Here is a 115,343-nt window from a genome sequence, read left to right as displayed (position 1 = left end):
CACCAAGTCGAAGTTGGCGGTCTCCTGCTCCGGAGCCAATTGTCGCGCGAAGGCGGTTCCACCCTGCTCCTGTTCCATTTTCTGATGGACGAAGAGCACTTGGAATAATGGGTTATGGCCAAGATCACGCCGAACACCAAGTCGCTCCACCAAACGCTCGAATGGCACCTCCTGATGATCGTAGGCATCCAGGCAGGTGGTACGCGCTTGCGCGACTAACTCGCGAAAGCTCTGCGCCCCTTGGACTCTGGACCTGATGACAATGGTGTTGACGAAATAGCCAATCAGCCGCTGGATATCGGGTGAAGAGCGGTTCTCGGTTGGCGTGCCGACGCAAATGTCCTCTTGACCGCTGTGCCTGGCCAGCAGTGCCTGAAAGGCGGCCAGCAGCACCATGAACAGGGTCGCGCCTTGCTCAAGCGCGAGGTCTCGCAGGCCTTGAAGGATGTTCTCATCAAGGAAAACACTCGCTTGTGCTCCGCGATAGCGGTGGACGGCGGGTCGGGGATAGTCACTGGGAAGAGCAAGAACGCTTGCATCCTCGAGTGTTCGCTGCCAGTACTCGATATGGGGGATGATCTGCTCTCCCCGCATCCATTCGCGCTGCCAGATAGCATAATCGGCGTATTGAATCGGTAGCGGCGGCAATCGGGCCGGGCGCTTGTCGTTGACGGCAGAGTATAGCTCCTGAATCTCCTGGGACAGGATGGCCATGGAGCGTCCATCGGTGGCGATATGATGCAAGGTGACGAACAAGGTAAAGGCATTCTCGTCGCTTTTGATCAGCTGATAGCGAAACAAAGGCCCCAGCTTTAGGTCCCAGGGGATGCGGACCTGCTCTCGCAGCTGAGCGTCGAGTGCATCCTGTCTGAGCGCATGCGGTAAGTCGGTCAGATCCTTGAACGGAACCCTGACTGACTCAGGATCATGGATGACCTGAAAGGGCTCGCCATCAATGGCGGAAAAGGTCGTGCGAAGAGTCTCATGGCGCGCGATCAGCTGCGTCAATGCCATATCCAGCGTCGGGCGGTCAAGCTCGCAGCGGAAGCGAATCACGGCGGGAACCGTGTAGGAAAGACTGCCCGGATTGAGCTGATCGATCAGCCACATCTGTTGCTGTGCATAAGACAGGGGGGCCTTTTTTCCGTGCTCGATCTGCCTTAATTCTGGCTGCGACAAGGCAGCATCCGTGATACCAGAGGCGAGGCGCTCGTCGATCCAGTGCGCCATATCCGCCACGGTTCGCGCCCTCATCAGTACACTGAAGGGAATCGACAGCTCGTAGCGCTTTCCAAGCTCGGTGATAATGCGCACGGCCATGAGCGACTCGCCACCGAGTTGAAAGAAATCCGATTCCGCTCCGACATCGTCAAGACCAAGAAAGCGGGCCCAAATCGCCGCCACTGTTGTTTCCGTCGCTGTCGCTGGTGCGCGCGAGACGGTTTCTTTCTCGATGATTCGCGCCATCTCCGCGGCTTTGGGTTGCGGCAAGGCGCGACGGTCGGTCTTGCCGTTGGGAGTCAGCGGGATTCTGTCGAGCGGGAGGTAGAAGGCGGGCGTCATGTGTTCAGGCAGCTTCTGCCGAACATGCTTGCGTAATGCCGCGGCGGTTGGCGGGCTTTCACCTTTGGCAACGATGTAAGCGACAAGCCGTTGGTCTTCTGAAACCACCACGGCAGCCTGGGCAATATCCGGGTGTTGCCGGATCAGGCTCTCGATTTCTTCCAGCTCGATGCGTAAACCACGCAATTGAACTTGCTGATCAATGCGTCCAAGGTATTCAAAATTACCATCCGGCAACCAACGCCCAAGATCGCCAGTCTTGTACATGCGGCTCCCGGGGATCTGGCTGAAAGGGTCGGGCAGAAACGCCCGTGCCGTAAGATCAGGCCTTTTCCAATAGCCATGAGCGACATGCACCCCGGAAAAATACAGCTCCCCGACAATGCCGACCGGGACCGGACGCATGGCCTCATCGAGGACGTAGCCCTGCATATTGCCCATCATGCGGCCAATCGACATTGGCTCGTAGGGCAGATCCTCGGAGGTGTCGCAGCGGGTGACATCCCAGATCTCGGTCGCGCCATAGAGGTTGGTGAGTACCGCATCTGGCATTGAGGCGACGAAACGCGCGGAAAGATCGCCCGGCAAGGCCTCGCCACTGCAGATCCAATGGCGCATGCGCGGCAGCCGCGTCCCCAAATCGGGTGCGGTATCGAGCATGGAGCGCAACAAGGAAGGCACCAGGACCATTCGTGTCGAACCAGAGTCAGCTAGCGCCTCGATCAGCTTGGCCGGATCCTTGACTTGATCATCGGGGATCAGGGTAACCGGCAGTCCATTACTCCAGGCGCTCCACAATTCCCATGCGGAGTCGACAAAGCAGATGGAGGTTTTCGCGCACAAAGCCTCGTCCGCAGTGAAGGGGTAAGGCTCGATGAACATGCGATTCACCGGAACCCGATGCGGAATCATGATCCCCTTTGGGATGCCGGTGGAACCGGAGGTATAAAGCACATAGGCCAGGTCTTCGGCACTCAGCGCCTGATCTGGATTTGTCCGCGGTCGCTCGGACCAGGTATTCGCCTCCAGGTCAAAACAGATGATAGGTGCCACCATCCCTTGGAACTGCCGTGCCCATTTCTGTTGGCTGATCAGCAAGGATGGCTCTGAACTCTCGAGCATTAACCTCAGGCGCTCAAGGGGATAAGTCGGATCGAGGGGTACATAGGCGGCGCCAGATTTCAAGACGGCCATGAGGGTGACCACCATATCCAATGAGCGGTCAAGGCAAAATGCCACAAGCTGTCCGCGCCCAACGCCGATGGAACCCAGATAATGCGCGAGTTGGTTCGCCTTTTGGTTGAAAAGGGCGTAGCTGTAGGTCTCACCCAGGTAATGCACGGCCGGCGCATTGGGGCGGGCTAGCGCGTGCTGCTCGAATAACTGGTGCAGCGCCTTGTCAGCGGGGTAATGGGTTTTAGTCTGGTTCCAGGTGATCAGGGCTCGCTGTCGTTCCTCATTGGAAACCATCGAGATTTCGCCAACCGGCTTCTCGATGTCATCGGACATGGATTTCAGTAGTGTGACCAGCTGTTCGCCGAGCTGCCCGATACAAGTCTTGGTAAAGCGGCGTTGATTGTAGATGAGAATCAGGACCAGACGGTTGATGGCCGGCTTTGCGAACAGCAATAGCGGCATGCTCTGGTTAATGGGGGCCACGACCCCATCGTCGCTGTCATCTCCCACCTCGGCTTCGGGCTGATGAGTGTTATTGATATCGATGACTGACTCGAATAGAACACTTCCGCGAGGCAGCTCGCTCCAGCGCTGGATCTGAGCAAGCGGGCTGTGCTGGTGTTCGCTCAGGGCGGTTTGCTGGTCTTGCACAGCCTTCAGCCACAGACTCAGAGGTGCTGCGTGATCGACTCTGACCAGCATTGGCAAGGTATTAAGAAACATACCAACCATGCTCTCAATACCTGGCAGCACAGGCGAACGGCCAGAGACCAGGGAGCCAAATACAACAACCTCACGCGCGCTATAGCGGCTGAGCAGCAATACCCAGGCGGCCTGAATCAAGGTATTCAGTGTCACCTGACTGCGCTTGGCCGCAGTCTTAAGTTGGTCAAACAATGGGCCCTGTATCTGCAGAGGCCATTCATCCGATTTCAGCGCGTGACCCGCCTGCCGCCCGGAACCGAGATCGTAGGGCAGTGGCGTGGTTTCCCGAAAATCCTTGAGATAGTCTTGCCAGAACAGTCTCTCGCTATCAAGGGATTGACTTTTTAACCAACCAATAAACTGACGGAAAGGCCGAGGTGGAGGCAAACTCGCGGAGGTTCCGCGCAAAATAGCGTGATAGCAGGCGCGCACTTCGTCCAATATAATCGGATTTGACCAACCATCGAGTAGGAGGTGATGGTGGCTGAAGACAAGGAAATCCGAATCCGCTGATCTGTTGATCAGCATCAAACGGAACAGCGGTGGTTTGGTCAAATCGTAGCCTAGTTGACGATCTTGGCGCAGAATCCCTCGCAACTCGATCTTTTGCTCCCAAGCCGACAGATGTGCCAAGCTGCGCGTTTCAAATCGAACCGCGACCTTGGCATGAACAATTTGTATCGGTCGATCCAAACCCTCCCAGGTAAAGGAGGTACGGAGCACTTCATGCCGATCAACAACCTCTTGCCAAGCCTGCTCCAAGGCCAAGGCGTCGATCTGCTTAAGCAAATGCACGCCCTGGGAGACATACATCCCAACGCCCTGCTCGGCAAGAGAATGGATTAGCATCCCTTCCTGCAGCGGAGAGAGGGGGTAGGTTGTAATTAGATTGTCCGGCGTAACGTCATGGGTATCCTGGGAGGCGAGCATTTCATCACCCGCGGAGTCGCTGGTGGTATGAGTGGAAGTCATTTAAGGCATTCCTTAAAATTACAAAAAAGCGACCGCGCGGTAACGACCACGGCAAACTGCTTTATGGATCACTGCCAGCAAGACGATTAACTGGCATCCCTGCCGGTAGGCAACACTTGATTTGACCAAATGTGAAAGGATTTTTTTAGAGTCCCTTCCGTCGACCACGCAACATGGGGTGAGAGAATTGTACTTTCGTTTGATAGGAATGGATGTCCTTGCGCAAGGGGTTCTTGCGAAAAGACGTCGGCACAATAATAGCCAAGTCGACCTGTAAGCAAGGCATTGCTCACGGCCGACTCATCGACAATATCACCGCGTGAGACATTAATTAGGATCGCATTGTGTTTCATCCGCTCAATATTCTCGGAATTAAGCAGTCCGCGCGTTTCTTGTGTCAGAGGAACGGCAAGAGCGACAAAATCACTCTCCTCTAGCAACACTTGTAATTCGACACAGGTCGCATTATCAGTCATGGGATGGTTGGAGCAATCTCGTTTAGAGACCAAGAGTCGCATATCCCAAGTTGAACAGAGTTGAATAATGCGCCGACCGATGTGACCGAAACCTACAACTCCAAGCGTTTTTCCGCGCAAGCTTTGGTTCGTCGTGATGGCTTGATTCCAGGTTCCGCCGCGCATGGATGCGTCGAACTTGATCATTCCCTTGCACGCACACAGCAGTTGTGCAATCACGAACTCCGCGACTTCGTTGCAATAGACGTCATCGGGTAGTTTTGTCACCAAGATGCCACAGTGATGTGCCTCCTCAAGATCAACCAGGGAGGAAACCGACTGATAAAGAAAATTAATCTGCCGAATCTGGCCCCTCAACTGCCGCAGCAAAGCCCTGTCAAATGCGAGATGAATCACATCGACCATTAGCACATCGATGTTGTCATCCCTGACTCTGGCGATCAATTCCTCAGCGCTGAAGTGCGACGCCATGAATTGTCCGGGATGATAAAGGGGATAGTGGTTTTCCAGATGTTCTCGACAAACCCCAATGTAGAGCAGATTCATCGGTGCTCAAAGTATCTGTGCGTGAAATTTGTCAAAACACAAGCGCAAACGCTCCGCGATCACATCCATCTCCCTTTCAGTGATGACAATTGGCGGAATGATTTTAATGCTGTTGAAGTGAACCCCGCAGGCATAAAGGATCACGTGTTCCTCCAAGCAAATGGACATTAATTTTTTGGCGAGAAGATCCGATGGTTCCCCAGAGTTGGGATCTATTAGATCAAATGCGATGGCGAAGCCAACGCCGCGCAGATTGTTAACGTAAGGACTTTGACTCAGGAACTGAATCTTTTCTAAAAATACCGCACCCCGTTTTAATACATCATCGAATAACTGTTCTTTTTCGACATATTGCATGAGTCGGTTAGCTACACGCAGACCAAACGAACTATTGTTGAAGGTTGTCTGGAATGCCGTTCCTCGACTGGGAACCTTCTCGAACAATTCAGCTCGCGCAATAACCGCGCTTACGGGAAAATAACCACCACCGATCGATTTCGATAGCAGAACGACATCAGGATGCTCCACGCCGTATTGTTGATACACAAACAAGGATCCGGCGCGACCAAAGCCAACCTGAATCTCATCGACGACAAGATTCACTGAATGCTTCTGACATAGTTGACTAAGCCCAGGTAAAAACTGCTCTTTAGGAATAACAAAGCCGCCCGCACCTTGTATTGGCTCGATGATGACCCCAGCAACATCGTACTCGGCGAATAACTGCTCTATCTTTGATAGAGTATCCTCGACAGACACATCATTATGTTGACTCGGGAAGGATACGGATAAGGTGAAATCCGATATTGGTACACCATACTGCTCCCGCGCGATCAATCGTTTATCCGCAACTGACGCAGCCGCTTCACTCACACCGTGAAAGGCACCCTCGAAGGCGATGATGAAACGTTTTCCACTCGCGAAACGACACAATCGCAGTGCATCCGAGACCGCGGCTGAACCGCCGATATTGAAATAAACTTGATAGGCTTTTTTATTTCCGCCGACTTTCGAGGCAAGAATTTCGCTTAACTCGAGCTTGTCTTGCGAGTGAAATGAGTGTATTTGATCGACTTCTTTTACAGCTTCTTGAACAATCTTCAGGATCGGTGGATAGCAGTGACCAAAATTCACCGAGCAATAATTCAAAACCAAATCAAGGTATGGTTCGGAATCACCCTCAAACCATACCCACATTCCCTCTGCCTTCACGGGATTGAGAAAACGGTCATACATTCTTGATTCATCGCACGGGCACGCATAGGTGTCTTTCATGCGTTCATAATTGCGTTGTTCCGGCCCAGACATGTTGCCTCCCTTTAAAAAGTTAATTAAGTTAAAATCTCAGGTTGCATGACTAAAACTGTAAAAAAATTGAAAGGATCTGGTGCGCGTATATTCATCTCGTCGGCTTGCATTCAGTGTCATTTCCCACTTTAAGCGATACTCCCCTATCTGCCGCCAATCATATTCGGTGGAGAATCCGCGGAATCATCATTGATGGTTTCGGGTGAGAAATCACGAAAAGGAGAGAACTTTGAAAAAAGATCTGCGTAACATTCCGCTTCGGTTCGTGGATTGGTGGGGTCAGGTGGGATTTGCCCCAGTTCAGGTTGTTTTTCTACCAACCATGTACTATGAAGAACGGCCGCTCGAAATTCAGCCACGGCATCCGCCCAGGACTCTTCGCGCATCAGGAGCTCGCCAAGCATTCGATGGGCCATGCCGAGCTTTTTCACGCCCTTGGTCAAGGTGATGAGTCGCCGTCTGGCTTCCTCGAAATCGCGTGTTGCAATATTGACCTCCACGATGCCGAAGCTGGCTGCAACGCGCTCGGGGTCGAGTCGCTCAGAAGTCAGGAAAGCAGCCAGGGCGCTGTCGTGTTCACCTAAGGCAAGATGGCAGCGACCGAGAAGCTGATGCGCATCGGCCCGTTCGGGCGCGAGCGTGATCGCCTGATTGCAAGCATTGATGGCGCGTTGGTAATGCTTTAGTTCAAACAACAAGGCAGCTAGCCGCAGGAGGCTTTGAAAAGACTCTGGTTTGGCTCGTTCAACCTTCTCGATTTCGGTCAAAGCTGCTTGCGCATCCCCTTGCTTTTGATAAATACCCGCCAATGCTAGCCGAGCCGCCTCGAATTGCGGATTAAAGCTCAGTGCCTGTTGTAGATGGTCAATCGCTTGCTGAAATTCCCCTTGCTTGGCATGGATCCGAGCAATACTTAGCCATGCCATGATCACCGAGGGGTTGAAATTGAGTACGTCCTTGAATTTCGATAAGGCTTTTTCATCGGCGCCTTGACGCGCATGAGCGTAACCGGATTGCAAAAGAGCCGGGATAAAATCCTGGCGCAGATGCAATGCGCCTTCATAGTACTCCAAGGCTTCGTCGTCTTGCCCGCGCTTGGCGTGAATATTTCCGATTCCTACATATGCCATGGCGATATCAGGATGTTTTTCAAGAATTGCTTCATAGGCTGCAAGCGCATCATCAAGGCGATTGTCATCGATCAACTGTGCCGCTTCATCCAAGGAGGTCTTCACTGGATGGTGCTGCCCCCTTCGCTTAGCCGCGGGTGGACTTGACTCGCCTGAGGATTGAGAGGTAAGCGTTTGAGCAATTTCTGTCCCAGCGTCTTTGATTCGGACATTCCAATTAGCCATTCGTATTAATCCTGTATAAAGTCGCAGCCTTGGCGAGAAATATTGCCGATGTTGAGCCAATTGTGCCAAGTACTTTGGTGGTCGTCTCTTAGGTGATGACTTATTCGGTGATTAATATTGTTGTAATTGCAGGCGAAGGCTTAATGGACGTAAGTCGGTCCAGACTGTCTCAATGTGCTCGAGACATTCTGACTTGACCCCCTGCTTGCCAATGTCCGTCCAACCCAAGGGGAGTGTTTGATCGACAGGCCAAATCGAGTATTGTTCTTCGTGATTGACGACAACACGCCAAAGGGTTTGATCGGCTTTCTCTATCGGAGTCATGTCTTTTCCTCGATCTTGCCTCAATGAAGCATGAGGTCATTACTACCTGTTTGTTTAATGTCTTGATGTGAAGAATCGCTAGGTCCGCATTGCAATCCTCGCGCTTGTGCTAGGCCCGCCTCGCTAACTTTGCAAACGAAGCGGTCGTAGAGGGTAAAGCCTGGAACAGTGACATGTTGATAATCGTATCCCCGATCGCGTGCGTTTTGTTGCGCTTCTTGTTTACGCAGATGAGCAGCGAAGGGCTTTTCTAGTTTAAGCTCGAGAAAGTTGTAGAGCTGGGAAACAGCCTCGGGAATATTGGCTGTCAAGTGTCCAAAAGTGAGACGTGCCTGTCGTTGCGGGTCGATAAACTTTTCGCTTAATTCCACGAGATAGTCGCAATCCATGCGCATTCTTTCCAGAAAGGCGTCTCGCCAGCCGGGAACCTCAAAAGGGTCGATGTTGGTCTTGGCTAGGGTAGACATGCGTACCAGCGCCAAAAGCGAATCGATGAGTTCGCTGGCTGGCCGCACAAGAACAACGAAGCGAGCACGGGGGTAGAATGACAAGAGCATTGGAATTTTGTGATGGCTGGTGACTTCTTTTGAAAGGTAGAGCCTGGAATCAGACTGAGAGAGGAAAGCGACTTTCTGGATCACCTTGCGATGGGTCACAAGCATCTGGCGTCGTCGAGACTCAGGTAATTCTGGAAATGATTCAAGCACTGGAAGGAGTCCGGGAAAAGGAAATCTGAGAAAGACAAAAAGATGGTGCATGAACCTTTCTTCAAAAAAGACGCCGTCCTCTTCGTAGTCATAAAGCATATTTGGATGCATTCGCATCGCAATGCGACCAGTTTCGGAATTTGGCCAGTAGCTCGTTGTTTCAAGCATCGACTCCAATTTGAGTGCCCGGGCAAGCTTTTGTACAGAAATAAATGGATATCTCCATTCGAAATGGCGGATCGCAAAAAAGTTCCTTTGATCTGCCGCCAGTGTGCGGTGTAACAGCGTTGTGCCACAGCGTGGCTCGCCGATAATAAAGACGGGTTGAACTGGCTGTTTCCGGTAATTCGGAAACAGCAGTTCATCGAGATACCAAAGACATGTCCAGAGTGGTATCAATGCGCCATTGCGCAGCAGAAAGATGGCTTGACGCAGTCGAGCGCGGATCCCAATCCCTGGTTGTCTTACGATCAATACATACTTCCACAGTAATGCGTAGGTGCGAAGGTACGGAAATGGAGAGACAAAGGCCACCACAAGAAGCAATGCAACAAGAAGAAAGGCAAATATCATCGGACTCCCAGGCCATATTAAGGCGTTGGGTTAAATTTTCTCAAAGGGTTTGCAACCTCATGCACTAGCCAGCCGCGGCCATGTTCACCAAATGCGGACAGGCCCCGCCGCTGGCTTGCATCTCCGGCCAGCCGCAGGTATGGCGGGTGACCAACGCCGCCAGCATATCGAGATGGTCGGGGGTGTCGTTGAGGCAAGGGATATAGTAATAGCTCTCCCCGCCAGCTTCGATGAAATAACGGCGGTTTTCAACATCGATTTCTTCCAGGGTTTCCAGGCAATCAGCGGAGAACCCGGGGGCGATCACCTGCACGCTCTTGACGCCGTCACTGCCCCATAGTTTCAGAGTTTCATCGGTGTAGGGTTGGAGCCATTCATCACGTCCGACACGGGACTGGAAGGACACCAACCAGCGGTCTTCGTGCAGTTCGAGTTGTTCGGCGACCATGCGTGCGGTTTTGTGGCAATGGCAGTGATAGGGGTCGCCTGCGGTGAAGTAGCGCTTGGGGATGCCGTGGAAGGAAAACAGCAGACGCTCGGGCTCGCTTTGTTCCGCCCAGGCGCGTCGGATGCTGTCGGCCAGGGCGTCGATGTAAGCTGGCTCGTCGTGGTAGTGGTTGACAAAGCGGATTTCAGGGAGCCAACGCCAGGTGCTAAGTTCTTCGGTCACGGCATCAAAGCTGGACGCGGTGGTCGTGCCGGAGTATTGGGGATAAAGGGGCAACACCAGCAGACGGCGGACTGAGTCCGCTTTGAGCCGGTCCAGTGCCTGTGAGACTGACGGATTGCCATAACGCATGCCAAGTTCCACGCGCACTTTCGCGCCAATTCTTGCGCTCAGGCGTTCCTGCAAGCCAGCAGCCTGTCGCTGCGCGATATCGAGCAGTGGCGAGCCGCGATCTGTCCATACCGCTTGATAGGCACGCGCGGATCGAGCCGGACGCACGCGCAGAATGACGCCATGCAGAATAAACCACCATAGCGGGCGTGGAACCTCGACCACACGCGGGTCATTCAAGAACTCGGCCAGATAGCGGCGCACGGCATTTGGCGTGGGAGCGTCCGGGGTGCCAAGGTTCAGCATCAATACACCGAGCTTTTCCGGCATATCGTGCTGAAAATCGACTACGTTCTTGTATTTCATTCGGCGTCCTCGGTATCGAACTCGTCTTTCAGGTAATCATACAAGGTGCGGAAGCGCAGCGGGTCAAGCTGGCCGAACACTGGATCGGCGGCACTCGGTGCCTGTTGCTCGAGTTGCGCCCAGTCGGCCGCCGAGAGCAAGGCACAAGCAGCCGGAAACACTTGTCTTTCCTCTGCATCGATATGCCTGCGCATCAGGGCAATGGCCGCGAATCCTTGTTCCGCCACTGCATCGCGTGACAGCACTTCCTCATGCACTATGCCTTCAATGGCATCGCGAAAGGCGCGGTTCATGGCTTCAAGCTGACGATGCTGGTCGCTCAATTCCGCGATAGCCTGGACTAAAGCCGCGGGATCAATCCCGGGTAGTGCGTTATTTTGTTCGAGTGTGCCGCGCATGGCGGCGAAGATCTGCTCCTCACTCGGGTGATGGACTTGATCAGCATAGTCCACAACATATTCCAGCAACTCGCACAGCAATTCATAGTCGGGCTCATCACCGCCATGAAACCGCGCAACCGAGTTCTCAAGCAGAATCATAATGCGCCCAAAACGACGGTGATCGCCTGTTAGCCGATTGATTAGCGCAGTCATAGGGTGGTCTCCATCAGCTCAGGTTCCGGGGCACGGGGCTGCGGTCAGGTTCGCCAGCGCGCGGGCAAGTGTGGCTGCAATCGCTGCCAAACCCATCCGCGCTGCTGCGGTTGGCCAAGAGTTGTGCTCAGCACGTCGATATCTACCAGATTCCAACGCATACGCGAGCGCGCTCGACCATTACCGCAGCACAGCAGGCGGTCGCCTGCTTGCAACAGCATATCAGGCTCAGGCAACAGCTGATCTTTGCTACCACCTTGATGAAGCAGTATGATCGCCGACAGATTCGTGTCCGGCTCACCCGGATCCTTGAGCAGATCACTCAGCCGGATGTCGAAGCCAAGATCAGCTGCTTCAAGCAGCGCTGGCGCATCCTTGCGGTCGAAACCGAACTCCCAGACTTCAGGCGCGCTCTCCTGCATGGTGGCCGCCACGCGACTGACCAGCGTACAGGCCCAGGCCTCATCGCAATCCTGGACCAGGTCAAAAAAACGACTCAAGAGTGGCGATTTGAGCAGAGTCCGGATCCGATTGGCCACGATCAGGCTTGGATGCATGCGAGTATCCGCTTTGACCGCGCTAAACAAGTCTTCATTGACCAGGTTGTTTTCCCGCACCACCACAAAGAGTTCCGGATTGAGTGCCCGCGCGGTCATGACGATGGAAAGATTATTCGCATCGTTATCCGTGCCGGCAATCAGGCCAACCGCCTCGCGTATGCCGGCCTGTTCAAGGGTAGCGGCCTCGGTACCCCGACCGTGCATCCACGCCGTCGGTGGCGTGCCAGTGTGCTCAGGGCTCTGTTCTATGACCATGAGCTCGCACGCGAGCCCGCTGAGCTCCCGATAGACCGCTTTGCCAAAACGCCCGAAGCCGCACAGTATCCAGCGCCCGTGAATGGGTGGCTTGCGCGGTTCGCCCAGTTGGGCGTCGCGCAGGGCGCCAAGCCAGTCGTTAAGAATGGCATGGCAATGGGCGGACAACGCCATGCGCAGATAGCGCGCGAAGATCTCGAAGGGATTGAGGACATAGTTGGTATCAAACGACAACATATTGGCGGAAACGTCGTTCGAATCCGACCGGCAAATGACGGTTACCTCGGGATGCAGCAATTTTGCAGCCAGCGCGACTTTCAGATTGACCTCGTTGGAGGATGTCAATGCAAGTACCGCTTGACACATGGGATGGCGCAGGCCGCCACTCAAGAGTACATCTGGACACTGCGCATCCGCTTGCAGGGAAGGGACAAACTCGCGCAACTTTTCCAGCTGGAGCCCGTTTAAGCGCTCGAGATCGGAATCGATCACCACGGCTCGGCGACCTTCGCTGGTCAATGCCCGGACTAGGTCACGCCCGGTCTGACCGTAGCCCACGATCAGAAAAAAAGGCGTGGTGATCCGCTTGACACCGCCGGCGAAACGCCCTTCCGCCAGCGCGCGTTGCAAATTCTCGTCCTGCAAGAGCGCGATCAGTGACCCTACGGAGTAGAGCCACACGGTGACAGTGGCGTAGATGCAAAAGATCGTCCACAACCGTTGCGCGTCGCTAAACTCGTGCGGCAGTTCGCCAAAGCCAATGGTGGTGGCCATGTAGCTGACAAAATAAAAGGCATGGAAGAATCCCATGTGCCACACATTGCCATCTGAGTCCTGCCCGGGAACAAGCACCAGTCCGAAGACAGCAATGCTATAGACCACCACCAGGGCGAGCAGCGGTTTGCGCATGCGGCGCAATATCAGAAAATAGATGTTATCGATCATTCCCTGGTCACAAGGCGGGGCTTAGAACATCGAGCCGTCAAGCCGCAAGCCCAATCAGCCAATCGGCCGGGCGAAGGGGACAACAACTCGGTTCAACGCCGCAGCATCACGGTTTCCGCCACCAGCAACACCACGGAAATCACATTGGCCACCATGGCCCCACCAGCAAGAGAGACGATGCTGGCCATCACGCCGGGCGTCATGCCTGACTCCCACACATGGGCCGCCAGAATCCATATCAGGGCCGCGCCTACCAGCTGCAGCATGGCGACCAGTCCGGTCGCCAGTAGCATGGCGTCCACCTGGCTGCGATCACCAAGTTTCATGATCAAGGCCACGGCGTTAACGATAAACAAGATCACGAATTCGCGCAGGTGGTGATGCTCGAGATTATCGATTTCCCCGACAAAAAAACCAAAATTAAGCGTCAAGGCAAGGAAAATAAAAAACCCGAAGACTACTTTTTCCAGATTCATGGCCAGGCGGCTCCTTCGATTGTTGGAAACTGGCGCCGCGAACTTGCATCAGGCCGCGTGACCCGATGCTTCATTTTGTTGATGCGACCAATGCAAGACCAGATTCAGCATGCGCATGGTCGCGCCAATCGCGGCGAAGACCTGATTTGCATGGACCCCGCGGGTTTTGAACTCACGCCCGTTGTCCGACCAACTGATGGTGCATTCCGTCAGCGCATCGGTGCGTCCGCCTTTGGGAATGCGCACTTCGTAATCGATGAGTGTTGGCAGCTTCAGGCCCAGACGCTTGACGATACCTGACAGAGCATTGGTGAACGCATCGAAGCCACCATTGCCGCTGCCCGTGGCCGTGAGCTGGTCGCCATCCACGCAAATTTTGATGCTGGCGGTCGACTCAAGTCCCAAGCTACTAGACACGTTGCAGGCCAGTAGCTCGGCATGATCATAATCGCGACTTTCGAGCACCTCGGCGATGATGAAGGGCAGGTCCTCCGCCGTGATGGATTTTTTTGAATCCCCCAACTCGATAATGCGCTTGAGAACCTTGCGTTGATTCTCTTCCGATAGCGTAATATCAAGGCGTTCCAGGTTCTTGATCAGCGACGCTTTTCCGCTGAGCTTGCCGAGCGCGTAGGTGCGCCGGCGGCTGAAGCGCTCTGGCGACAGCTTGGTGTGGTACAGCCGACCCTTGTTATCGCCATCGGCATGAATGCCAGCGGTTTGGGTGAAAACATCGCTGCCGATGATAGGGGCGTTGTCGGCGATCCGCTTGCCGGAGAAATATTGCACCAACTCGCTGGCGCGCACGAGGTGAGTCTCGTCGATGCCGAGTTCCATCCCGAGTTGGTCGCGCAGGTTGACCACCACCTCGGCCAGCGAGGCATTGCCGGCTCGTTCTCCCAGGCAATTCATGGTGCAGTGGACCGCTGCCGCGCCGGCCCGGGCGGCGGCGAGCACATTTGCCGTCGCCAACCCGTAGTCATTATGCGGATGAAAGTCGAACCGGCAGTCGGGAAAACCTTGGATCATATCGCGCATGGCGGCGTATACGCGCGCCGGCGTCATCACTCCAAGGGTATCCGGCAACATCACATGACCGATGGGTGCGCCCTGTAATAGCCTCATCAATTCAAAGACATAGTCTGGATTGTCGGCATAGCCGTTGGACCAGTCCTCCAGATAGAGATTGACGCTAAGCCCCCGGCTCGTTGCGATCTCAAGGGTTGCGAGCACGTCGGCGGCATGCTCTTTTAGCGTTTTGCCGAGCTGGGTCTGGCAATGCTTTTCGCTGCCTTTGGCGAGCAGATTGATGACAGAGCCTCCTGCGGCGCGAATCCACTCGACACTCTGGCCGCGATCAACAAAGCCCAGCACCTCGATACGCTGATCGAGCCCTTTCTCGCGCGCCCAATCGATCATGGCCACCACGGCCTGCTGCTCGCCTTCGGAGACGCGCGCCGAGGCAACCTCGATGCGGTCGACCCGCACCTGCTCAAGCAGCACTTTGGCGATATTGGTCTTTTCATCGCGGGAAAAGGACACGCCCTGCGTTTGCTCCCCGTCGCGCAAAGTGGTGTCGAGAATCTGGATGGTGCGACCCTGCATGGCGGGCGACTCGTCTGGAACCACGCTCACTGGGTTGTCTCCAGAGTTGCTTTCAGCTGATCTCGGACCGCGTTCAGGTCGGCGGCGACCTCCTCGCAGCGCTCCTCTTTTTCCAGCAGGCCTTGCAGACAGGCAGGCGCTGGTGCATCCATGCCAATAGCTTCTTGCACCGCCTCGTTAAACTTCGCGGGGTGCGCGGTCGCGAGACAAACCGCGTCGGGCCAGGCCGCGGCTGCCCGCACGCCGACGGCGGTATGCGGACAAAGAAGATAGCCGGTCTCGCGATAGGTCTCGCGCATCTGCTCGAGAGTATCGGCATCGCTCACGGCGTTGGCGGCAAAGTCTTCGGCCGCGCGGCGATGTTCGGTTTTGCTGAATTCAATGCGACCGTCGCGTTGCATCGCGGCAACCCGGTTGCTGACCGCGTCGGCGTCCTGATCTAGTAAATAGTAGAGATAGCGCTCAAAGTTCGAGGCGACTTGAATATCCATCGCCGGGCTCAGCGTATGATGTACTTGCGTGAGAGAATAGAGTCCATGGTGCACAAAGCGCGTGAGGATATCATTACGATTGGTCGCAAGAATCAGTCGCTCAATGGGTAAACCCATGCGTTTCGCCAAATAACCCGCGAAGACGTCCCCAAAGTTTCCAGTTGGGACCGAAAAGCTGACGCGCCTGCTGATATCTCCTGCACTTAGCTGTCCCCAAGCATAAAAATAATAAACCGTCTGTGCCAGAATGCGCGCCCAGTTAATGGAATTCACGGCTCCCAGCCGATAACGCCTTTTGAAATCCAGATCGCTGAACAGAGCCTTGACGATGCGCTGGGCGTCGTCGAAAGTCCCCTTGACCGCCAGGTTATGGACGTTGTCATCCAGCACCGTGGTCATCTGACGCTCCTGCACCGGTGAGACCCGCCCCTTGGGATGCAGAATAAATATCTGGATGCGAGGCTTGCCGCGAACGCCGGCGATGGCCGCTGATCCAGTGTCACCCGAGGTGGCGCCGATGATATTGAGTCGCTCGCCGCCGCGAGCAAGAAAATGCTCGAACAAATTCCCCAAGAGTTGCAAGGCCACGTCCTTGAACGCCGCCGTGGGGCCGTGAAACAGCTCCAGGATCCGCCGCTCACCGGCCTGGGCCAAGGGGGTGATCTCGGGGTGGTCGAAATTCGCATAGGAGCGAGCCACCAGATCCTTCAGCTCGGCAGCCGATAGATCCTCGCCCACGAAAGGCTGCATGACCGCGCAGGCCAGATCCTGAAAACCCAGTCTGGACCAGGCCTGCAACTGCTCGGCACTGACCCGCGGCAGCGACTCGGGCACCAGTAGTCCGCCGTCAGTGGCCAGCCCCATCATGACGGCCTCGGCAAAGCCAACAGGCTCCACGCCGCCTCTGGTACTCAGATACTTCATAAGCTCTTGATAGTAACGGGTCGTGTTAGGTTGATATGGAGAGCGTTCAAAAGGACATTCCCTATTAAAGGATGAGGGAGAGGCATGATATTGGGTGGTGGCTAGTAGTGCGCTTTCACAGATGATACTCCCGCGCGCGCCCCAGTTTGCTCATTTCCGGCCCGATACTGCCAAATCCTTATCTCCAGCAGCGCAGCAAGTTAAGGCAAAGCGCGAGTCAGGGCAACCGCGCACGGCGGATTCAGATCTTGAGGCAACCCCTTGATCACACACGCAATCGAAGTTCTTGCAACGTAACAGGCATGTGTGGACCAATTGGGCTGGATACAAAGCTAAGACCACGGATTTCGCGCGGCATTGACAGGAACTGGGGTAAGACCAGAGAATGCCGCACCGCCAGCGCGTCTTGGGCAGAGACCGCCAGCGATAATAGAGCTCTATTCACTCCACAAAAACCTGAGGGGGTATCTGCCTGATCGACGCAGCTTGATTGTCTCCGCGGTCAAGAAATGTCCTCCAAATGCAATGCCTGAGTCATAGCCTGGGGGATTATTTGGTGAGACAGGCAATACGCTGCTCGGTCTTACCTGGATCGACCAAAGCCTCCGCCCGCGGTGTCTGTTCGATCACCTCACCCCCTTTTCGCAAGCCTCACACAAGAGGGAGGGACTTCAAGGTGACACCTGAAAATCGTGCTGACTATTGGACAGCGAACCTCAAATTACTCGCGATTCTGCTAGTAATCTGGTTCATCGTGTCCTTCGGATTCGGCATTCTTCTCGCGCCAGCGCTCAACGCCGTCAGTCTCGGCGGTTATCCACTTGGTTTCTGGTTTGCCCAGCAGGGTTCCATCTACGTCTTCATGGTGCTGATTTTCGTCTATGCCAATCGGATGAACAAACTCGACAAACAATTTGGCGTCGACGAGCAATAAGGGGAAGCATACATGGATAATCTTTCAATTTGGACCTACGCGGTCGTCGGCGCGACCTTCGCGCTCTACATCGGCATTGCCATCTGGGCCCGCGCGGCCAGTACCAGTGAGTTCTATGTCGCCGGCAAGGGCATTCATCCAGTGGCCAACGGCATGGCCACGGCAGCGGACTGGATGTCAGCGGCGTCTTTCATCTCCATGGCGGGCATGATCGCCTTCAACGGCTATGGTGCCTCGGTGTTCCTGATGGGCTGGACCGGCGGCTATGTGCTGCTGGCCCTGCTGCTCGCGCCCTACTTGCGCAAGTTTGGCAAATTCACCGTGCCTGAGTTCATCGGTGATCGCTACTACTCGCAAGCCGCGCGCATCGTGGCGGTGGTCTGTCTGATCCTGGCATCGGTCACCTATGTTATCGGTCAGATGAAAGGCATCGGCGTGGCCTTCTCGCGCTTCCTCGAGACCAGCTACGACATGGGTCTCTACATCGGCATGGGCATAGTGTTTGTCTACGCCGTACTCGGCGGTATGAAGGGCATCACCTACACCCAGATCGCCCAGTACTGCGTGCTGATCATCGCCTACACCATTCCGGCGATTTTTATCTCACTGAACCTCACCGGCAATCCGCTGCCGCAGCTTGGTCTGGGTAGCGAATACGTTCGCGACGGCGTCGCCTCCGGCATCTCCCTGCTTGCCAAGCTCGATCAAGTGGTGACGGAACTCGGTTTCAAAGAGTACACCACTCAGACCATGGGCAGCACCCTGAACATGTTTGCCTATACCCTGTCGCTGATGATCGGCACCGCTGGCCTGCCCCACGTCATCATCCGCTTCTTCACCGTCCCCAAGGTCGCCGACGCTCGCATCTCCGCCGGCTGGGCACTGGTCTTCATCGCCATCCTCTACACCACCGCGCCCGCGGTTGGCGCCATGGCTCGCCTGAACCTGATGGACACCATTCAGGTCGGTCCGGTTGGCTCGGAAACCGGCAATCTGCTGTATGAAGATCGCCCGGACTGGTTTAAGAAGTGGGAAACCACTGGTCTCCTTGAATTCGAGGACTTAAACGAGGATGGCCGCATTCAGTACTACAACGACAAGAACGCCGACTTTGCCGACACCGCGAAAGACTATGGCTGGGAAGGCAACGAAATGGTCACGGTCGACATCGATATCATGGTGCTGGCCAATCCAGAAATCGCCGGACTGCCGAACTGGGTCATCGCCCTCGTGGTGGCCGGCGGTCTCGCGGCGGCCCTCTCCACCGCCGCTGGTTTGCTGCTGGCCATTTCCTCGGCCATCTCCCATGACCTGCTGAAAGGCGTGTTCAAACCCGACATTTCAGAAAAGGCCGAATTGAATGCCAGCCGCGTCGCCATGGCCGGCGCTATCGTCGTGGCCGGCTTGCTGGGCTTGAATCCACCCGGTTTCGCGGCGGCAACCGTGGCCATCGCCTTTGGTCTGGCGGCTTCGTCCATCTTCCCGGCACTGATGCTCGGCATTTTCGACAAGCGCATGAACAACACCGGCGCCATCTGGGGCATGGTGGCAGGCATCACGGTCACCATGCTATATGTGTTCCAGCACGAGGGAATTCTGTTCATCCCCGGCACTGAGTTCATGATGGGCATGAAGGAAAATTGGTTCTTCGGTATCTCGCCGAACGCCTTCGGTGCCGTCGGAGCCATTGTGAACTTCGCCGTGGCGCTGATTGTCTCGCGTCTGACGGTGGCGCCGCCGGAGCACATCCAGACCCTGGTCGAGGATGTCCGCGTGCCACGTGGCGCGGGAGCGGCTCCGCACATTAGCGCGGCCCTGGATCATTGATCACTAATCACTGATCATTAATCTCTGGCATCCTTCTAAACCCTAACCTTGGCCCCGCACCCTGGTGCGGGGTTTTTTTTGCTGCAAATCAATCAACAATCGACCAGCCACACAAAGCCCCTGGACGCGGAGCGCGCGGCGACGCATGATGAGCGCTCTTGACCGCCGTCGTTCGCCGGAGCGCCCATGGACATTGAGCTGATTGAAATCCGCGATTTTCTGGCCAGTCATCCCCCTTTTGACGCCCTGCCGGAAGAGACGCTCACCGCATTGCCCAAAAGCCTGACAGTGCGCTATCTGCGGCGTGGCTCAAGCTTTCCGCCCGAAGACGAATCAACCCCCGCGCTCTATATTCTGCGCCGCGGCGCCATTGAACTGCGTGAGCGTGGTGGCGATCTCATCGGCAAACTGGCCGAGGGCGACACTGCACCAAGCGCCTGCAATGACCGGCGGGTTCAGCGCAACATCATCGGCACTGTTTCTGAAGATTCGTTGATCTATCTGCTGCCGTGCGAACTGCTTGGCCGACTGCGTGCTGAACATTCGGACTTCGCGGCCCATTTCGACCAGTCGGTTTCCGAGCGTTTGCGTAACGCCATCGACTTGGTCAAGGAACGCGGCAACCTCTCAAGCACCAGCCTGATGACTGTGCGTGTGCGAGACCTGATCGGCGAGCATCTGGTAAGCACGACGCCCGACACCAGCATCGAGCAGGCCGCGCGCATCATGAGTGAGGCGCGCTGTTCTTCCTTGGTCATCATGGAGGATCACCAACTGCGGGGCCTGCTGACGGTGCGGGATTTGCGAGATCGCTGCCTGGCCGCCGGGCTATCGCCGCAACGCCCGGTCAGCGAAATCATGACCCAACGATTGCACACCACAACGGCGGATACCCTGGGTTTTCAGACGCTCATCACCATGTCGCGGCTGAATGTGCATCATCTGCCGGTATTGCGCGACGGTCAGGTGGTCGGCGTGATTTCAACCTCTGATCTGGTGCGCTTTCAGAGTGCCAATGCCGTTTATCTGGTTGGCGACATCCATAAGGCTGAAGATCTCAAAACCCTGGTTGTCACCGCGCAAAAAATTTCGGAATTACAGATTCATCTGGTGGCCTCCGGCGCGACTGGCGATCAGGTCGGCCAAGCGATTACCGCGGTCACGGACGCGATCAACCAGCGGTTGCTTGAATTGGCCGAGCGCGAACTCGGTCCTCCGCCAATGCCCTACTGCTGGATGGTAGGTGGCTCACAGGCCAGGCGCGAGCAATCCGTACACTCCGATCAGGACAATGCGCTGCTGCTCGCCGAGGCGCCCACGCCGGAGCAGGATAGGTATTTTCAGTCTCTTGCCACCCTGGTCACCAACGGACTGAACGACTGCGGCTTTGTGCATTGCCCTGGCGATGTGATGGCCTCCAATTCGAAATGGCGACAGCCACTTGCCGCCTGGCGACATTATTTTTCTGACTGGATTGAACGACCGCAACCTCAGGCCTTGCTCAATGCGAGCGTCTTTTTTGATCTGCGCGCCCTGCATGACCCGGAACACTTGTTCTCGACCTTGCAGCGTGAGGTTCTGCGCAAAACCAGTGAAAACAGGATTTTTATCGCACACATGGCGGCCAATGCCATCAAACACCGGCCGCCACTGGGTTTTTTCCGCAATTTTGTGTTGATCCGCGGCGGTGATCACGACCAAACATTCGACCTCAAGCTGCGCGGCACCGTCCCCATTATCGACATGGCTCGGGTGCATGCGCTCTCAGCCGGTATTCCTGATGTTAACAGCCTTGAGCGTTTGCAGATGGTCGCCGGCAGTGCCGCGCTAAGTCGCGACGGCGCGGCTAACCTCATTGATGCACTCGAGTTTATTGGCACCCTGCGCGTGCGCCATCAGGCCAATCAGCTCCGTGCGGGTGTAGATGCGGATAATTTTCTCTCGCCGGATAGCCTCTCGGCGCTTGAGCGCGGTCACATGAAGGATGCCTTTACCCTGATTGCCTCGCTGCAAGAAACCCTCGGCCAGCGCTATCAGGCCGGACGCTTCGCCTAATGCGCAGGGGATTGACCAAGTCGGAGAATCGAGCAGCCGTCCAGGGCGCGCGCTGATTCCCGTTGCCTGGTCTATTGAAACCGCGCTGTCACCATTCAGGAACCGCCAACAAGACGGCTGCCCCAGATTCCCATGAACAACGACGTCCTGCTCGAAGCCCGCCGCCGCTGGACCATTTACAACCTGCCCTTCGGGGCGCTGCGCGATTGTTATGCGCAGCCACTCCCGCGTGCTAGGCAAGAATATCGCGATACTGATTATGTGGCGCTCGATTTCGAGACAACCGGCTTGTATCCCGTCAAAGACCAGATTCTCAGCTTTGGCTGGGTGCCGATCGATGGTAATCGCATTCGCCTGGATGGAGCCCAGCACCGAATGATTAAAGTCGATCAGGCTATTTCAGCCGAAAGCGCGGTGATTCATCAGATCACCGATGATCAGGCCGCGCGCGGCGAACCCCTTAAAGAGGTGCTTACCGACTTTTTGCGCGTTCTCGGCGGCCGGGTTTTGGTGGCCCATCATGCGCGCATTGAGCGTGGCTTTCTCGCCGCCGCCTGTCGCGATTTTTTTGGCGATGAGCCTCTTGTGCGCGTGGTGGACACCGAGGCTCTTGCCAGACGCAGCCTGGAACGCCGCCAGCAGGCCTACCGACCCTCTGATCTTCGTCTCCATGCGCTGGCCCAGAGCTATAACCTGCCGCAAATGACCGCGCACAATGCGCTCTCCGACGCACTGAACACCGCGCAGGTGTTCCTCGCCCAGATCGCCTATCTCGATACCGGGAAATCCCTGCGGCTACAAGATTTACTCACCTGACCACCGCGGCCGTCGGCCACTGCAATCTTCGGAGTCTCGACCATGCGCCTGTTTCTGCCCAGCGCGATCTTTTTCTTCGCCACGCAACTCCTAGCCACGGCGTCTGTTGCGCAATCCGATCGTGACACCCTGTTTCAAGTCTCCACCATCGATGCCCTACTTGCCGGCGTCTACCAGCCGCTGGCCACCCTGGATGAGGTACTCACGCATGGCGATTTTGGTCTTGGCACCTTTGCGGGTTTGGATGGGGAGTTGATTCTCGTCGCTGGGGATATCTACCAGGCCGCGGCTGACGGGACAGTGCGGAAAATGCCAGGCACCGCGGCCACGCCTTTTATCAGCCTGACCTGGTTCGACGCCGACGAACAGCTGCAACCACCGCCCGGGCTGGATTACGCGGCCTTTAAAACCTGGCTGGAAGCGGAACTGCCGAGCCCAAACCTGACCTACGCGGTGCGTGTGGATGGCCAATTCGCCAGCATTCACTACCGCAGCGTCCCCGCGCAGGAGCCGCCCTATCGGCCACTCAAGGAGGTCGCCAAGGAGCAGACGTACTTCAAGCGCGAAAAGATCGCCGGCACCTTGATCGGCTTCTGGTGCCCGAGCTATGTCAAAGGGCTGAATGTGCCCGGCTTCCACCTGCACTTTCTGTCCGATGATCGCGCCTCGGCTGGACATCTGCTCGACTTCAGCTTGACCAAGGGCAAGGTGACTCTCGATCCGACCACAGGCTGGACACTGGAGCTGCCAATGGACAAGGCCTTTCTCCGCGCCAATCTTGGCACGGATCGCGCCGAGGCCTTGCACGCGGTTGAACAGGGAAAACCCTGATCGACCGGGGCGACAGCTTGGTCCGTTGTGCGCGGGGGCATATTCCGGGGCAGGCGCGGCCTCTACTTTCCTAAATTAATGACTCATTAATGTGTCCTGTGCACAGGTTCGGGAACCGGGCTTGTCGCTTTGCGGGGGGCGCAATGCAAGGGTTAACAGCGCGGCTGCCAGGCACAGGAATCCGGCGCTCATGAAGGCGACATTGTATTCCCCGAGCTGAAAGACGCCGGTGGCGAGGCTTCCGGTCGCATCCAGCGCCTGGTATTGAATGCTCCCGTCCGTCCGCAGGAGCGCGGCGGCCAGGAAGGGGCCAAGCAGCCCACCGCTGCCGTAGGCGGTGAAGAGCAGGCCGTAATTCACGCCAATGTGGCGGGTGCCGAAGTAGTCGGCGCAGATGGCCGGATACAGGGCCAGATAGCCACCGAAGCACAGCGCGATCAGCGATACGCCGAGCAGATAAAGGGGATAGGGCCGCATCCAGTCAAGCGCGAATAAGACCAGTGCACACAGGATGAACATCAACACCAAAGTCGGCCTGCGACCAAGGCTGTCGGAGACCCGGCCCCAGAGGATGCGCCCGGCGGCGTTGAAGAGCGCGAGCACGGCGACCGCCATGGCTGCCGCCGAAGCAATATCGGCGAAGTACTCGTGGGAGACCGGAATCTCTGATGCCGCCGCTGCCGAAAGGCTGAAGGCCTTCCAGATTGGGGCTGCCTTCATGATCACCATCAGCCCGGCGGTACTGCCGGCAAGATAGGTGATCCACAGCAACCAGAAGGTCGGCGTGCGCAACATCTTGCCCGGTTTGAAATTGGGTGTGAAATCGGGTTTGGGATTGGATTCGGGTCTGGACTCTGGTGTGAAATCGCTCTGGCCCGATGGCTGGCTGCTGGTCGAGCACGGCGGCGTCCAGCCAGGCGGACAATAGCCAGGCAGCGGGTTGCGCAGCAACTGGGCGCCGAGGACCACCGCCAGCAGAAAGATTACACCCAGCACAATAAAGGTATTGAAGACACCCGCCTGGGGCAATGGAAAGAGTGCGACGCCGAACAGTTCGTAATCGCTGCCGCTGATGAGTGCCTGCGCCAGGGGCGCGAAGAAAAAAGCGCCGGCGCCGAAGCCAGCGACAGCCAGGCCGGTAATAAGCCCCCGCTTATCCGGGAACCATTTCACGCAGGTGGCGACCGGACAGACGTAGGCCATGCCGATGCCAATGCCGCCGAGCACCGCATAGGTGCCAATGAGCCAGGCCAGTGCCGGCCCCGACGGGAAGTGTCCCGTCAGCCCGGCAAGGATGAGCCCCAGTCCGAGAATCAGGCCGCCGAGGCTGCCCACCAGTCGTGGCCCCAACCGATCCTGGATGAAGCCGCCCAGGATCACGGAACAGGCAAGAACCGCGATGACCAATTGTGCTGGCAGGGTGACCTGGGTCTCCGACCAGCGCGGAAACTGGGCGAGCAAAGGCGTCTGAAACACACTCCAGATGTAGACCGCGCCCAGGCTGCCTTGAATGATCAGGGCCCCGGCGACGACACTCCAGCGCCTGTCGTGGTTTTTGGTTGCCACCGGTGATCCTTCAGCCCTCGTCTGGCTCAAGGCAAGGCAGATCGAGCAGCCCCTGGTAGTCCTGGAGGCTGCCGCCCGCGAGGCAGCACTCGATGATGCGCTGTCCGGCGGGGAGCAGGTCGGGGCCAAGGAAGGCCTTGAGTTCTCGGTGGAAGAACTCGGTCAGGATGGCGGCGCCCTCGTCATAGGCCGCTGGGCCGACCTCCGGCTGATGCTCGACCTCGAAAAACCAGTTACCTAGGGTGCTACCTTCCACCATGATGGTGCCCGGCGTGTAGCCCAGCAAGGTGCAGCGCGAGGGACGCATGCGGTTGGCGGCGAAGCGCGCGCCACCGCGGCGCGCCAGGTACTCGCGGGTGATCCACTGCGGCATGAAGCCAACCTCCCAGGCGCCGATATGCTGGTTGGGGATCAGCACATAGCGCACCTCGGGGGTGTCGATGATTTGGTTCAGCAGCAGGTTGGCATGATCGACCATGCGCCCGGTGGCGAAGGGCCAATAGGAGCCCACGCCCTCGGAGGTCATGCCCTCGGTCTCGACAATGCTCGGGTTGGCGTGGCCGCGTGGCGCAACCAGCCGCCACAGCCAGGCAAGGGCGGGCGGTAGCAGATGGAACAGGCCGATGATGCCGTAACTTGGTCGCTCGGTGGTGCAGGGCGGCGTGCGCACGCCCATGCTGCGCACATCCACGTCGACCGCGCCTTGCACGACTTGGGGAATGATTTTGCGCGGAATGATCACACGCGGATTCGGGCAGGGCTCGCCGGGAGCGTCTTCAATGTGCTCCCAAAGCAGGGTCGTGGCGCCGGGTCTTCCGTGTATGTTGAGAAACAAAAGCGGCTGCGGCGGATGCACTGTGAGCGCCTCGATGTGCGGATCAGTGCCATAGCGGTCAATATGGTTGCAACGCACGAACCAGGCATCCTCGGCATCCATCAAGCTCAGCTTGCCGTTGCCTTTCTCCAGCGAGGGGTGGCAGAGCGCCATGTCGTCGGTCACGGGGCGCAGATCGCAGCCCTTGGGAAGGGTGAACTTGCGTGTCTCGCCAGTCTCCAGGTTGCGCCCCAGCAGCAGGGTGCCGTCGGGCTGGCGGTGGGCATACTCGAGCATCTCACTCTTGCCACCGCCGCTTGCGCCTTCGTGCGAGATCACCACCTTATTCTCGTAAGGAGTGACCACTTGCACCGTGGCGCAGTGCATGGTCACCCAACGTTCTTCCTCACCGATATTGAGCAACACCCCGTAAACGCCCTTCTTGGCACTTGGACCGGGATAGAGGTTGTAGCTAAAGAGCTCGTGCAGGTTCTCGCGCCGATTATGAACGACGATCTGCCGACCTTCGAAGTGGGTGTGCCGAAACGGCGGCGCGACATAAATCAGTGCCTTGGGCTGGAAGTCCGCGGGCAGTTCCTCCAGAGGGACGATGCCTTGCAGAAGTGCCAGTCCCAGCGCGAAAAAGCCAGCATTGTCCGGAACAATCGCCAGTGCCTGGGTAGCTGGACTAGGCAGTCCGGCATGAAAGGCGAAGACCGCGAGTGGCTGTGTCTTGAGCCAGTCGAAGGTCGCCGCGCGCACCGGGTCGAAGGCCCCCCCAAAGCGGGCATCAAAGGTTGGTTTGTCCGTCGGGCGGTCGTCACCGATCACCAGGCAGTCCGGGTCGCGCCGACGCATGTAAGGTTCGATATAGTTCGCGCAGATGCCGTTGCGGGTGCGGCAGACCTCGGCCTCGACCACCCGGCCGCGGCCGGGAACCTCGTAGGCGACCTCCTGCGAGCCGTCGGTGGGTGCGTCGCGCACCGCGAGTTTGATCAGCTCATCATGCCTGCTGGCGATTGTCACGCTCGGTGCGGCGCTCAGCAGTGCGATGGTCTCGGGCGGCAGCGGCAGATCGAGCAGCCGGCGTGTTTGGGAATTTTGGGGTCCGCGCGAGTTCGGATGGGCAGGGGAGAAATCGGTTGGGGACATGCTTGGCCTCAATATCGAAAAAACTCCGGGCCATTCGAGTGTCTCGAAGAATGGCGGCCGGCTCGGTTGCCAGGCAAGCTCCAATCGCCCCGGCATAAAATCCAAACCGCGCCAACATACCCGCGACCTTGCCCAAGAGGCAAGTGCGAACGGCTACCTTGCATCCTTAAGCTGGGGTATTGGACTCGCCCAAATGGCCGGCCGTCGTCACGGAAACCGGCAACTTTCCTAACCAGTGTCGATAATCGTCCCCCCTTTGGTGGTTTGTTGCTTTTGCGACAAGCAGGTTTCTGGATTTTTTCATTCTAATCAATTCCTTGAATATATGGCGTGATCTTTGCTTAACGGGATTCATCAAGACGCTGGTTCCCGTAAGACGACACTAAAACGACGTCCATTGAACAAGGGAACAAGGCGCCAAAAGGAGTCGACATGAAGCAACAAGACATCGCGGCCCTGCTCGACGAGCCGGCCTGCGAACATAACCAGAAGTCCAAGTCCGGCTGCGCCAAGCTCAAACCTGGGGCGACGGCCGGCGGCTGCTCCTTCGACGGCGCGCAAATCGCGCTGCTACCGATCGCCGATGTCGCCCACATCGTGCATGGCTCCATCGCCTGCGCCGGCAGTGCCTGGGATAATCGCGGCACCCGCTCCTCGGGGCCGACACTGTTTAAGGTCGGCATGACCACGGACTTGACTGAACAGGACGTCATCATGGGCCGCGGCGAGAAGCGGCTGTTTCATGGCATCAAGCAAGCCATTGACAACTATGACCCGGCGGCGGTCTTTGTTTACAACACATGTGTGCCGGCGCTGACTGGCGATGATGTTGGCGCCCTGTGCCGCGCGGCCAGCCAGCGCTGGGGCAAGCCGGTGATCTCGGTCGACGCGGCGGGGTTTTATGGCACCAAGAACCTTGGCAATCGCATCGCCGGCGAGGTGATGGTGCGCGATGTCTGCGGCACGCGCGAGCCCGATCCCATTCCGCCCGGCATTGAACGGGCGGATTTCAAAGTCCACGACATTTGCCTGATCGGCGAGTACAACATTGCCGGCGAGCTGTGGCATATGCTGCCCTTGCTCGATGAGTTGGGGTTGCGGGTGCTGTGCACGCTCTCGGGTGATGCTCGCTTCCACGAGGTCCAAACCATGCACCGCTCGCGGGCCAATATGATGGTCTGCTCCAAGGCGATGATCAATGTGGCGCGCAAGCTGCGGGAAAGCTATGGCACGCCCTGGTTCGAGGGGAGTTTTTACGGCGTCGCCGATGTCTCGCGCGCCCTGCGCGACTTCGCCCGGCTGCTCAATGATCCAAATCTGAGCGCCCGCACCGAGGCGCTGATCGCGCGCGAGGAGGCGCGTATCCATCAGGCACTGGCGCCCTGGCGGGAGAAATTTGCCGGCAAGCGGGTGTTGCTCTACACCGGTGGGGTCAAGTCCTGGTCGGTGATCAGTGCGCTGCAGGATCTCGGCATGACGGTGGTGGCGACCGGTACGCGTAAGTCGACCGAGGACGACAAGGCGCGCATCCGCGCGCTGATGGGCGAGGAGGCGGTGATGATCGAGGACGGCAATCCACGCGGGCTGCTCGATCTCTGTGCCAAATACCAGGTCGACATGATGATCGCCGGCGGGCGCAACCAATACACCGCGCTAAAGGCGCGTTTGCCCTTTCTGGATGTGAATCAGGAGCGCGAGTTTGGCTATGCCGGCTATGAAGGCATGCTGGAGCTGGCGCGGCAGCTTGATGTGACACTATCGAGTCCGATCTGGTCGCGGGTACGCCGCGCGCCGCCCTGGCGTTCTGGTGTGAAGGCTGAAGCGAGGTCGGGGCAACTCGCGCCAGAGTCGGCCAACGCGACCGCGCAAGAGGTGGCTCATGGCTGAGATCGTCAAACGCAATAAGGCCCTGTCCGTCAGCCCGCTGAAGGCCAGTTCCACCCTTGGCGCCACCCTGGCCTTTCTCGGCTTCAATCGCGGCATCCCGCTGCTGCATGGCTCCCAGGGCTGCACCGCCTTTGGCAAGATTTTCTTTATCCAGCATTTCCGCGAACCCATTCCGATGCAGACCACGGCGCTTGATCAGGTGAGCGCCATCATGGGCAGTGACGAGAATCTGATCGAAGGGCTGCGGACGATCTGTGAGAAGCACCAGCCAGCGCTGATCGGCGTGCCGACCACGGGCTTGGTCGAAGCCCAGGGCACCGACCCCAAACGCGCGCTCAAAGAGTTTCGCGCCCGCTACCCGGGATACGACCAGGTTGCCATCGTACCGGTGCATTCGCCCGACTTCGCGGGCTGCTTGGAAAGTGGCTATGCCCAGACCGTCAGTCGCATCATCGAGGATCTGGTCCCAGATGCCGCCAGTGCCAGTACCCGTCCAGGTCGCCGCAAGCGGCAGCTGAATGTCCTGGTTGGGTCTGCATTGACGCCGGGAGACATCGAATACCTCAAAGACCTGCTGGAGCGCTTCCAACTGCGTCCGGTGGTGGTGCCGGATTTGTCCGACGCGCTCGACGGGCACCTGGCCGATACCGACTACAGCGCACTGACCATCGGCGGCACGCTCATCGAGGAACTGGCCACCCTGGGTGATGCGGCCGCCACCCTGGTCATTGGCCGGTCGATGGACGCGGCGGCCGACCTGCTCAAAGCCCGCACCGGGGTGCCGGATGTACGTTTTGCGCATCTGATGGGTTTGGATGCCATGGATGCCCTGGTCATGGCGTTGGCCGACATCAGTGCCGAGCCGGTGCCGGAACGAGTCGAGCGTCAGCGCGCGCAGCTACAGGATGCCATGCTGGACGCGCATTTCTCCCTCGGCCAGGGGCGCTTCGCCATCGCGGGTGATGGTGATTTGCTGCTGGGGTTCAGTGATCTGCTTGCCGAGATGGGCGCCGAGACAGTGGCTGCCGTGGCACCGGCCAATGCGCCCTGTCTGCGCGAGGTCAAAACCGCGCAGGTCAAAATTGGCGATCTTGAAGATCTGGAGCAGCTCGCTCGCGCGGCCGGGGCCGAGGTGCTGATCTGCAATTCTCACGGCGCGGCCTCGGCCGAGCGGCTGGGGATTCCGCTGGTGCGCGCCGGGTTTCCGCAATACGACCTGATCGGCGGCTACCAGCGTTGCTGGATTGGCTACACAGGCACGCGCCAGACCCTCTTTGATTTGGCCAATATCATGCTGAGCCTGGAGAAGGGCGACATTCATCCCTATCGCTCGCGGCTCAAGCAATGGCCGACCGCTGAGTGCCTGGCCGCTTGAGCCTGGCTATCCCAACAGACGCGGAGATCTCCAATGCCCGTTGAACGCCGACTGAAATTGCTGCATTGCGACGCACCCCTTGCGCGTTCCAGCGCCGAACCGGCAGTCAAGATCGCCTTTGCCAGCGCGGATCGGCGTCGGGTCGATCAGCATTTTGGCGCGGCGGCGGCTTTCGCCATTTACGCGGTCGACCGCAACGGCTGCGAGCTGCTCGAAGTCGTGCAGTTCGGCCAGCTCGCGATGGATGGACACGAAGACAAAGTCTCCGCCAAGCTCGACGCACTCAAGGGCTGTGTGGCCGTTTACTGCCAGGCCGTCGGTGCCTCGGCGGTGCGGCAGCTGCGGGCCCAGGGCATTCAGCCGCTGAAAGTCCCGGCTGGTAGCCTGATCAAGACCTTGCTGCGGGAGTTGCAGCGCGAACTGGCCGATGGCCCCAGCGCCTGGCTGGCGCGCGCCATGGCCATGCATCAGCCGTGCGCCAAGGGATGCGAGAAAGACCGTTTCGACGCCATGGAAGCCGAGGGCTGGTGTGAATGATTGAACAACCCGCCCGCGTGCTGGATGTGTTGCCGGAAACGCCGACCCAGCCGGCTCGCTTGTATCTTGAGGTCACTCGACGCCCGGTCTGCGGTGGCTGCGCGCACGCATCGGGTTGCGGTACGGCGGTGCTGGCCGAACTTTTTGGCCGCGGACGCTTTGGACAGAGTCCACTGCGTATGGAGCTCCCCATGCCAGCCGCATCCAAGCCACCGCGCCCAGGCGATGACATCCAGCTTGGCATTGCTCCTGGGGCACTGCTTGGCGCCGCTGTCCTGGCCTATGTGCTGCCCGTGCTGCTGATGCTGCTTGGCGCTGGGCTCGGCGCGCAGATGGCAGGTGATGTGCTGAGTGTGCTATTGGCCGCGCTCGGATTGGGCGCGGGACTCCTGCTTGGGGGTCTGCTCATCCGCATCCGCGCGGCTGCCGGCAAGTCCATCTCGGCGTCTGTGCTGCCGGCACGGGCGGACTCTTCCTAGAATTGCGCGCTCCCCATCGGAGCCGCCAAGACCACAACTGGAGACCTTCATGACCTCGCAAGCTATTGCCATCGATCCCGAAGACCCTGTGCTGCAAACCGCCTTTGGTACCGAACTGGTGCGTCAGATGCGCGCCTTCGATACCTACGGGCGGCTGGAGAACAAAACCAATGCCGAGTTGCTCGACCCTTTCATCCTGACACCCGAGCGCAAACGCGATATCCCCATCGTGGCCAATCCCGATGCCGCGGTGTTGGACCGCCTCGGTGCCTTCTATAACACCATTGCCGCCATGATCGAAAAAGAATGCAATCTCATGGCCTCACCCGTGATCAACTTAAGCGCCGAGGGCTTCGGCCGCGGGCTCATCATCGTCGGCAAACTAGTTGTGATGGATCGCGCGCTGCGTGACGTACATCGCTTCGGCTTCGCCTCCTTATCGAAGATGAAAGACGAAGCAGACAAGGTGCTGTCGGTTGCCTTGGAATTGGTCGGTCATCATTCCGAGGTCGCTGGCCTTTAAACTTCGAGGGGGTAAACGAATGAGCACCATTGTTGGATTGACCCGAGGCGGCACCGAGTGGACGCCGGCCTTTATCATGGCGCTGAACCAGAACAACTGCATCGGCTGCGGGCGCTGTTACAAGGTTTGCCCGCGTGATGTCTTTGAGCTGATTGATCGCGATGACCTCGATTTGAATGACGATGACGACTTCGACGATGACGATTTCGACGAAGCCCCCGGCATGGTCATGAACCTGAAAAACGTTCTCGACTGCATCGGCTGCGAATCCTGCTCGCGCGTCTGTCCCAAGGGATGCCTAAGCCATGAGCCGCGGGCTCTGGCGGCCTAATCAGGCTCCACGAGCCGCAGGCTCTGGCGTCATGCGATGTCAGAACCTGCGGCGCAGCTGCCCAAGCTTTGCCAGCAAGGGATCAGCAATTCCAAATTTGGGTGTTTCATGTCGTGTAGAAGCGGCTTCCAGTCGCTTCATGACGCGCCTACAGATAACCGGGCCGACAACCGGACGATGGAAAACGAAATATGGAATTGCTGACAATGCATCCTTCTACTTGCGCGCGCGTTTGCTCACTGTGCGCCTGCCCTTGAGGCATCTGAAAGCTACCTTTTTTCGAGCTGTCCGAGCAAAGCTTATCCTCTGCCTTGACATCCCAGCCAGCTCAATGCGCATCCATGCCCAGGCCTGCTGCCCCGAAAGCCCATAGCCGGCTAGCGGCTTTAATGAATCCGGTGGGTAATCCCCCGGCTCTGCCGGAAAATTGTTACTTCATCTTGCTTTTGACCCGCACCCGCTCGAACAAGGCCTCCATCACCTCGATGAAGGAATTCTCCCGCTCCCAAAAGCCCGGATAATCGCCTGCTTTTCTGACCAGAATGCCCGACACCACCGGCGGCGTGGCGGGTTCGATCTCGCTCGGCAGGCGTTTGCGGCCAGTCCAGAACGCCTGATAGTCGGGGGCCGTGGCGACCGGCTCGGGCCGGGTGAAAAAAGACGCTGCCGGTTCCAGCGCCGCGTCCGGCGTGTCCATCATCGCCACCAGCGCCTGACCCAGGGGCGTCTTGGCCAGCGCCCGATGCAAGTGTTCGCGCGACAGGCCACGCAGTTCAAACAGCAGAAACGGATCGCTGTCGAGCATCCTGGCGAGTCGGTAGTAGACGCCGGCGATGTGCTTGCAGGGGTTGGCGTAGTCGGGGCAGGAGCAGTCGGTTTGGGCGAAGTCCTTGCGGCTTTGCGGCAGCAAGTGCAGGCGCATGCCGGCGAAAACCTCGTCGATGCGCTCGGGCATTTCGCCCATTAGGAGTTGTGAGACCAGGGCGGCATTGCTGCCCAGAGTCGTGATGGCCTTCTTCCACTCTTTGTCTGGGATGGGTGTCAGGCGGATTTGAATGCTGTACTTGGGTTCTTTGTAGACGCCGAAATAGGGATTCACATTGCCGCGCACCTTGGCACTGACCAGGGCCTTGGCGATATCGAAACTGAGGATGCGGCTGTCGCCGCTATAGCCGCGACCGCGCTGGAGCCGTCCGGCATCCATGCAGCCTTCGAGCGCGGCGATGAAACGTTGCCCCCACCAGGTTTTGCTTTGTTGGGCCATGAGTTCAGTCCACCACCGCGTCACGATTGAGTTGAATCAGCGCCTTGAAGCCTTCGTTGTCGAGTTGCGCCAGCCAGGACTCATCACTGCCGACGATGGCGCCGGCGAGTGCCTTTTTGTCGCGGATCATCTCGTCGATGCGCTCCTCCAGGGTGCCGAGCGTGACCATCTTATGCACAAAGACGGTCTTTTCCTGACCGATACGAAAGGCGCGATCGCTGGCCTGATCCTCGACCGCTGGGTTCCACCAGCGGTCGAAATGAAACACATGGTTGGCCTTGGTCAGGGTGATGCCGACACCACCGGCCTTGAGGGAGAGCACGAAAACGGATGGCTCGGTCTCGGGGTCTTGGAAACGCGCGATCATCTCCTCGCGGCGACTACGCGAGGTGCCACCATGCAGGTAGAAGCTGTTGAAGCGCCAGTCCTGACGCAGCAGGCGTTCAAGCGCCGCGCCGACCTCGGTGAACTGACTGAAAATCAGCACGCTGTCGCCCTCGGCCATGACTTCTTCGAGCATCTCCTGCAGGCGTTGCAGTTTGTGTGAGCGCTCGGGGGTGAAGGGGCTGCCGTCTTGCAGGAACTGCGCCGGGTGATTGCAGATTTGCTTCAGGCGCATCAGGGTGGAGAGCATCAGGCCCTGGCGCTCAATGCCTTCTTTTTCTTCAAGATCGCGCTCGACCTGGCGCACCACGCTCTCGTAGAGCGCGGCCTGCTCGCGCCCGAGGTTGCAGTATTGGATGGCCTCGATCTTATCCGGCAGGTCGTGGATGATGGCCTTGTCGGTCTTGACCCGGCGCAGAATAAAGGGCTCGACCAGGCGCTTGAGGGTGGCGGTCTGGATGGGATCCTGGTCGCGCTGCACCGGCAGCTCGAATTGTTTGCGAAAGCGTGCCTGGGTATCGAGATAGCCCGGGTTCAGGAAATGCAGGATGGACCAGAGATCCATCAGCCGATTCTCCACCGGCGTGCCGGTCAGCGCCAGGCGATGGGTCGCGCGCAGCTTGCCAATGGCCTTGGTCTGGGCGGCCTTGGGATTTTTGATGTTCTGCGCCTCGTCGAGCACGACTCTGTGCCAGTCGAGCGCGGCAAGCACGGGCTGATCGCGTCGCGCCAGGGCATAGGAGGTAATCACCAGCGCTTGGCCGGCAGCGGCTTGCTTAAAGGCTTTGGCATCGCTGGCGCGTTCGGAGCCGTGATGGATCAGCACCGGCAGTTGCGGGGCGAAGCGCTCGACTTCCTTGCGCCAGTTGCCAAGCACCGAGGTTGGGGCGATCAGCAAGGTCGGGCCGGGCGTGTCACCATCGCCCGCTTCGCGTTCTTGCACCAGTCGGGCGATCACCTGCATGGTTTTGCCCAGACCCATGTCATCGGCCAGGCAGCCGTTAAGATTCAGGCGCTCGAGAAATTCGATCCAGGCCACACCGCGTTTCTGATACTCGCGCAGCTCCGCGTTCAGCCCGGGCAGCTCGGCAATGGGTGCGAGCTGACCGCGGTCGCGCAGCCGTTCGAGCATTTCGGCCAGGGCATCGTCGCGCTCGACCTCGAACAAATCATCGGTGGCGGTGCGCCGCAGCAGCGCCCGCGGATCCATCTCGGCGGTTTCTTGGCCGTGCTCGCGCCAAAAGCGCAGCATCTCCTGCATCTGGTCACGATCCAGCTCGACCCATTGGCCACGGAAGCGCACCAGGGGCGTCTTGGCGGCGACCAGTTGTTCCCATTCCTCCTCGCTGACAGCCTCATCGCCGATGGCGAGCTGATAGCGGTACTGAATGAGATTATCGAGACTGAGAATGCCGGTTCCCGCCGCGCTGCCAGAGGCTTTCTCGCGCGGTTTGCCGGAGCGCAGCCGGATGCGCACCCGCCGGCGCCCCTTGGGCGTCCACCAGGCGGGAACAATCACCTTAAAGCCGGCATCCTCCAGTATCCAGGCGTCTTCTTTCAGAAAGCGGAAGGCGGCGTCCAGATCCAGCCTGACCGACTGGGGCGTGGCGGTGTCGAGTCCCGACCATAATCTGGGCAGGATGCGCGCCGCCTGCCCCAGGTCGAGCAGCAGGCTGGTCTCGACAGCGGAGGGCGCGACACCGGCGCCGAGCTGCCGACAGGCCGCCTGGCGCTCGCTGGCGGACATGGCCCAATACTCGGCCAACTCCATGCGCCGAGAGGGGTCAGTCTTGGGCACGGCGACGAACTCAAGCGTCCAGTCATCATCGGTCTCGCGCTGGGGTTCAACCAGCCGGAAGCCGAGCGTGAAGGGCGCATCCTGTCCGCCGCCCGCGATGCGCTCACGCCACTGATGCCAGCGCCGATACTGCTCGAATCCAGTGCCGGGCGCCGTCCAAGGGCGAGCCGCCGGCGCCGGCGCCAGGCAAGCATCAAGCAGACTGCCCTGAAAGCGCTTGGCGAAGCTGGCGGGAATGGCCAGTCCACGCAAGATGTCATCGAGCAGCACCTCGCCGGCGTGACGCAGCAGGGATTCGGTCTCGGCCAGTCCGTCGCAGCCCGCCGCACAAGCCGCTGGCATGCACTCGACCGCGTTAGCAATAAGCTGCTCGTAGTCGTCCGAGGCCCAAGTCCAGCCGCCATGGATCTCATAAGGCGGCTGTTTGCGCTTGCCCTTGGGCGTCGGCGGCTGACGGTAAACCAGCGCGGGAAGATAGCGGTCGCGCATCAGCAGGCGTTTGAGGTTCTGCGTCAGCCAATACCAGAACAGAAAATCGCTGCCTGGTTCTAGTCCCTCGGCCTGATAGAAGGCGAGAAAATGGATGTCGGCCAGTTGCTTGATCGGGTATTCGAGCTGAAAGCCGTCAACCTCCCAGGGCTTGAGTTCGACCGCATCCTTGGACTCGCCGGCGTCGCTCTCCAATGGCTCAGGCCAGGATTTGGCAAGCTGGGGCGAGGGCAAGGGCGCCCCCGCCGCACTCGGCAACCAGATGCGCTGAGTGGTCAATGGCGCCTTGGCGGCACGCGCGGACTTGGGCGTCAGGCTCAGCTCCTCAAGCAACTCGGACCAGGAATGAACTGGCAATTGAAAGGGATGCGCCGCTGATTGACGAGCAGGCTTCCGGGGGCGCTCAGAACCGGCGCCGGCAGGCGGCAAGGTCTCCACCCACAGCCAAAAAGCGCCGCGCTGCACAAAGGCATCGGTTGGCTCAGGGAGCCAAAAGGCGTGAAGAATCCTCATTCATGCAACCTCGACAGCGGCGGTAACGTACTCGATTGGCGGCATGGGAATTGTGGGATGCAGGCAGGTTGATTGCGCTACTTGACGAATTATTCGTCATCCCAGAAATCGAGATCAACTTTCGGGATGGCGATGGATTCGTGACGAACGCCGACCTGATAGCAGATCATCAAACGCGTCAGCTCCACCCCATCAACCAGACGCAGACTTAACGCCCGCACCTCTGCTGCGGCTCTAGCGGCTCCAGCGGTGAACCGGCTGGTGGTGATGAAGACACCTTTGTTTGCACCTTTAAGGTGCAGCGCGCCAATAAAGCCATGGATCGCTTCTTTGGTAATGGGCCGATCCTCGGCATAGCGTTTTGCCTGAACATAGACTCTGTCGAGTCCAAGTCGATCCAGGGAAATGACGCCATCAATGCCGTCGTCGCCGGGTCCGCCACTTTGCTCCAAGGAGTCTTCATCGGCGCCGTAACCCATGGCGCGCAGCACCTTTAGCACCAAGCCCTCGAAGAACTCGGGATCCCTGTTGCGAATTCTGGCAAGCAAGTCAGTCCGGAGGCTGTCTTCAATCTCGGATAAAGCGCTGCCGATGCGGTCATCTGGTGTTCCCAGAAGGCTGTCGACACCGACTGAATCATTGGGCGGCGATCCTTCAGGCGATTCATCACTCGCCAAGGGTGCTGTGCGTTGCTTGGGATAGGCGAGACGCTTGAGTTCATCCGCGCAAAGTTTTGGATTCGCGCGGGCATAAGCGATTCCCTTGTCAGTGATTTGCCAAAAGCCTCGCTTGGGACTGCTCGAGAGTCCCTCGCGCTTTAGACGATCATGCGCCCAGCCAATCCGGCTTTTATAGACAGGATAGGTACCGCTGGGAAGCAATTCCCGCTTTTGGTCCGGTCCGATAGCAAACTGTTCCGCAAGGAGCCGCTGTGCTTCGGCTGTCGCCAAGCCACCTGGGTGCTCGGTCAGCAGGCGAAGCAGCGGGTCAATAAAACTGTCAAAACTCGGGATCGGCATCGATTTGATGCGCACTCAATGCCCGCCCCCCTTTAACGCGCTGACCATGCCATCGATGCTGTCCTTGGCATCGCCAAAAATCAGCGAGGTGTTGTCCTGATAGAACAGCAGGTTATCCACGCCTGAGTAGCCGGGGCGCATCGAGCGCTTGAGGAAATAGACCTGGCGCGCCTTGCCGGCTTCAAGGATGGGCATGCCGTAGATAGGGCTGGTGCTGTCCTCCTTCGCCGCCGGGTTGACCACATCATTGGCGCCCACCACCAGGGCGACATCGGCGCTTTGGAACTCAGGGTTAATCTCGTCCATTTCCAGCACCAGGTCGTAGGGGATGTCGGCCTCGGCTAAGAGCACGTTCATGTGTCCCGGCATGCGCCCGGCGACCGGGTGGATGGCGAATTTCACTTCCACGCCGCGCGCCTGCAGCAGTTCCATCATGTCCTTGATGGAATGTTGCGCCTGGGCTACCGCCATGCCGTAGCCCGGCACGATGATGACCTTGCCGGCGTCCTCCATCCAGTAGACTGCGTCCTCGACCGAGGCGGATTTCACACCCTTCTGCGCCGCCACCGCGCCGGCGCTGTCGCCGCCGCTGTCATCGGAGCCGAAGCCGCCGAAGATGACATTGATGATGCTGCGGTTCATCGCCCGGCACATGATGAAGGACAGAATGGCGCCGGAGAAGCCGACCAAAGCGCCGACGATGATCAGCAGCTTATTGTGCAGGGTAAAGCCGGTTGCCGCCGCCGCCCAGCCCGAGTAGCTGTTCAGCATGGAGATGACCACCGGCATGTCGGCGCCGCCAATGGGAATAATCAGCGTCCCGCCAAGTACAAAGGCCAGCAGTGTCATCAAGATCAGCGCCCAGATGGCGCCGGTCTGGGCGAACTGCACGGCGAGCGCGATGGTGGCGATGGCAATGAGCGCATTGAGCAGATGCTGACCAAAGAACTTGACCGGCTTGCCGCTGATCAGCCCTTGCAATTTGCCAAAGGCAATGACCGAGCCGGTAAAAGTAATGGCGCCAATAACGATGCCGGCGGACAGTTCACCCATCAGCAGCGCATTGAGATCGCCGCTGGCGCGCTTATTAAGGAAGGTCCCGATAGCGACTAACACCGCCGCCATGCCGACAAAGCTGTGCAAGGCAGCCACCAGTTGCGGCATGTCGGTCATCTGGATGCGTTTGGCAATCACCGTGCCGATGATGGCGCCCAGGATGACCGCGACGCCGATCAGCCAATAGGACATCACCTCGGCGCCGGCCAGGGTAGCGACAATGGCAATCAGCATGCCGAGCATGCCGTAGAGATTGCCACGCCGCGCCGTCGCCGGGTGAGTCAGGCCCTTGAGCGCGAGGATGAACAAAAACGCCGAGACCAGATAGGCCAGTGCTTGGGCATTGACTGACAGGCCGGAGGTCAGCACCTCGCCCAGGGCATGACCAGCGGCTTGCTTGAATTGGAGCCAGAGATCCATGAAGCGCAATCCTTATTTCTTTTTCTTAAACATCGACAGCATCCGGTGGGTGACCAGAAAACCGCCAAAGACATTGATACTGGCCAGCAACACGGCAAGGAAACCCACCGTTTTGGCGAACCAGCCCGCGTTTTCCGCCCCCGTGACCAGCAGTGCGCCGACCAGCACAATGCCGGAGATAGCGTTGGTCAGGGCCACCAGCGGCGTGTGCAGGGACGGGGTGACGCCCCAGATGACGTAGTAGCCAATGACGCAGGCGAGCACGAAGACATAGAGGGCGATGATGGATTCGGACATCCGGTTGGGCTCCAGACTGTTGGTTAAATTGAGTTATTGCGCTTGTTGCCTTGCACGGCGGCTGTCAGCTCCGCGAGTTGCTGCCCCATCGCGGCCATCTGTCGTTCGAGACTGGACACCCCTTGTTTGACTTCATCCATATCGGAACGAATGGCAGGCAGATGCTCCAGAACCAGATGAGTGATATCTTGAGTCATGTTCACACCCCACAAAGATAACAGCCCCTAGTTTACCCGCATCGCCCGGGTAATCTCATCGGCCTCGAAATCCTTGAGTGTCGGCCCGGACTCGCCCGGTTCGACCATAATCTCCAACAGATTGAGCAGATTGCGCGCGTAAAAGGCACTGGCGTCGGCGGCGACCATGGACGGATAGTTGGTGTGGCCGATCAGGCGCACGCCATGGTGCTCGACGATCTGGTCAGGCTCGGTCAGCTTGCAGTTGCCGCCATTGGCGGCGGCCAGGTCGACGATGACCGAGCCGGGACGCATGCGCTCGACCACCTCGGGCGTGATCAACTCGGGCGCCGGGCGACAGGGAATCAGCGCCGTGGTGATGATGACCTGCGCCTTGGCCAGTTCATCGGCGAGCAACTGCTGCTGGCGCGCCTTGGCCGCGTCCGAGAGTTCCTTGGCATAGCCGCCCTCGCCCGAGCCTTCCTCGCCGAGGTCGAGTTCAATCGGCTTGGCGCCGAGCGATTGGATTTGTTCTTTCGTCTCCGGGCGCACGTCATAGGCATGCACATCGGCGCCCAGGCGGCGCGCGGTGGCGATGGCCTGCAAACCGGCGACACCTGCGCCCAGCACCACCAGGCGCGCAGGCTTGGCCGAGCCGGCGGCGGTCATCATCGGCGGCAGGAAGCGCCCATAGTGCGCGGCGGCCTCGATCACGGCGCGATAGCCGGCGATATTGCTCTGCGAGGACAGCGCGTCCATCGACTGGGCGCGGGAGATGCGCGGGATGCGCTCCATGGCGAGCAGATTGACGCCGCGCGCGACCGTGGTCTGGATCAGTTCGTCTTCTGATCCCATGCCGGCACAGCTTTCGATCAGGCTGATCAGGGTGGCGCCGGATTGCAGCCGCTCCGCTTCTTGCTGGCTTGGACGACGGACCTTGAGCACCAAGTCAGCCGCGAAGCAGGCGGCGGTGTCGACGGTCTCGGCGCCGGCATCTTGATAGGCCTGGTCCAGGTAGCTGGCAGCGGTGCCGGCACCCTGCTCAAGCAGGACGGAGAAGCCCTTGCCGACGAGTTTTTTGACCACATCCGGAGTGCTGGCGACGCGTTTCTCGCCGGCAAGGGTTTCGGCTGGAATTCCGATCTTCATGGGTTGTTTTAAATTCCGTTGTCACCCGGTCTGCTGGCACGCGATGCGATAGCGCTCGCTGGAACGCGTCGGGACCGGATAGGCGCTCACAAAAATTTTCGTATTATCAGACCTGAGCAAATGAAGCTCAAGCGGGGCGGCGGCACGCGACAGAAGCGGCGCATGCATTCGCCGCGACTGGAGGCCGAGCCTTGTTCAGCCATTCAGCGGCTCAGCGGTTGCGGATGAAATCGTAGATGTTCAGATAATCCTGCCCGGGGCGGTTCCAGGAGTAGTCGCAGCGCATGGCGTTTTTGATTAACTCGCGGAAGTGCTCGGGGAAGTTGTAGTAGCAGGCCAGAGCCCGGCCCAAGGCGGATTCGAGTCCCAGGGTGTCGTAGTTGTCAAAGCGGTAGCCGTTGCGCTCGTGCAGCGGACGCTCGGAATAGTCCTTGTCGAAGACGGTATCCGCCAGGCCGCCGACGGTGCGCACCACCGGGATGGTGCCATAGCGCAGGCTGATCAGTTGCGTCAGGCCGCAGGGCTCGAACTGACTCGGCACCAGCATCATGTCCGCGCCGGCGTAGATCAGATGGGCGAGCTCCTCGTCGAAGCCAATTTCCAGATGGCAGTCGGGGCTGTCGTTCAGCATGCGTTTCAGCCCCCAGAAATCGTTGTTGATGCGATGATCTGGACTGGAGCCAAGCAGGACAAATTGAGCACCACGCTCGAGCGCATAGAAAATCGCATGGCGCACCAACTCCAGCCCTTTTTGTGGATCGAGCCGGCCAATAAAGGCAACAAGGGGCTTTTCATTGTCGGCCAGCATGAGCCGATGGCGCAGAGCGCGCTTGTTGTCGTATTTGCCATCCAGATTCTCGATGCCATAGCGCACCGGAATATAATGATCAATCTCCGGATTCCAGACGTCATAGTCAATGCCATTGACCACCCCACCATATTTCATGTGATGGGTATGCAGGCTGGACTCCAAGCCGAAGCCTTGGCCCTGGTCCTTGGTCTCGAAGGCATAGCGCGGCGAGACGGTGGTGACAAAGTTTGAATACACAATGCCACCCTTCAGCAGATTGATGGCATTGGGATGATGGTCGTCACCCAGGCGCAGGCGGTCAAAAAAGTGCTCGGGTCGATGGAGTCCGCTGGCGCGCAGCACCTCCGCGCCGGTAATGCCTTGATGCTTGAAATTATGAATCGTCAGGCAAGCACGGGGGTGCGTCATGCCGAGTTGCTGATAAAACTCATAGAGATACACCGGCACCAGGGCCGTCTGCCAGTCATGGCAGTGAATGATGTCGGGGTGCTTGCCGGCCTGCCACAAAAACTCAATGGCCGCGCGCGAAAAGAAAGCATAACGCAGAATATCGTCATTAAATCCGTAAATGCTGCCGCGATTGAAGAAATTGTCATGTGAATGCGGCTCGATGAAAAAGCATTTGCGTGAATGCACAAAGCCAAAATACACCGTGCAATGAATGGCCCCGTCGTACCAGGGCACCCAGAGATCATTGAACACCTGGTGCATCTCGAAGATATGGTCGTAACGCAGGTTGTCGTACTTGGGCAAAATAATTTCGACATGATTCCCGCGAATCGCCAGTTCGCGCGACAGGCCAAAGACCACATCGGCTAAGCCGCCAACCTTGGCCACGGGAGCCATCTCGGGCGTGATATGGACAATAAAGAGACTCGGACGCGGCGGGTAATGGGATGCCGGCGTTTCGGGCTCTGGGGTAGGTGCTTGCGCTGGCTCGGATGCCGATTCAAGTGCCGCTTCGGATTCTGGTTTCAGATCGGCAGACGGCGCGGATGCAGACTCCGATGCCCGGGCCGGCTTGGATGGGGACTTGGGTGCATGCTTGAATGAGGACTGGGCTTGATGCGTGGATGATAGCCCCGATGACGGCTGCGCCTGCGGCGGCGATTTGTTCGGCCCACCCACCTGGGACGCTTTGGTCTCGGTCTTTGCGGCCTTGGCATTGCCTGATTCAGCATCGGCCTTGGTCGCCACCGACTGATCGCGATCCGCTAATTTCGTGTTTTCTTCCACGCGTAACACTTTAGACGGAGTGCTCGCGGTCGCCATTTCGGCCTGATCAGCGGTCGATGACTTGACGGTTGCGGGGGCGGTTGTGGGGGCGGATGAGGTTCCTTCCACTTCTTCTGGCTTGGCGTCAGCCCCAGCTTTGGATCCGGCGACAGGCTCTGACGCAGGGCGGGCTTCAAGCCCAATTTCAGGGGCGGCTTGAGATTGGGTCGCGCCCATCCTAGGCGCGGATGTGCTCTTGGCCGCGGGACTTTCCGTGCCCGCGCCAACAGGAGTGGCCTCCGGACCCTGGCCCAAATCCTCAACCGCGTTCTTGCCCGTATTCGCCCCGCGGGCATTCGATGACTTAGGGCTTGCCTTTTTTACCATGACTGCTGTCCTGAATCGTTAAGTCTGTTTGGCAGTGAGTTGCGGGCGGGGTGTGATCGCCTCCTGATGGCCGTGATCATAGCCAATCGCCTCGCTGAGCCAGGATTCGTGGGAGCGGCCCGTTTTATGATCAAGGCCCCTCCTGATCATCGCCCGATCACCTTCGGCACCCGCTGTTGGGGTCAATTGGTCTCAGGCATCCTCGCCAACGGCTGTTTCAGCCGCGGCTTCGCCATCGGAGAACTCGGAGGCCGTCTCCGACGGAGGCTCGGGTTGCAGAATGATCCCCGCCAATGGCGGCAGCGAGACCACCAACGAGGCTGGGCGATTCATCCAGGGCACGGCCTCGGCCTGAATGGGCTCGGGCGCTTTCCAATAATCCGAGCCGCCATACTGGGATGCATCGGAGTTGAACAGCACCCGATACCGCCCGAGCACCGGCACGCCAATGCGGTAACCATCGCGCGGCACTGGGGTGAAATTCAAGGCAACCACCAGATGCTCGGCACCTGGGTCTTTCGGCTCCCCGCCGCTCTTGCGCTGATAGATAAGCACCGAATTCTCGGCATCATGACAGTCGATCCACTCAAAGCCCCGCCAGTCAAAATCCTGCTCGTGCAGCGGGGCATGCGCCAGATACAGCCGATTCAGTACGCGAATTTGCTCACTGATACCCTGATGCAGCGGATACTCGCGCACATACCAATCAAGCACCTTGGTGCAGTCCCATTCCTCGCCCTGGCCGAACTCGCAGCCCTGGAATAAAAGCTTCTTGCCCGGGTGGGTATACATATAGGTATAGAGCAGGCGCAAATTGCCAAAGCGCTGCCATTCATCCCCCGGCATGCGATAGAGCAGCGAGCGCTTGCCATGCGTGACCTCATCATGCGAGAAGGGCAGCAGGAAGTTCTCGGTGAAGGCATAGAGCATGCTGAAGGTCAGGCTGTCCTGATGGTATTTGCGATGGACGGGATCCTCGCCAAAATAGCGCAGGGTATCGTTCATCCAACCCATGTTCCATTTCAGATCAAAGCCCAGGCCGCCCAAATAGGTCGGGCGGGTCACCTGTGGCCAGGAGGTCGACTCCTCGGCCATGATCAGCGCCCCTGGCACCTGGTCGTGGGTGATGACATTGAGTTCGCGCAGAAAATCAATGGCCTCGAGATTCTCGCGCCCGCCATGGCGATTCGGCACCCAGTCGGTGCGGGAATAATCCAAATACAGCATGGAGGCGACAGCATCCACCCGCAGCCCGTCGATGTGGTACTCCTCGAGCCAGAAGAGCGCGCTTGAAATCAGGAAATTCTTCACCTCGTTGCGACCGAAGTTGAAGATCAGGGTCGACCAGTCCAGATGCTCCCCCAAGCGCGGGTCTTCATGTTCATAAAGGGCGGTCCCATCGAAGCGCGCCAGGGCATGGGCATCTTTTGGGAAATGCGCTGGCACCCAGTCGAGAATCACCCCAATGCCATTGGCATGGCAGTGATCGACAAACCAGCGAAAATCATCCGGGGTGCCGAAACGGCTGGTGGGCGCATAGTAGCCGGTGGCCTGATACCCCCAGGACAGATCGAAGGGATGCTCGGTAATGGGCAGGAGTTCGATGTAATTGAAGCCCATGTTCTGGACATGGTCCACCAGCTTGCGCGCCAACTCGCGGTAATTGAGCAACTCGCCATTGGCGCCGAGCTGCCAGGAGCCAAGATGCACCTCATAGATGGCCATGGGGGTGCGCATCCAATCGTGCTCGGCGCGTCGGGCAATCCAGTCCCCGTCCCGCCAGTCGAAGGTATCGGGGGCGGCAACCACGGCGGCTGTCTGCGGGCGCACCTCGAAAAAGCGCCCATAGGGGTCCGTCTTCAAGCCGATGGAACCGCCGCGCGCGCGCACCTCGTACTTGTAGAGTTCCCCGGCCGCCAGGCCCGGGATAAACAGCTCCCAGACGCCATTACCGTGTACCCGCATCGGATGGCGGCGCCCGTCCCAACCGTTGAAGTTGCCGACCACGCTGACGCGCTCGGCATTGGGCGCCCAGACTGAAAAGAGCACGCCAGTGACATCATCGGCTGTATGTTCGCGCGCGCCGAGCAGCCGATAGGCATGCCAGTGCTTGCCCTCGCCAAACAGATGTAGGTCGAAATCCGGAAGCTGGGAGGGAAAGCAGTAAGGATCGTATCGCTGATGCGCGCTGGCCTCGGTCGCGCTGCTGGAGGTGTCCGCCGCGTCGCTTTCATCCGTGTCGTCCAGGCTCGCCCTGGCCGGAACCTGCCAGGCAAGCTGATAACGTTCGGGCACGAAGCTGGCCGGACCCTCCCAGACAAAGAGATCCGTCCCCTCGATGCGGGTCATGGGTTGCTTGCACTCGACAATGCGCACCTCCTCGGCGCCGGGCAGGAAGGCACGCACCACCACCCCCTCGGGCGAGGGATGGCGGCCCAGTACGCTGAAGGGGTCGGCATGGCGGGCGTCGAGAATGAGACGGAGAGAATCGGTGAGTTCGAGGTGATGCATCCTGATGAAATCCTGCGAGTGAAAGCGGCGGCGAAAAAAGGGAACACAAGACCTAAGCATTGCCAAGTTTGCAGCGGGTTTGGCGCTGGCCACCTTGGTACTCTTGTCTTGTGCCGACAAGCCTGCCACGCGGCACGAGCCAAGTCCGTCATTATGCGGGATTCACACGCCAAAGCCGAAATCTAAATCGGCCGCGCGTCAAAAAGTCGCCAGCCAGCGGCCGGCGTGCGCCAAGAATCCAACAGCCTCGGCAAGTGACAGGCGGGATTGGAAATGACCAGCTTGACGATTTCGCACTGATTTTCCGCAAAGACCGCGCGCTGGACTAAACTCAATGAAGGTAAGCGCGCGTGAATCGGCCGTTCGTCCAGCCGCCCCCCGGCCCGTGTCGTCCCTGATCCTGACGTACGCTGCAACATCCTCCCACCCGATAGGTTCAATCCGGTCATGGCGGCATGGGATCGAGCAACCCGGGTGCGCTCTCAACAACTAAACCGTCGATTGAATACCCTCCGCGAGCCTTGGTGCCCATCTTGGCCTCACAAAGCGGCCGCGGTCAGAGGCACGGCCGAATCACGACGCCAAACCGTTAATCTTTTGACAGCCTTACCCTGACAACAACCCAGCACAACGCTCCATTGACTCATCCCCGTGACGCAACTGGCCGATATTGGTCCATTTTTGCCTCCCTGGCTTCGTTATTGCTTAAACCCGCATCGTCACTCATCAGCGCAGGATACAACCCATGGCACTTGTGAAGAACTCCTCCACCGCATCCGCCGCCGTTTCCGCCGGGTCAACGGACGCCCGCTCCAATGCCGCCGCCGCGCGCGACGCCGAGGCACAGCGCAAGCGTGCGCGTACCCTGGCCAAGCAGCAGCAAGCGGCTGAACGGGTGGCCTCGGCCACCACGCAGCTCGCCTCGGGCATCAATGAGGCGGCCTCGGCGGCGGAGGAACTCAAGCGCGCCTCCGACCAAATCGCCACCGGCGCAGAGGAAGCCTCGGGCGCCGCGCAGGAGTCGCTGGCCGCCTTCAAGCAAGTGAACACCGCGCTGAGCCGGCAAATGGAGAATGCCAACACCTCCCAGACCAAAGTAGAAGCCTCCCAGGTGCTGATCATGAAGGTGGGCGATGAGGTCAGCGGGCTAATCAGCAATGTCGGCATCGCCGCGCAACGCCAGGGCGACTCGGTGAAAATGGTCGCCGAACTGGAACAGCAAGCAGCCAATATCGGCGACATCGTCAAGGCGGTGGCCCGCATTGCCGATCAAACCAACTTGCTCGCGCTCAATGCCGCCATTGAGGCGGCACGCGCCGGCAAGCATGGCAAGGGTTTTGCCGTGGTGGCTGATGAGGTGCGCACCCTGGCCGAGACCTCGGAGAAGAGCGCCAAGCAGATTCAGGATCTGGTCGGGCAGATTCAGGGCGAGGTCAAGACAATTTCCGAGGGCATCAACACCTCGGCGGAATCCGTGCAGGCCGAGGTGGAAAACGGCAAGGCGATCAATGCCCAGCTCGGGCAGATTCGTGCCGATATTCTCGAAATCACCGAGGGCATTCAGGAAATCGCCGCCGGCGCCCAGCAGTCGGGTGCCGCCGCGCTGCAAGCCTTGAAGGGCACCGAGGAAATCGCCGCCGCCGCCGAGGAGCAATCCGCCGCTTCCGAGGAATCGGCCAAGACCATCGCCGAACAAACCCAGGCGCTGGCCGAGTGCGAACAGGCGGCGCAGAACCTCTCCGAGCTGGCCGAGGAGCTCAAGAACTCCACCGACATCGCCAAGAGCGCCGAGGAAGTGGCCTCAGCCGCCGAGCAACTGTCCTCCGCGGTGCAGGAGATCAACCGCTCCAGCGGCCAGATCATGGCCGCCATTGAGCAGATTCGCAAAAGCGCCCAGGTGCAAGCCTCGGCCACCGAGGAGTCCGCCTCCGCCGTGGCGCAGATCGAAAAAGGCCTGGAAGTCGCCCAGCAGCGCGCCCAGGGCGCGGCCGAGAAGGTCAAGTCCATCACCGATCTACTGACAACCAACAAGACCAGTGTCGACAGCCTGATCAACGGCGTCTCTGAGTCCGTCACCGCCTCGCGCGCCAGCCTCAAGCAGATCAAGGATCTGGAGCTAGTTTCGCGGCGTATCGACAAGATTGTCGATGCCATCACAACGGTGTCCATCCAGACCAATATGCTGGCGGTCAATGGCTCCATCGAGGCCGCGCGTGCCGGCGAGTTTGGCAAGGGTTTCGTGGTGGTCGCCACCGACATCCGCAACCTGGCCCATGACTCGGCCGAGAATGCCGATCGCATCAAGGACTTGGTGAAAGCTGTGCAAGATCAGATCAACGTGGTCGGGCGCGATCTCGAGGACATCATGGCCTCCGCCACCGCCGAGGCGGCCAAGGCCAAGTCCATCACCAGCGGCCTGGAAACCATCGAGGCCGATGTTGGCGTGGTGCAACGCGGCACCGCCGATATTCTCGCCGCCGCCGCCGAGATCGCCGCCGCCATCGCCCAGGTCAAAACCGGCGTGGATCAGATCTCCGCCGCCGCGCAGGAGGCCGAGAAGGCCGCCACCGAGGCCTCGAGTGCGTCGAAGCAGCAATCGCAGGGCGCCGAGGAACTGGCCGCCGCCATCGAGGAAATCGCCTCCCTGGCCGACGAGTTACAGAGTGCCTAAACCCGCGCTGGGGCCTCACGGTCCCACCGCCAGACCCTGAAGGCAACCTGAAGGTCAACCCTGATAGCGCGGGAGAATCCCATGAGCAACGAGACGCTCGACACCGTCGCCACCGCCGCCGAGGCCAGCGCCCCCCCGGTCGCGGTTCCCACCCCGGAATCCAGCCCGGAATCCAACCCGGCCACCGACCCGGACCTGAACGACAGCGACATCCGCCAATTCGTCATCTTTTTATGCGGCGAGGAAATCTTCGCCGTCGACATGACCCCGGTGCAGGAAATCATCCGCGTGCCGGACGTGGTGCGCGTACCCCTGGCTCCGCCCACCCTGGAAGGGCTAGCCAATCTGCGCGGCAAGGTGCTGCCCATCATCAGCCTGCGGCGGCTGTTCGGCTTCCCCGAGCGCGACGCCGACGACTCCACCCGCGCCCTGGTCATCGACCTTGGCCAGCCGCTCGGCTTCGTGGTGGATCGCGTCGCCAGCGTGGTTGGCGTCGAAACCGCTCGCATTCAGGATGTCGGCGCCCTGACCACCACGGTGCGCACCGATCTACTCGCCGGGCTGCTCAAGGATGCTGGCGGCTACCCCATGGTCATGGTGATGGACTTCGAGGCGCTGATCGCCAATGAATTCGCCGCCATCGCCGCCGCCGCGAAACAGCATGGCGGCCCCGGCGTCGCTGCCGGCCTGGACGCGAATGACGCCACCGGCGACGAGGATGAAAACAGCGACGAGCTGCAACTGGTCAGCTTCGAGGTGGCCGAGCAGGAGTACGCCGTCCCTATCGAGAACGTGCAGGAAATCGTGCAGTTCCCCGAGACCCTGGTGCGCGTTCCGCGCGCCGAGGCCCATGTGCTGGGGGTCATGACGCTGCGCAACCGCCTGCTGCCGCTGGTCTCCCTGCGCTGCCTGTTCGGCCTCCCGGCGCGCGACGCCGACGAGCACAGCCGCATCCTGGTGATTCGCCTGGGCGAGGTCTCGGTTGGTCTCGCCATGGATTGCGTCAACGAAGTGCTGCGCGTGGCCCGTTCGGCGGTCGATCCCATGCCGCGCTTGATGGCCGCCTCGGCCGACGTGGCCGAGATCGGCGAGATCTGCCGCCTCGATGACGGCAAGCGGCTGGTCTCCATCGTCTCGACCGACCATCTCTTCCGTCATGAAAGCGTTCAGGAGGCCCTGGAAACCGTGGAGCAAATGCGCGAGGACGACAGCACGCTGGACGAAGACCTCGACACCGGCGACAACGACAATGACGACGAGGAGCAAGTGGTGGTGTTCCGCCTCGACAAGGAGGAATACGGTGTGCCCATCGCCAGCGTGCAGGAAATCGTGCGCGTGCCCGAGCAACTCACCCATGTACCCAAGGCGCCGAGCTTTGTCGAGGGCGTGATCAATCTGCGTGGCGCCGTGCTGCCGGTCATCGACCAACGCCGCCGCTTCGGTCTGGCCAAGGCCGAGCGCAACGACCGCCAGCGCATCATGGTGTTCCTGCTCAATGGCTTGCGCACCGGCTTCATCGTCGACTCGGTCGCCGAGGTGCTCAAGATTCCCAAATCCGCCATCGAGCCCTCGCCGCAGCTCTCGCCCGAACAGGCCCGTCTGCTCGCTCGTGTGGCCAATCTAGAGAAGAGCAATCGCATGATTCAGTTGATCGAGCCGGCGTGGCTGATTGGCGATGATCAGCGTGATCAGCTCGCGGCGATTGGGGGGTGAAGCAGGGGCGAGGGGTTAGGGGCGAGTGCTAAGAGCCGAGGGGTCAGTTGGCAGTGCTCGGCTGATGCGGATAATGAATGCAGGCTTCTTCTTTCGCGCAACACCTTTGCCATCAAGTATTTTCCTGAATCGTTAAACACAACAACCGACTATCGAATCTATCCAGCCCCTAGCCAATCATTACTAACCACCAGCCCCTAACCACCAGCCCCTAACCCCTCGCCCCTAATCCCTAAAAATGATTAAGCTCCTGATCGTCGATGACTCGGCGCTGATGCGCCGCCAGCTCAATACCATCTTCCAGGCCGAGGGCGACTTCGAGATTCGTCTCGCGCGCAACGGGCGCGAGGCGGTGGAGGAGAATCTTGCCTTCGAGCCCGATGTCATTACCCTCGACATCAACATGCCGGAGATGGACGGGCTGACGGCGCTGTCCCTGCTGATGGCGCAGCGCCCGGTCGCCGTGGTCATGGTCTCCTCGCTCACCGAGAAGGGCGCCATGGCCACGCTTGAGGCCATGAACCTGGGCGCGGTGGATTACATCCCCAAGCCTGACGGCACCATCTCCTTGTCGATGGTGAAGATCGAACAGGAGGTCATCGCCAAGGTGCGTGCCGCCGCGCGGGCGAAACTGCGCACCAGTCGCGGCCTGGCCGCGCGGATTCGCGGCGGTTCCAACACCAAGGTCACCCGCGCACCCGAGCGCGAGTCCGCCGCGCGTGGCATCGTCAGGCGCGGCAGCGGCCAAGCCGATGCCCTGGTCCTGATTGGCGTCTCCACCGGTGGACCACGCACGCTCGAGGACATTCTGCCGCTGCTGCCAGCCGACTTTCCGCTGCCGGTGCTGGTCGCTCAGCACATGCCGCCGAGCTTCACCCGGCCATTCGCCGAGCGTATGGACGCTCTGTGCGCCCTGAGCGTGTCCGAAGTCAACCGCCCCACACCGGTCGAACCCGGCAATATTTACATAGGACGCGGTGGCGCCGACCTGCTGCTGGCGCGTCGCAACGGCCAATTGACCGTCTTGGTGCGCCCGGAGAATCCCGATTTCCTGTGGCATCCCTCGGTGGAGCTGCTCGGCCGCTCGGCCCTCGAGCACTGTGATCCGGCGCGGTTGATTGCCGTGATGCTCACCGGCATGGGCTATGACGGCGCCGATGCTTTCGCTGAACTGAAAAAGCGTGGTGCCCGCACCATCGCCGAATCCGCCGAAACCGCCGTGGTCTTTGGCATGCCAGCGGAGTTGATTGAACGCGGCGGCGCCACCCTGACCCTGCCCGCCGAGCGCATCGCCGGGCAGATTCAGATTTGGGCAGCGCGGTCATGAGTAGGGGCGAATTCCTGGCTCCCACGCTGGAACGTGGGAACGAGGGTAGCGGGATCGCTAGCTGATACCAAAGTTCTCATTCTTTTGATGGATTGACGCGAATAATATTCAACTGGGGACGCCCCTATGGCCCTGAAAAAAACCACCTCCAACGCCGCCGCCAGCGCTGATGAGCGGCAGCGCCCGCGCGATCTGCCAGGGTTGCTGACGGCATTGGCTGATCCGGACCCGCTCGCCCGGCGTTGGGCAGCGCGCGATCTGGCCGGGCTGCCGGAGGCATCCAGCGGCCTGGTGGACCGACTGGCGGTTGAAAGCGAACCCAGCGTGATCGAGGTGATACTCACCAGCCTCACCCGCATCGGCGATGAGCGCGCGGTGGCCGGCCTGACCGATTGCCTGCGCAGCGACAACACCATGTTGCGCAATGCCGCCATCGAGGCGATGAAGCAACTGCCCGACGAAGTCGCGCCCTGGATGGGCCGGCTGCTGGTGGACCCGGACCCGGACGTGCGCATCTTCGCCGTCAATGTCCTTGAGTCCCTGCGCCACCCCCAGGTCGAGGAGTGGTTGATCCGGGTCATCGCCGAGGACGCCCATGTCAACGTCTGCGCCACCGCCGTCGATCTGCTCGGCGAGGTCGGCTCGGAGAAGGCTGTTCCCGCCCTGCACGCGCTCAAGGACCGCTTCGGCGACGAGCCCTACATTCAATTCGCCGCCGATCTCGCGCTCAAGCGCGTGCGCGCGGACTGAGGTCACATGAGTGCCAACCCCGTGAGCCTGCCCCTCGCCATCAGCGACGAAGACTTCCGCAAGTTTCGCGAATTCTTCTATCGCAAGACCGGCATCCTGTTCGAGGACAGCAAGCGCTATTTCGTCGACAAACGCCTGCTCGAGCGCATGGAAGCCACGCAGAGCGATAGCTTTCGCGCCTACTTCACCATGGTGCGCTTTCAGGCCGCGGGCACCGAGCTGCAAACCCTGATCAACGCCATGACGGTGAACGAGACCTACTTCTTTCGCGAGGAGTATCAGTTCACCTGCCTGGTCAACTCCATGCTGGCCGAAATCGTCGCCCGCCGCGGCGACAGCAAGCGCCCGATCAGGATTTGGTCGGTGCCATCCTCCTCGGGCGAGGAGCCCTATGGCATCGCCATCTATCTGCTGGAACATTGGCCACAAATCGACCAGGTCGATATCGAAATCCTCTCCTCGGACATCGACACCAGCATTCTCACCGCCGCCCGCGAGGGCCATTTCTCCGCGCGCTCGGTGCAGCATCTGCCGGCCAACCTGCTGGCCAAATACTTCCGCCGCCGGGGTGACCACTATCAGATCGTCGACAGCCTGCGCGAGGTGGTGGAATTCACCCGCGCCAATGTCACGGATCCCGCCGACATGCGTCTGCATCGCGATTTTGATGTCATCTTCTGTCGCAACCTGCTGATTTACTTTGACGACCTGTCGCGCAAACAGACCGCCGAATCCTTTTATGACGCGCTCAATCCCGGCGGCTTCATCTGCCTGGGGCATTCGGAATCCATGAGCCGCATTTCCTCCCTGTTTCGGGTGCGCAAGTTCCCCGAAGCCATTGTGTATCAGAAACCCTGGGGGGCACGATGAAACGCATCCTAGTCATCGACGACGCCGCCACCGTGCGGCTCTACCACCGCGAGATTCTCGAGGCGGCCGGGTTCGAGGTCAGCGAGGCCATCAATGGGCTCGAGGCCCTGGAGCGCGTCGCCGAGGGGCCTTTCGACCTTTACCTGGTCGACATCAACATGCCCAAGCTCGACGGCTACGGTTTTCTGCGCGAACTGCGCGGGCGCGACATCCCCCAGGCTCCGGCCATCATGATCTCCACCGAAGCCGAGGAGAGCGACCAGCGTCGCGGTTTCGAGAGCGGCGCCAATCTTTACCTAGTCAAGCCGGCGCGGCCCGATCAACTGCTTGCCCATGTCCGTCTGCTGCTTGGTGAGGGGCCCGCGTCATGAATCCGCTACTCGACCAATTCCAAAGCGAAGGCCGCGAGCTGCTCGAAGGCATCAGCGAGAAACTGCTGCACCTTGAGCGCGCGCCCGATGATCCCGGCGTGATGGACGAGCTCTTCCGCTTTGTGCACACCCTCAAAGGCAACAGCGGCCTGTTCGAGCTGCCACAGATGACCCGGGTGCTGCACGCCGGCGAGGATCTGCTCGACGCCGTGCGCGATGGCAAACAGCCCTTCAGCGCCGCCCTGGCCGATCAACTACTGGAGGCGATGGACTTTGTCGCCGCCATGTTCGATGAAATCGGCGATGGCGACAGCGCCAGCCTCCCCGATCCCGGCTGGCAGGCCGAACCCGCCACCCAACTGGCCGCCGCCCTGCGCGCCCATCTCCAGTCCACGCCGCCTGCCGGTAGGCCGGATTCAGCCGGCCCAGATGCGCCGGCTGCAGCCGGCCAGGACGCGCCAATACCAGAGACACTCCCCGACCAATCCACCCTGGCCGCCCTACCCGAAGTCGCGCGCATGGCGCTCTACCGCCGCATCCTTGTCGGCGCCTCCTGCCATGTCCTGGTCTACGAGCCCGAGGCCGAATCCTTCTTCAAGGGTGAGGATCCCTTCTTCCAGATCAGCCAACTGCCCGAGCCCCTCTGGCGCCGGATCAGTGCGCGCGAGCCCTGGCCAGCCCTGGCCGAGCTCGACGCCTACCACTGCGTACTGCGCTTCGAACTGGTGCTGGAGAGCAGCGCCGATGAACTGGCCGAGCACTTCCGTTATGTGCCGGAGCAGGTGCGCATCCTGGCCATCCAGCCCGAGCAACTGCCACTTCCCCAGGGCCGCCTCGATGACGGCCCCATGACGGCCAATTTCATTCGCGCCGCCCTGACCCAGGTCGACGCCCGGCAGACCGATGCCCTGCAACGCGCCGCGCGCGCCTTGCTCGAACTCTCGGCGCCCGATTTGTGCATCGCTTCCGGTCTGCGCTGGCTGCTGCTGGTGCTAGAGCTGGAGCCCGACAACCGCGAACGCCTGCGCGACCTGCTCGGCGCCATCGAACACCACTGCCTGGGCACTCCGGTCCATGACGCCCGCCTGGCGCCCAGCGCCGCTCGCACTGCCGCCGGGCCCGAGACCATCGCCAGCCTGCCGCCGGAATGGCGCCATTCGCTGGAGCAAGCGCTGGCAGCTCAGCGCCAGATCCTTGCCCTGGAAGAGCGACCGGACTGGTTCCAAGGGCGCCTACGCGCCGTCGCTGCCAGCCTGAACGGCCTGTGCCGCGCGCTCGGTGCCGAGTCGGCCCTGGAGGCACTCGCGCAGGCCACCGCCCAAGCCGAAGCACAGGCCGACTCAGCCCCGCTGCGCGATTGGCTGACGCATCATGACTTCGCGCTGCCCACAATAGATAGCCCGCCCGAATTACCAGCGGAATCCCCAGCAGGATCGGCAGCGGATGCCGCGGCACCATCCGTCCGCCAACCTGCTGCTCCTGTCCCCGCCACCGGCGCTACCCCAAGCGACGAACCCGTCCGCTTCGGCCGCCGCGCCGAGGACCAAGCCGGCACGCCGCGCACCCTCAAGGTCGATCAAGTCAAGATCGATCGCCTGATGGGCCTGGTGGGCGAGATGGTGGTGGCCAAGAACGCGCTGCCCTATCTCGCCGGTCGCGCCGAGGAGCACTACCGGGTGCGCGAACTCTCGCGCGAGATCAAGACCCAGTACAGCGTCATCAATCGCATCGCCGAGGAAATGCAGGACGCCATGATGCAGGTGCGCCTGCTGCCGGTGTCCTTCATCTTCCAGCGCTTCCCGCGCCTGGTGCGCGACATCGCCCACAAGCTCGGCAAGGAGGTCGAATTGGTGATGCAGGGCGAGTCAACCGAGGCCGACAAGAACATCATCGAGGCGCTGGCCGAGCCGATGATTCATATTCTGCGCAACAGCCTGGACCATGGCCTGGAATTGCCCGAGGAACGCGAGGCCGCCGGCAAGCCGCGCGGCGGCAAACTCGAGATCAGCGCCCAACCGCTGTCGGACCGGGTCTTGATCACCATTCGCGACGATGGGCGCGGCATCGACGCCGAGGCCATCCGCCGCAAGGCCTATGAAAAAGGCCTGATCGACGAGGCCACCGCCGAGCGCCTGAACGAACAAGAAGCGCTCAATCTCATCTTTGCCCCCGGCCTGTCCACCGCCGCCAAGATCAGCGACCTGTCCGGGCGCGGCGTCGGCATGGACGTTGTGCGCAGCGCCATCCTGCGCGTGAAAGGCAGCATCGATCTGCGCAGCCAGGTCGGCAAGGGCACCGAATTGCGCCTGTCCCTGCCGCTGTCCATGGCGGTGACCAATGTCATGATCATCGAATCCGCCAGGCAGCGTTTCGGCGTGCCCATGGAAGCCGTCGCCGAGACGGTGCGGGTAGCGCGGCGGGACATTCATCTCATCAAACATCGCCAGACCACCGTCCTGCGCGGACGCGTCATCCCGCTGCTGGAGCTTAACAGCCTGCTCGGACTTGATGTTCCGCCCGTGGCCAACGAAGATGACGCCCTTGCCGTGCTCATCGCCCGCATCGAACAGGACGAACTCGGCATCATCGTCGACGACTGCCGGGAGACCGTGGATATTATCCTCAAGCCACTCGAGGGATTTCTTGGTACCCTACCCGGGTATGCCGGCACGGCGCTGCTCGGGGATGGCTCGGTGCTGCTGGTCTTGAACCCGACGGAGCTGCTTTAATGGCCTTCACCACCCAAGACAATCAGCTGAGCGCGGGCGAGCAACTCAGCGTCGAGGACGCCGAGCTGCTGCTCGAGTGGCTGCTCAAGCACCCGCGCGGGCGTATCGACCTCTCCGCCTGCGATCATGTGCATGCCGCCAGTCTGCAAGTTCTGATGGCGGCGCGGCCCAAGATCGCCGCCTGGCCAGAAAGTCAACCGCTGGCCGACTGGCTGACCGCGACCCTGACAGAGGAAGCATCAAATCATGGCAAAAACAATTCTCGTTGTTGACGACTCGGCCACCATGGTTATGAGCCTGAAAGCTAGCCTAGAAATGGGCGGCTTCAAGGTAGAGACAGCGAGCGATGGCCAACAGGCGCTCGATAAACTCAAAAGCGGCCCCAAACCCGATCTGATCATCACCGACATCAACATGCCAAAGATGGGCGGCATGGACTTTATCCGCAACGCCCGCGCCCTGCCCGGTTTTCGTTTCACCCCCATTCTGGCGCTTACCACCGAGAGCCAGCAGGGTAAGCGCGACGAGGCGAAAAAGCTCGGCGCCACCGGTTGGCTGGTCAAGCCGGTCGGCGGCACCGACCTGATTAAAGTCATTAAGCAAGTGCTGCCTGGCGCCTGAGGCACAGAGCGTCGATGCGGTTCGTCAAACCCCGCCAGTCGCTGCTCGAGGCCACCCGGTCCCAAACCCGCGCGCTGCGCCAGATTCTCGTCTCCATGACCCTGGTCGAGGTGATACTGCTCGGCCTGCTGGTCTATCTCACCCACGACTGGCTGGGCACGCTTGCCAGCGGCTGGGGTCTGGATCGCGGGCTGCTGCAAAGCCTGCTGGTGGTTAGCTTGCTGGTCGCTATCAACCTCACCGCGGGCTTTGCCTTTTTTCGCCTGAACTTCCGCACCGCCGGCGCAATGAAACAGGCGCTCGATGGCTTTGACGCCGCTCTGCGGGACACCGAGCAATTTCATCAGGCCAGTGCGGCGAGTCTATTACAGGCCGCCGCCATGGACCGTGCCGTCGATGAACAACTCACCGCGGCCGTCACCAACAGCGAAACCGCCGCGCTCGACGTGGTGGATCGTGCCGCCAATCTTAATGAAGCCGCCAGTACTCTGCTGAATTACCTCAGAACTTCCAACCTCGACGCCCACTCCATGGAGGACGACATCAGCCACGGAGTGGAGGACATCACCGAGATCGCGCGCTTCGTACAGGAACTGCCGGCCAAGATCCGCCACGACATGGCAGCCATTCACGAAATTGTCGGAGACATCCAGCAACTCGAGGGACTGGCCGGCTCCATCAAGGACATCAGCAAGCAAACCAACCTGATCGCGCTCAATGCCGCCATCGAGGCCGCCCGCGCCGGCGCCGCTGGGCGCGGCTTCGCCGTGGTCGCTGGGGAAATCCGCGCCCTGGCGGCGCGTGCCACCACGGCCGCCGACACCATCGAGGAAGGCCTGAACCGGGCACTGGCCGGCGTCGAGCGCAGCCTGCAACTGAACTTTCTCGATGATTCCAGCCAGCAACTCGATCAAGCCACCCAGGTGGTGGACTCAGTCAATCATCTGAAGAACAATTACGAGGACATGCGTCAGTTCTACAAGACCTTGTTCTCGGTCGTCACCCAGCACAACACACGGCTAGCGGAGCAAATCGCAGACATGCTCGGCGTGCTGCAATTCCAGGACGTGGTCGGCCAGCGCCTCGACCGGGTGCGCAAAATGCTTGACAAACGCAACGAACTGCTGGTGCATACCGGCAACACCCAGGCCGCCCTGCTCGAACTGCCCGAACGTCTGATGGAACTGCATGTTGAATACCTCGAAAGCGAAGCCCAGCACGCCCCCGCCAGCCCGGCCGCCGGCGCCAGCGGCGAACCAAGCGGCGGCGGACCGCGGATCGAGCTGTTTTAACCTAACTCCCAACTCCTATTTGCTTGCCCCATGACCAGCCTCTTCGACCAATTGCAAGACACCGCGCTGCTCGATGAGTGGCGGCAGGGTCTCCCGGCCACGACTCGTTCCACCGGCCTCGACACACGCGAACTGCTCGCGCCCCTGTACCTGGCCATCATGAAGGAACTCAAGGATCACGAGCCGCCCTTCGCGCTGGCCGAGGCACCCGCCGCGCTCACCGAAGCGCTGCGCGCCTGGGTGGCCGCGCCGGCGCGCACCGGTGGCAGCCCGACCGAGCCCATCGTGGCCCTGCTTGGCCTCAAGCAACTGCTGTTGCGCGAGATTGGCGCCCGGGCGCCGGCGGAATTGAGCACCGCGTTGGCGCGCTTCGAGCGTGTCTTCGATGCCCTGACGCTACTCACCTTCGAGACTTTTGCCGCCGTGCGCGAACGCCTGATCAACGCCCAAAGCGCCTCGCTGATGGAGTTGTCCACTCCAGTGCTGCGCCTGTGGCACCAGGTGCTGCTGCTGCCCTTGATTGGCGTGGTGGATACTCAGCGTGCCAGCCAGATCACTGAGAGCCTGCTCGAAGCCATCGTGCAGTACGAGGCGCGGGTGACCATCCTCGACCTCAGCGGCGTACCAGTGCTCGACACCAGCGTGGCCCAGCATCTGATGAAAACCATTGACGCCGCGCGCCTGCTCGGCACCCGCATCGTGATGACTGGCATCAGCCCGGAAGGGGCGCAGACCCTGACCAAGCTCGGCATTCGCTTCAATGACGTCATCAGTCGCGCCACCCTGCGCGCCGGCATCGCCGAGGCGCTGCTGATGGTCGGACGGCGCATCGCTCCGCTCAGCGGCGCTGGCACGACCGCGGTGCCCATGGGTCCGCCGGTCTTGCCGACAACCCTGCCGCCAGCGATGCCTCCAAGGGGCGGGCAGGCGTCATGAAAATCCCCATTCTGCGCCTCGACCGCGTCCTGCTGGTTTCCATCCAGGCGGACCTGAGCGACAACGACGCCATGGAGTTCCAGTCCGACCTGGTCACCCGGGTGGCCGAGGTCGAGGCACTCGGCGTAGCCATCGACATCACTGCGCTCGATGTGGTCGACTCCTACATGGCACGGGTAATCAACGACACCGCCAGCATGGTGCGCTTGCTCGGCGCCGAGGTGGTCATCTGCGGCGTGCAGCCCTTCGTCGCCCTGACGCTTGTCGAGATGGGCCGCGACCTGCTCGGCGCCGACTGCACTTTCAACCTCGGCGAGGGCCTGGCGCTGCTGCGCCAGCGCATCGCCAAACGCGGCGACGTGCGTTTTACCGAGGACGAAGATGTCTGAGCCGCTGCCCGCGCGCAGCGTCGCCATCGCCGATGCCAGCGACATCGTCACCGCCCGCCGTGTCGCGCGCGAGCTATGCGAGGCCCTGGGTCTGGGCAAGGCGGATCAGACCCGCCTGGCCACCGCCGTCTCCGAGCTGACGCGCAATGTCATCCAATACGCTGGCTCCGGCACCTGCGTCATCGAGGATGCCTCGGATGCGGCCCAGCGCCGCGCGCGCGTGCTGGTGGAGGACCAGGGCCCTGGCATCCCCGATCTGCAACTGGCGCTGAGCGACGGCTATAGCACCAGCGGCGGCCTGGGCGCCGGTCTGCCCGGCACCCGGCGACTGGTGGATGACTTCCACATCGAATCCGAACCCGGACGGACACGAGTCACCATTGCGCTGGCCAAACCCCGATAATCCGCCCACCGCGCACACGGCCCTTTTGGCCGACTCGCGCCCGCCCCAGGCGCGCCCTCCCCAGTCGCGCCCGCCAACAGGCTTGCTCGCGCTCCGGTCTTTCGTGACGGAGCCACCCAAGGCAGTAGCGCCTTTCACGCCGACCTGGTTGGTGGTGGATGCCGAGGCCGATGTCGCCGCCGCCTGTCGAGCCGCGCGCACCGCCGCCGAGCGGTTGGATTTCAGCCGCGCCGCCGCCTATGAAATCGCCACCGCCACCTCCGAGCTGGCCTCCAATCTGCTGCTGCATGCCGGCGGCGGGCGCCTGCGCTTGGCCACGGCACTCGCCCCAAGCACAACGGGCGCGCGCCTGGGACTGGAAGTCTGCGCCCTCGACCAGGGCCCCGGCATCACCGATCTCGCGGCCGCCCTGCGCGAAGGCCATAGCACCGCCGGCGGCCTTGGCTGCGGTCTGTCCGGCGCGCGCCGCCTGATGGACGGCTTTCGCATCGCCTCGCGGCCTGGACGCGGCACCTGTGTGCGGGTGATCAAATGGCGCTGATCACAAGGTCACAATCGGAAGCTGATCGCGCCCACCTGGACGCCGCTGTCGATGCTGGTGTCAGCGTCAATGCCGGTGCGGGTACCGAACTCGGTACGGGCGCCCAAACCCGCACCCTGGGCACCAATCTGAGCAGCGCCCTGCGTCCGCTCCCAGGCGAGTCGGCCTGCGGTGACCAACTCGACGCCTGGCTGATCGACACCGGGCTGCGCCTGGCAGTGGCCGATGGCCTGGGCCATGGTCCCGAGGCCCAGCGCGCCGCCGTTACCGCGCTGGATGAACTGCGCCAGGCTAGCCCTGGGCTGGAACTGGCCGAGCTGTTCGCGCGTTGCGATCAAGCATTGATCGGTACCCGCGGCGTGGCGCTGGCGGTGGTCGATGTGCGGCCGGATGCTGGGCAGGTACTGCACGCGAGCGTCGGCAATGTGCGCACCCTGCTGATTCATCAAGATAAAGTGCGGCGTCTTGGCGGTGCGCGCGGCATCGTCGGCGCCGGCTTTCGCGCCCTGCGCCCGGAGCGCTTCGTGCTCGCCCCCGGCGACTGGCTGGTGCTCTACTCCGACGGCATCGCCGAAAATGCCGATCTCGCCACCGCGCTTGCCGAGGCAGACCTAGAGCCTGACCCCAATCACGTTCCCGAGAACAGCCTCGCCAGCCGACTGCTCGCGCGCTGGGCCAGCGACCGCGACGACGCCAGTCTGCTGCTTTACCGTCATGTCTGATTCCGTTAACACAGCCGCCACCATGCTCATGGGTAACACGGCCGCCCCTACGGACCACCTCCAGGGAACTGAATCCGACCAGCAAAGCCTGGCGCGCCGCTACGCCGCCCTGCTGCATCGCGCCGTCTTCGCGCGCGATGCCCAGAGCACCGAAGACGCCCTGGCCGCCGCCGCCAACCTCGGCCGCGACCTGATGGCGCGCGACGTGCCGCTGGAGGAAATCGGCGAAATGCACCACGAGGCGCTCAGCCTGCTCGCGCGCGAGCACCCCGAGCTGACCCTGGCCGAGGTCGCCGGGCGTGTCACCATGCCGCTGATCGAGGTCTCCATGGCCTACAGCCTGGCCTTCCGCCAGCAACTGGAGCAACGCGCTCAGGCGGCGGTCAACGCGCGCCTGGAGCAATCCCGACGGCTCGAGGCCATCGGCACCCTGGCCGCCGGCATCGCGCATGATTTCAACAACCTGCTCGGCAGCATCATCGGCTTCAGCGACCTGATCGGCGATGATCTGCCCGCCGACAGCAGCGGCCAGCGCTATCTGGAGCTAGTGCAACAGGCCAGCTTCCGCGCCCGCGATCTCATCTCTCGCATGTTGACCTTCGCGCGCGAAATGTCCGACCATCCCGAGCCGGTCGAACTGGTGGCCCTGATCCAAGACACCCTGAAACTGCTGCAAGCCTCGCTGCCACCAGGCATCGCGCTCAGCTACGAGAGCCCTCTTGAGCACGCATGGGTGCTGGCCGAAGCCAGCCAGTTGCAGCAAATCGTGATGAATTTGTGCATTAACGCCGCTGACGCCATGAGCAACGAGCACGGCAGCATCCGCATCGGCCTCGAACTGGCCCCCGCGCACCACGCCAGCCATCAGGCCACGGCGCCGCCCCTGCATCTCAGCGTCAGCGACGACGGCGAGGGCATGAGCGCCGAACTGCGCGAGCGCGTTTTCGATCCCTTCTTCACCACCAAGGAACCCGGCAAGGGCAGCGGCCTGGGCCTCTCGGTGGTGCACGGACTGGTTGGAAAACTCGGTGGCCGCATCGATCTACAGAGCACGCCCGGTCAGGGCTCCCGCTTCATCATTGAACTGCCACAACTACCACCGGAGGCATCCGGATCTCACGCGGAGACAACACCATGAGCCACGTGCTGGTCGTCGAAGACGACGACATTTTTCGCGCCATGATGGAAGAGATGCTGCGTCGCGACGGGCATCAGGTGCGCACGGCCAGTAACGGCGCCAAGGCCCTGATCGAGATTGAGCGCCAGGCGCCGGAGCTGATCATCACAGATATTCTGATGCCGGAAAAAGACGGCATCGAGCTGATCACCGAGCTATCCCAGCGTGACAGCTCGGTGCCCATCATCGCCGTCTCGGGCGGACGCCGCGCCATCAGCCAGGACTTCAATCTCGAATCCGCGCGCCTGATGGGGGTGAAGGTCACCCTGCCCAAGCCCTTCACCCGCGAACAGCTGCGCGAGGCCATCACCGCCGCGCTTGCCTGAGCGGAACACCGTTCACGACCGCCACAGGCCGCACGCCATGCCCGAGATCATCGTCGTCACCAACCGCAAGGGCGGCTCCGGCAAGACCACCACCGCCATTAACCTGGCGGCGGAATTCGCCGCGCGCGACCACCGGGTGCTGCTGATCGACCTCGATACCCAGGGCCACTGCGCCATCGGCCTTGGCGTACAACGCGACGACAGCCAGCCCAGCGTGCATGGCTTTTTCCTCGAGCGCTCGGCGGAGGCCCTGCGCGCGGCCATCGTCACCACTCCCTACAAAAGGCTTGATCTGGCCCCGGCGGATACTGAATTCGAGCACGATCGCACCCCACACGAGGACGATATCCTGCGCAACGCCCTGGCCGCGCCCGATTTGCAAGCGCGCTACGACCGCATCCTAATCGATTGCCCGCCCTCGCTCGATCGCCTGTTGCTCAATGCGCTCACCGCCGCCAACTGGGCCATGATCCCTTTCCTGCCCCATCCACTCGCCGCCGAGGGCGCGCGGGCACTCGCCCGAGTCTTCTTTCGCGTCGCCATGAGCACCAACGCCGAACTGCGCCTGCTCGGCCTGCTGCCCATCATGCTCGACCGCCGCATCGGCCAACACAAACGCGTGCTAGAACAACTCGGCAGCCAATTCGGCCCCGAGCGCATCTTCAATGGCATCCGTAACGACATTAAACTCGCCGAGGCCTTCGCCGCCGGCCAACCGGTGCGCAACCACGCCCCGCGCAGCCGCGGCCGCGCCGACTACCGCGCCCTGACCGATCTGCTTGAGGAGCGGCTGGCGCCGGCATTTAGCGATGGCGAAAAGGGTGACAACCGCGCTTGATTCGATGTCCTTTCAGTGTCGCTCGCCAAACAGCGGACTCAAATCAATTGCAATCGTCTCGCATGGCGGAATGCGTGCCTTTGTCGAGGTCTCCTCACTGCCATCGCCGCTGCAGACGGCACCCTAGCCGCCATGCTCTAACAGAGACTCAAGCCTCTCCGCGTTGGGCATGGCGGATTCCATTGGCCAGACGCGGCCAGTCTGGTAGCCTTCTCTGGCAAGCAACAAGAACAAGGGGAGGCAGGCGCGGTGAATTATCAAGACAGCTATGATCTGGCCCGCACGCAGCCAGCGGTTTTCTGGGGCCAGGCGGCTGAGGCGATCGACTGGAACCAGCCCTGGGAGCGGGTGCTTGATGACAGCAACCCGCCATTCTATCGCTGGTTCAGCGGCGGCCAACTCAACACCTGCCATAACGCGGTCGACCGCCATGTCGCGGCCGGGCGTGGCGAGCAGGCCGCGATCATTCATGACAGCCCCGTCACTGGCACCAAGGCGCGCATCAGCTATGCCGAGTTGCAAGACCAGGTCGCGCGCTGCGCCGGCATGCTGCGCGATCTGGGCGTCACCCAGGGCGACCGGGTCATCCTCTACATGCCCATGATCCCCGAGACCCTCGTCGGCATGCTCGCCTGCGCGCGCATCGGCGCGGTGCACTCGGTGGTTTTCGGCGGTTTCTCGGCGCGCGAGCTGGCCACCCGCATCGATGACGCCAAGCCCAAGGTCATCCTCGCCGGCTCCTGCGGCATCGAGCCCAGCCGCGTCGTGGCCTACAAGCCGCTGCTCGACGCCGCCATCGACCAGAGCAGCCACAAGCCAGAGCGCTGCGTCATCCTGCAACGCGAGCAGGGACCGGCCGAGCTGCTGCCGGAGCGCGACCTCGACTGGGCCGAGACCGTCGCCACCGCCAGCCCGGCTGAGTGCGTGCCGGTCGCCGCGACCGACCCGCTCTATATTCTCTACACCTCGGGCACCACTGGCATCCCCAAGGGCGTGGTGCGCGACAATGGCGGCCATGCGGTGGCCATGGTCTGGAGCATGCGCCATGTCTATGGCATGGAGCCAGGCGAGGTGTTCTGGGCCGCATCCGATGTTGGCTGGGTGGTGGGACATTCCTACATCGTCTACGCACCCCTGCTCCATGGCTGCACCACGGTGCTCTACGAGGGCAAGCCGGTCGGCACCCCGGATGCCGGCGCCTTCTGGCGGGTGATCGAGGAACACGGCGTTTCGGTGCTCTTCACCGCGCCCACGGCGTTCCGCGCCATTAAGCGTGATGACCCCGAGGCCAAGCACCTTGGGCACTACAGCCTGGACAAGTTTCGCGCGCTCTTCCTCGCTGGCGAGCGCTGCGATCCCAATACATTGGAATGGGCACGGGATAAGCTCAAGGTGCCGGTCATCGACCACTGGTGGCAGACCGAGACCGGTTGGGCCATCGCCGCCAATTGCCTGGGACTCGAGCAGCTTCCAATCAAGCCCGGCTCACCCACCAAGCCGGTGCCTGGGTTCGATGTGCAAGTGCTCGACGACGAAGGCGAGCCGGTCGCGCCCGGCACCATCGGCCGCATCATGATCCGCCTGCCCATGCCACCCGGATGCCTGCCAAGCCTTTGGGGCCCATCGGGTCGCGGGGACGAACGTTTCGTGCAGTCCTATCTGTCCGCGCAACCGGGTTATTACCTCAGCGGCGATGCCGGCTACTTCGACGAAGACGGCTACCTGTTTGTCATGAGCCGCATTGACGACATCATCAATGTCGCCGGCCACCGGCTTTCGACTGGCGCCATGGAGGGGGTGCTCGCGAATCATCCGGCGGTGGCCGAATGCGCCGTGATCGGAGCCGCTGATGCGCTCAAGGGCGAGCTGCCCGTCGGTCTGGTGGTGCTCAAGGCCGGCATCGACGCGACCCCCGAGACCCTAAAGACCGAACTTATCGCCCTGGTGCGGGAGCAGATCGGCCCGGTGGCCGCCTTCAAGAGCGTCATCATCGTCGAGCGCCTGCCCAAGACCCGCTCTGGCAAAATCCTGCGCGGCACCATGAAGAGCCTGGCGGACGGCACCCCTTATCGAGCGCCGGCCACTATTGATGATCCGGCCATTCTCGGCGAGATCGAGCAGGCGCTGCGCGACAGTGGCTATGGCGGCATGGCCTCAAGCTGATCACCAACAAGGCCGCCTTCCCTGGCGGCCAGTCGAGCGGCCTTCCCTGCCTCAGACCTTGGGCGCCTCGATCCGCACCAGTCCCTGCAGCAGGGACTCGGTCCCGCCGAACAGGGTCAGGCTGCCGACACGCTCGGTCACCCGTTCCAGCGCCTCAAGCTCCTTCAGGCGCAGCAACAAGGGGTTGTGCTCCATTAGCTTGGCAGTGTTCAGCAGGGAGCGAGTCGCGGCTGTCTCCTCGCGCCGACGGATCAGGTTGGCTTGCGCCGCCTTCTCTGCCTCCACCACCTGGTTCATGATCTGCTTCATCTCGCCGGGCAAGATCACGTCCTTGATCCCGAGCGCGTCGACCAGGATTCCATGTGGCTCGGCGCGCTCGCGAATCGCCGCCAACACACCCTGCTCGGTCGCGCCCTTCTGCTCCAGCAGTTCGTCGAGCGTGCGCGCGCCAACCGCCTGACGCAGACCGAACTGCAACTCCCGGTACAGAAAGTCGCGATACTTCGGCAGTCCCGCGCGCACCCGCACCGGATCGGCGACCCGGTACTGGGCGCTCAGGTTGATGCGCAGGCTCACCTTATCCCGCGTCAGGATCTCCTGCCCCTGCACCTCAAGCTCCTGCAAACGCAGGTCTGTTACCTCCACCTGCAAATCGCGGGCGAAGTTCCAGAAAACGTGCAGCCCAGGCACCAGGGTGCGCAGTAGCCGCCCGTCCTGCAGCAGGAGCCCGCTCTGGTGATCCGCCACCTCGGCCTCGAGCAGATGCTCGCGAAAGTCCGGTTTTGGATCGACGCCCGTGGTGCCTGGTAAACTCCGTCGCAAACCGGCCGCCAGCGCTGCCTGACCACTCACTCGACGCCGCGGCAGCAACTGTGGCACCAGCGCGGCGTCCACGGCCGGATCAGCGCTCAAATCAACGCGCTCCACCCGCACCGCGATTGGCCCCTGCCAGAAGAAGCGGCGCTCGAGTGGCGGAATGACCTGGCTCAAACGCCCGTCGAGATAGACCAGGCCGGCCTCGCGGGCACCGGTTTCGACAGTATCCACCCAGGCGTTCCAGATCTCGGCGGACTCGTGGCGAAAGACATCGGCATGAGGATGTGCCAACTCGGGCGTGCTCAAATCGTAAAGCACGCACTCAAGCGCCCCGGCCGGGTCCAGCCAACGATGGACGCCCGCCCCGAGTACCCGACGCAGCTGCCCATGCTTCAGCAGCAAGGCGCGCTGATACTGAGCGACGACCTGTCGCTTGGTTCCTGGAATCTTCATGCTGTTCTCTCCTGTTGCCATCCAATGGCGACGGGCCGGGACCGCTGACACAGCGAAATCTTGGGCGCGTCGCCGTGATTTAAGGATCTGGCATGGTGTTGGCCTGCCGTTGTTTGGTTGAAGGTTGAAGAAAAGAGCTCGCCCCGGGTCGTGACCATGGGCCATCGGACTCGCCCGACCTGTGCGCCAGACTGTTGCGGCACCACATCTCTGTGGTCTGAGACCCGAACCTTGGCCCTGGTCCAAAATAACCAAAACCCAGGCTCGGGCTGATGTCCACACTCCGGCGTACACCATCGCAGCTCCGACGCATCCAGACGAGGTCCTGCCCGACAGCGCAAGATGGTCACGACCCTGCCTGAACCGGCGTCCATACCGGCCCGCCCGAAGGCGGTGATCGCCTGATCACCGGGCACGGGGCCGCCCTTGGTTGCGGATTGGATTTCAAGCCAACCCTGGTGGCGATTTGTGGTCGCCGAAGGAGACAATCGCGGGAATCGAACCCGCTACCCACTGGTTAGCAGCCAGTTGCTCTATCCACATGAGCTAGATTGTCACTTCCCGAGCACCGCGCCATGGGTACGGATCGCGAGAACACTGTCACCGGCACGGCCGTCAGTGCCCGCATCCGCCACCGGGGCATACAGAACCCCAGGCGCTACATCACGCGATGCCGTCAGGAAGAGGATGTCACCCGCGGGCGCCAAGCCCGCGGGAATAAAAAAAACCCCGATCGGTTTCCCGGTCGGGGTTCTTGTTAACCCGCCGGAAGGCCCGGGGAGCCGGGCCTTCCGCGAAAAAGCGCGAACAGGCTCAGCCCACAGTGATGATCTCGAAGTCGCGGCTTGAACAAATCCGAGCGCACGCGCGAATTGGCGCGCCGGTTGCCAAGCCATCGATTGCCATGAAGAATTGATTGAGTTGCATGTGCTCCAGCCTGCTGTCAGTCACAGAATGTCGAGAGAGTCTAGCCCGGTTTTCGCGAATGTCAATCTCTTTTTTGCAACGACTCTTTTTTGCAACGACACCAGCCAGCATTGCTCGGGAATGCAATCGGCTTACCTTCAGATGACCTGATTTCAACCTACCGCTTGTCTTGACAATGGTCAGCAAGGCATCACTGGGGGCATTGTCAGGCGGGCACAGGGTCGCTCATCCGAAAGAGCACGGCATACAAGAGCGGCACCACGATCAGAGTCAGCAGGGTCGCAAAGGCCAGGCCGAACATGATGGTGACCGCCATGCTCTTGAAGAAGGGGTCCAGCAGCAGCGGCGCAACGCCGAGGATGGTGGTCAGGGCGCCCAGCACCACCGGCCGCGCGCGGCCAGCAGCGGCATTGAGCACCGGCGCGAGCCCTGGGGCGCCGGCCTGGCGCTCCACATCGGCCTCGTCGACCAGTACGATGGCGTTCTTGACCAACATCCCGATCAGGCTCAGGAAGCCGAGGATGGCCATGAACTCGAACGGCACCTGGAACAGCAGCAGGCCAATGGCCACGCCGACGATGGCCAGCGGCACCGTGAGCCAGATCACCAGCGGCTGGCGCAGCGCGTTGAACATCACCACCACGGCCAGGATCATCGCCGCGAAGCCGTAAGGCGCCGAGAGCGCGAGGCCGGCATTGGCCTCGCGCGAGGCCTTGTCCTCGCCATGCCATTCCAGCGCGTAGCCCGGTGCTAGCGCGATGGCCTCGATCGACGGTTTGAGCCGCTCCAGCAGCGGCCCGGACAGCGCGCCCGGTAAGGGATCGGCCTGCGCCTTGAGGGTTGGGAAACGATCAACCCGGCGCACGATGGCGTCCACCCATTCCAGATCAGTCCCCTTGATCAGCTGGCCGACCGGCAGGTAGCGCCCGGCGGTCGGGCTTTGGACCTGGACATTGTTCAGCGCGGCGGCCTCATCGCGCTCCGTCAGCGGCGCGCGGGCGATGATTGGCACCAGGGTGTCCCCCTCGCGATAGACCCCGACCGGCGTGCCGCTGAAGGCGCGATTCAGCGCGGCGCTGATTTGGCTGGCATCGACTCCGGCGCGCTCAGCGGCCACTAGATCAATCTCCGGGCGCAGCACCGCCACCTTCTCGCGCCAGTCGTCCTGTACCGCGATCGCGCCCGGGTCCGCGGCCATGATCGCCTTGGCCTCCTCGGCGAGCTGGCGCAGCACCGCCGGGTCCGGCCCGCGGAAGGCGGCTTCGATCTTCTTGCCGCCACCGCGCCCGAGCATGAACTTCCAGACCTTGATCGCGGCGTCCGGGTGCGCCGCGCCCAGCTCCTCTTGCAGCTCGGCGACCAGCGGGTTGATGCGGCGAAAGTCGTCCACGTCGACTAGCAGCTGGCCATAGGCGCTGTTCGGCTCCTCGGGGGCATAGGTGAGCATGAAGCGCAGCCCGCCCTGGCCGACGAAGCGCGTGGCATGGGTCACGCCGGGCTTGGCGCGAACGCGCTCTTCCACCTCGGCCAGCTCGGCCGCCGTGGTCTCGATGTCGGTGCCCTGCGGCAGGTAGAGATCGACGACGAACTGCGGCCGTGCAGACTCCGGCATGAAGCCCGGCGAGACGAAGCCGAAGCCGACGACACCCGCCGCCAGCAGCGCCAGCAGCGCGAGTCCGGTGCCGAGCCGATGGCGCAGCAGCGTCCGCAGCAGGGCGCGGTAGCGATCGAGCACCGGCTGGCGTTGCGCCTGCGTCGGGTCGGCCGCCTTGACCTTGAGCAGCTCGACGCACAGCAGCGGCGTGATGGTCACCGCCAGCAGCCAGCTCAGCAGCATCGAGTAGAGGATCACCCAGAACAGCGAGCCGGCGTACTCGCCCATGTCGGTCGGCGAGAGCCCGATCGCGCTGAAGGCGAGGATGCCGACCGCGGTGCCACCGAGCAGCGGCCACTGGGTCGCCTGAACCACCGCGATGGCCGCCGTGCGCCGCTCCTCGCCGCGCCGCAGTCGCACCAGGATGCCGTCGGTGACGACGATGGCGTTGTCGACCAGCATGCCCAGGGCGATGATCAGCGCGCCGAGCGAGATCCGTTGCATGGCGATGTCGTCCAGGTACATCGCGATCAGGGAGCCGGCCACGGTCAGCAAGAGCACGATGCCAACGATGATGCCGCTGCGCAGCCCCATGAAGAGCACCAGCACGCCGATGACGATGACCAGCGCCGCGATCAAATTCCAGACGAAGCCGTTGACCGCCTCGCGCACTGAATCGGATTGGTAGGAGACGATGTTGAGCATCATCCCGACTGGCCGCTGCGACTCCAGCTCATCGAGCCGCGCGCGCACCGCATCGCCCATGGCGACCACATTGCCGCCGGCGACATTGGAAACGCCGAGGCTGATCGCCGGCTGGCCGTCGTAGCCAACCAACACCGATGGCGGCTCGACCAGGCCAAGGCGGATCTCGGCCACATCTTTGAGGAAAATCAGTTGATCGCCACCGCCCGCGCCGAGGACGATGTTGCCGATCGCGGCCACCGAGTCGGCAGCGCCCTTGGGGACGATGCGGATACGCTGCGGGCCGACCTCGAGATCACCTGCCGCTGACACGGCATTATGCTCACGCAGCGCGGCATCGATCCGAGCCTGGCTGATGCCGAGTTGCGCAGCGCGGGCAGCGGCGATCTCGACATAGATGGCGTCGCGCGGCGCGCCCAGGGTCGCGACTCGGGCCACGCCGGGCACCAGCACCAGCTCGCGCTCTAGGATCTCGACATAGTCGCGGATCTGCTCGAGCGAGTAGCCGTCGCCGGTGACGGCAAAGAAGAGCGCGTAGACGTCGCCGAAGTCGTCGTTGACCACCGGCGGCCCGGCGCCGGGCGGCAGCTCGCGCGCGGCGTCGGCGATCTTGCGCCGCGGCTTGTCCCAGACCTGCTCCAGTTGGTCGCGGCTGCGTGCGAAGGGTAGTTCGATCTCCACCTTGACCCGCGACAGCCCCATGCTGGAGACCGAGGTGATCTCCTTGACCTCCTGCAACTGCTGCGCGGCGCCCTCGATCACATCGGTGACCTCCTCGGCCACCTCGGTTGGCAGTGCGCCCGGATAGGGAGTGACGATGACCGCCTCGCGGATGACGAACTCCGGATCCTCGAAACGGCCGAGCCCCTGATAGCTGATCCAGCCGCCGATCAACAGCAGCAGGCAGGCGAGCCAGGCGATGGTACGCTTCTCGAGCGTCGCGGCAGCGATGTTCATATCGCTTCCCGCCAGGCCACGCAGGATTTGGCGCCCGCCACCGAGGCAAGCGAAGGCTAGCTGGCAAGCGTCGTCGGCGCCTGCATCAAGGCGATGTCAGACTGAGCACCCGTGCGCCCAACCCCGGCAGATCATTGGCTCCGGTAAACTTGAACTCCGGCAGTGCCTGGTGGATACGGTCTCCTCGTTGCTCGGGTTTGGTTTCAAAGCTTAGACCTGCATGGCCTCAATAGTTTTCCCCAAATTGCTCTCTTTGAGATAAGAGGCAAACACATGACAATCTTAACCATCGATATGCCGTATAGTATCTTCCCCGCGCTTCACTAGGCACACGAAGAACGACTCCCAGACATCCAAATCGAGGCAGCGGCTTAACCGAACCTGAAATGCCATGGTACTTACCCGCGCAACCCGACACGCCCGGCCCAAGACCGGCGCGCCCTACCTGCGACACATCGGCAGTTTGTCCGAACGCATGGGAGAGAACCGCTTTCCGTTCAACATTCCGGCATTTCGACAGGGGATCGATTAGCCATTGAATAACAAGGTTAACTTTTTCGTTGGAGAAAACGGCAGCGGAAAGTCTACTCTCCTTGAAGCAATCGCTGAGATCTGCGGTTTTAATCCCGAAGGTGGCAGCCGTGACCACCACCGAGCGGCATTCGCCGAGCGGTCCGAACTCGCGCAGGCGCTGCGGCTGTCCTGGATGCCGCGGACGACCGAGCACCGCGATGCCCTGGAACAGCTGTGGACGCTGTAGCTGATACTGGGGTATCTGCCATACAAAGAGGAAGTGGCCGAGCTGCTATCAATGACTAAAGCCTTTGGCACCCAGGGCCGTGCGCTGCGCTTTGTCGAGGAACACCAGCACCATGAACCAAGCCCGCTGGTATGATGAGAAAAAACGCGTGATTCGGGGATGGGACACTCTGTTCCAGACTAGGCGACCGGGAAACTGACTGAAAGTCTTGGTTGAATCAGGTCCAGTCATTCAAGGTTTCAGCGAGACCCGGCAGCGCTTGATATGGCATCGTGCAGGAGGTCGGCTTTGGATCAACCCGTCATCGTCATCACTGGCGGAACCCGTGGTATTGGCAAGGGACTCGCGCGCGCCTTTGTGCAAAGCCAGTGTCGGGTGGTGATCTGCGCTCGGGATGGCGACCGCCTCGCGCAGACATTGGCCGAACTCGACGCGTCCATCCCCGGAGCCGCAAACCGGCTACATGGACAGAACTGTGATGTCGCTGATGCCACTGCGGTCCAGGCGCTTTGGGACGCGGCTATCGATCAGTTTGGACGCGTCGATATCTGGATCAACAACGCCGCCATCGGCTCGCATGAAGTCGATTTCTGGCAGCACGACCCGGCCACCATCGAAACCCTGATACGGATCAATCTGCTCGGTACCATGCACGGTTGCCGTACGGCCGTGCGCGGCATGCTCGAGCAAGGCCACGGCCACCTCTATACGCTCGAAGGCTGGGGCAGCAGCGGAGAACGCCGGCGCGGGAGCTCCCTCTACGGCACCAGCAAGGCGGCGCTGCGTTATTTCACCAAGTCACTTGCCGCCGAACTGCGCGGCACACCAGTCAAGCTCAGCAGCCTCAATCCGGGGGTGGTGCCGACTGATCTGCTTGCGCTTAGCATCCGGCCCGAACAAGCAACGCAAATCCGGCGCTTTATCAATATCTTCGGCGACAGGGTCGAGACCGTCGCTCCCGCACTCGCCGACCGAGTACTCGGCAACCAACGCCATGGCGCCCGCATCCAGTGGCTAACGCCACGCCGCCTGCTCACGCGACTGCTGCAAGCCCCTTTCCGCCGGCGGCAGGTGATAGGTCCGCGCGGAGAGAACCTTGGTTAAACGGCCCCAACCAAGATCAAGCACCGAGGTCTTGGGTTCGGTACCGAAGCGACAGCCGCCGGCAATCAGATTCGGCGGCGGCACGCAGGGCTACTCTGCCTAAGCAGATCCTCAGAACCTACAAGGAGCAATATGCCATCGAGCGCAATGTCAGCTTTCTCAAGGATGATCAGATTGTCAATGCGCTGTTTCTCAAGTGCCCTGAGCGGCCAAGCACTTCATTGGGAGGCGCTGGGGTTGATCTTGCTGATCTCGCTGTTGATCTGGCACCTGATGGAGTATGTCATGCGCCCTGAGCTGGCCGCCACCGAGACGACCGTGCCAGGGTGGGACAACAAGCCGACCGCGCGCCCGAGCGCCTATATGCTGACCTGGAAGTTTCGCGGAGCGATGGTGATTTGCATGGGGCAGACGCGCCTGTTACACCAACCCTTCCCTCCCACCCAACAGGCCTTTTGATGGCTCTAAAGGTATTTGAGAAGCGCTTCATTTATTCACGTACTGAATAATCATTGAGGCCGATGGAAAATACTGGATTTTGCTGTTTTGGGGTGCGTAATGTCCGCTACACCACATGAAAACACCCAAGTTTGGAATTGCTGGCCCTTTAGGATTCGGTTGACCCGCAGGCATGGCCAGGGTGCTGGCGATCCCTCCTGCCGACCAAGCCAATGCGGGGGTGATTCAAAATAAAGTCAGCAATGACGCCCGGTTCTCCCAGCGGGAGCCGTGGCAGAGTGTCCGGCACTTGTTCCGGCGCATCCGTTGCCACGGCAATCAGATCGGGATCATCGAAATCCAAGAAGGCTCGCCCCAATGCGCGACGATGCAGGGCAATGCGCGGCAGGGGTGCGCCATGCCAGCCCTCAATCAGCACCAGATCGGTGGTATCGGCGTCGAAGCGCGCGAGCAGCGCATCCAGCGGTGGTCGCTCGTCCCGCGTTTCAGGCTGTCCTGCGTGCGGCTCGTCCGCCACCCGTTCCTGAATGAAGGCCCAGCGCCGAGCCGAGGCGATGAGCACGGCGCTCGCCCCGGCCTCGCGCAAGAGGTAGCTATCCTTGCCGGGGGTGTCGAGATCGAAGCCATGATGGGCGTGCTTGAGGTAGCCCAGGCGCAGACCGCGTGCGCGTAGCACCGGCACCAAGCGCGTCAGCAAGCTGGTCTTGCCGGTGCCGCTGGGCGCGGCGAAGCCGACGTGGGCAACGCTTTGGCTCATCGGAGCATGTCCCGATTCATTGCGGCCCGCGCGGCAAACTGATCAAGCCCGGCGCCATGGCGAAAACCTGGACCTTGCCTCCCGCCAGCACCACTAGCCGCCCGCCAGGTCCCCCTTGAGAATTTTTGGCGTGACAAAGATCAGCAGTTCTGTATTGACTTCCGAGCGTGCCGTTGTCTTGAACAAATTGCCCAGAATCGGCAGATCGCCAAGCCAGGGTACCTGTTCTCGGCTGTAGTTCTTTTGCCCATCGAAGACCCCACCAAGCACAATTGTCTCGCCATTGTTGACTAACACGGATGTCTCAACAGACCGGGTATCTATTCCCGGCGTCCCCTGCACCTGGAGCGACTCGTTGACATTGTCTTTATTTACGGCCAGATCCATGATGATGCGATCATCCGGGGTTATCTGTGGGGTCACATTTAGTTCCAATACCGCATCCTTAAATGCAACCGTGGTTCCTCCACCTAATCCACCTGCTTGTTCCTGATACGGTATTTGTTGACCGAGTTTGATCGTCGCCTCATGGCCATCTGATGTGACAACGCGAGGCGCAGAGACGATCTCGCCGCGTCCTTCCGTCTGCATGGCTGTCAGCTCAAGCTGCAATAGATGAGACCCAACCTTGCCAAGCAAGAAATTCACTGCGCCCGAGGGAGTGCCGGCGGGAAGACTGACCATCAATCCTGCCGAATCATTTTCCGTAAGGATCGTAGAATTAACCGCCGAGCCAGGCTCTCCGTAAATGCCCATGAACCCTCCCATGTCCAGTAAACCAGAATCGTCTATAGAGCCTTGCTGTGAACCAGTAACCAACAACTCATTGCTTCCACTAGTCCCCATGGACCCGGAAACACCAAACCGAACACCAAGATCCCGCGAAAAGTTGTTATCCGCGATCACCACACGGGACTCGACCAGTACCTGCCGCACCGGGATATCCAGCCGCGTTACCAGCGCCCGGATTTCCTCGAGCTTGTTGCCCGTATCCTGCACCAGCAGGGTGTTGGTGCGCTTATCCACGGTAACGTTGCCGCGCTCCGACATGAGGTTGTTGCCCTCGGATTTAATCAGGGACGCGAGGTCGGACGCCTTGGCGTAGTTAACCTGAATGAACTCGGAGCGCAGCGGGGCGAGTTCCTCGATTTGCTGCACGGACTCGAGTTCCAATTTCTCCTGCGCGGCGATCTCTTGCGTAGGCGCGACCATGACGACATTGCCGGTCTGGCGCATGGAAAGCCCCTTGGTCTTGAGCACGATATCGAGTGCCTGATCCCAAGGGACGTTTTGCAGCCGCAGGGTGATATTGCCGCGCACGGTGTCGCTGGCAACCAGATTCAGGCCGGTGAAGTCGGCCAGCAGCTGGAGCACCGCGCGCACCTCGATGTCCTGGAAGTTCAATGACAGCCGATCACCGTCGTAGACGACTTTCTCGCGTTCGAGCTGTTCCTTCTCGGCCGGCGTCAGGGCGCGAAACTCGACCGTGAAGAGATTGTCGCTCTGATAGGCCAGGTAGTCGAAGTCATTGGTGGTGTCGATTTTAACTTGGATATCATCACCTTCGGCGCGAGACTCGACCGCGACCACCGGGGTGGCGAAGTCAACCACGTCAAGCCGGCGAAACAACCGTTGTGGCAACTGGGTATTGCCAATATCCACGACTACAGAATCACCTTGCGCGCGCACATTCACCGGTGTGGTGGCCGAGGGCAGGCTAATCAGCACCCGTCCGGCACCATCGGCGCCGCGGCGGAAGTCGATATTCTTGAGCGCGGCACGCCGGCTGGACGCAGCCGCGCGCCCGAAGCGCGAGGTGCGCACGGCGCCAATCTGACGCGGCATTTCCGGTTGGGTCGCCGTCGGCGGAAGAGCCTCGTCGCCGGGCGTCGAGACCGGGATGGAGGCCAGGGCGGGAGTTCCCGCCGCTTGCTCCTCCGCACTTCTTGGCTCCGCACTGCTTGGGCGCGGATCCTCGTCGATAAGATCCGCGTCCGCGGTCACCTCCGCGACGGATGGATTGAGGCTGACGATAATGCGATTACCATCCGTCCTGAGGTTGTAAGGCACCGCGTTGGCGAGATTCAAGACCACCCGGGTGCGGCTGCCGGCCTGAATGGCATTCAGGCTCTGGGCGACACCGATCTCGATGGGAACCTCCTTGCTGGCCAGGTCGGTGTTCACATCGGGCAGGTCGATGGCAATGCGCGCCGGGTTATCAGTGGCAAAATCCGTCGGCGCTGGCGGCGTGCCGGAAAAAATCAGGTCGACCTCGACCGCATTGCCAGGCAAGGCGGAGAACTCAACATCCTCAAGCACCGTTGCCGCCCCCGCGATCAAGGGCCACCAGAGTCCGGCTAGGAGAAGAGCACCGCCTCGGCCAAGGTGCGTTCGGGCAGTGCGCCTAGCGGGCCTTCGGTCAAACCCTTGGTTTGAGTGTTGATCTAACTTGCGTCTGGTCATGGCGAGAATCTCCGATCGATCATTCGCTGAGCTTGATCGAGGCTTGGCGTTCAACCCATTCATTCACACCCTCGTTGACGAGTTCCGTCAACTGGATGCTCTGCTGACTAATACTGTTTACGCGACCATGGTTGCGGCCCAGGTAGTTACCCACCGCGACCCGATGCAGAATACCGTCGGGGGAGGTAATCAGGCCCCAGGTACTGTTGTTCTGATCCAGGGTTCCGACCATGCGCAGGGAGTCGAGCGAATACTGCTCCAGCACCTCTTTGCGCCGCAGTGGATCAGGCGCCAGGCCAGTCCCGCCGACAAACTCGGGCGTGATCGCCTCCGCACTTTGTTCGTCCATGACAAAGGGACTACGCCGACCATCCGGGTCGTAAATAAAATTCTCTACCTGCTTGATCTGCGGTACGGGTTCCAGCGGCGGCGGACGTCGTTGCTTCACCTCATCGACAAAGCCCTGCAACTCCCAGAGTTGGGAGTCGCCACAGCCAACAAGACCAAGCACGGCAGTCAAGGCCGTCAACCTCAAGGTGGTCCCTGGCAAGTTGGTCCCTGGCAAGGCTGTCATTGGGGAAAGGCGCGCTGGAATTTTCATTACAGGGCGTTCTCTTTCAGATAGCGATAAGTCTTGACGGTCGCGCTCAGGTTATCGCCGTTGGTGGAAATGTTGTGGATGGTGACGATGCGAGGCAATGCCGCAAGCCCGCTGACAAACTCGCCGAACTGGTGATACTTGCCAACCACATTGATCTGAATCGGATATTCCGCGTAGAAGTCGCGCTTTTCTTCTCCAGTGGGCCGAAACAACTTAAACTCAAGCCCGGCGGCGAGCCCGGTCTGGGAGACATCGATGAGCAGATCATCCACTTCGGTCTCGTTCGGTAGCCGCTTGAGCAGCGCCTCGAAGGATTCATCCATCTCCGCGAGCTGCTGCTTGTAGTTATCCAGATTGGCGGCTTTTTTCTGCTTGGTTTCAAAGGTTTGTTTAAGCTCGGTTTCCTTGCGTTCGGCGACTTTGAGCTGATCGATCTGGTTTTTGGTATTGAAGTGATACCAGCCATAGCCGATACCTGCGCACAGAAGCACAATCAAAACCGCCTTGACCGGCAGCGGCGCCTCGCCCAGGTTATTAAAATCGATTTCGTTTAGTTGATTGAGATCCATGCTGTCACTCGATGCGAAATCATCTAGCAGTAAAAGAGGCCAGCTTGAACTAAATGTCCCGAATACCCAAGCCTAGCCCGCCTCTGCCTGATCGGTTTTTTTACGCTGCTGCTTAAAGCTCAGGCGAAAATGCGACAGGCCGGTGCCTGTCTGGTCCTTGTTTTCGATCAGCAGCAGTTGCGGCGAGCCAATCCATTCGGAATCCTCGATATTGCGCATCAGCGCCGAGACCCGGGCGTTCGACTGGGCACGTCCCTCGACTGTCACTGTGCCGCCGCTTTGTTTGAGGTCGACCAGAAAAACGCCCTCGGGCATGGCAACCACCACCGCATCGAACAGGCGGACGATTTCCGGCCGGCTTTCCTGGAGCGTTTGAATGATGTTGATCCGCGCGAGCAAATCCTGCTTGCGCGCGTCCAGCCGCTCGATCTCCTTGATAATCTCATCGAGCTTGCGAATCTCGGCGGCGAGGAAATCGTTGCGTTGCTTCTGGTTGTCGATCATGTGCGAGAACTGCATCTGCACCGCGACACCAGCGAGGAGCGTCACCATCACCGCCGCGATAACCGCGGAGATAAAATCGCGCTGGCGACGCTGACGGCGCGCTTCGCGCCAGGGTAGGAGATTGATTCTGGCCATTAGTTACACCCCCGCAACGCCAGCCCTACAGCAATCATCATGCCGGGCGCGACCCGCTCCAGGCCATCGCGATCCACGCCACGGGCAAGCACCATATCCTCGAAGGGGTTTGCCACCTGTACCGGGAAACCGAGTCGTTGCTCGACCAGATCGGCGATATTGAGCAAGCGCGCGGCGCCGCCAGCCAGAATGAGCTGATCGGTGCGGCCGAAACTGCTTGCCGAGTAGAAAAACTGCAAGGCTCTGCTCACCTGTTGGGCCAGCGCCTCCTTGAACGGACCTATGACTTCGGTTTCGGCATTCTCGGGTAGCCCGCCCTTGTCCAGCGGATTTGGCTGCGCCGCCGCCGGTTGATTGAGCCCTTTCAGCGCATCTTCAACCGACAGGTCATAGCGCCGTTGCAGATCAGAGAGCAACTGATTGCCACCGAAGTTTTGCTCGCGGGTATAGACGATACTGCCGCCATGGAGCACATGCAGGGTTGTGGTTGTGGCCCCAACATCGGCCACGGCGATGATTTTGGCCTCCAGCGCCTCGTCGATATTGGCCAACTGCAGCGCACAGGCGTTTTCCATCGCATAGGTCTCGATGTCCACCACCTCGGCCGTGAGCCCAGCCAATTCGAGCGCGGCGACTCGATCATCGACATTTTCACGCCGGGAGGCGGCCAGCAGCACGTCTACCATCTCGGAGGAAACCGACGAGGGACCCAGGATGTCAAAATCGAGATTGACCTCCTCGAGCGGATAGGGGATGTATTGATCGGCCTCAAGCTGAATTTGCGCCTCCATCTCGCTGTCCGACAGCGCGGAGGACATGGCAATGGTCTTGGTGATGGCCGCCGAGGCTGGCACGGCCACCGCGGCCTGCCGCGCCTTGGAGCGCGAGCGCGCCAGGGCTTTTTGAATCACGCCGCCAACCACCTCGACATCGGTGATTTTTTTCTCCGTCATGGCTCCCGCTGGCAAGGGCTCCATCGCAAAGGCTTCCACCCGGTACATGCCCGAGGAATAACTACCGGTGCGCGCCAGTTCCACCAGCTTGATTGAGGTGGAACTGATGTCGATGCCGAGAAGGGCTTTTTTATTGCGGCCTAGATTGAACATGGCATGCAGCGGCGCTGAGAAGGGAAAACTTTTGATTGTTGCTTCGAGTTTAGATTACAAATCCGTCTTAAACAAGCACTGTGACAGGATTTTTTATTTTTCGCCCTCGAGTATAGACCAAGTCTCCAAGCCTTGCGCCAACCTTTTTGCGCCTCTTCGCGCCTTCCGCGGCGACCCGCGCCAACAGACAGGGCGCGAATGCAACCCGCCTGCCCGGCTTGCGCCTTGGTGCCCATCCGATGCAGGATGCAAAGCGAACAGACAGATTGGCGGGGCAAATCTCTTCCTTGCCACTTCCTTGCCACCCGCCCTCGCGATACCAATCACGCGATCTCAAGCATGGCTCAAAAATATTCCCGCTGCGGACAGTCCCGGAAACATCCATCAACGGCGGGTCAGCGCGGGCGCCGTTCGGCTCCAGAGTCGGCGGCACACCGCCAGCAACTCGCCTACGCAGCGGCGCGGATCATGATGGACGAACAAATCACAGAGTTCGAGCACGCCAGACGTAAGGCAGCCGAGCGCATGGGGGTCACGAACAGACGTCTGTGGCCTGACAACGGAGAGATTCAAGAACGCCTGCTCGAGCAGCAACGGCTCTTTGGCGGAAGCACTTACCAAGACGAACAACACAGTTTGCTGCAACAAAGCCTTGCTGCAATGCAGCTGTTTGTTTCCTTCACTCCGCGTCTGGTGGGGCCCGTGCTGGCCGGCACCGCAACCCGCGCGCAGGGAATTGAATTACAGGTCTTCACGGACAACACTGAGGAGATCATCTGGACGCTGATTGACCATCGCATTCCCTGGAGCGCCGATCAGGCATCTTTCCGTTACGCGGGTAACCAGCGTCAGGATCACCCCATCGTGCGATTCCTGGCGGGCGCCGTCCCGGTGCAAATCGACGTGCTGCCGCCAAAGGCCAGACACAATCCACCGCTCGATCCTGTTTCAAACCGGCCTCAGCGCGGCGCGAGCCCTGATCAGGTCGCACAACTGCTCACCGAGACCCAGTGCTGCATCCGCTCGTCGCCTGGCAACCAAGACAGGTAGGGCGGCCGTGACAAGAGCCATCAGGAAACACAGACCTGACCCAACCGCCAACACCGACTAACCCCCAAGGACACTACCATGCACAAGACCAAGCCTCTGCGGATAATCGCCAGCCTGCTGTTGTTGCTCTTCAGCGCCCAACCGGGTGCCGCCGACCCTGTGACCGATCAAATTGACGCCGCACTGCGTGCCTACCAAAGCGGCGAGCCCAAGGTTGCCATTCAGGCATTGCAGTTTGCCGCCGCACAGATTGAGGAGCAGCTCGCCGAGCAACGCGCCACTTTGTTACCGGAGCCCCTGGCGGGCTGGAGCGCCGAGGTAGCAGACAGCACCTCCGGCGGACTCATTGGGCTGCTGACCGGCACCAACATCTCGCGTCACTATCGTCAGGACAGGAGCGGCGCGCAAATCAGCATCACGGTCACGGCCGACTCACCCTTGCTGACGATGATGAACATGCTGATGGCCTCCCCCATGCTGATGCAGGCCGAGCCGGGCACCAAGCCCTATAGCTTTGGCGCCTACCGCGGCATGCTCCAGAGCGATGGCGCCGGTGACATCCAGCTCTCCCTGATGCTTGGCACCCGCATTTTGCTGCAGATTGAAGGCAGCGGCGGGGCCACCAAGGACATGCTGGAAGCCTACCTGAAAGCCATGGATTTACCGGCCCTGGAGAAAGCCTTGATCGGCTAACGCGAGCATCGGCTGGCCCCCTGCGATCTGCCAATCAGGCCATCAGGCGGCGCAAATACTTGGAGAAATCCTCGCCCAGTTCGGGGTGCTCGAGCGCCAGCTCCACGGTTGCCTCCAGATAACCCTGCTTGCTCCCGCAGTCATAGCGCTTGCCGACAAAAGGATGCGCGATCACGAGCTCTTTCTCGAGCAGGCGGGCGATGCCATCGGTCAGCTGTATCTCGCCACCAGCGCCGGGCTCTGTCGCTTCAAGCTCAGTGAAAATGGTTGGCGAGAGCAGGTAACGACCAACGACCGCAAGATTGGACGGGGCTTGGGAGGGATCGGGTTTTTCGACAATGGAGGTTACCCTGAGCGTCCCGTCGGCCTGGCGTTCGGTCTCGACGATGCCGTATTTGTTGGTCTCGCTTGGCGGCACCTCTTCCACGCTCAGAACACTTGCTCCCGTGCGCGCATGGACCTCGGCCATTTGCTCCACCACGCCCGGACCGCCAGGGTTGCGGATCAAGTCATCGGCCAGCACCACGGCGAATGCCTCATTGCCGACCACGGGCTGGGCGCAGAGCACGGCATGTCCCAAACCAAGGGCTTCGGCCTGGCGCAGGTAGATACAGCTGACATGATCAGGCAACACGCTCTGCACAATTTCAAGCAATTTGGTCTTGCCCGCGCGCTTGAGTTCGGACTCGAGCTCGTAGGCTTTGTCAAAGTGGTCTTCAATCGAGCGCTTGCTGCGCCCGGTTACAAACACCAAGCGTCCGGCTCCGGCGGCTTCCGCCTCCTCGGCGGCGTATTGAATCAGCGGCTTGTCAACGACCGGAAGCATTTCCTTGGGGCTCGCCTTCGTTGCCGGAAGAAAGCGGGTTCCAAGCCCTGCCACCGGAAAAACCGTCTTGCCAATGGTTGCCATGATGACTCCTGAAATATCTCTGATACGAGACTTTGTGATGCTGGTCTTTGATGCTGTTCTGGAGCGCTGTCCAACGCCCAGCCGCGACAATGAGTTTAGGTGATGCGGCGTTGCCGCAAGGGCGCCAAATCCGTCACCAAGCGGTCTGGCTCGACCGCCATGATGCTGCCCCAGTGCTTGCAGCTCGGACATTGCCAGTGCAGCGCCCGCGCCTCGAACCCACAATGTTCGCACTGATAGGCTGGCCGCGCGGACAATAAATGTTCCACGACACCGAGTACGATTTCCGCGGTCGGGTCGGCGCTTCCACCCTGTTCGCGCTGCTGACGAACCCGTAAATCAAGCAGGCGCTCGGCCGCCGACAGGTCAGCGTGCCCGCGCAAGTAATCGACCAAAAAACGAATCGCGGCATCAATACCCTGCTCGCGCTCAAGCGCCTCTGACAGCTGCAACATCAACGGCGGACTCGGCTGCGCCTGAAACAACTGACCAAGCTCGCCTGCCACACGCTCATGGCCAAGCCGCCGGTAACACTCGAGCAGTCCGGGCAGCATCGCGGGAACAAAGCGCGGACCACGCTCGGTCACGCGCGCGTAGAGCGCGAGCGCCGACTTGGCATCGCCATCGGCCATATCCATTTCGGCCTGCAACAGGCTAGCACGGATGCAATCCGGGGCGGCCCGCTGGGCATCCTGCAAGTGCCGCCGAGCCGCGCCTTTATCCTGCTCGCGCAGATATTGCTCGGCCAATTCGCAGTGAAACTGCGCTATTTCGGCGCGCAATGGGATCTCTCCTGCCGCTTCGAGCTGGCGCGCGGTCTCGAGGCAGCGCTGCCAGTCTTTCTCTTGCTGGTAGATATCGATGAGCGCGCGCAGCGCCGGCTGAACCTGCATCCGCATTTCCGCGAGTTCTTTGAACAAGCTCTCGGCACGATCAAGCAGGCCGGCGCGCATGTAGTCAAGCCCCAGTTCATAGAGCCCGAAGGCGCGCTGCTGGGCGGTCAGCTTAGGCCGAGCAATCAGATCTTGGTGAATACGAATCGCGCGATCAACCTCGCCCCGACGGCGAAAGAGAGCACCCAGGGCCAGATGTGTCTCGGCGGTCTCGCGATCCACCTCGGCCAGTTCCAAAAAGACGTCGATTGCCTTGTCTGGTTGCTCGTTGAGCAGATAATTCAAACCACGAAAATAGGCGGAACTGGGACTGCCCCCAACTACCTGCGTCCCCCCCGCGCCACGCTGCCCGATCCACCAGCCAGATGCGGCGGCGACAGGTAATAGCATAAACAACCATTCCATCAGCAAACCCCGGCAACAGTGGTTGAGGCCAAATTCATTTGGTGGAGGACGAAGCTGGCTGCACCCCAATCCGGGCCCCAATCCGGGCCCTATCAGGCAAAACGGCAGCGAATATCAGTCGAAACAAGACATCTTCGGCTACCCTTATTGAAAACGGGCGCTGAAAACTAGCACTCGAAACAAATTCAGGGCCTGGGGAAAGGCATGCGCGCGAAACGCACAACCTTCTATGATACAGACAAGCGCCCCAAGCCGCATCGCCGACAGCACGAACATTCTGAGTTGACCACTGAGCGCTCAGAGGTACCATAGTGGTCAGCACCGCAAGACCAAGACGCACCAAAACACTAGACTGCCGCGATTCATGCTAGAGTTTTGCCTCGCTCTTGCCGAGAGTCCCTGCTGAGTCGCCTTCTTCCAAGCAGTGAGCAACACCGATCCCGAATCAAAAATGGATTGCACGCCTGACGCCATTCGATCACGGGATGGACGCAGCCAGCCCTGTGACCTCTCGCTACTTGGCTCGCGCAGGCGGCAGCGAGCGGCAGCCGCATCTTACCTACTCTTCGCGATCATCCTAGCTATCCCAATTCTTGTCACACCGTCCGCGGCAGCGGCGGTGCAGGTGATCGTCAATTCCGATGTTCAACAGCAAGATCTGCCTCAAACCGCGCTTGGTGCGCTTTTTGGCATGCGCAAGACACGTTGGCCCAACGGAAAACCAGTTAAGGTGTTCGTTTTCGGCGATAGCAGCGCGGCTCATGGCGATTTCTGCAAGACTGTACTGAACGTCTATCCGCATCAATTGCGCCGCCTTTGGAATCGCCTGGTGTTTTCCGGCACCGGCCAGGCCCCAATTGAGGTCGACTCGGCAGAAGCTATGCTGCGCGCCGTCGCCGAAACCCCTGGTGCCATTGGTTATCTGGACAAGCAGTTGCTGCAGTCAAAGGCCGAGCAAGTGATCGCGGTGGATATCGCGCCATGAACCAGCCACAATTCGACCATCTTCGCTTAAGCCTCAATCTCCGTGTTCGGAACAGAGCTGCCATCCTTGTCCAAACCCTGCGCATGCTCGCTATTGCATGCGCTCTAACTGGGGTGACTGGCAACCTGGCCAAGGCCGAAGAGTCGCCCAACACGGCGGCAGAGACCAAGAGCACCGCAAACACCGCAATCAATGGAACGACCGCGAAGAACCAGCAGCCGGATTGGATCGACACGCTGCAGATCCATGGCTTCGCCACCCAAGGATTGAGTGCCACCAGCGCCAATCGGTTGTTTGGCAACAGCCCTGATGTGTCCTTCAAACTGCGCGAGCTGGGTCTGAACCTCTCCACCCGCCCAACCCCGGATCTACTGCTGTCGGCACAGATTCTGTCACGCACCGCGGGCGATGTCGACAATGGCGATTTACGCCTCGATTACGGCTTCTTGGACTATGCCTTCCGCCAAAGCTTCGAGGACAAATGGGGGCTGCGCCTTGGTCGAGTCAAAAACCCGATCGGTATCTATAACGAGACCCGGGATGTCGATTTCACCCGCCCTGGCATTTTGCTGCCACAATCCATTTATTTGGACCGCGCACGTTCCATTTTGATGTCATCGGATGCGGCATTCCTCTACGGCGAGCAGCGCTTGGGTCCAGGAACAGCCTCCCTGAACATGGGCTATGGCACGCCCCAGGCCGATGACGAGGAACTCGAGCGCAGCATGTTGCTTGGGCGTGATTGGGCCGGGCACTTGCGCGGAGAGGCATCGCGGCTTGGGCGCATCCTGTACCAAATGGACTCGGGCTGGCTGTTTGGCTTGACGCTTGGCGAGGCTCGCATGGATTTCAACGCCCGTGGCAGCGATGCACCCTTGCTGAGCGATGGCGCCATCACCTTGGGCTACCAACTGCTGTCGCTGCAATACGAGCGCCCGGATTGGTCCCTGACGGCGGAATTTTTGCGACAAACCAAGAAGACCCGGGGCTTCGGTCCGCTGCTGGAAGATGGAAACACTGCCGGGGATAACTACTACATCCAGTTGATCCGCCGTTTAAGCGAACGGTTGCAGCTGTTGCTGCGTTACGAAGAAGGCTATGTCGACAATGCCGACAAGCAGGGAAAGGACGCGGCGGCACATTCCAAGCTGTTGCAATCCCTTGGCCTGCCCGGCGTTGCCAGGCACAACCTCTACGGCATTGACTGGACGCTCGGCCTGCGCTGGGACCCAGCCCCGAACTGGGTGGTGAAGACGGAATACCATCGCATCAAGGGCACCATGTGGGTTCCCTTTACCGAGAATCCCTCCATCGAAGCGATGGAGGAAAACTGGGATTTATTCCTCTTCACCGTCGGTTACTGGTTCTAACCTAGGGCATCCGCATGTCAAAGCCCTGGGTCAGCCTGAAATGGAAAGCCGTGCTGCTGCCCAGCTTGCTGCTATGCCTGATTTTTTTGCTCTCGAGTCTGATTCTTGCTCAACGTCTTGAACATGCCTTCGACGCCACCCGCAATGAGGCCGCCGCACGCTACGAGCGCGAGGTGCGCTCCCTGCTCGGCGATTCAGCCATCCGCCTGCAGGAAATCGCCGAACTTCTGCCGCACATGGCAGGCATTCAACAGGCCTTGACCACGGCCGACAAAGACGCACTCAACCATGCCTTCGACACCCACTGGCCGGGTTTGCAGCTCGCCCATTCGGTGGAGATCGCTCTTCTGTTCGACGACCAGGATGATCTCCTGCTCAACCGCTCGAGCGCCGAGCCCTTGGGGGCGGTACTATCCGAGGCCCACTCCTGGGCCGCGGCGGTCAATCGCAGCGAACGGCCCCGCATCGAACTGCGCTGTCCGGATCACTGCTTTCAGTTCGCTAGCATCCCCATCCTGCTCTCGGGCGAGCACCTTGGTGTTCTGACGCTCGGGCGTTCCCTGGGTGAGTCCATCATTGGCTTGCAGGAAAGTGTCGGCAAACATGTCGGGTTGTTGATTGCCGAACCCGACGGACTGGAACCAGACAGCGGACCGGCCATCTTGCGTCCCTGGCGGATGCGTGTCGATGCCATTGGCGATGCGCCCACCAACCTGGCCATGCTGAGGTCGGTCGCACAGAGCCACCCGCGCCCCACCCTTGAGCGCGAACCCTTGCGCTTTCAGTGGGACAGCCGGCTACTTGAGCTGCATTTCTTTTCACTGACCGCACCCTCTGCTAGCGCTCGGAGCGATAACGTCAATCAAAACGAACATTTCCTCGTCGTGATCGACGACATCACGGTCGATGCCGGCACCATGCGCAATACCGTGCGCATCCTGCTGATGGTCGCCATGCTAGGGCTTGTGCTTGGCGTCGGCACGCTGTTACTGATACTGCTACGACCCACTGATCGTCTCAAGCGCATGGCCCAACTCTTGCCGCTGCTACCACAGCAGCGTTACACCCAGGTGCGCGATGCCCTGGTAAAGACCAAGCCGGGCATGGTCGAGGATGAAATCGACGTGCTCGAAGCCACGGCCTTGCAAGTCACCGACAATCTCGAGCGCATGTCCGGAGAGATCGACCTGCAACAGCGGGAGTTACTGCGGCGCATGGACGAGATTGAGGTCGAGCGGGATTTCAGCACCCGACTTCTAGATACGGCCGAGGTCATTATTCTCACCCTTGACGCCGATACCCGAATTATCACGGCCAATCGCCACGCCTTGAAGGTGACCGAATACAGCACGCAGGAACTGCGCGGGCGCCCATTCAGCAATTTGTTTCTTGCCGGCTACACCAGCCAAGCCCTGCACTCCACCCTCCAGCCGGTTTTATCTGGCCAGCGTCAGCTCATCCGGCATGAAGCGACCCTGACCACCAAGAGCGGCAGCCGTCGAGATATCGTCTGGCTGCATTCCGCCATCCGCGGCCGCGGCGCGGCCCTACTGTCAGTTGGTCTTGATGTGACCGAGAATCTCCGCGCGACCGAGAGCCTGAATTGGCTGGCCGCGCATGATCCCCTGACCGGACTCCTGAACCGCCGGCGCTTCGAGGAACAAACCGACCGCTTCCTATCACTGCTCGGCAGCAATCCCGATCATCCCGACCACAAGGCCGCTTTGCTGGTGCTTGACATCGACCACTTTCGCGATATCAACGAAGTCGGCGGCCCCCAGACCGGCGACCGTCTGCTGCGCCTGGTGGCCGAGCATATCCAGGATTTTCTTGGCCAGGATTATCCGGGACAGCCGCTCTGCGCCCGCCTTGGCGGCGATGAATTCGGCCTGCTGCTGGCAGACACCTTGGGCCGGGATCCCCGGAGCGACGCGCAACGACTGATCGAGCGCCTGAAAGCTCTGAACCTGACCGCTGACAACAAGGCGTTCAAGGTATCGGCCAGCATCGGCATCGCCCTGATTCCCGAGCATGGTGCCGAGGTCAGCGAGTTGATGGCCCATGCCGACGCGGCGAAAATCCGCGCGAAACAAACCGGCAAGGGCCTGGCACAGGTCTATGCGCAGGATCAGAGCGGTCAGCCGCAAGCTCACCAACGCCTGTATTGGCGCGATCGCATCGACCGGGCGCTGAGCGAGGATGGCTTCAGGCTCTACTACCAGCCGTTGCTCGATATCCGCAGCCGCCAGATTCACCACTACGAGGTGCTGATCCGGATGCTGGACGAGGACGGCAGCATTATTCCGCCCAATCATTTCATCCCCATTGCCGAGCGTAGCGGACAGATTTTCCGCATCGACCGCTTCGTGCTGGAGCATGCCGTTGCCGCACAAGGCCGCTATGCGCGCCAGGGAACCAATATCGGCCTGTCGATCAACCTGTCAGCGCATGCATTCGACGATGATGGCCTGCCGGATCTGCTCGCGGACAAGATCCATGAGTACGGCGCCGATCCTTCCCGACTGATGTTCGAGCTCACGGAAACCGCCGCCCTGTCCGATATCAAAGCCGCCAACCAACTGATGAACCGCATTCGCGCACTCGGCTGCCTGTTCGCGCTCGACGATTTTGGCGTGGGTTTTACCTCCTTCAGCTATCTGCGCGAGCTACCCGTCGACATTGTCAAAATCGACGGCGCCTTTGTGCGCGATCTGCCCTCGGATGCGTCCAACCAGACCGTGGTGCGAGCGCTGGTCGATGTCGCGCGCGGCTTTGGCAAGCGCACCATCGCCGAGTTTGTCGACAGCGAAGAGACCTTGCTCTTGCTGGAATCCTTCGGCGTCGACACAGCGCAGGGTTATCACATCGGCAAGCCCCAACCCGAGATTGCCAGGGGACAAAACTCAAACCCCAAGGACGGCTCGCCATGATGGATGCCGTACTGCGCCAACTGCGGCGCTGGTCCGATGTTTTTGGAACAGACCTCTATGTCCACTACTCCGCGGCCTATGTCTGGCAGGCCAACCAGTTCGGGCACAGCTTCATCGGCTTGTTTCTGGCCCTTGTCGGCGCCAACCTGAGCGGCAAACCCATTGCCACTCTGGGCGTACTCAGCGCCCTGTACGCCGTGAAAGAACTCTTGGATTACGCCATGGCCGTGCGTCTGAGCAACCCGCTGTTCCCCGCCAATCGCGCTCAAGTCGCCGCCGACGGCCTGGTTGACTGGAGCTTTGTCACCCTGGGCGCCGCACTTGGCGCCCTGAGCCAAGCTGGCAATCCGGGTTCGGCCAGCCTGCCCGTCATCCTGGCAGCGGCCGCCCTGCTGGGCTTTTTTTTGCTGGTGCGACAACCTTATCTGCGCCAAAAGCGTGCCTTCGACCGCTCTGGGCTGCCCTATTTCAGCCGCCTAGCCAATTACCCGCTTGAACGCCTTGCTGGTCAGTCGGGCACTGACCCCTGTCTATCCCAGATTCTCCTGGCCTTCCTGCGGCAAGCGCCCCAGGCCATGCAGCAGCTGATCATCACCGGCGCGCCGGGCTCCGGACGTACCTCGCTGGCCAGCGCCATTGGCGGTGAGGCAACAGCCGCTGAAACACGGGTGCGTTACTTGACTGGGGCACGGCTGCTCGGCAAAAGCGCGGCTCCCTGCGAGCCACGGGCCGCGCCCGAACAGCCATGGTCCCTGCGCGAGGCGGATCTTGTGATTATCGATGAACTCGCCCCGCTGCTGCGCGATGTCGAAGGCCGCTCGCAAATCGAGCCAGTGCTCGCGCGTCTGTTCGGGGAGAGCCGCGCTGATGAACCCAGCAGCCCTCTGTCGCGTCCAAACTGCGACCAGCCGGACCAAGCCAGCCGGTCCCTAGCCCAGATGCGGCTGGTCTGGGTGATTGATGACCCACTCCTCGCCGAGCTTTTTTGCACCAAACTCCGGCAGCGCTTCGCCGACTTGCGCCTTGACATGATAGCGCTTGGCGCGGTTGGCGCGGCTGGCGAGCCAGCGCCCCTCCATGAAGGACAATAATACCCATGACTGACACAACCAATACCAAGCAAGATAGGATTCGCGTGCTTTTTGTCTGCATGGGCAATATCTGTCGTTCCCCGACAGCCCAGGGCGTCTTTCGCCAGCTTGTCGAGCAAGCGGGGCTGGCTGATCGCATCGAGATCGACTCCGCCGGCACCCATGCCTACCATGTTGGCGAGCCGCCGGATCGGCGTGCGACCGAGACCGCCAGAAGGCGCGGAATCAATCTCAGCGATCTGCGCGCCCGGCGCGCAACCGTGGAGGACTTTCATGCCTTCGACTATGTGCTGGCAATGGACAGGGACAACTTCCGTGATCTCAGCGAGTTATGCCCGCCGGGGCTGAGCAACAGGCTTAAGCTTTTCATGGACTTTGCTCCCCAGGCACCGGTGCGCGAGGTGCCCGACCCCTACTACGGTGGACCAAGCGGCTTCGACCGGGTGCTGGATCTGGTGGAGGCGGCCAGCGCCGGGTTGCTGAAGGACATCCGCCGCCGGTTGTAACAGCCTATCAAGCCCCCGCATCCACTCGACTCCGCCCGACTCCATCCGCCGACCACCGATTCCGGCCCAGGGATGAAACTCCGCTACTACATCCTCGCGCTGTTGTTGCTCTTTGGCTTGGTGCCGCTGATGCTGGCCTTGGTGATCAATCTGCCGCTGGTGGTGGAGCGCACCACCATCTTCTACCAAAAGGCCTATTTGCAGAACCTGCGCGCGGATTTTCGCGATCTTGACCAGCATCTGGCCAGTCGCGATGAAATCATCCGACTGCTGGCCAAGTTGCCAGACCCCGGAATCCTGCTCGGCACCGCCAACAGCGAGCAGCAGGTCGATCTTGCCCGCGCACGCTATACCAGCTGGATCAACCAGATGCTGTCCGATCAGGGCGACATCATTGAAATTCAGTTTCTCGACGCCCAGGGCCAGGAGCGCTTCTGGCTGGAGCGCGATGCGCAAGACCGTCGCTGGCGTCCGACCCCAAGCCCGCCCGAGCCACCCAATCTGGGTTTTAGCAATGCCGCCATCAAACTCCAGCCCGGCGAGGTCATGGTCAGCCGGATTCGAGTCAATCCCTATGCCGGTAGCCGCGATCCGCGCCATCTGCTGACCCTGCAACTGGCGAGCCCCATCGGCGAGCCAGTCAAGCCGGGCGAACCCGCGCAGGGTCTGCTGCTGATGACAGTGGATGTGGGCGGTCTGGCCCAGTTTTACCGCAATACGCTCTGGGTGCATCACAGCGGCAGCTATCTGCAACCCGGCCAGCCCATCAGCGACGCCCCCCAGGCCTTCAGCGATTTTCCCGGCTTGGAGCAGCTGTTTGCCGAGGGCAAGCTGGCGCTGTCAAAATCCACCGCTGGCGAGCCCTATCTGTGGGTGCCCATGTTCCAGACCGAGGACGGGCTGCCCCTGTGGGTTGGCCGACCGGTGGATTCCTCGCCCATTGCCGATTTTCGCAACACCCTGATTGTGCGCGTCCTGTCCATTGTGCTGGTGCTGGTACTAGCGGTCATGGCGATCGCGCGGGCCATCGCGCGCCGCGCCGAGCACTTTGGGCGCGAGCTGACCACCGGCGTGCAGCACATTCTGCGCGCGGGCGAACCCTTGCAGCTCCACTGGCGCGGCCCCTTCGAGGTGCGCGAGCTTGGCGAGCAGCTCAGTGCTCTGTCGCGCTCCCACTCCGAGCACATCGCGACCGAGCGCCAGCACATGCGCGAACTCGAGCGCTCCAACCGCTATAAGTCGGAGTTTCTGGCCAATGTCAGCCATGAGTTGCGCACGCCGCTCAATGCCATTTTGCTGCTGTCGAAAATGCTCGCCGACCAGGAATCCGGCCTGGAGGGCGAGCAACGCCGCCAGGCGCAGGTGATTCACGAGGCCAGCCGCGATCTTCGCGGGCTGATTGACAATATTCTGGATATCTCGCGGATTGAGGCCGGACAGGTGGCCATGCATCTGGAATGGGTGGATCTGCCCTCGATGCTCGAGGAACTGGTCAATCTGACCGAGGCCATTTTCACCACCAAGGGGTTGGCGCTGGATTTGGACATCGCGCCCAATGTGCCAAGCCGCATTTACAGCGACCGCGACAAAATTCGCCAGATCATCAAGAACTTTCTGTCCAACGCGGCCAAGTTCACCCATCAGGGCCGGGTGCTGATCACCGCCGAGGCGCATGGCGATCCTCGCTACCCGGTGGCCATCAGCGTGAGCGACACCGGCATCGGCATCGCGCCCGGCAAGGAGGAGATCATTTTCGATGCCTTCCAACAGGCGGATGGCTCGACCCGGCGCCGCTATGGCGGCACCGGTCTGGGACTGTCCATCAGCCGCGAGTTGGCCGGACTGCTGAATGGCAAAATATCGGTCGACAGCGCCCTGGGTCAGGGCAGTCGCTTCACCCTGGCGCTGCCACTGTCGCTCGCCCCCGATCAGCCCGATGGCCCCGATGGTATGGAGATCATCGAGAGCCATGGCGCCCCCATCAGCACCCACCTGATGCCGGTCAATGACGACAGCATGGACGATGACATGCCAAACGACATGCCAGATGACTCCCTGGATGACTCTCGCGAAAATAGAGACAGTCCCGCACCGGGCCAGCCGCGACGCAGCGCGGAAGATCGCGCCAAAAACCAGGACACCAGCAAGGCGATCAAGGCCATCAGGCGCCGGCTGGAACAGGCCGATCTTGGCCCACGCTGGATTCTGTTGCTGGAACGCGATATTCAAAGCCTGCTCAATCTCACCGCCTATCTGAAAGACTTCGGCCTGCGGGTACAAACGGCTGCGGATGTCGATGAGGCGCTCGAAGCCCTGAACGAGGATCCCGACTGCGCCCTGATTCTCTTTGCTGCCCTACCCGACCCCGGGCGCACCTGTGATAGCATCGCGCGCTTGCAAGCCGATCAGGCCGGCGCCCAACTTCCAGTGATCGTGATGGGAGCGCCCGAGGATGATGCCCTGCAGGGCTATGTCGCCGCGGGCGCCACGGCCTTTTTCAGCAAACCCCTTGCGGCGGAGGATCTGATCGAGCTGATTGATCGCCTGATCGCGCGGGAAGCCGAGTCGGATGGCCATGGTGACGCGCCGCCATGACCGCCCAGCCCTGCCATTCCCTCCAGTCATGCCACCAGCCACACCCCAGACCCGCACCCAACCATGGACCCAGCAGCGAGCCAAGCAGCCTCGGCCCGACCCACAGCAAAGGCAACCGCCATGCCCGCCACACCTGGCTACAAGGTACTGATTGTCGATGACCATCAGCACAACCTCTACACCCTGCGCACCCTGATCGAAAAGCATCTGGAGGCCGAGGTACTGGAGGCGGCTTGCGGACGCGAGGCGATCGACATCACCCTTGATCAGCGCGACATCGATCTGATCATCCTAGATGTCCAGATGCCGGAGATGGACGGCTTTCAGACCGCCTCCTTGCTCAAGCTGCGCAAGCGTACCCGGGATATTCCCATTATTTTCCTGACCGCCGCCTTTAAGTCCGAAGAGTTCCAGCAACGCGGCTTTGCCGTGGGCGCGGTGGATTATCTGCTCAAACCCATTGACGATCTGCTGCTGATCAACAAAATCAGCACCTATTTCCGGCTCATCGAGAAGGAGCGCGGACTCAATCGCATCCTGGAGCAAAAAGTCGCCGAGCGCACCGCCCAACTGGAGCGCGAGAAACAATACAGCGAGCGCATCATCACCCACATGGGCGAGGCGCTGCTGGTGCTAAATCCGCAAGGCGAGATCACATTCGCCAACCCCGCCGCCCGTGCGATGCTCGACTATCAGATTGATGATCTCATCGGCATGGCCATTGGCGACGTGTTCGAAGAAGAAGGCGACGAGGAAGCTGGCGCCTTCATGGGCACTTGGCTGGAGGCGCTGATCCGCACCGGCGCGCTCAGCAAGATCGACGCCCGCTTTATCGCCCGGGATGGCTCACGCGTACCCATATTGTTTTCACGCACCGCCCTACTGGACCCGAGCGGGCAAATCAGCGACATTATCTGCATCGCCAAGAACATGACCGGTTATATTCGGGTGCCAGACACACCGGAACCAGACGAACCGGAAAAACGGCAGCTGGCAGAGCGGTATCAGGAGCACCAGGCGGCGGGGGCGAGCGAACCGACGACCAGCGACCGCCACACCAATACCGCTTGGGCTTGACTTTGGCCAGGCGGGCAATCATTCGATTTTCGCATCCAGCACGAGGGCTGGCCGCATGAGCGAGCAAACGACCGAGCAACAACCGAGGAATTCCGCCCCAGGGACTCTCAACCCGGTGCGCCCAGGAGCGGAGAACGCCACCCTGACCGCCAATGCGCTCAAAGCCATGGCGCATCCGCTGCGGTGGAAAATTCTCTGCTCGCTCGGTGATCGCGAACTCTCGGTCGGTGAGATCGTCGAGCGCACCGGCACCTCGCAGAGCAATATCTCTCAGCACCTTGAGCAATTGCGCAACAAGAATATTGTGATCTCGCGCAAGGACGCCAACCGGATTTTCTATCGTATCCGCAATAGCCAACTCTTGGAGCTGATTGGCATCATGCGCGACGTGCTCTGTCCCGCCAATCTTGACGACCACTACCCGCGTTAAGGTCATGTCCGTGCATCAGCATCCCCGCCGCGCATGTCGACAAACCCGGAGGGGCGAATGCATCCACCCCTGTTCACGACTCACTGATTCCCGATCATTGGAGACATCATGCTGAATCCAGAGGAATGGTTCACCGAGATCGTCGAAGACTCGGGCAGCGCTTTTTCATTGCGCATCAAGAGCAAGCTGCATGAAGAGCAAACGCCCTACCAGAGCATTGAGGTTTACGACACCGAGGGCTTCGGCCAACTCATGGTGATCGACGGCTTCACCATGCTGAGCAGCCGGGATAATTTTCTTTATCACGAAATGCTCTCGCATCCAGTGCTCTTCACCCACGAGGCCCCACGCCATGTCGCCATCATCGGCGGTGGCGACTGCGGCACCCTGAGGGAAGTGCTCAAACACCAGGATATTGAGGTCGCGGTGCAAATCGACATCGACGAGCGCGTGACCCGGGTGGCCGAGCAGTTTTTCCCTGAACTCACGGCTTGCAATCAAGATCCGCGCGCCACCTTGCTGTTCGAGGACGGCATCGCCTGGATCCGCCATGTCGAGCGGGCCAGCCTGGATGTGATTATCATCGACAGCACCGACCCGGTCGGCCCGGCCGAGGGGCTGTTCACCGCCGACTTCTACCGTGATTGCCTGGCCGCCCTGGCCCCCGGCGGCCTGCTGGTGCAACAGAGCGAGTCCCCGCTGTATCACATGGACATCATCCGCGGCATGCATACCGACCTGGCCAGCGCTGGCTTCGCCGACCAGCGCACCTTGTTTTTTCCACAGACCATTTACCCTTCCGGCTGGTGGAGCGCGACCATGGCCGCCAAGGAGCGCAGCCTGGATGCGTGGCGCCGGGACGCGGCCGAGTCACGCGGCTTCGCCACCCAGTACTACAACGCGGCCGTGCATCAAGCGGCCTTGGCGGCGCCTCAGTTCTTTGTCGATGCCATGGCCGAGGCGCCCGCCTGAGTGACCACAGCGAACATGACTTCGGAAAGCGCCGTCGCACCAGCGAATAAGCCACTTTCCGAGGCGAACGCAGTACCCGAGGTTCTGCGCTTCGGCGGGGCAGATCGAGCGCTGATCAACCAGGTGCTCGGCGACTATGGTTTGCGCCTGCGCGAACTGCCGGCCGATGCCGAGATCCCGGGTTCCTACTGGGGCACGCCCGAGGCCGGCCTGATCGGCCAGCAGTTGCTGGTGCGCCCCGACACGCCGGTGCATTCCCTGTTGCACGAGGCTTGTCACTTCATCTGCATGGACAAGGACCGCCGCGCCCGCCTGCACACCGATGCCGGTGGCACGGTCGCCGAGGAAAACGCCGTCTGCATGCTGCAAATCCTGATTGGCGAGCAACTGCTCGACCTGCCGCGCGCGCGACTGTTCGCCGACATGGACGCCTGGGGGTATTCCTTTCGCTTAGGCAGCGCCCAGGCCTGGTTCGAGCAGGACGCCGAGGATGCCCGTGACTGGCTGCGCGAAGCTGGACTGATTGAGCGCGACGGGCGAGTGCTGGTGCGTGATCTCGGCCGCTCGACACCGGAACCGGGCCACCCCTAGCCGGGCTGCCGCGGGTATAATCAACCTTTGTCCAGCGGCTCCCCAGGAGCCCCGGGATGCCTCCGCCGCTCTCTTCCGCCCATACTTGGGGAAATACCGCCAATGACCACCAATACCTTTCCCACCCGTCAGCCCAAGGCCCGCCTGTTATCCGCCAGCCTGCTGTGCGCCCTGCCCTTCGCCACCATCTTCGGAACCAGTGTGGCGCAAACCACGCCGGCCAATGCCCCGTCGGGCGCGGCAACCTTCCCGACCAGCCAGCCAGCGCCTGTCGGGCCGGCTTATGGGTCTGGTTATGGACCCGGTCATGGAAGTCCTTATGGAACCCCTTATGGAAGCGTCAATGGACCGGTTCACACCCAGGGCATGGCCGGAACAGCAGGCACTTATCCCTTGCCGTCCTCCCACGGGATGGTCACTCCGCCAAACTACCAATCCAACTATCCTTACAGCTATCCGTCCGGCTACGGGCCCGGCCAGGGATCTCCTTACGCCGGCCCCGGCTTTCACGGACCCACTCATGCCAGATCCGGTCATGCCGGTTCTATTGATACCAGGCCAGGTCAATCAAGAGCGGGCGCGCGCCCGATGCCGGAACTCATCCAGGACATCACCGACGAGGGCTATCGGCTGACCATCCGACTGAATCCCAACCAAAAACCCGAGGATATCAAGATCGTGCCACGCGGGCGCGGCCTGTTGATCAGCAGCGTGCGAGAAAGCTACACCAGCTCTGAGCAGGAGGACCAAAACGGGCGTGGTTATCGTCGCAGTTTTAGCTTCTCGAGTGGTCGCTTCCAGCGCCACCTGAGGGTACCGCCCGATGCCAATCCCGGCGCCATGACGCGCACCGACAAAGAGGACAAGGTCGTCATCATCCTGCCACGACGCTGAACGCGACCTGCTCAATCATTCCGCTCGATCATCGCGTGCGTATCCGACTCGAAACACTCGGCTGTCGGCTGAACGAGGCCGAAATCCAGCGCTGGGCGCGGGAGTTCCAGGCTCTGGGGCATAGCCCAGGCGCCTCCGGTCAGGACACCGACCGAGCGCTCGAGCAACCCGTTGATCTTGTCGTGGTCAACACCTGCGCCGTGACCCAGGAGGCGGTACGCAAGTCGCGCCAGCTGCTGCGCCGGGTCCAGCGGCAAAATCCGCGCGCACGCCTGATCGTCAGTGGCTGCGCCACGGCGCTGGATGAAACCGGCCTGGCAGCAACAGGCCTTGACCACAGCGGCATCGACCTGCTCATCGGCAATGCCGACAAAGACCGCCTGGTCGAGATCGCCGCGCGCGAGTTGGCGCTCCCGATCATGCCCGCCACCGCCGAGACCAGCCAGGCCAATCCACTGTTCGCGCGCGGTCGCCAGCGGGCCTTTGTGAAAATTCAGGATGGCTGCCGCCACCAGTGTACCTTCTGCGTCACCACCATCGCCCGTGGTCCCGAACGCAGTCGGCCACTGGCGGACATTGTCGCCGAGATCCAAGAGGCAGCCGCCGAGGGCATCCAGGAGGCCGTGCTGACCGGCGTGCATGCCACCGGCTATGGCGCTGACCTGGGCTGCCGGCTTGAGGATCTGATCGCCGCCGTGCTGCGGGACACCGACATCCCCCGTCTGCGCCTCGGCTCGATCGAGCCCTGGGGCCTGAGCGAAGGCTTCTGGCACCTATTCGAGAACCCGCGCCTGGCGCCCCACCTGCATCTGCCGCTGCAAAGTGGCTCTGATCGCATTCTCAAGCGCATGGGCCGACGCTGCGACAGTGCCACCTATCGCGCACTCATTGCCCAGGCACGCCAAGGCATCACCGACTTCAACCCAACAACCGACATCATCGTTGGCTTTCCTGGGGAGAGCGAGTCGGACTGGGAACAGACCTTGAACGCAGTCACCGAGAACGGCTTCGGCCATGTCCATATTTTTTCCTACTCACCACGCCCCGGCACCCGCGCCGCCGGAATGGACGGGCAGGTGTCGGCCGAGGTGAAGCGCGCCCGCACCCGAGAACTGAACCAACTTGCCGCGCAGCTGAAAAAAGCGACATTGCAGGCAAACCTTGGGCGCACCCTGCCAGTGCTGTTCGAAAGCGGCCTGGCCAAAGCTGGCGGCGCACCACCCTGCGGTTACACACCCAATTATCTGCCAGTGCGGCTCGAGAGCACGGCGACGCCTGGACCACGGCACCATGACTGGACCAATCGCATCGCACACCTGACACTGACCGGCATCAGCGCCGATGGCTGCACATTGCTTGGCATGCCGCGCGCCATCGAGGCCAGGCCAGTGAATCCCTAGTGACTCCGGGCCATCTTCCAGAACTCCTTAAGGCAGTCTTTTCCAGCCAGGCCAGGCTCGCGCTATACTGCAGCCAACAAGACCCAAGCGACATCTATCAGCCTGGCGCGGCGCCAGGTCAGGCGCTCACCGCCAGCCGCCCCATCGTCCCGCCGGAGCTTAAAGGATGAACGACACTCTGAGCAAAATTCGCCAAAAAGCTGGTCAAAGCGGCGAATCACAAATGCTGCAAAAGGAGTCGAAGGACTCCACGGCCGCCATGCGCGCCAAGGCGGCCGAGCCGCTAATGACCGCCTTTCGCGATATCCAGAACGAATTTGTCAAAATTGACCTGCTCAAGCAGATCTGGCCGAACGACTTTGACCGCCGCAACGACCGCCTGGGCGGCCTGGTGGCTGAAATCCTCGGCGACCCGCGCTTTCCGCATGGCATCAAGCTCATGGTTCCAGGCGGCTTCCGCAGCTTTTCCGTTGACCTCTCGACTGACGGAACCCTGTGCTACAGCTCCGCACGCGAGCCGCACAGCGGCCGTGCGCAGTATGTGCATTTTCAAAACGAGGAGCAGTGGATGGAATTCTTCTATAAAACCATGGCCTACATCCTGGAAGTCTAGTTACTGCTGGACGCGCGTAACTGACGCCTTGGTTCCAGGCATCACGCGAGGCCCGCTCCGAGCCCCAGCTGGCAATCATAGCGCCCGCGCCGCGACCATGCCGAGCCAGCAGGCACCAAGGCATAGCAGCAGGCTAGCGCCCACGTTCAGGAAAGCGCGCAGCACCTCCCCCTGTTCCACCAGCGTCAGCGTTTCCAGCGAGAAGGTGGAGAAGGTGGTGAAGGCACCGAGAAAGCCGATGAGAATGGCCGCACGCCATTCCGCCGAGACCAGGCTGCGTTCAAGAAAGAGCACGAAGAGCACGCCCATCAGCAGTGAGCCACTCAGGTTGACAGCCAAAGTACCCCATGGAAAGTCGCGCCCAAGCAGACGATAGACACCGTTTGAAAGGGCAAAACGCGCGACGGCGCCAAGGGCTCCACCGGCCGCGATGGCACTGAGTTGTAACATACCGAGCATGAAGCGAGCTACCCCCTCTGTGCAATGAGCATGGCGCGCACGGGTGCGGGATAGCCCTCGCAGGTGCGGCCTAGGTCTGTTGGATCGAGAAAATCGGCCAGGGACTGAAAGCGCATCCAGTCGGTGCCGCGCTGCTCGGCACTGGTGGTGACCGTCAGATCGACAAGCTCGATTTGGCGGAATCCAGCCGCGCGCAGCCAGGCTTGCAAGCGCGTCATACTGGGAATGGCATAAACATTTCGCATTTGCGCATAACGCCCTGTTGGTTCCAGCAACGCATCGCCGGAAACATCCAGCACTAGGGTCTCCAGCAGCAGCCGTCCGCCCGATTGTAGCAAGGGCCGCAGAATCTTTAAGTGCCGCAAAGGATCGCGGCGGTGATAGAGCACGCCCATGGATAGTAGCAAATCCACACTCGCGGCTTGATCAGCCAGATCCTCATCGGCCAAGGGCAGCACAGCAAGCCTGTCGCTGCGCAGAAAGTGATTGACCGCGAGAAATTGGGCGACGAAGCGCAGGCCAGGATCAATGCCCAGCACCAGGCGCGCGCCAGCGCCGAGGGCGCGATAGCCGTAGTAGCCATTACCGCAGCCGAGATCCAGCACCATGGCATTGTCAAGATCGCCGAGCGCTTGGGCGGCGCGCGCCCACTTCCAATCAGAGCGCCATTCGGCATCAATCATGACGCCATGCAGACAGAAGGGACCTTTGCGCCAGGGATGCAGGCCCATGAGCGCTGCGCGCAGTTCGCCATGGGCTGGCGCATCCAGCGGCTGCGCCGACGTGACCCCGACGCAGGGCTGAGCAAAAGAGCGCTCATGGGCCTGAATGTCCGGCAGCCGCGCAAGCAGCGACATCCACCGCGCCCAGTCCCCATGCCGGGGCGCTTGCAGCCGCGCTTGCGTCAGGGCGCGCAGCCTGGGCAGCCAGGCGGCCGCACCGCTCTGCTGCCAGTGGGCAAAAAAGGGCGCGAAAGGCGCTGAAATGATTTGCGCGACACTCTGAACCACAGTACTTCACCCCAAGCCGGCAACACTGCATCCCAAGTCGGCGAAGACAATCGCGTCGACCAGGATGGCGACAGCATCTTCGTTCTGCCTGACCACTTAGACCCAGGCCGCCCAGGCCATGAAGTTGAGACATTGAAACCAGGGCACCACCTGGGTGAATCCAGCGGCGCGCAGCCGTTCGGCATGCATCTCGGCGGTATCCAGGCGCATGACGCGTTCGAGCGCGGTGCGCTTGCGGCTGATTTCAAGCTCGGAGTAGCCATGGGCGCGCTTGAACCCGGCATGTGCCTCGCTAAGCAAGCGTTCGGCATCGGGGTTGGCGCTATGCACTTTCTCGGCCAACAGCAGGCCGCCGCCCGGTTGCAGACGCTCGCGCAGGCGTCGCAGCAGCGCGAGCCGCTGCTCCGGGGCGATGAATTGCAGCGTTAGATTGAGCACCAGCAGGCTGGCGCCGCTGGTGTCGACCTCCGTCAGATCTTCACAGCGCACTTGCAGCTGCCCGCCTTCAATTTCCCCGGCCAGGCGCTGCCTCAAACGATCGATCATGGCTTCGGAATTATCCACCGCTATGACGCTCAGTCCCAGGTGCGAATACTGCCCGAGCAGCGCCGCGCTCACGGCGCCAAGGGAGCAACCGAGGTCGAAGCAAATGGCGCCAGAGTGCAGAAAACGCCCAGCCAGAACGGCCATCAGTTGCACCAGATCGCGATAACAGGGCACGGAACGACAGATCATGTCGGAAAACACCCGCGCGACTGAATCATCAAAAGTAAAATCTCCGGGCACCACCTCCATGCTTGCAAACAGGCGGTCGCGCACATCCTCTTCAAAGGCCATGGTCATTCAGTCAACTTCTAGCAACACAAGTGAGGCGAAAGGCTGCTAGCATAACGCGTTTATCCCGGCCGGATGCCAGCCCCGTCGCTGTTCCACACTGCTGATCAGGACACGCCCATGACTTTCACTGATACCACCGATGCCCAGGATTCCGTCTCCCCACGTGCGATGGAACCCGAATCCAATGCCCCACACGCCAAGGAGTCGGAGCCGGGCGATCCAGAGGAACTCGGCACAGGGTCTCTCGATGGGGACGCCTTTGATCAGGATACCCTTGATGGGGATCTGGCCCTTAAGGAGACCGAGGATGCGCCTCTTGAACCTGTTGCCGCATCCGCATCTGCGGATGAGGATTTCGCCCCATCGACATCTGAATCCAAATCCGACACCGGTCCCGCCCAGGCGCTCCCACCTCCCGAGGAAATCGACCTTGATGACCCGGCACTCTACTTAAACCGGGAGCTGACCTGGCTGGCCTTTAACCAACGGGTACTGCACGAGGGCCAAGACCCGCGCACGCCGCTGCTGGAGCGGGTGAAGTTTCTGGCCATCGTCAGCAACAACCTCGATGAGTTTTTCATGAAGCGCATCGGCGGGCTCAAGCAGCAGCTTGCCGCCGGGGTGCATTCGCGCACCATCGACGGGCGCACGCCAGAGCAACAACTGGCGGAATGCCGCGAGATGATCGCCCAGATTCAGGACGATCAGATGCGGCTATTCAACAGCCTGATCGAAGAGCTGACAGCCCAGGATATTCGCCTGGTTGGCATCAGCGAGCTACCCGAGGATGCGCGCCAACGCCTGCGTGAGCACTTCCGCACCAACATTTTCCCCATGATCACGCCCCTGGCGATGGACCCAACCCATCCTTTCCCCTTCATCTCCAACCTGGCGCTCAACCTGCTGGTGCGACTGCGCTTCCCCGGCGGTAACGAGACCTACATGGCGCGCATCAAGGTACCGGTCAGCAAGGATGTGTCCAAGCGGCTGATTCAGGTCGATGATGTCAATACCTTTGTCACCCTGGATGACTTGATCGCGAACAACCTCGACATGCTCTTTCCCGGCATGGAAATCGAAAGCTGTGAGCTGTTCCGCGTCACCCGCAATGCCATTGTCGAGCCAGAAGCCGAAGCGGCCAACGACCTGCTGGAAATGATCGAGACCGAGCTGCGCGAGCGCCACTTCGCGCCCATTGTGCGTCTGGAAGTACAGGCCGGCATGGACCCTGTGCATCGCGGCATGCTGGCAGCGGAGCTTGGCCTGAACGAGGCAGAAGATGTGTATGAAGTCGCCGGTATGATTGCCAAGCGCGATTTGTTTGAGCTGGCGGGACTGAGTCGGCCCGAACTGCATGACAAAACCCATCGTCCCGGCGATCATCCCTTGCTGGCCAATGACAGGCGCAACATCTTTCATGTCATTCGCGAGAACGGGCCGCTGCTACTGCAGCACCCCTATGAGTCGTTCTCCACCACGGTGGAGCGATTTCTGTCAACGGCCGCCAAGGACCCCAAAGTGCTGGCAATCAAGATGACGCTCTATCGCACCTCGGCCGGCGCCATTCTGGACGCACTCATCGAGGCAGCTCGCAACGGCAAGCAGGTGGCGGTACTGGTGGAACTCAAGGCGCGCTTCGATGAGGCGGCCAACATCGGCTGGGCGCGCCGACTGGAGTCAGAGGGGATTCACGTCACCTATGGAGTGATGGGCCTGAAAACCCACAGCAAGCTAATTTTCGTGGTGCGACGGGATTACTCGCAACTACGCCGTTACTATCACATCGGCACCGGGAATTATCATTCCGGCACCGCCAAGCTCTATACCGACCTTGGCATGCTCGGCTGCGACGAAGACATCGCCCAGGATCTCACCGAACTGTTTAATTATTTGACCGGCTATTCCCCACCGCCAAGTTACCGGAAAATTCTCGCCGCGCCCTACACCCTCAAACCGGGCATCCTCAGCCGCATTCAGCGCGAGATTGAGCATCACCAGCGCGACGGCGGCGGGCTCATTCAGATGAAAATGAATGCGCTCGAGGACTCGGATATTACCCGCTCACTCTACAAAGCCAGTCGCGCTGGCGTAAAGGTGGATCTCATTGTGCGCGACACCTGCCGCTTTCGCCCAGGCGTGCCGGGTCTGTCTGAGACCGCAAGGGTGGTCAGCATCGTAGGGCGCTTTTTGGAGCATGCACGGATACTGTACTTCCGCAATGGTGGAGAAGAGGAGTATTTCTTTGGGTCAGCCGACATGATGCGGCGCAATCTGGAAGCGCGGGTGGAAGTTCATGCTCCGGTCGAAAACCCGGAATTACGCCAAGAGCTGCGACTCATTCTCGACGTGCAACTCGCCGACACCCGCTCGGCCTGGGACATGCAGCCGGACGGCACCTACGTGCAGCGACAACCGGCCGATGAAAATACCAAGGGCGCGCAGGAGCTGCTCATTCAAGTAGCCGAAAAGCGCCTGGCCGCGGCGGCCAAGCACAAGGAAAAAAACCTGCGCTCGCGGCTGCTCAGCCATTTCGAGCGCCGACTGGCGGCGCACCAGGGATAGCCTCACCGACTTGGGAACCGGCCTGCGCTCCCCGCGCTGCCGGTTCAAGTCAAGCCAGTTTCAAGCCAGTTTCAAATCAGTTCAGGCAGCTTCCGCTTCATGCTCTTCGAGCTTGCGAATGAGCGGATAAAGGTGCTCAGTCTCGCGTTGAATGCGATCAAGCACCAGGCCGAACATCTGCTCGGTCTCGCTCAGAAAGTGCTCATGGTCGCGAATATGCAAGCGCCGCTGTGGCTCCGAGCACCATTCCTTCAGGTACTGGTTGAAAATTCGCTTGATCTCGGTAGATCCGGACAAAAACCGGTTGGCCGTATTCTTCACAGACTGATCCGGGTAGGAGATCAGGCGGCCGCAGATTTCCCGATCAACCAACTCGATATGCTCCTTGACCTTGGCCGAGTACTCAAAAAACACATCACAAGCGGTTTCTGTATCGCACATTTCGCGATTTTTCACCAGATACAGAAAAATGTTGGATAGTTCCGTGATTTTATGGTTCTGCGCATGCAGTTGAGAGAAGACGATCATCGCTGAATCCTCCGGCGACTTGGTGGCAATGCTATCGACTTTTCACTGGTTATGGGCGATGGCGGCTAAAAACCAGGAAGACGACTTTTTTGTTGGATCAAGTTTTGTTTGATTCAGATGTTTTCTGGATCAGGTCGTAGGAAACTGGCCGCCCGACGTGGAAGCGCGCCCGCCGACAGATTCGACGCGTAAGTCAAGCCCGTCCTTGGCTAATTCTGGCATAGATTCTTCAGCCCGAACAGCCGCGAAAATCCTGTTTCGCTAGGCGCTAGAGGCGATCATAGCATCGAGCTTCTTGCCCGGCGGCACCATGGGCAGCACATCCTCGGCCTTGTCGATCCACACATCCACCAAGACGCTGCCATCTTGGTCCAGCGCCTCGCGAATGCTTTCGCGCAGACCAAGGGGGCCGCGAATACGATGCGTTTTCAGGCCGGGGTAAACATGACTTAGACCAGTCAGGTTCGGGACTTGTCGCCGGCAGGTCTGATCAATGGTCATGCAGTCGGGCTCGCAATCCTCGTTGCGAGCCAAGCAGGTTTCGTAGTGATGGCCACCGTCCATCATGTCCTCCCACTGGCGCACCATGCCGAGAAAGCTGTTATTGAGCACAAAGACCTTGATCGGAATACGGTGCGCAACAACGGTAGCCAGCTCCTGGATGTTCATTTGAAAACTGCCGTCACCATCGACCAGCACCACAGGTTGCTTGGGATTGGCGAACCAGGCACCAATGGCCGCCGGCAAACCAAAGCCCATGGTGCCTAGCCCGCCAGAACTGATCCACTGGCGCGGTCGCCGAAAGCCATAGTACTGGGCTGCCCACATTTGATGCTGGCCCACGCCCGTGACCAGGGTGGCATCACCGGCGGTCAGCTCCGAGAGTATCTCGATGACCGCCTGCGGCTTGATGTAATCTCCCTCCGCGTAGGGTAAGGGCATCTGTTTGCGCCACTCACCAATGCGCGCCATCCAATGCGCATGCCGCGCCTGCATGCCACTAGCGAGCGCATGGTCAAAAAACCTCTCAAGCGATGCCACCAGCGACAAATCCGTCTTGATGGTCTTGTCAATCTCGGAGGGGTCTATATCCACATGGGCAATGCGCTTGCCATCGGCAAAGCCTTTGACCGCGACCCGATCATCGAAGCGACCACCGAGCGTGAGGATAAAATCCGCCTCGCGCAGGGCGTAGTTCGCCGGAATACTGCCATGCATACCGGGCATGCCAAGGGCATGAGACCTGTCCATGGGTACCGCGCCTAGGGCATTGAAGGTCGTGGTGACCGGAGTATCGAAGCACTCGACAAATTGCCGCAAAGCATCGGAAACACCAGCATGAATGACCCCCCCGCCGGCCTTGATCACCGGGCGTTCGGCGGCGGCCAGAGCGGCAAGAATACGATCAGCCGCGGCGGGATCGAAGGGCAGCGACTCGCGATGGCGCACGCGCGGCGGATTGGGCTGATCAAGCAGGGCCATTTGCGCATCCTTGCAAATATCGACCACCACCGGCCCCGGACGACCCGTACCAGCCAGCACAAAGGCCTCGCGCAGCGTCCACTCGAGGTCAGCCACCGTCTTGACGAGGTAGTTGTGTTTGGAGATGGGGCGCGTCATGCCCAAGGTATCCACCTCCTGAAAGGCATCACTGCCAATGGCCGCGCTCGAAACCTGCCCGGTGATAAAAACGGTGGGCACCGAGTCCTTGTAGGCATCGGCAATGGGAGTCGCCAGATTGGTCGCGCCTGGCCCCGAGGTGGCCAGCGCGACGCCCACTCGACCGCTCGCGCGCGCATAACCCTCGGCGGCATGCCCTGCCCCACCCTCTTGGCGACAAAGAATGAAACGCGGCACCCGCTCGCCACGACGCATGCGTTTGTTCAGCTCGACATGTAATGGGATCACAGCCCCGCCAGTGTGACCAAAAATGAACTCAACATTGAGATCATTGAGCACGTCAAAGAGAATAGCCGCGCCACCGCGACCAACGGGAACCGAAGCCGTCATGGAATACCTATTTTCCTAAAAAACAATGTGTGAGTTGTGAGCTTGTACCGCACGCTGATATATTAAGGGTTTTCGTCCGTTTGGCACAGGATACTTTAAACTGGCGGTCTCGGCGCTGCCGCGCAAGACCGCCTTGTTGTTTCTGTCATGCACAAACGCACGGCCCATCCAAATCTTTGCAAGAGTCCCTGACACCCTATGGGCCAATCCCTGATGTCGACCTATTCCCGGTTGCCGGTCACCTTCGCACGCGGCCAAGGTGTCTGGCTATGGGATGCCGAGAATCGCCGCTACCTGGATGCGATCTCCGGCATCGCGGTGTGCGGCCTCGGGCATGCGCACCCAGGTGTCACAGCGGCTCTGTGTGAGCAGGCCGGGCGGCTGGTGCATACATCCAATCTTTACCACATTGCGGCCCAACAGCAACTCGGCGACCGCCTGACCCGGCTTGCCGGCATGGAACGGGTCTTTTTCGGCAACTCAGGGGCGGAGGCCAATGAAGCCGCGATCAAGCTCGCCCGGCTGCGCGCGCATCAACGGGGCATCAAAGACCCCATCATTCTGGTGATGGAATCAAGTTTTCATGGTCGCACCCTGGCAACCCTGACAGCCACCGGCAACCGCAAGGCTCAAGCTGGTTTCGAGCCCCTGGTGCCTGGCTTTGCGCGCGTGCCTTACAACGACATTGATGCGATCGACAAGGTCGCCGCCAGCCGGGCCAGCATCGTTGCCGTGCTTGTCGAGCCCATCCTAGGAGAGGGCGGCGTCATCCTGCCGGCGGCGAATTACCTCCGCGGTCTGCGCGAGCTCTGTGATCAGCATGACTGGCTGCTAATGCTTGATGAAATCCAGACTGGCATGGGACGCACTGGACGGCTCTTTGCCTTCCAGCATGCCGACATCCTGCCCGACGTCCTAACCCTAGCCAAGGGGCTAGCCAACGGGGTCCCCATCGGCGCCTGCTTGGCGCAAGGAGAGGCGGCAGAGATCCTGGGGCCAGGCAGTCACGGCTCCACCTTTGGTGGCAATCCCCTTGCCTGCAGCGCTGCCTTGGCTGTACTGCGAACCCTGGAGCAGGACAACCTGCCTGCTCAGGCCACACGCCAGGGCCAGGCGCTACTAGAGCAGCTGCGCCTGGCGCTCGGCGATCTGCCCGGCGTGCGTGAGGTTCGCGGACTCGGACTCATGATTGGCATTGAGCTCGAGCGCGACTGCATGCAACTCACCCAGCAAGCGCTCGATCAAGGGTTGTTGATCAATGTCACCGCCGGGCGGGTCGTGCGACTGCTGCCACCACTCATCATCGACGACGAACAAATCGCCCTGCTGACGGACGGCCTGACAAGCCTCATTCGCGGTTTTCTCGCCGATGCACCGACCGAGGCCGCGGAGTAACGCCATGGGACAACCACAAGCCCGTCCATTGCGGCATTTTTTGACCCTGCTTGATCTCTCTACCGATGAAGCACAGGCACTTATTGATCGTGCTCGGGCGCTCAAACGCCTGCAACGCGAGGGCATCGATTATCTGCCACTGAAAAGACGCACACTGGCCATGGTGTTTGAAAAATCCTCGACGCGCACACGAGTGTCTTTCGAGGTTGGCATGGCGCAACTAGGTGGACACGCGCTCTTCCTGTCGCCACGCGATACCCAACTGGGGCGTGGTGAGCCCATTCCTGACAGTGCCCGCGTGCTCTCACGCATGGTCGATGCCATCATGATTCGCACCTTTGCGCAGGACACCATCGAGATCTTTGCCCAACACTCAAAGGTACCCGTCATCAATGGTCTGACGGACCGGTTTCATCCCTGCCAGTTACTGGCTGACATTCTGACCTATCATGAGCATCGTGGATCGATTCGCGGACGGCGAGTCGCCTACGTTGGCGATGGGAACAACATGTGCAACTCCTATATCAACGCCGCTCGGCTGTTCGACTTCGATCTGCATATTGCCTGCCCCCGTGGTTTTGAGCCCGATCACGACTTGCTCGCCGACAACGCCGCGCGCTGCCATCTTTCTGACAGCCCGGCGACGGCCCTCACCGGGGCTGATCTGGTCGTCACCGATGTCTGGTCAAGCATGGGGCAGGAAGAACAGGAACACGAGCGCCGCCAAGCATTTGCTGGCTTTTGCATTGATCGCGCACTACTCTCGCGGGCCAGACCGGATGCTCTATTCATGCACTGCCTGCCCGCGCACCGCGGTGAGGAGGTCAGCGCGGAGGTCATTGACGGGCCCCAGTCCGTGGTCTGGGACGAGGCTGAGAACCGGCTGCATGCCCAGAAAGCGCTCTTGGAATTTCTGCTGGTCGGTCCGCCACCGGTCCAGGTTTGACTGGAGTCTTAATCCACCATGCTCACCAGAGTTCAAATTATTAATCATGAGTCTCGCCGCCCCCGACGAACTCTTAGACCCTATCAAGCACTGCTCGCGGCTGTACTCTTGGCTGCAACCCTAATTGCCGCGGCTGAAACGGCTTATATCACCGATGAAGGCGAATTCAACCTGCGCGCTGGGGAAAGCACCGGACATAAGATCGTACGGATACTGCCAAGCGGCACGCAGGTCGACGTGCTAAACCGAGATCAAAAGACCGGATACTCGCGCGTGCGCACCCAAGATGGAACCATGGGCTTCGTGCTAACACGCTATCTTCAGGACAATCCCGCTGCGCGTTCAGAACTTGCCGAGATGCGCGAAACACTTGAACAATTGCAGCAGGAGCCCAATCAGCTCGCGGCCCAACTCAGCCAAACAAAAGAAGCACATGAGAGCCTGAAACAGGAACACGAAGTCATTTCGCAGCGCAATTTTGAGCTTGAAGAAAGGCTGGCGGAACTTGAGCACACATCGGCGAATATTGTTCGCATCAACGAAGAACGCAACCAGTTGCAGGAGGATGTCGCCAAGCTCACCCGAACTGTTGGCGAGCTTGAGCAGGAAAACCTCAATCTGCGTAGCGGGGACGACCGGCGCTGGTTCCTAACAGGCGCCGGTGTCGCCGGTGGTGGACTGCTGTTGGGACTTCTTCTCGCCGGAGTCGGCTTTGGCCGCCGCCGCGGATCACGCGACCTGTTCTAGCTATCAAAGGCTTCCAAGCTGAGACAGATCCCTCACCGCTCCATGCGCGGCACTGGTTGTCAGCGCCGCATAGGCACGCAAGGCTGTCGTGATGGGACGCTGGCGCTTTGCTGGCTTCCATGCCTGATCCGCACGAGCATTCATCCGTGCTAGGCGCTCGGCCAAAGTCTGCTCAGGGACATCCAGATGAATACGCCGGGCCGGAATGTCGATTTCGATCAGATCACCCTCTTCAACCAAGCCGATCATGCCACCCTCGGCCGCTTCCGGCGACACATGACCGATGGACAATCCTGAGGTGCCACCAGAAAAACGCCCATCGGTGATCAGCGCGCAGAATTTTCCAAGGCCCTTGGACTTTAGATAGCTGGTGGGATATAGCATTTCCTGCATGCCTGGACCGCCCTTGGGACCTTCATAGCGGATGATCACGACATCACCCTGGGTCACGCGTTCCAACAGTATACCTTGCACAGCATCTTCCTGACTTTCAAACACTCGCGCATTGCCCCTAAAGCGCAAAATCGAGGCATCGACGCCGGCAGTTTTGACGATACAGCCTTCCTTGGCGAGATTGCCATAGAGCACAGCCAAACCGCCATCGCGACTGTAGGCGGACTCTAATCGTCGGATACATCCCTGGTCCCGATCCAAGTCCAGAGTTGGCCAATGTTCATTTTGGCTGAAGGCCTCCTGGGTTGGCACCCCGCCTGGCGCGGCCAGATACCGCTGCACCACAGCCTCGGCACCGCTACGCATCACATCCCACTGCTCAAGCGCCTGGGCAACCGACAGACTATGAACCGTGGGCACTTGCCGGTGGATCAAGCCTGCTCGGTCAAGTTCGCCCAGAATGCCGATGACCCCGCCAGCCCGGTGCACGTCCTCCATATGATATTGAGCCGCCGCCGGCGCCACTTTGCATAAGTTTGGAACTTTGCGGCTGAGACGGTCAATATCACTCATCGAAAAAGGCACACCGGCCTCGAAAGCGGCCGCGAGCAAATGCAGCACGGTGTTCGTCGAACCGCCCATCGCAATATCAAGCGACATGGCATTCTCGAATGCCTCGAAGGTCGCGATCGACCGCGGCAGGACGCTGGCATCCTCTTCCTCATACCAGCGTCGGGCAAGGGAAACCACTAGCCGCGCTCCCTCCAAGAACAAATCCCGCCGCGCCTGGTGCGTGGCAAGCAGCGATCCATTGCCAGGCAAGCTAAGCCCTAGAGCTTCAGTCAGGCAGTTCATAGAGTTCGCCGTGAACATGCCCGAGCAGGAGCCGCAGGTGGGACAAGCGGAGCGCTCGTACTCAGCAACCTCGGCATCGGTGCGATTGGGATCGGCTGCCGCAACCATGGCGTCAACCAGATCGAGATGCTCTTCCTGTTCGCCTCGGATGACCTTGCCTGCCTCCATCGGCCCCCCTGACACGAAGACAGTTGGAATATTCAGCCGCAGGGCAGCCATTAGCATTCCGGGAGTTATTTTATCGCAGTTTGAAATACACACTAAAGCGTCTGCGCAATGCGCATTGACCATGAATTCCACCGAATCTGCGATCAAATCGCGCGAGGGCAAGGAGTAGAGCATGCCGCCATGCCCCATGGCGATGCCATCATCGACGGCAATTGTATTGAATTCCTTTGCCACGCCACCGGCGCGTTCAATCTCGGCAGCGACCAATTGCCCCATATCTTTCAAGTGCACATGCCCCGGGACGAATTGTGTAAACGAATTGGCGACAGCGATAATCGGCTTATCGAAATCCCCGTCCTTCATCCCGGTGGCCCGCCACAGCGCGCGAGCACCTGCCATATTGCGACCCTGGGTTGTGGTTCGAGAGCGATATTCAGGCATTAGTGATCATCCAAGTGACGTGTGGAAAATTGAAACCTTCCCGGCTTGGGCAGTAAAAGATGAAATAGAAACCAATCTGCCAGTTTAGGAGCAGGCAGCAAGCACAGTGTTGACGATTCGATCCTGATCCTCCTCACTAAGATAAGGGTGCATTGGTAAACTCAAAACGCGGCGAGATACGCGGCGAGAGACTGTCAGATCCTGCGCAGCTGGGTAATTGTCAAAAGCAGGTTGTTCATTGAGCGGAATCGGATAATGCACGGCACTGGGGATGCCCTCGTGTCGCAGGGCTTCAATCACCCCATCCCGGTCGTCGACCTGAATGGTATATTGCGCATAGACTGAAAGCTGATCATCCGGAATAAAAGGAACCAGCAATCCCACCTCCGCATCCCTTGTCAATGCCGCGCCTGCACGCTCGAACTCATCGGTATAGCGCTGACCAATAGCCGCCCGAGCTTGGATTTCTGCTTCAAAGCCATCAAGTTTCGCAAGCAAAATCGCCGCTTGCAAGGTATCGAGCCGGGCGTTGAGACCCAGCAGTGGATGGTGATAGCGCCGATCTTGCCCGTGATTGCGGATTTGCCTCAATGCCTGGGCTAAGTCCGCATCAGAGGTAAAACAGGCTCCGCCATCGCCGTAACACCCCAAGGGTTTGGAAGGAAAGAAGGATGTGCAACCAATTTCACTCAAGCCGCAGGAACGACGTCCACGACTAGCCGCACCAAAACTTTGCGCACCATCCTCGATGACCGGTACCTCAGCTTCGCCCGCAATAGTGCGCACCTCATCGACAGCATAACATTGCCCATAGAGCGACACCGGCATAATGGCGCGGGTCCGCTTGGTGATAGCCGCTGAAATTCCATCCGGAGATATGTTGTAAGACACAGGATCGATGTCAACAAAAACCGGTACCGCCCCAAGAAGCGCGATACTCTCCGCGGTCGCAACGAAGGTAAAAGGCGTGGTGATCACCTCATCCCCCGGCCCAACCCCCAGTGCCATCATCGCCGCCAGCAATGCATCAGTCCCGCTAGAAACAGAGACACAATGCGAAACTTCCACAAAATCAGCAAGTCTCTGCTCCAGCGCAGAGACCTCGGGGCCCATTACGTATTGTCCATGCAGAAGTACACCTTGAACTCCCGAATTGATCGAGTCATGGAGGCGAAGGTATTGGGTTTTTAGGTCAACAAAATCCATTGGCAGCAATTAAACCCCTGCGTTAATCTATTTTTTTAGATAAAAAAAACCCCAGGGAGAATACTCTTCCTGGGGTCTGTAGATAAAGCCCTGGCGGTGACCTACTTTCGCATGGGGAGACCCCACACTATCATCGGCGATACACCGTTTCACTTCTGAGTTCGGGATGGGATCAGGTGGTTCCAGTGCTCTAATGCCGCCAGGAAAAAGGGTTGGCTTCGTGCGTCATGAGCGCGCACTGAGCCGTCTGATTCGGTAAGATCGCAAGGAGTCGCAAGCACGCTACACGCTCAAAGTCTTTGGGCGTTATATGGTCAAGCCGCACGGTCAATTAGTACGGGTTAGCTTCACACATTACTGCGCTTCCACATCCCGCCTATCAACGTTGTGGTCTTCAACGGACCTTTAGGGACCTCAAGGGTCCAGGGAGATCTTATCTTGGGAGGGGCTTCCCGCTTAGATGCTTTCAGCGGTTATCCCGTCCGAACATAGCTACCCGGCAATGCCACTGGCGTGACAACCGGAACACCAGAGGTTCGTCCACTCCGGTCCTCTCGTACTAGGAGCAGCTTCCCTCAAATCTCCAACGCCCACGGCAGATAGGGACCGAACTGTCTCACGACGTTCTAAACCCAGCTCGCGTACCACTTTAAATGGCGAACAGCCATACCCTTGGGACCGACTTCAGCCCCAGGATGTGATGAGCCGACATCGAGGTGCCAAACACCGCCGTCGATATGAACTCTTGGGCGGTATCAGCCTGTTATCCCCGGAGTACCTTTTATCCGTTGAGCGATGGCCCTTCCATTCAGAACCACCGGATCACTAAGACCTAGTTTCCTACCTGCTCGACCTGTCCGTCTCGCAGTCAAGCACCCTTATGCCTTTGCACTCAATGCGCGATTTCCGACCGCGCTGAGGGTACCTTCGTGCTCCTCCGTTACTCTTTGGGAGGAGACCGCCCCAGTCAAACTACCCACCATGCACTGTCCCTGATCCGGATCACGGACCGAGGTTAGAACTCCAAATAGACCAGGGTGGTATTTCAAGGGTGGCTCCACAAAAACTGGCGTTCCTGCTTCAAAGCCTCCCACCTATCCTACACAAGTCGATTCAAAGTCCCGTGCAAAGCTGTAGTAAAGGTTCACGGGGTCTTTCCGTCTAGCCGCGGGTACTCGGCATCTTGACCGAGAGTTCAATTTCACTGAGTCTCTGGTGGAGACAGTGCCGCCATCGTTACGCCATTCGTGCAGGTCGGAACTTACCCGACAAGGAATTTCGCTACCTTAGGACCGTTATAGTTACGGCCGCCGTTTACCGGGGCTTCGATCAAGCGCTTCTCCGAGGATAACGCCATCAATTAACCTTCCGGCACCGGGCAGGCGTCACACCCTATACGTCCGCTTGCGCGTTTGCAGAGTGCTGTGTTTTTAGTAAACAGTCGCAGCGGCCTGGTCTCTGCAACCCCCGTCAGCTCCGCAGGCAAGCCACTTCACTTACCAGGGGCGTACCTTCTCCCGAAGTTACGGTACCATTTTGCCTAGTTCCTTCACCAGAGTTCTCTCAAGCGCCTTGGGATTCTCACCCTGCCCACCTGTGTCGGTTTCGGGTACGGTCAACTATCACCTGATGCTTAGAGGCTTTTCTTGGAAGCGGGGCATCAATCACTTCGTCTCCGTGGAGACTCGTCATCACGTCTCAGGATTGACCCTCCGGATTTGCCTAAAGGATCTCCCTACTCGCTTGAACCAGGACAACCGTCGCCTGGATGACCTAGCCTTCTTCGTCCCCCCATCGCAGTGATACTTGGTGCCGGAATATTAACCGGCTTCCCATCGACTACGCCTTTCGGCCTCGCCTTAGGGGCCGACTCACCCTGCGCCGATGAACGTTGCGCAGGAAACCTTGGGCTTTCGGCGAGGGGGCTTTTCACCCCCTTTATCGTTACTCATGTCAGCATTCGCACTTCCGATACCTCCAGCATGCTTGACAACACACCTTCAACGGCTTACGGAACGCTCCCCTACCATGCGAGCAAGCTCGCATCCGCAGCTTCGGTACATGGCTTAAGCCCCGTTACATCTTCCGCGCAGGCCGACTTGACCAGTGAGCTATTACGCTTTCTTTAAAGGATGGCTGCTTCTAAGCCAACCTCCTGGCTGTCTGGGCCTTCCCACATCGTTTCCCACTGAGCCATGATTTTGGGACCTTAGCTGGCGGTCTGGGTTGTTTCCCTCTTGACGACGGACGTTAGCACCCGCCGTCTGTCTCCCGTGATTGCACTTGCCGGTATTCGGAGTTTGCATCGGTTTGGTAAGCCGGGATGGCCCCCTAGCCGAAACAGTGCTCTACCCCCAGCAGTGAGACACGAGGCGCTACCTAAATAGCTTTCGGGGAGAACCAGCTATCTCCGGGCTTGATTAGCCTTTCACTCCGACCCACAGCTCATCCGAATCTTTTTCAACAGATCCCGGTTCGGGCCTCCAACGCGTGTTACCGCATCTTCACCCTGGCCATGGGTAGATCGCCCGGTTTCGGGTCTACTCCCAGCAACTATGACGCCCGTTTAAGACTCGCTTTCGCTACGCCTCCCCTATCCGGTTAAGCTTGCTACTGAGATGTAAGTCGCTGACCCATTATACAAAAGGTACGCCGTCACCCGTCTAATGACAGGCTCCGACTGCTTGTACGCAGACGGTTTCAGGTTCTATTTCACTCCCCTCACGGGGGTTCTTTTCGCCTTTCCCTCACGGTACTGGTTCACTATCGGTCGGTCGGGAGTATTTAGCCTTGGAGGATGGTCCCCCCATGTTCAGACAGGATTTCACGTGTCCCGCCTTACTCGATTTCACGATAGTTGGCTTTCATGTACGGGGCTTTCACCCTGTTTCGCTGGCCTTTCCAGACCATTCCATTAGCCGCCCTATCGCTTAAGGGCTGTTCCCCGTTCGCTCGCCGCTACTGAGGGAATCTCGGTTGATTTCTTTTCCTCTGGGTACTTAGATGTTTCAGTTCCCCAGGTTCGCCTCTTGAACCTATGTATTCAGTCCAAGATACCTGCCTTGCGACAGGTGGGTTTCCCCATTCGGATATCCCCGGATCAAAGCTTGTTTGCCAGCTCCCCGAGGCTTTTCGCAGGCTACTACGTCCTTCATCGCCTCCGACCGCCTAGGCATCCACCGTCTGCGCTTTGTCACTTGACCATATAACCCCAAAGACTTTTTTTGTCCTGCTAATGGCAGTGCCTGTCTCAGGGCTCTATGATTGCTGACGCTTGCGCATACACCAACAGCCCGCGCTGCTGACGTATGCCTTACG

Annotated in this window: 92 protein-coding genes, 1 tRNA gene and 2 rRNA genes (1 of these 95 only partly in view); 52 read left to right on the top strand and 43 right to left on the bottom strand. The window is 60.3% G+C overall.

Annotation, left to right across the window (positions count from 1 at the left end):
- The 12 genes from Thiowin_RS04360 to thrC form a co-directional block, all read right to left on the bottom strand.
- Positions 1–4,416: the 5' portion of a non-ribosomal peptide synthetase gene (locus Thiowin_RS04360; protein WP_328986513.1), read on the bottom strand. 3,342 nt of this gene lie to the left of the window's left edge; the window shows 4,416 of its 7,758 coding nt (coding positions 1–4,416); its start codon is at positions 4,414–4,416; its stop codon lies off the left edge, out of view.
- A gap of 86 nt (positions 4,417–4,502) precedes the next feature.
- Positions 4,503–5,438 (bottom strand): 2-hydroxyacid dehydrogenase, encoded by a 936-nt coding sequence (locus tag Thiowin_RS04355; RefSeq protein WP_328986512.1) that lies wholly within the window; start codon positions 5,436–5,438, stop codon positions 4,503–4,505.
- Between the two features lie 6 nt (positions 5,439–5,444).
- Positions 5,445–6,713 carry an aspartate aminotransferase family protein gene (locus tag Thiowin_RS04350; RefSeq protein ID WP_328986511.1) on the bottom strand — a complete coding sequence of 423 codons (1,269 nt, stop codon included), beginning with the start codon at positions 6,711–6,713 and terminating at the stop codon, positions 5,445–5,447.
- 176 nt (positions 6,714–6,889) lie between these two features.
- The gene (locus Thiowin_RS04345; RefSeq protein ID WP_328986510.1) at positions 6,890–7,981 is read right to left on the bottom strand and encodes a tetratricopeptide repeat protein; all 1,092 of its coding nucleotides are present in this window, start codon (positions 7,979–7,981) and stop codon (positions 6,890–6,892) included.
- A gap of 231 nt (positions 7,982–8,212) precedes the next feature.
- Positions 8,213–8,425: an MbtH family protein gene (locus tag Thiowin_RS04340; protein WP_328986509.1), complete on the bottom strand. Its 213-nt coding sequence runs from the start codon at positions 8,423–8,425 to the stop codon at positions 8,213–8,215.
- 20 nt (positions 8,426–8,445) lie between these two features.
- Positions 8,446–9,705: a sulfotransferase gene (locus tag Thiowin_RS04335; RefSeq protein WP_328986508.1), complete on the bottom strand. Its 1,260-nt coding sequence runs from the start codon at positions 9,703–9,705 to the stop codon at positions 8,446–8,448.
- Between the two features lie 64 nt (positions 9,706–9,769).
- Positions 9,770–10,849 carry a ferrochelatase gene (gene hemH, locus Thiowin_RS04330; RefSeq protein WP_328986507.1) on the bottom strand — a complete coding sequence of 360 codons (1,080 nt, stop codon included), beginning with the start codon at positions 10,847–10,849 and terminating at the stop codon, positions 9,770–9,772.
- On the bottom strand, positions 10,846–11,442 hold the full coding sequence (locus Thiowin_RS04325) for a hemerythrin domain-containing protein (RefSeq protein ID WP_328986506.1): 597 nt from the start codon (positions 11,440–11,442) through the stop codon (positions 10,846–10,848). Before Thiowin_RS04325 ends, hemH begins: the two co-directional genes overlap by 4 nt.
- 44 nt (positions 11,443–11,486) lie before the next feature.
- Positions 11,487–13,202 carry a potassium channel family protein gene (locus tag Thiowin_RS04320; protein ID WP_328986505.1) on the bottom strand — a complete coding sequence of 572 codons (1,716 nt, stop codon included), beginning with the start codon at positions 13,200–13,202 and terminating at the stop codon, positions 11,487–11,489.
- Positions 13,203–13,294: 92 nt separating this feature from the next.
- Positions 13,295–13,678 (bottom strand): DUF6394 family protein, encoded by a 384-nt coding sequence (locus Thiowin_RS04315; protein WP_328986504.1) that lies wholly within the window; start codon positions 13,676–13,678, stop codon positions 13,295–13,297.
- 48 nt (positions 13,679–13,726) lie between these two features.
- Positions 13,727–15,283 (bottom strand): alpha-isopropylmalate synthase regulatory domain-containing protein, encoded by a 1,557-nt coding sequence (locus Thiowin_RS04310; protein WP_328988004.1) that lies wholly within the window; start codon positions 15,281–15,283, stop codon positions 13,727–13,729.
- A gap of 26 nt (positions 15,284–15,309) precedes the next feature.
- Entirely contained in the window at positions 15,310–16,698 is a 1,389-nt protein-coding gene (gene thrC / locus Thiowin_RS04305) for a threonine synthase (protein WP_328986503.1), read from the bottom strand.
- Between the two features lie 676 nt (positions 16,699–17,374).
- On the opposite strand from thrC, the gene Thiowin_RS04300 reads away from it, so the two are divergent.
- The 5 genes from Thiowin_RS04300 (at position 17,375) to budA (ending at position 23,161) form a co-directional block, all read left to right on the top strand.
- On the top strand, positions 17,375–17,632 hold the full coding sequence (locus tag Thiowin_RS04300; protein WP_328986502.1) for a DUF4212 domain-containing protein: 258 nt from the start codon (positions 17,375–17,377) through the stop codon (positions 17,630–17,632).
- Positions 17,633–17,644: 12 nt separating this feature from the next.
- Complete coding sequence (locus Thiowin_RS04295) at positions 17,645–19,459, top strand: sodium:solute symporter family protein (RefSeq protein ID WP_328986501.1); 1,815 nt, start codon at positions 17,645–17,647, stop codon at positions 19,457–19,459.
- A 186-nt stretch (positions 19,460–19,645) separates the two neighbouring features.
- Positions 19,646–21,514: a DUF294 nucleotidyltransferase-like domain-containing protein gene (locus Thiowin_RS04290; RefSeq protein ID WP_328986500.1), complete on the top strand. Its 1,869-nt coding sequence runs from the start codon at positions 19,646–19,648 to the stop codon at positions 21,512–21,514.
- A gap of 132 nt (positions 21,515–21,646) precedes the next feature.
- Entirely contained in the window at positions 21,647–22,330 is a 684-nt protein-coding gene (locus Thiowin_RS04285; protein WP_328986499.1) for an exonuclease domain-containing protein, read from the top strand.
- A gap of 42 nt (positions 22,331–22,372) precedes the next feature.
- Positions 22,373–23,161, top strand: coding sequence for an acetolactate decarboxylase (gene budA, locus Thiowin_RS04280; protein WP_328986498.1), 789 nt, complete (start codon positions 22,373–22,375; stop codon positions 23,159–23,161).
- A gap of 75 nt (positions 23,162–23,236) precedes the next feature.
- Here the strand turns inward: budA and Thiowin_RS04275 are convergent, their stop codons facing one another.
- The gene (locus tag Thiowin_RS04275; RefSeq protein ID WP_328986497.1) at positions 23,237–24,727 is read right to left on the bottom strand and encodes an L-lactate MFS transporter; all 1,491 of its coding nucleotides are present in this window, start codon (positions 24,725–24,727) and stop codon (positions 23,237–23,239) included.
- Positions 24,728–24,737: 10 nt separating this feature from the next.
- On the bottom strand, positions 24,738–26,693 hold the full coding sequence (locus Thiowin_RS04270) for a DUF4914 family protein (protein WP_328986496.1): 1,956 nt from the start codon (positions 26,691–26,693) through the stop codon (positions 24,738–24,740).
- A gap of 432 nt (positions 26,694–27,125) precedes the next feature.
- Here Thiowin_RS04270 and nifE point away from each other — a divergent pair, with 432 nt between their 5' ends.
- The 6 genes from nifE to fdxB are packed head-to-tail and all read left to right on the top strand — an operon-like array spanning position 27,126 to position 31,825.
- Positions 27,126–28,580, top strand: a complete 1,455-nt coding sequence (nifE, locus tag Thiowin_RS04265) for a nitrogenase iron-molybdenum cofactor biosynthesis protein NifE (RefSeq protein WP_328986495.1) — start codon at positions 27,126–27,128, stop codon at positions 28,578–28,580.
- Complete coding sequence (nifN, locus tag Thiowin_RS04260; protein ID WP_328986494.1) at positions 28,573–29,955, top strand: nitrogenase iron-molybdenum cofactor biosynthesis protein NifN; 1,383 nt, start codon at positions 28,573–28,575, stop codon at positions 29,953–29,955. The genes nifE and nifN overlap by 8 nt, the downstream gene beginning before the upstream one ends.
- A gap of 33 nt (positions 29,956–29,988) precedes the next feature.
- Positions 29,989–30,492, top strand: coding sequence for a NifB/NifX family molybdenum-iron cluster-binding protein (locus tag Thiowin_RS04255; RefSeq protein WP_328986493.1), 504 nt, complete (start codon positions 29,989–29,991; stop codon positions 30,490–30,492).
- Positions 30,489–30,971, top strand: coding sequence for a SoxR reducing system RseC family protein (locus Thiowin_RS04250; protein WP_328986492.1), 483 nt, complete (start codon positions 30,489–30,491; stop codon positions 30,969–30,971). The genes Thiowin_RS04255 and Thiowin_RS04250 overlap by 4 nt, the downstream gene beginning before the upstream one ends.
- Positions 30,972–31,020: 49 nt before the next feature.
- Positions 31,021–31,494, top strand: a complete 474-nt coding sequence (locus Thiowin_RS04245; RefSeq protein ID WP_328986491.1) for a NifX-associated nitrogen fixation protein — start codon at positions 31,021–31,023, stop codon at positions 31,492–31,494.
- A gap of 19 nt (positions 31,495–31,513) precedes the next feature.
- Complete coding sequence (gene fdxB / locus Thiowin_RS04240; RefSeq protein WP_328986490.1) at positions 31,514–31,825, top strand: ferredoxin III, nif-specific; 312 nt, start codon at positions 31,514–31,516, stop codon at positions 31,823–31,825.
- Positions 31,826–32,255: 430 nt separating this feature from the next.
- Here fdxB and Thiowin_RS04235 read toward each other — a convergent pair whose 3' ends face one another.
- The 9 genes from Thiowin_RS04235 to glgB form a co-directional block, all read right to left on the bottom strand.
- Entirely contained in the window at positions 32,256–33,089 is an 834-nt protein-coding gene (locus Thiowin_RS04235) for an SWIM zinc finger family protein (protein WP_328986489.1), read from the bottom strand.
- Positions 33,090–33,093: 4 nt separating this feature from the next.
- On the bottom strand, positions 33,094–36,273 hold the full coding sequence (locus tag Thiowin_RS04230) for a DEAD/DEAH box helicase (protein ID WP_328986488.1): 3,180 nt from the start codon (positions 36,271–36,273) through the stop codon (positions 33,094–33,096).
- A gap of 89 nt (positions 36,274–36,362) precedes the next feature.
- The gene (locus Thiowin_RS04225) at positions 36,363–37,307 is read right to left on the bottom strand and encodes a restriction endonuclease (RefSeq protein ID WP_328986487.1); all 945 of its coding nucleotides are present in this window, start codon (positions 37,305–37,307) and stop codon (positions 36,363–36,365) included.
- Positions 37,308–38,768 carry an NAD(P)(+) transhydrogenase (Re/Si-specific) subunit beta gene (locus Thiowin_RS04220; protein ID WP_328986486.1) on the bottom strand — a complete coding sequence of 487 codons (1,461 nt, stop codon included), beginning with the start codon at positions 38,766–38,768 and terminating at the stop codon, positions 37,308–37,310.
- Positions 38,769–38,780: 12 nt separating this feature from the next.
- The gene (locus Thiowin_RS04215; RefSeq protein WP_328986485.1) at positions 38,781–39,065 is read right to left on the bottom strand and encodes a proton-translocating transhydrogenase family protein; all 285 of its coding nucleotides are present in this window, start codon (positions 39,063–39,065) and stop codon (positions 38,781–38,783) included.
- A gap of 23 nt (positions 39,066–39,088) precedes the next feature.
- A complete protein-coding gene (locus Thiowin_RS04210; RefSeq protein ID WP_328986484.1) occupies positions 39,089–39,262 on the bottom strand; it encodes a hypothetical protein in 174 nt (57 codons plus the stop codon).
- Positions 39,263–39,289: 27 nt separating this feature from the next.
- Positions 39,290–40,390, bottom strand: coding sequence for a Re/Si-specific NAD(P)(+) transhydrogenase subunit alpha (locus tag Thiowin_RS04205; protein ID WP_328986483.1), 1,101 nt, complete (start codon positions 40,388–40,390; stop codon positions 39,290–39,292).
- A gap of 211 nt (positions 40,391–40,601) precedes the next feature.
- Entirely contained in the window at positions 40,602–42,437 is a 1,836-nt protein-coding gene (gene glgA, locus Thiowin_RS04200) for a glycogen synthase (RefSeq protein WP_408034159.1), read from the bottom strand.
- Positions 42,438–42,995: 558 nt separating this feature from the next.
- Positions 42,996–45,314, bottom strand: a complete 2,319-nt coding sequence (glgB, locus tag Thiowin_RS04195) for a 1,4-alpha-glucan branching protein GlgB (RefSeq protein ID WP_328986481.1) — start codon at positions 45,312–45,314, stop codon at positions 42,996–42,998.
- Positions 45,315–46,059: 745 nt separating this feature from the next.
- On the opposite strand from glgB, the gene Thiowin_RS04190 reads away from it, so the two are divergent.
- The 19 genes from Thiowin_RS04190 to Thiowin_RS04100 all read left to right on the top strand — a co-directional run bounded on the left by Thiowin_RS04190 (position 46,060) and on the right by Thiowin_RS04100 (position 65,153).
- Positions 46,060–47,985, top strand: coding sequence for a methyl-accepting chemotaxis protein (locus tag Thiowin_RS04190; protein WP_328986480.1), 1,926 nt, complete (start codon positions 46,060–46,062; stop codon positions 47,983–47,985).
- An 81-nt stretch (positions 47,986–48,066) separates the two neighbouring features.
- The gene (locus Thiowin_RS04185; RefSeq protein ID WP_328986479.1) at positions 48,067–49,698 is read left to right on the top strand and encodes a chemotaxis protein CheW; all 1,632 of its coding nucleotides are present in this window, start codon (positions 48,067–48,069) and stop codon (positions 49,696–49,698) included.
- Between the two features lie 238 nt (positions 49,699–49,936).
- Positions 49,937–51,025 carry a chemotaxis-specific protein-glutamate methyltransferase CheB gene (gene cheB / locus Thiowin_RS04180; protein ID WP_328986478.1) on the top strand — a complete coding sequence of 363 codons (1,089 nt, stop codon included), beginning with the start codon at positions 49,937–49,939 and terminating at the stop codon, positions 51,023–51,025.
- Positions 51,026–51,151: 126 nt separating this feature from the next.
- Positions 51,152–51,775, top strand: coding sequence for a HEAT repeat domain-containing protein (locus Thiowin_RS04175; RefSeq protein WP_328986477.1), 624 nt, complete (start codon positions 51,152–51,154; stop codon positions 51,773–51,775).
- Positions 51,776–51,781: 6 nt separating this feature from the next.
- Positions 51,782–52,645 carry a CheR family methyltransferase gene (locus Thiowin_RS04170; RefSeq protein WP_328986476.1) on the top strand — a complete coding sequence of 288 codons (864 nt, stop codon included), beginning with the start codon at positions 51,782–51,784 and terminating at the stop codon, positions 52,643–52,645.
- The gene (locus Thiowin_RS04165) at positions 52,642–53,016 is read left to right on the top strand and encodes a response regulator (RefSeq protein ID WP_328986475.1); all 375 of its coding nucleotides are present in this window, start codon (positions 52,642–52,644) and stop codon (positions 53,014–53,016) included. Before Thiowin_RS04170 ends, Thiowin_RS04165 begins: the two co-directional genes overlap by 4 nt.
- The gene (locus tag Thiowin_RS04160) at positions 53,013–55,745 is read left to right on the top strand and encodes a chemotaxis protein CheA (protein WP_328986474.1); all 2,733 of its coding nucleotides are present in this window, start codon (positions 53,013–53,015) and stop codon (positions 55,743–55,745) included. The genes Thiowin_RS04165 and Thiowin_RS04160 overlap by 4 nt, the downstream gene beginning before the upstream one ends.
- Positions 55,745–56,017 (top strand): hypothetical protein, encoded by a 273-nt coding sequence (locus tag Thiowin_RS04155; protein ID WP_328986473.1) that lies wholly within the window; start codon positions 55,745–55,747, stop codon positions 56,015–56,017. The genes Thiowin_RS04160 and Thiowin_RS04155 overlap by 1 nt, the downstream gene beginning before the upstream one ends.
- Positions 55,992–56,366, top strand: a complete 375-nt coding sequence (locus Thiowin_RS04150) for a response regulator (protein WP_328986472.1) — start codon at positions 55,992–55,994, stop codon at positions 56,364–56,366. Before Thiowin_RS04155 ends, Thiowin_RS04150 begins: the two co-directional genes overlap by 26 nt.
- 14 nt (positions 56,367–56,380) lie before the next feature.
- Entirely contained in the window at positions 56,381–57,658 is a 1,278-nt protein-coding gene (locus Thiowin_RS04145; RefSeq protein ID WP_328986471.1) for a methyl-accepting chemotaxis protein, read from the top strand.
- Positions 57,659–57,688: 30 nt separating this feature from the next.
- Positions 57,689–58,594, top strand: coding sequence for an STAS domain-containing protein (locus tag Thiowin_RS04140; protein WP_328986470.1), 906 nt, complete (start codon positions 57,689–57,691; stop codon positions 58,592–58,594).
- The gene (locus tag Thiowin_RS04135) at positions 58,591–58,983 is read left to right on the top strand and encodes an STAS domain-containing protein (protein WP_328986469.1); all 393 of its coding nucleotides are present in this window, start codon (positions 58,591–58,593) and stop codon (positions 58,981–58,983) included. Before Thiowin_RS04140 ends, Thiowin_RS04135 begins: the two co-directional genes overlap by 4 nt.
- Positions 58,976–59,386 carry an anti-sigma regulatory factor gene (locus tag Thiowin_RS04130; protein WP_328986468.1) on the top strand — a complete coding sequence of 137 codons (411 nt, stop codon included), beginning with the start codon at positions 58,976–58,978 and terminating at the stop codon, positions 59,384–59,386. Before Thiowin_RS04135 ends, Thiowin_RS04130 begins: the two co-directional genes overlap by 8 nt.
- Before the next feature lie 103 nt (positions 59,387–59,489).
- Positions 59,490–59,927: an ATP-binding protein gene (locus Thiowin_RS04125; RefSeq protein WP_328986467.1), complete on the top strand. Its 438-nt coding sequence runs from the start codon at positions 59,490–59,492 to the stop codon at positions 59,925–59,927.
- Positions 59,918–60,649 carry a SpoIIE family protein phosphatase gene (locus Thiowin_RS04120; protein WP_328986465.1) on the top strand — a complete coding sequence of 244 codons (732 nt, stop codon included), beginning with the start codon at positions 59,918–59,920 and terminating at the stop codon, positions 60,647–60,649. Before Thiowin_RS04125 ends, Thiowin_RS04120 begins: the two co-directional genes overlap by 10 nt.
- Positions 60,642–61,787, top strand: a complete 1,146-nt coding sequence (locus tag Thiowin_RS04115) for a sensor histidine kinase (RefSeq protein ID WP_328986464.1) — start codon at positions 60,642–60,644, stop codon at positions 61,785–61,787. The genes Thiowin_RS04120 and Thiowin_RS04115 overlap by 8 nt, the downstream gene beginning before the upstream one ends.
- Entirely contained in the window at positions 61,784–62,152 is a 369-nt protein-coding gene (locus tag Thiowin_RS04110; protein WP_328986463.1) for a response regulator, read from the top strand. Before Thiowin_RS04115 ends, Thiowin_RS04110 begins: the two co-directional genes overlap by 4 nt.
- A gap of 37 nt (positions 62,153–62,189) precedes the next feature.
- Entirely contained in the window at positions 62,190–62,990 is an 801-nt protein-coding gene (locus tag Thiowin_RS04105; protein ID WP_328986462.1) for a ParA family protein, read from the top strand.
- Between the two features lie 249 nt (positions 62,991–63,239).
- Complete coding sequence (locus Thiowin_RS04100; RefSeq protein ID WP_328986461.1) at positions 63,240–65,153, top strand: propionyl-CoA synthetase; 1,914 nt, start codon at positions 63,240–63,242, stop codon at positions 65,151–65,153.
- A gap of 51 nt (positions 65,154–65,204) precedes the next feature.
- Here Thiowin_RS04100 and Thiowin_RS04095 read toward each other — a convergent pair whose 3' ends face one another.
- The 3 genes from Thiowin_RS04095 to Thiowin_RS04085 all read right to left on the bottom strand — a co-directional run bounded on the left by Thiowin_RS04095 (position 65,205) and on the right by Thiowin_RS04085 (position 70,605).
- Entirely contained in the window at positions 65,205–66,422 is a 1,218-nt protein-coding gene (locus Thiowin_RS04095; protein WP_328986460.1) for a slipin family protein, read from the bottom strand.
- Between the two features lie 482 nt (positions 66,423–66,904).
- Positions 66,905–66,978, bottom strand: a tRNA-Ser gene (locus Thiowin_RS04090).
- Positions 66,979–67,554: 576 nt separating this feature from the next.
- Positions 67,555–70,605 (bottom strand): efflux RND transporter permease subunit, encoded by a 3,051-nt coding sequence (locus tag Thiowin_RS04085; RefSeq protein WP_328986459.1) that lies wholly within the window; start codon positions 70,603–70,605, stop codon positions 67,555–67,557.
- Positions 70,606–71,140: 535 nt separating this feature from the next.
- Here Thiowin_RS04085 and Thiowin_RS04080 point away from each other — a divergent pair.
- The 3 genes from Thiowin_RS04080 (at position 71,141) to Thiowin_RS04070 (ending at position 72,928) form a co-directional block, all read left to right on the top strand.
- A complete protein-coding gene (locus Thiowin_RS04080; protein ID WP_328986458.1) occupies positions 71,141–71,365 on the top strand; it encodes an AAA family ATPase in 225 nt (74 codons plus the stop codon).
- Between the two features lie 288 nt (positions 71,366–71,653).
- A complete protein-coding gene (locus Thiowin_RS04075) occupies positions 71,654–72,469 on the top strand; it encodes an SDR family NAD(P)-dependent oxidoreductase (protein WP_328986457.1) in 816 nt (271 codons plus the stop codon).
- 180 nt (positions 72,470–72,649) lie between these two features.
- Entirely contained in the window at positions 72,650–72,928 is a 279-nt protein-coding gene (locus Thiowin_RS04070) for a hypothetical protein (RefSeq protein WP_328986456.1), read from the top strand.
- Positions 72,929–73,076: 148 nt separating this feature from the next.
- Here the strand turns inward: Thiowin_RS04070 and mobB are convergent, their stop codons facing one another.
- The 6 genes from mobB to pilM all read right to left on the bottom strand — a co-directional run bounded on the left by mobB (position 73,077) and on the right by pilM (position 79,063).
- Positions 73,077–73,685, bottom strand: a complete 609-nt coding sequence (gene mobB, locus Thiowin_RS04065; protein WP_328986455.1) for a molybdopterin-guanine dinucleotide biosynthesis protein B — start codon at positions 73,683–73,685, stop codon at positions 73,077–73,079.
- A gap of 93 nt (positions 73,686–73,778) precedes the next feature.
- On the bottom strand, positions 73,779–76,148 hold the full coding sequence (gene pilQ / locus Thiowin_RS04060; RefSeq protein ID WP_328986454.1) for a type IV pilus secretin PilQ: 2,370 nt from the start codon (positions 76,146–76,148) through the stop codon (positions 73,779–73,781).
- 19 nt (positions 76,149–76,167) lie between these two features.
- Positions 76,168–76,677, bottom strand: coding sequence for a pilus assembly protein PilP (locus Thiowin_RS04055; RefSeq protein WP_328986453.1), 510 nt, complete (start codon positions 76,675–76,677; stop codon positions 76,168–76,170).
- Positions 76,678–76,748: 71 nt separating this feature from the next.
- A complete protein-coding gene (locus Thiowin_RS04050; protein ID WP_328986452.1) occupies positions 76,749–77,318 on the bottom strand; it encodes a type IV pilus inner membrane component PilO in 570 nt (189 codons plus the stop codon).
- Between the two features lie 72 nt (positions 77,319–77,390).
- Positions 77,391–77,957: a PilN domain-containing protein gene (locus Thiowin_RS04045; protein WP_328986451.1), complete on the bottom strand. Its 567-nt coding sequence runs from the start codon at positions 77,955–77,957 to the stop codon at positions 77,391–77,393.
- Complete coding sequence (pilM, locus tag Thiowin_RS04040; RefSeq protein WP_328986450.1) at positions 77,957–79,063, bottom strand: type IV pilus assembly protein PilM; 1,107 nt, start codon at positions 79,061–79,063, stop codon at positions 77,957–77,959. Before pilM ends, Thiowin_RS04045 begins: the two co-directional genes overlap by 1 nt.
- 468 nt (positions 79,064–79,531) lie before the next feature.
- Here pilM and Thiowin_RS04035 point away from each other — a divergent pair, with 468 nt between their 5' ends.
- Positions 79,532–80,113 (top strand): hypothetical protein, encoded by a 582-nt coding sequence (locus Thiowin_RS04035; protein ID WP_328986449.1) that lies wholly within the window; start codon positions 79,532–79,534, stop codon positions 80,111–80,113.
- 78 nt (positions 80,114–80,191) lie between these two features.
- Positions 80,192–80,806 carry a hypothetical protein gene (locus Thiowin_RS04030; protein ID WP_328986448.1) on the top strand — a complete coding sequence of 205 codons (615 nt, stop codon included), beginning with the start codon at positions 80,192–80,194 and terminating at the stop codon, positions 80,804–80,806.
- A gap of 34 nt (positions 80,807–80,840) precedes the next feature.
- On the opposite strand, the gene galU is transcribed toward Thiowin_RS04030, so the two are convergent.
- Both galU and lapB read right to left on the bottom strand, forming a co-directional pair.
- Positions 80,841–81,716: a UTP--glucose-1-phosphate uridylyltransferase GalU gene (galU, locus tag Thiowin_RS04025; protein WP_328986447.1), complete on the bottom strand. Its 876-nt coding sequence runs from the start codon at positions 81,714–81,716 to the stop codon at positions 80,841–80,843.
- A gap of 95 nt (positions 81,717–81,811) precedes the next feature.
- Positions 81,812–82,999 carry a lipopolysaccharide assembly protein LapB gene (gene lapB, locus Thiowin_RS04020; RefSeq protein ID WP_408034158.1) on the bottom strand — a complete coding sequence of 396 codons (1,188 nt, stop codon included), beginning with the start codon at positions 82,997–82,999 and terminating at the stop codon, positions 81,812–81,814.
- A 439-nt stretch (positions 83,000–83,438) separates the two neighbouring features.
- Here lapB and Thiowin_RS04015 point away from each other — a divergent pair, with 439 nt between their 5' ends.
- The 13 genes from Thiowin_RS04015 (at position 83,439) to Thiowin_RS03955 (ending at position 98,468) form a co-directional block, all read left to right on the top strand.
- Positions 83,439–83,999 carry a hypothetical protein gene (locus Thiowin_RS04015; RefSeq protein ID WP_328986445.1) on the top strand — a complete coding sequence of 187 codons (561 nt, stop codon included), beginning with the start codon at positions 83,439–83,441 and terminating at the stop codon, positions 83,997–83,999.
- Between the two features lie 83 nt (positions 84,000–84,082).
- Positions 84,083–85,369 carry a hypothetical protein gene (locus Thiowin_RS04010; RefSeq protein ID WP_328986444.1) on the top strand — a complete coding sequence of 429 codons (1,287 nt, stop codon included), beginning with the start codon at positions 84,083–84,085 and terminating at the stop codon, positions 85,367–85,369.
- 14 nt (positions 85,370–85,383) lie between these two features.
- On the top strand, positions 85,384–88,299 hold the full coding sequence (locus Thiowin_RS04005; RefSeq protein ID WP_328986443.1) for a bifunctional diguanylate cyclase/phosphodiesterase: 2,916 nt from the start codon (positions 85,384–85,386) through the stop codon (positions 88,297–88,299).
- A complete protein-coding gene (locus Thiowin_RS04000; RefSeq protein ID WP_328986442.1) occupies positions 88,296–89,390 on the top strand; it encodes an ATP-binding protein in 1,095 nt (364 codons plus the stop codon). The genes Thiowin_RS04005 and Thiowin_RS04000 overlap by 4 nt, the downstream gene beginning before the upstream one ends.
- A 5-nt stretch (positions 89,391–89,395) precedes the next feature.
- Entirely contained in the window at positions 89,396–89,896 is a 501-nt protein-coding gene (locus Thiowin_RS03995) for a low molecular weight protein-tyrosine-phosphatase (RefSeq protein WP_328986441.1), read from the top strand.
- A 72-nt stretch (positions 89,897–89,968) separates the two neighbouring features.
- Positions 89,969–92,491 carry an ATP-binding response regulator gene (locus Thiowin_RS03990; protein WP_328986439.1) on the top strand — a complete coding sequence of 841 codons (2,523 nt, stop codon included), beginning with the start codon at positions 89,969–89,971 and terminating at the stop codon, positions 92,489–92,491.
- Positions 92,492–92,611: 120 nt separating this feature from the next.
- Positions 92,612–93,568 carry a response regulator gene (locus Thiowin_RS03985; RefSeq protein ID WP_328986438.1) on the top strand — a complete coding sequence of 319 codons (957 nt, stop codon included), beginning with the start codon at positions 92,612–92,614 and terminating at the stop codon, positions 93,566–93,568.
- 55 nt (positions 93,569–93,623) lie between these two features.
- Positions 93,624–93,998, top strand: a complete 375-nt coding sequence (locus Thiowin_RS03980; protein ID WP_328986437.1) for an ArsR/SmtB family transcription factor — start codon at positions 93,624–93,626, stop codon at positions 93,996–93,998.
- 108 nt (positions 93,999–94,106) lie between these two features.
- Positions 94,107–94,970 (top strand): polyamine aminopropyltransferase, encoded by an 864-nt coding sequence (gene speE, locus Thiowin_RS03975; RefSeq protein ID WP_328986436.1) that lies wholly within the window; start codon positions 94,107–94,109, stop codon positions 94,968–94,970.
- Positions 94,971–94,985: 15 nt separating this feature from the next.
- The gene (locus tag Thiowin_RS03970; protein WP_328986435.1) at positions 94,986–95,561 is read left to right on the top strand and encodes a hypothetical protein; all 576 of its coding nucleotides are present in this window, start codon (positions 94,986–94,988) and stop codon (positions 95,559–95,561) included.
- Positions 95,562–95,663: 102 nt separating this feature from the next.
- Complete coding sequence (locus Thiowin_RS03965; protein ID WP_328986434.1) at positions 95,664–96,455, top strand: Hsp20/alpha crystallin family protein; 792 nt, start codon at positions 95,664–95,666, stop codon at positions 96,453–96,455.
- Positions 96,456–96,490: 35 nt separating this feature from the next.
- Entirely contained in the window at positions 96,491–97,855 is a 1,365-nt protein-coding gene (locus Thiowin_RS03960; protein WP_328986433.1) for a MiaB/RimO family radical SAM methylthiotransferase, read from the top strand.
- 166 nt (positions 97,856–98,021) lie between these two features.
- Positions 98,022–98,468: a hypothetical protein gene (locus tag Thiowin_RS03955; protein WP_328986432.1), complete on the top strand. Its 447-nt coding sequence runs from the start codon at positions 98,022–98,024 to the stop codon at positions 98,466–98,468.
- A 75-nt stretch (positions 98,469–98,543) separates the two neighbouring features.
- Here Thiowin_RS03955 and crcB read toward each other — a convergent pair whose 3' ends face one another.
- The 3 genes from crcB to cmoA all read right to left on the bottom strand — a co-directional run bounded on the left by crcB (position 98,544) and on the right by cmoA (position 100,780).
- Positions 98,544–98,927: a fluoride efflux transporter CrcB gene (crcB, locus tag Thiowin_RS03950; RefSeq protein WP_328986431.1), complete on the bottom strand. Its 384-nt coding sequence runs from the start codon at positions 98,925–98,927 to the stop codon at positions 98,544–98,546.
- A gap of 8 nt (positions 98,928–98,935) precedes the next feature.
- Entirely contained in the window at positions 98,936–99,937 is a 1,002-nt protein-coding gene (cmoB, locus tag Thiowin_RS03945) for a tRNA 5-methoxyuridine(34)/uridine 5-oxyacetic acid(34) synthase CmoB (RefSeq protein WP_328986430.1), read from the bottom strand.
- Positions 99,938–100,033: 96 nt separating this feature from the next.
- Complete coding sequence (gene cmoA, locus Thiowin_RS03940; RefSeq protein WP_328986429.1) at positions 100,034–100,780, bottom strand: carboxy-S-adenosyl-L-methionine synthase CmoA; 747 nt, start codon at positions 100,778–100,780, stop codon at positions 100,034–100,036.
- A 111-nt stretch (positions 100,781–100,891) separates the two neighbouring features.
- Here cmoA and ppk1 point away from each other — a divergent pair, with 111 nt between their 5' ends.
- Positions 100,892–103,336, top strand: a complete 2,445-nt coding sequence (gene ppk1 / locus Thiowin_RS03935; RefSeq protein ID WP_328986428.1) for a polyphosphate kinase 1 — start codon at positions 100,892–100,894, stop codon at positions 103,334–103,336.
- Between the two features lie 81 nt (positions 103,337–103,417).
- On the opposite strand, the gene Thiowin_RS03930 is transcribed toward ppk1, so the two are convergent.
- Both Thiowin_RS03930 and ilvB read right to left on the bottom strand, forming a co-directional pair.
- Positions 103,418–103,864: a hypothetical protein gene (locus Thiowin_RS03930; RefSeq protein WP_328986427.1), complete on the bottom strand. Its 447-nt coding sequence runs from the start codon at positions 103,862–103,864 to the stop codon at positions 103,418–103,420.
- Between the two features lie 261 nt (positions 103,865–104,125).
- Positions 104,126–105,874 carry a biosynthetic-type acetolactate synthase large subunit gene (gene ilvB, locus Thiowin_RS03925; RefSeq protein ID WP_328986426.1) on the bottom strand — a complete coding sequence of 583 codons (1,749 nt, stop codon included), beginning with the start codon at positions 105,872–105,874 and terminating at the stop codon, positions 104,126–104,128.
- 198 nt (positions 105,875–106,072) lie between these two features.
- Between ilvB and Thiowin_RS03920 the strand changes: the two genes are divergently transcribed.
- The 3 genes from Thiowin_RS03920 to Thiowin_RS03910 are packed head-to-tail and all read left to right on the top strand — an operon-like array spanning position 106,073 to position 108,962.
- Positions 106,073–107,269, top strand: a complete 1,197-nt coding sequence (locus Thiowin_RS03920; RefSeq protein WP_328986425.1) for an aspartate aminotransferase family protein — start codon at positions 106,073–106,075, stop codon at positions 107,267–107,269.
- Positions 107,270–107,273: 4 nt separating this feature from the next.
- On the top strand, positions 107,274–108,215 hold the full coding sequence (gene argF / locus Thiowin_RS03915) for an ornithine carbamoyltransferase (protein WP_328986424.1): 942 nt from the start codon (positions 107,274–107,276) through the stop codon (positions 108,213–108,215).
- 18 nt (positions 108,216–108,233) lie between these two features.
- Entirely contained in the window at positions 108,234–108,962 is a 729-nt protein-coding gene (locus Thiowin_RS03910) for a TIGR04211 family SH3 domain-containing protein (protein ID WP_328986423.1), read from the top strand.
- A 3-nt stretch (positions 108,963–108,965) separates the two neighbouring features.
- Here Thiowin_RS03910 and ilvD read toward each other — a convergent pair whose 3' ends face one another.
- From ilvD to Thiowin_RS03890, 4 genes are all read right to left on the bottom strand, one after another.
- Positions 108,966–110,819 (bottom strand): dihydroxy-acid dehydratase, encoded by a 1,854-nt coding sequence (gene ilvD, locus Thiowin_RS03905; RefSeq protein WP_328986422.1) that lies wholly within the window; start codon positions 110,817–110,819, stop codon positions 108,966–108,968.
- 84 nt (positions 110,820–110,903) lie between these two features.
- A complete protein-coding gene (locus tag Thiowin_RS03900; protein ID WP_328986421.1) occupies positions 110,904–112,025 on the bottom strand; it encodes a DegT/DnrJ/EryC1/StrS family aminotransferase in 1,122 nt (373 codons plus the stop codon).
- Between the two features lie 88 nt (positions 112,026–112,113).
- Positions 112,114–112,229, bottom strand: a 5S ribosomal RNA gene (rrf, locus tag Thiowin_RS03895).
- A gap of 106 nt (positions 112,230–112,335) precedes the next feature.
- Positions 112,336–115,228: ribosomal RNA gene (locus Thiowin_RS03890) — 23S ribosomal RNA — on the bottom strand.
- Positions 115,229–115,343: the final 115 nt, after the last annotated feature.

Origin of the sequence: Thiorhodovibrio winogradskyi, from assembly GCF_036208045.1 — a bacterium.
Classification (GTDB): domain Bacteria; phylum Pseudomonadota; class Gammaproteobacteria; order Chromatiales; family Chromatiaceae; genus Thiorhodovibrio; species Thiorhodovibrio winogradskyi.
This window is presented reverse-complemented; position numbering and strand designations above follow the sequence as displayed.

What these genes read in the sequence shown, in the direction of transcription:
- ilvD (WP_328986422.1), bottom strand. Translation starts at nt 110,819, where the DNA reads ATGCCTGAATATCGCTCTCGAACCACAACCCAGGGTCGCAATATGGCA.
- Thiowin_RS04295 (WP_328986501.1), top strand. Translation starts at nt 17,645, where the DNA reads ATGGATAATCTTTCAATTTGGACCTACGCGGTCGTCGGCGCGACCTTC.
- Thiowin_RS03965 (WP_328986434.1), top strand. Translation starts at nt 95,664, where the DNA reads ATGACCACCAATACCTTTCCCACCCGTCAGCCCAAGGCCCGCCTGTTA.
- Thiowin_RS04095 (WP_328986460.1), bottom strand. Translation starts at nt 66,422, where the DNA reads ATGAAGATTCCAGGAACCAAGCGACAGGTCGTCGCTCAGTATCAGCGC.
- Thiowin_RS04190 (WP_328986480.1), top strand. Translation starts at nt 46,060, where the DNA reads ATGGCACTTGTGAAGAACTCCTCCACCGCATCCGCCGCCGTTTCCGCC.
- Thiowin_RS04035 (WP_328986449.1), top strand. Translation starts at nt 79,532, where the DNA reads ATGATGGACGAACAAATCACAGAGTTCGAGCACGCCAGACGTAAGGCA.
- Thiowin_RS04045 (WP_328986451.1), bottom strand. Translation starts at nt 77,957, where the DNA reads ATGGCCAGAATCAATCTCCTACCCTGGCGCGAAGCGCGCCGTCAGCGT.
- Thiowin_RS04160 (WP_328986474.1), top strand. Translation starts at nt 53,013, where the DNA reads ATGAATCCGCTACTCGACCAATTCCAAAGCGAAGGCCGCGAGCTGCTC.
- fdxB (WP_328986490.1), top strand. Translation starts at nt 31,514, where the DNA reads ATGAGCACCATTGTTGGATTGACCCGAGGCGGCACCGAGTGGACGCCG.
- ilvB (WP_328986426.1), bottom strand. Translation starts at nt 105,874, where the DNA reads ATGACGGCTTCGGTTCCCGTTGGTCGCGGTGGCGCGGCTATTCTCTTT.
- Thiowin_RS04310 (WP_328988004.1), bottom strand. Translation starts at nt 15,283, where the DNA reads ATGCAGGGTCGCACCATCCAGATTCTCGACACCACTTTGCGCGACGGG.
- Thiowin_RS03900 (WP_328986421.1), bottom strand. Translation starts at nt 112,025, where the DNA reads ATGGATTTTGTTGACCTAAAAACCCAATACCTTCGCCTCCATGACTCG.
- Thiowin_RS04175 (WP_328986477.1), top strand. Translation starts at nt 51,152, where the DNA reads ATGGCCCTGAAAAAAACCACCTCCAACGCCGCCGCCAGCGCTGATGAG.
- Thiowin_RS04270 (WP_328986496.1), bottom strand. Translation starts at nt 26,693, where the DNA reads ATGTCCCCAACCGATTTCTCCCCTGCCCATCCGAACTCGCGCGGACCC.
- crcB (WP_328986431.1), bottom strand. Translation starts at nt 98,927, where the DNA reads ATGCTCGGTATGTTACAACTCAGTGCCATCGCGGCCGGTGGAGCCCTT.
- cmoA (WP_328986429.1), bottom strand. Translation starts at nt 100,780, where the DNA reads ATGACCATGGCCTTTGAAGAGGATGTGCGCGACCGCCTGTTTGCAAGC.
- hemH (WP_328986507.1), bottom strand. Translation starts at nt 10,849, where the DNA reads ATGAAATACAAGAACGTAGTCGATTTTCAGCACGATATGCCGGAAAAG.
- Thiowin_RS04250 (WP_328986492.1), top strand. Translation starts at nt 30,489, where the DNA reads ATGATTGAACAACCCGCCCGCGTGCTGGATGTGTTGCCGGAAACGCCG.
- Thiowin_RS04185 (WP_328986479.1), top strand. Translation starts at nt 48,067, where the DNA reads ATGAGCAACGAGACGCTCGACACCGTCGCCACCGCCGCCGAGGCCAGC.
- Thiowin_RS03910 (WP_328986423.1), top strand. Translation starts at nt 108,234, where the DNA reads ATGCTCACCAGAGTTCAAATTATTAATCATGAGTCTCGCCGCCCCCGA.
- Thiowin_RS04165 (WP_328986475.1), top strand. Translation starts at nt 52,642, where the DNA reads ATGAAACGCATCCTAGTCATCGACGACGCCGCCACCGTGCGGCTCTAC.
- Thiowin_RS04105 (WP_328986462.1), top strand. Translation starts at nt 62,190, where the DNA reads ATGCCCGAGATCATCGTCGTCACCAACCGCAAGGGCGGCTCCGGCAAG.
- Thiowin_RS04215 (WP_328986485.1), bottom strand. Translation starts at nt 39,065, where the DNA reads ATGTCCGAATCCATCATCGCCCTCTATGTCTTCGTGCTCGCCTGCGTC.
- Thiowin_RS04285 (WP_328986499.1), top strand. Translation starts at nt 21,647, where the DNA reads ATGAACAACGACGTCCTGCTCGAAGCCCGCCGCCGCTGGACCATTTAC.
- Thiowin_RS04130 (WP_328986468.1), top strand. Translation starts at nt 58,976, where the DNA reads ATGTCTGAGCCGCTGCCCGCGCGCAGCGTCGCCATCGCCGATGCCAGC.
- Thiowin_RS04070 (WP_328986456.1), top strand. Translation starts at nt 72,650, where the DNA reads ATGCGCTGTTTCTCAAGTGCCCTGAGCGGCCAAGCACTTCATTGGGAG.
- Thiowin_RS03990 (WP_328986439.1), top strand. Translation starts at nt 89,969, where the DNA reads ATGAAACTCCGCTACTACATCCTCGCGCTGTTGTTGCTCTTTGGCTTG.
- pilM (WP_328986450.1), bottom strand. Translation starts at nt 79,063, where the DNA reads ATGTTCAATCTAGGCCGCAATAAAAAAGCCCTTCTCGGCATCGACATC.
- Thiowin_RS04010 (WP_328986444.1), top strand. Translation starts at nt 84,083, where the DNA reads ATGCTCGCTATTGCATGCGCTCTAACTGGGGTGACTGGCAACCTGGCC.
- Thiowin_RS04220 (WP_328986486.1), bottom strand. Translation starts at nt 38,768, where the DNA reads ATGGATCTCTGGCTCCAATTCAAGCAAGCCGCTGGTCATGCCCTGGGC.
- Thiowin_RS04340 (WP_328986509.1), bottom strand. Translation starts at nt 8,425, where the DNA reads ATGACTCCGATAGAGAAAGCCGATCAAACCCTTTGGCGTGTTGTCGTC.
- Thiowin_RS03930 (WP_328986427.1), bottom strand. Translation starts at nt 103,864, where the DNA reads ATGATCGTCTTCTCTCAACTGCATGCGCAGAACCATAAAATCACGGAA.
- Thiowin_RS04030 (WP_328986448.1), top strand. Translation starts at nt 80,192, where the DNA reads ATGCACAAGACCAAGCCTCTGCGGATAATCGCCAGCCTGCTGTTGTTG.
- Thiowin_RS04000 (WP_328986442.1), top strand. Translation starts at nt 88,296, where the DNA reads ATGATGGATGCCGTACTGCGCCAACTGCGGCGCTGGTCCGATGTTTTT.
- Thiowin_RS04230 (WP_328986488.1), bottom strand. Translation starts at nt 36,273, where the DNA reads ATGAGGATTCTTCACGCCTTTTGGCTCCCTGAGCCAACCGATGCCTTT.
- Thiowin_RS04050 (WP_328986452.1), bottom strand. Translation starts at nt 77,318, where the DNA reads ATGGATCTCAATCAACTAAACGAAATCGATTTTAATAACCTGGGCGAG.
- Thiowin_RS04145 (WP_328986471.1), top strand. Translation starts at nt 56,381, where the DNA reads ATGCGGTTCGTCAAACCCCGCCAGTCGCTGCTCGAGGCCACCCGGTCC.
- Thiowin_RS04170 (WP_328986476.1), top strand. Translation starts at nt 51,782, where the DNA reads ATGAGTGCCAACCCCGTGAGCCTGCCCCTCGCCATCAGCGACGAAGAC.
- thrC (WP_328986503.1), bottom strand. Translation starts at nt 16,698, where the DNA reads ATGAAGTATCTGAGTACCAGAGGCGGCGTGGAGCCTGTTGGCTTTGCC.
- Thiowin_RS04335 (WP_328986508.1), bottom strand. Translation starts at nt 9,705, where the DNA reads ATGATATTTGCCTTTCTTCTTGTTGCATTGCTTCTTGTGGTGGCCTTT.
- Thiowin_RS04355 (WP_328986512.1), bottom strand. Translation starts at nt 5,438, where the DNA reads ATGAATCTGCTCTACATTGGGGTTTGTCGAGAACATCTGGAAAACCAC.
- Thiowin_RS04120 (WP_328986465.1), top strand. Translation starts at nt 59,918, where the DNA reads ATGGCGCTGATCACAAGGTCACAATCGGAAGCTGATCGCGCCCACCTG.
- Thiowin_RS04085 (WP_328986459.1), bottom strand. Translation starts at nt 70,605, where the DNA reads ATGAACATCGCTGCCGCGACGCTCGAGAAGCGTACCATCGCCTGGCTC.
- argF (WP_328986424.1), top strand. Translation starts at nt 107,274, where the DNA reads ATGGGACAACCACAAGCCCGTCCATTGCGGCATTTTTTGACCCTGCTT.
- Thiowin_RS04115 (WP_328986464.1), top strand. Translation starts at nt 60,642, where the DNA reads ATGTCTGATTCCGTTAACACAGCCGCCACCATGCTCATGGGTAACACG.
- Thiowin_RS04325 (WP_328986506.1), bottom strand. Translation starts at nt 11,442, where the DNA reads ATGACTGCGCTAATCAATCGGCTAACAGGCGATCACCGTCGTTTTGGG.
- Thiowin_RS04005 (WP_328986443.1), top strand. Translation starts at nt 85,384, where the DNA reads ATGTCAAAGCCCTGGGTCAGCCTGAAATGGAAAGCCGTGCTGCTGCCC.
- speE (WP_328986436.1), top strand. Translation starts at nt 94,107, where the DNA reads ATGCTGAATCCAGAGGAATGGTTCACCGAGATCGTCGAAGACTCGGGC.
- Thiowin_RS04150 (WP_328986472.1), top strand. Translation starts at nt 55,992, where the DNA reads ATGGCAAAAACAATTCTCGTTGTTGACGACTCGGCCACCATGGTTATG.
- Thiowin_RS04235 (WP_328986489.1), bottom strand. Translation starts at nt 33,089, where the DNA reads ATGGCCCAACAAAGCAAAACCTGGTGGGGGCAACGTTTCATCGCCGCG.
- Thiowin_RS04245 (WP_328986491.1), top strand. Translation starts at nt 31,021, where the DNA reads ATGACCTCGCAAGCTATTGCCATCGATCCCGAAGACCCTGTGCTGCAA.
- Thiowin_RS03995 (WP_328986441.1), top strand. Translation starts at nt 89,396, where the DNA reads ATGACTGACACAACCAATACCAAGCAAGATAGGATTCGCGTGCTTTTT.
- galU (WP_328986447.1), bottom strand. Translation starts at nt 81,716, where the DNA reads ATGGCAACCATTGGCAAGACGGTTTTTCCGGTGGCAGGGCTTGGAACC.
- nifN (WP_328986494.1), top strand. Translation starts at nt 28,573, where the DNA reads ATGGCTGAGATCGTCAAACGCAATAAGGCCCTGTCCGTCAGCCCGCTG.
- lapB (WP_408034158.1), bottom strand. Translation starts at nt 82,999, where the DNA reads ATGCTATTACCTGTCGCCGCCGCATCTGGCTGGTGGATCGGGCAGCGT.
- ppk1 (WP_328986428.1), top strand. Translation starts at nt 100,892, where the DNA reads ATGACTTTCACTGATACCACCGATGCCCAGGATTCCGTCTCCCCACGT.
- pilQ (WP_328986454.1), bottom strand. Translation starts at nt 76,148, where the DNA reads ATGACCAGACGCAAGTTAGATCAACACTCAAACCAAGGGTTTGACCGA.
- Thiowin_RS04135 (WP_328986469.1), top strand. Translation starts at nt 58,591, where the DNA reads ATGAAAATCCCCATTCTGCGCCTCGACCGCGTCCTGCTGGTTTCCATC.
- Thiowin_RS03985 (WP_328986438.1), top strand. Translation starts at nt 92,612, where the DNA reads ATGCCCGCCACACCTGGCTACAAGGTACTGATTGTCGATGACCATCAG.
- glgB (WP_328986481.1), bottom strand. Translation starts at nt 45,314, where the DNA reads ATGCATCACCTCGAACTCACCGATTCTCTCCGTCTCATTCTCGACGCC.
- Thiowin_RS04255 (WP_328986493.1), top strand. Translation starts at nt 29,989, where the DNA reads ATGCCCGTTGAACGCCGACTGAAATTGCTGCATTGCGACGCACCCCTT.
- Thiowin_RS04205 (WP_328986483.1), bottom strand. Translation starts at nt 40,390, where the DNA reads ATGAAGATCGGAATTCCAGCCGAAACCCTTGCCGGCGAGAAACGCGTC.
- Thiowin_RS03970 (WP_328986435.1), top strand. Translation starts at nt 94,986, where the DNA reads ATGACTTCGGAAAGCGCCGTCGCACCAGCGAATAAGCCACTTTCCGAG.
- Thiowin_RS04315 (WP_328986504.1), bottom strand. Translation starts at nt 13,678, where the DNA reads ATGAATCTGGAAAAAGTAGTCTTCGGGTTTTTTATTTTCCTTGCCTTG.
- cheB (WP_328986478.1), top strand. Translation starts at nt 49,937, where the DNA reads ATGATTAAGCTCCTGATCGTCGATGACTCGGCGCTGATGCGCCGCCAG.
- Thiowin_RS04110 (WP_328986463.1), top strand. Translation starts at nt 61,784, where the DNA reads ATGAGCCACGTGCTGGTCGTCGAAGACGACGACATTTTTCGCGCCATG.
- mobB (WP_328986455.1), bottom strand. Translation starts at nt 73,685, where the DNA reads ATGAGCCAAAGCGTTGCCCACGTCGGCTTCGCCGCGCCCAGCGGCACC.
- nifE (WP_328986495.1), top strand. Translation starts at nt 27,126, where the DNA reads ATGAAGCAACAAGACATCGCGGCCCTGCTCGACGAGCCGGCCTGCGAA.
- Thiowin_RS04140 (WP_328986470.1), top strand. Translation starts at nt 57,689, where the DNA reads ATGACCAGCCTCTTCGACCAATTGCAAGACACCGCGCTGCTCGATGAG.
- Thiowin_RS04350 (WP_328986511.1), bottom strand. Translation starts at nt 6,713, where the DNA reads ATGAAAGACACCTATGCGTGCCCGTGCGATGAATCAAGAATGTATGAC.
- Thiowin_RS04155 (WP_328986473.1), top strand. Translation starts at nt 55,745, where the DNA reads ATGGCCTTCACCACCCAAGACAATCAGCTGAGCGCGGGCGAGCAACTC.
- Thiowin_RS04290 (WP_328986500.1), top strand. Translation starts at nt 19,646, where the DNA reads ATGGACATTGAGCTGATTGAAATCCGCGATTTTCTGGCCAGTCATCCC.
- Thiowin_RS04210 (WP_328986484.1), bottom strand. Translation starts at nt 39,262, where the DNA reads ATGACTCAAGATATCACTCATCTGGTTCTGGAGCATCTGCCTGCCATT.
- Thiowin_RS04320 (WP_328986505.1), bottom strand. Translation starts at nt 13,202, where the DNA reads ATGATCGATAACATCTATTTTCTGATATTGCGCCGCATGCGCAAACCG.
- Thiowin_RS03980 (WP_328986437.1), top strand. Translation starts at nt 93,624, where the DNA reads ATGAGCGAGCAAACGACCGAGCAACAACCGAGGAATTCCGCCCCAGGG.
- Thiowin_RS03920 (WP_328986425.1), top strand. Translation starts at nt 106,073, where the DNA reads ATGGGCCAATCCCTGATGTCGACCTATTCCCGGTTGCCGGTCACCTTC.
- budA (WP_328986498.1), top strand. Translation starts at nt 22,373, where the DNA reads ATGCGCCTGTTTCTGCCCAGCGCGATCTTTTTCTTCGCCACGCAACTC.
- Thiowin_RS03955 (WP_328986432.1), top strand. Translation starts at nt 98,022, where the DNA reads ATGAACGACACTCTGAGCAAAATTCGCCAAAAAGCTGGTCAAAGCGGC.